Origin of the sequence: Pseudomonas zhanjiangensis, from assembly GCF_041027545.1 — a bacterium.
In the GTDB taxonomy this organism is placed as follows: domain Bacteria; phylum Pseudomonadota; class Gammaproteobacteria; order Pseudomonadales; family Pseudomonadaceae; genus Aquipseudomonas; species Aquipseudomonas zhanjiangensis.
Window position 1 is genome coordinate 1 of record NZ_JBFTEG010000016.1, and the last position, 85,646, is coordinate 85,646.

At 65.9% G+C, this 85,646-nt stretch carries 85 protein-coding genes, 1 tRNA gene and 2 pseudogenes; 46 read left to right on the forward strand and 42 right to left on the reverse strand.

The features are described 5' to 3' along the window. Positions 1–124 (forward strand): annotated as a pseudogene (locus AB5S05_RS17375) (IS1595 family transposase); the annotation flags it as partial. A gap of 21 nt (positions 125–145) precedes the next feature. Here AB5S05_RS17375 and AB5S05_RS17380 read toward each other — a convergent pair. From AB5S05_RS17380 to rpmE, 4 genes are all read right to left on the reverse strand, one after another. Next, a complete protein-coding gene (locus tag AB5S05_RS17380; RefSeq protein WP_369288779.1) occupies positions 146–1,414 on the reverse strand; it encodes a malic enzyme-like NAD(P)-binding protein in 1,269 nt (422 codons plus the stop codon). Between the two features lie 102 nt (positions 1,415–1,516). Beyond that, on the reverse strand, positions 1,517–2,962 hold the full coding sequence (locus AB5S05_RS17385) for a M48 family metalloprotease (protein ID WP_369288780.1): 1,446 nt from the start codon (positions 2,960–2,962) through the stop codon (positions 1,517–1,519). Next, positions 2,959–3,759 carry a thermonuclease family protein gene (locus AB5S05_RS17390; RefSeq protein ID WP_369288781.1) on the reverse strand — a complete coding sequence of 267 codons (801 nt, stop codon included), beginning with the start codon at positions 3,757–3,759 and terminating at the stop codon, positions 2,959–2,961. The genes AB5S05_RS17385 and AB5S05_RS17390 overlap by 4 nt, the downstream gene beginning before the upstream one ends. A 26-nt stretch (positions 3,760–3,785) precedes the next feature. Beyond that, a complete protein-coding gene (rpmE, locus tag AB5S05_RS17395; RefSeq protein ID WP_369288782.1) occupies positions 3,786–4,001 on the reverse strand; it encodes a 50S ribosomal protein L31 in 216 nt (71 codons plus the stop codon). Positions 4,002–4,167: 166 nt separating this feature from the next. Here rpmE and AB5S05_RS17400 point away from each other — a divergent pair, with 166 nt between their 5' ends. The 10 genes from AB5S05_RS17400 (at position 4,168) to AB5S05_RS17445 (ending at position 17,037) form a co-directional block, all read left to right on the forward strand. Then, positions 4,168–6,387 (forward strand): primosomal protein N', encoded by a 2,220-nt coding sequence (locus tag AB5S05_RS17400; RefSeq protein WP_369288783.1) that lies wholly within the window; start codon positions 4,168–4,170, stop codon positions 6,385–6,387. 153 nt (positions 6,388–6,540) lie between these two features. Further along, complete coding sequence (gene argS, locus AB5S05_RS17405; protein WP_369288784.1) at positions 6,541–8,304, forward strand: arginine--tRNA ligase; 1,764 nt, start codon at positions 6,541–6,543, stop codon at positions 8,302–8,304. A gap of 1 nt (position 8,305) precedes the next feature. Then, the gene (locus AB5S05_RS17410; RefSeq protein ID WP_369288785.1) at positions 8,306–8,974 is read left to right on the forward strand and encodes an SPOR domain-containing protein; all 669 of its coding nucleotides are present in this window, start codon (positions 8,306–8,308) and stop codon (positions 8,972–8,974) included. Positions 8,975–9,133: 159 nt separating this feature from the next. Next, positions 9,134–9,667 carry an ATP-dependent protease subunit HslV gene (hslV, locus tag AB5S05_RS17415; protein WP_369288786.1) on the forward strand — a complete coding sequence of 178 codons (534 nt, stop codon included), beginning with the start codon at positions 9,134–9,136 and terminating at the stop codon, positions 9,665–9,667. 27 nt (positions 9,668–9,694) lie between these two features. Then, a complete protein-coding gene (gene hslU, locus AB5S05_RS17420; RefSeq protein WP_369288787.1) occupies positions 9,695–11,035 on the forward strand; it encodes an ATP-dependent protease ATPase subunit HslU in 1,341 nt (446 codons plus the stop codon). Between the two features lie 56 nt (positions 11,036–11,091). Next, positions 11,092–11,463, forward strand: coding sequence for a gamma-butyrobetaine hydroxylase family protein (locus AB5S05_RS17425; protein WP_369288788.1), 372 nt, complete (start codon positions 11,092–11,094; stop codon positions 11,461–11,463). 341 nt (positions 11,464–11,804) lie between these two features. After that, positions 11,805–13,481 carry a class II poly(R)-hydroxyalkanoic acid synthase gene (phaC, locus tag AB5S05_RS17430; RefSeq protein WP_369288789.1) on the forward strand — a complete coding sequence of 559 codons (1,677 nt, stop codon included), beginning with the start codon at positions 11,805–11,807 and terminating at the stop codon, positions 13,479–13,481. A gap of 156 nt (positions 13,482–13,637) precedes the next feature. Then, positions 13,638–14,495: a poly(3-hydroxyalkanoate) depolymerase gene (gene phaZ / locus AB5S05_RS17435; protein ID WP_369288790.1), complete on the forward strand. Its 858-nt coding sequence runs from the start codon at positions 13,638–13,640 to the stop codon at positions 14,493–14,495. Between the two features lie 169 nt (positions 14,496–14,664). Continuing rightward, on the forward strand, positions 14,665–16,347 hold the full coding sequence (gene phaC, locus AB5S05_RS17440) for a class II poly(R)-hydroxyalkanoic acid synthase (protein WP_369288791.1): 1,683 nt from the start codon (positions 14,665–14,667) through the stop codon (positions 16,345–16,347). 75 nt (positions 16,348–16,422) lie between these two features. Beyond that, the gene (locus AB5S05_RS17445; protein WP_369288792.1) at positions 16,423–17,037 is read left to right on the forward strand and encodes a TetR/AcrR family transcriptional regulator; all 615 of its coding nucleotides are present in this window, start codon (positions 16,423–16,425) and stop codon (positions 17,035–17,037) included. Positions 17,038–17,101: 64 nt separating this feature from the next. Here AB5S05_RS17445 and AB5S05_RS17450 read toward each other — a convergent pair whose 3' ends face one another. From AB5S05_RS17450 to AB5S05_RS17460, 3 genes are all read right to left on the reverse strand, one after another. Further along, a complete protein-coding gene (locus AB5S05_RS17450) occupies positions 17,102–17,863 on the reverse strand; it encodes a phasin family protein (protein ID WP_369288793.1) in 762 nt (253 codons plus the stop codon). Between the two features lie 11 nt (positions 17,864–17,874). Further along, entirely contained in the window at positions 17,875–18,294 is a 420-nt protein-coding gene (locus tag AB5S05_RS17455; RefSeq protein WP_369288794.1) for a phasin family protein, read from the reverse strand. 125 nt (positions 18,295–18,419) lie between these two features. Beyond that, the gene (locus AB5S05_RS17460; RefSeq protein ID WP_369288795.1) at positions 18,420–18,698 is read right to left on the reverse strand and encodes a polyhydroxyalkanoic acid system family protein; all 279 of its coding nucleotides are present in this window, start codon (positions 18,696–18,698) and stop codon (positions 18,420–18,422) included. A 166-nt stretch (positions 18,699–18,864) separates the two neighbouring features. On the opposite strand from AB5S05_RS17460, the gene ubiE reads away from it, so the two are divergent. The 9 genes from ubiE (at position 18,865) to AB5S05_RS17505 (ending at position 24,752) form a co-directional block, all read left to right on the forward strand. Next, complete coding sequence (gene ubiE / locus AB5S05_RS17465; protein WP_369288796.1) at positions 18,865–19,635, forward strand: bifunctional demethylmenaquinone methyltransferase/2-methoxy-6-polyprenyl-1,4-benzoquinol methylase UbiE; 771 nt, start codon at positions 18,865–18,867, stop codon at positions 19,633–19,635. Next, on the forward strand, positions 19,635–20,252 hold the full coding sequence (locus AB5S05_RS17470) for a ubiquinone biosynthesis accessory factor UbiJ (protein ID WP_369288797.1): 618 nt from the start codon (positions 19,635–19,637) through the stop codon (positions 20,250–20,252). The genes ubiE and AB5S05_RS17470 overlap by 1 nt, the downstream gene beginning before the upstream one ends. Beyond that, a complete protein-coding gene (ubiB, locus tag AB5S05_RS17475) occupies positions 20,249–21,838 on the forward strand; it encodes a ubiquinone biosynthesis regulatory protein kinase UbiB (RefSeq protein WP_369288798.1) in 1,590 nt (529 codons plus the stop codon). Before AB5S05_RS17470 ends, ubiB begins: the two co-directional genes overlap by 4 nt. Positions 21,839–21,904: 66 nt before the next feature. Continuing rightward, entirely contained in the window at positions 21,905–22,306 is a 402-nt protein-coding gene (hisI, locus tag AB5S05_RS17480) for a phosphoribosyl-AMP cyclohydrolase (protein WP_369288799.1), read from the forward strand. Further along, entirely contained in the window at positions 22,299–22,631 is a 333-nt protein-coding gene (locus AB5S05_RS17485; protein WP_369288800.1) for a phosphoribosyl-ATP diphosphatase, read from the forward strand. The genes hisI and AB5S05_RS17485 overlap by 8 nt, the downstream gene beginning before the upstream one ends. A 26-nt stretch (positions 22,632–22,657) precedes the next feature. Continuing rightward, positions 22,658–22,888 (forward strand): twin-arginine translocase TatA/TatE family subunit, encoded by a 231-nt coding sequence (tatA, locus tag AB5S05_RS17490; RefSeq protein WP_369288801.1) that lies wholly within the window; start codon positions 22,658–22,660, stop codon positions 22,886–22,888. Positions 22,889–22,900: 12 nt separating this feature from the next. Further along, a complete protein-coding gene (tatB, locus tag AB5S05_RS17495) occupies positions 22,901–23,257 on the forward strand; it encodes a Sec-independent protein translocase protein TatB (RefSeq protein WP_369288802.1) in 357 nt (118 codons plus the stop codon). Next, positions 23,254–24,048 carry a twin-arginine translocase subunit TatC gene (gene tatC / locus AB5S05_RS17500; protein ID WP_369288803.1) on the forward strand — a complete coding sequence of 265 codons (795 nt, stop codon included), beginning with the start codon at positions 23,254–23,256 and terminating at the stop codon, positions 24,046–24,048. The genes tatB and tatC overlap by 4 nt, the downstream gene beginning before the upstream one ends. Beyond that, positions 24,045–24,752 carry a 16S rRNA (uracil(1498)-N(3))-methyltransferase gene (locus tag AB5S05_RS17505; RefSeq protein ID WP_369288804.1) on the forward strand — a complete coding sequence of 236 codons (708 nt, stop codon included), beginning with the start codon at positions 24,045–24,047 and terminating at the stop codon, positions 24,750–24,752. Before tatC ends, AB5S05_RS17505 begins: the two co-directional genes overlap by 4 nt. A 37-nt stretch (positions 24,753–24,789) precedes the next feature. Here the strand turns inward: AB5S05_RS17505 and AB5S05_RS17510 are convergent, their stop codons facing one another. After that, positions 24,790–25,362, reverse strand: a complete 573-nt coding sequence (locus AB5S05_RS17510) for a TetR/AcrR family transcriptional regulator (RefSeq protein ID WP_369288805.1) — start codon at positions 25,360–25,362, stop codon at positions 24,790–24,792. 92 nt (positions 25,363–25,454) lie between these two features. On the opposite strand from AB5S05_RS17510, the gene AB5S05_RS17515 reads away from it, so the two are divergent. After that, positions 25,455–25,943 carry a DoxX family protein gene (locus tag AB5S05_RS17515; protein WP_369288806.1) on the forward strand — a complete coding sequence of 163 codons (489 nt, stop codon included), beginning with the start codon at positions 25,455–25,457 and terminating at the stop codon, positions 25,941–25,943. A gap of 68 nt (positions 25,944–26,011) precedes the next feature. Continuing rightward, positions 26,012–26,449, forward strand: coding sequence for a UPF0158 family protein (locus AB5S05_RS17520; protein WP_369288807.1), 438 nt, complete (start codon positions 26,012–26,014; stop codon positions 26,447–26,449). A 3-nt stretch (positions 26,450–26,452) separates the two neighbouring features. On the opposite strand, the gene AB5S05_RS17525 is transcribed toward AB5S05_RS17520, so the two are convergent. The 4 genes from AB5S05_RS17525 to pip all read right to left on the reverse strand — a co-directional run bounded on the left by AB5S05_RS17525 (position 26,453) and on the right by pip (position 29,944). After that, positions 26,453–27,097, reverse strand: a complete 645-nt coding sequence (locus AB5S05_RS17525; protein ID WP_369288808.1) for a response regulator — start codon at positions 27,095–27,097, stop codon at positions 26,453–26,455. A 4-nt stretch (positions 27,098–27,101) separates the two neighbouring features. Further along, entirely contained in the window at positions 27,102–28,451 is a 1,350-nt protein-coding gene (locus AB5S05_RS17530; protein ID WP_369288809.1) for a cache domain-containing protein, read from the reverse strand. An 87-nt stretch (positions 28,452–28,538) separates the two neighbouring features. Next, on the reverse strand, positions 28,539–28,976 hold the full coding sequence (gene dtd / locus AB5S05_RS17535; RefSeq protein WP_369288810.1) for a D-aminoacyl-tRNA deacylase: 438 nt from the start codon (positions 28,974–28,976) through the stop codon (positions 28,539–28,541). Next, positions 28,973–29,944 carry a prolyl aminopeptidase gene (pip, locus tag AB5S05_RS17540; protein ID WP_369288811.1) on the reverse strand — a complete coding sequence of 324 codons (972 nt, stop codon included), beginning with the start codon at positions 29,942–29,944 and terminating at the stop codon, positions 28,973–28,975. The genes dtd and pip overlap by 4 nt, the downstream gene beginning before the upstream one ends. A gap of 127 nt (positions 29,945–30,071) precedes the next feature. Between pip and AB5S05_RS17545 the strand changes: the two genes are divergently transcribed. Beyond that, positions 30,072–30,506 (forward strand): hypothetical protein, encoded by a 435-nt coding sequence (locus AB5S05_RS17545; RefSeq protein ID WP_369288812.1) that lies wholly within the window; start codon positions 30,072–30,074, stop codon positions 30,504–30,506. Positions 30,507–30,542: 36 nt separating this feature from the next. Here the strand turns inward: AB5S05_RS17545 and AB5S05_RS17550 are convergent, their stop codons facing one another. From AB5S05_RS17550 to hutU, 5 genes are all read right to left on the reverse strand, one after another. Beyond that, a complete protein-coding gene (locus AB5S05_RS17550; protein ID WP_369288813.1) occupies positions 30,543–32,465 on the reverse strand; it encodes an autotransporter domain-containing protein in 1,923 nt (640 codons plus the stop codon). Between the two features lie 99 nt (positions 32,466–32,564). After that, positions 32,565–33,368, reverse strand: coding sequence for an N-formylglutamate deformylase (gene hutG / locus AB5S05_RS17555; protein ID WP_369288814.1), 804 nt, complete (start codon positions 33,366–33,368; stop codon positions 32,565–32,567). After that, on the reverse strand, positions 33,361–34,569 hold the full coding sequence (gene hutI / locus AB5S05_RS17560; protein WP_369288815.1) for an imidazolonepropionase: 1,209 nt from the start codon (positions 34,567–34,569) through the stop codon (positions 33,361–33,363). Before hutI ends, hutG begins: the two co-directional genes overlap by 8 nt. A gap of 226 nt (positions 34,570–34,795) precedes the next feature. Then, positions 34,796–36,331: a histidine ammonia-lyase gene (hutH, locus tag AB5S05_RS17565; RefSeq protein WP_369288816.1), complete on the reverse strand. Its 1,536-nt coding sequence runs from the start codon at positions 36,329–36,331 to the stop codon at positions 34,796–34,798. Between the two features lie 2 nt (positions 36,332–36,333). Further along, the gene (hutU, locus tag AB5S05_RS17570; RefSeq protein ID WP_369288817.1) at positions 36,334–38,019 is read right to left on the reverse strand and encodes a urocanate hydratase; all 1,686 of its coding nucleotides are present in this window, start codon (positions 38,017–38,019) and stop codon (positions 36,334–36,336) included. Positions 38,020–38,455: 436 nt separating this feature from the next. On the opposite strand from hutU, the gene AB5S05_RS17575 reads away from it, so the two are divergent. The 3 genes from AB5S05_RS17575 (at position 38,456) to AB5S05_RS17585 (ending at position 41,082) form a co-directional block, all read left to right on the forward strand. Beyond that, positions 38,456–39,250: a transporter substrate-binding domain-containing protein gene (locus AB5S05_RS17575; protein WP_369288818.1), complete on the forward strand. Its 795-nt coding sequence runs from the start codon at positions 38,456–38,458 to the stop codon at positions 39,248–39,250. Between the two features lie 88 nt (positions 39,251–39,338). After that, complete coding sequence (locus AB5S05_RS17580) at positions 39,339–40,355, forward strand: amino acid ABC transporter permease (protein ID WP_369288861.1); 1,017 nt, start codon at positions 39,339–39,341, stop codon at positions 40,353–40,355. Next, positions 40,348–41,082: an amino acid ABC transporter ATP-binding protein gene (locus tag AB5S05_RS17585; protein WP_369288819.1), complete on the forward strand. Its 735-nt coding sequence runs from the start codon at positions 40,348–40,350 to the stop codon at positions 41,080–41,082. Before AB5S05_RS17580 ends, AB5S05_RS17585 begins: the two co-directional genes overlap by 8 nt. A 48-nt stretch (positions 41,083–41,130) precedes the next feature. On the opposite strand, the gene AB5S05_RS17590 is transcribed toward AB5S05_RS17585, so the two are convergent. Next, positions 41,131–41,721 carry a HutD/Ves family protein gene (locus tag AB5S05_RS17590; RefSeq protein ID WP_369288820.1) on the reverse strand — a complete coding sequence of 197 codons (591 nt, stop codon included), beginning with the start codon at positions 41,719–41,721 and terminating at the stop codon, positions 41,131–41,133. Further along, positions 41,718–42,470, reverse strand: coding sequence for a histidine utilization transcriptional repressor HutC (gene hutC / locus AB5S05_RS17595; RefSeq protein ID WP_369288821.1), 753 nt, complete (start codon positions 42,468–42,470; stop codon positions 41,718–41,720). The genes AB5S05_RS17590 and hutC overlap by 4 nt, the downstream gene beginning before the upstream one ends. Positions 42,471–42,566: 96 nt before the next feature. Between hutC and AB5S05_RS17600 the strand changes: the two genes are divergently transcribed. Beyond that, positions 42,567–43,931 (forward strand): formimidoylglutamate deiminase, encoded by a 1,365-nt coding sequence (locus tag AB5S05_RS17600; protein ID WP_369288822.1) that lies wholly within the window; start codon positions 42,567–42,569, stop codon positions 43,929–43,931. Here the strand turns inward: AB5S05_RS17600 and AB5S05_RS17605 are convergent. The 5 genes from AB5S05_RS17605 to AB5S05_RS17625 form a co-directional block, all read right to left on the reverse strand. Next, a complete protein-coding gene (locus AB5S05_RS17605; protein ID WP_369288823.1) occupies positions 43,928–44,485 on the reverse strand; it encodes a lipocalin family protein in 558 nt (185 codons plus the stop codon). The genes AB5S05_RS17600 and AB5S05_RS17605 overlap by 4 nt on opposite strands. A gap of 10 nt (positions 44,486–44,495) precedes the next feature. After that, a complete protein-coding gene (gene bamE, locus AB5S05_RS17610) occupies positions 44,496–44,750 on the reverse strand; it encodes an outer membrane protein assembly factor BamE domain-containing protein (RefSeq protein ID WP_369288824.1) in 255 nt (84 codons plus the stop codon). A 66-nt stretch (positions 44,751–44,816) separates the two neighbouring features. After that, entirely contained in the window at positions 44,817–45,419 is a 603-nt protein-coding gene (locus tag AB5S05_RS17615; protein WP_369288825.1) for a DUF924 family protein, read from the reverse strand. 3 nt (positions 45,420–45,422) lie between these two features. After that, positions 45,423–46,430 (reverse strand): class 1 fructose-bisphosphatase, encoded by a 1,008-nt coding sequence (locus AB5S05_RS17620; RefSeq protein WP_369288826.1) that lies wholly within the window; start codon positions 46,428–46,430, stop codon positions 45,423–45,425. A 101-nt stretch (positions 46,431–46,531) separates the two neighbouring features. Further along, positions 46,532–48,181: a histidine kinase N-terminal 7TM domain-containing diguanylate cyclase gene (locus AB5S05_RS17625; RefSeq protein WP_369288827.1), complete on the reverse strand. Its 1,650-nt coding sequence runs from the start codon at positions 48,179–48,181 to the stop codon at positions 46,532–46,534. Between the two features lie 368 nt (positions 48,182–48,549). Between AB5S05_RS17625 and AB5S05_RS17630 the strand changes: the two genes are divergently transcribed. Then, positions 48,550–48,942 (forward strand): YkgJ family cysteine cluster protein, encoded by a 393-nt coding sequence (locus AB5S05_RS17630; RefSeq protein ID WP_369288828.1) that lies wholly within the window; start codon positions 48,550–48,552, stop codon positions 48,940–48,942. A gap of 30 nt (positions 48,943–48,972) precedes the next feature. Here the strand turns inward: AB5S05_RS17630 and AB5S05_RS17635 are convergent, their stop codons facing one another. Together AB5S05_RS17635 and AB5S05_RS17640 are read right to left on the reverse strand one after the other, a co-directional pair. Then, positions 48,973–50,325: a DUF3999 domain-containing protein gene (locus AB5S05_RS17635; RefSeq protein ID WP_369288829.1), complete on the reverse strand. Its 1,353-nt coding sequence runs from the start codon at positions 50,323–50,325 to the stop codon at positions 48,973–48,975. Continuing rightward, the gene (locus AB5S05_RS17640; RefSeq protein ID WP_369288830.1) at positions 50,322–53,954 is read right to left on the reverse strand and encodes a DUF2339 domain-containing protein; all 3,633 of its coding nucleotides are present in this window, start codon (positions 53,952–53,954) and stop codon (positions 50,322–50,324) included. Before AB5S05_RS17640 ends, AB5S05_RS17635 begins: the two co-directional genes overlap by 4 nt. Positions 53,955–54,255: 301 nt before the next feature. On the opposite strand from AB5S05_RS17640, the gene AB5S05_RS17645 reads away from it, so the two are divergent. Next, on the forward strand, positions 54,256–54,534 hold the full coding sequence (locus AB5S05_RS17645; protein WP_369288831.1) for an ATP-binding protein: 279 nt from the start codon (positions 54,256–54,258) through the stop codon (positions 54,532–54,534). Between the two features lie 66 nt (positions 54,535–54,600). On the opposite strand, the gene typA is transcribed toward AB5S05_RS17645, so the two are convergent. After that, complete coding sequence (gene typA / locus AB5S05_RS17650; RefSeq protein WP_369288832.1) at positions 54,601–56,421, reverse strand: translational GTPase TypA; 1,821 nt, start codon at positions 56,419–56,421, stop codon at positions 54,601–54,603. Positions 56,422–56,550: 129 nt separating this feature from the next. Beyond that, complete coding sequence (gene thiI / locus AB5S05_RS17655; RefSeq protein WP_369288833.1) at positions 56,551–58,005, reverse strand: tRNA uracil 4-sulfurtransferase ThiI; 1,455 nt, start codon at positions 58,003–58,005, stop codon at positions 56,551–56,553. 329 nt (positions 58,006–58,334) lie between these two features. Here thiI and glnA point away from each other — a divergent pair, with 329 nt between their 5' ends. The 5 genes from glnA to ntrC all read left to right on the forward strand — a co-directional run bounded on the left by glnA (position 58,335) and on the right by ntrC (position 63,777). Then, positions 58,335–59,741, forward strand: a complete 1,407-nt coding sequence (glnA, locus tag AB5S05_RS17660; RefSeq protein ID WP_369288834.1) for a glutamate--ammonia ligase — start codon at positions 58,335–58,337, stop codon at positions 59,739–59,741. A gap of 159 nt (positions 59,742–59,900) precedes the next feature. Beyond that, entirely contained in the window at positions 59,901–60,428 is a 528-nt protein-coding gene (locus tag AB5S05_RS17665; protein ID WP_369288835.1) for a DUF4124 domain-containing protein, read from the forward strand. Positions 60,429–60,445: 17 nt separating this feature from the next. Then, positions 60,446–61,066 (forward strand): DUF4124 domain-containing protein, encoded by a 621-nt coding sequence (locus AB5S05_RS17670; protein WP_369288862.1) that lies wholly within the window; start codon positions 60,446–60,448, stop codon positions 61,064–61,066. A gap of 192 nt (positions 61,067–61,258) precedes the next feature. Continuing rightward, on the forward strand, positions 61,259–62,344 hold the full coding sequence (gene glnL, locus AB5S05_RS17675; protein WP_369288836.1) for a nitrogen regulation protein NR(II): 1,086 nt from the start codon (positions 61,259–61,261) through the stop codon (positions 62,342–62,344). After that, the gene (gene ntrC / locus AB5S05_RS17680) at positions 62,341–63,777 is read left to right on the forward strand and encodes a nitrogen regulation protein NR(I) (RefSeq protein WP_369288837.1); all 1,437 of its coding nucleotides are present in this window, start codon (positions 62,341–62,343) and stop codon (positions 63,775–63,777) included. The genes glnL and ntrC overlap by 4 nt, the downstream gene beginning before the upstream one ends. Positions 63,778–64,047: 270 nt before the next feature. Here the strand turns inward: ntrC and AB5S05_RS17685 are convergent, their stop codons facing one another. After that, positions 64,048–64,488: a hypothetical protein gene (locus AB5S05_RS17685; RefSeq protein WP_369288838.1), complete on the reverse strand. Its 441-nt coding sequence runs from the start codon at positions 64,486–64,488 to the stop codon at positions 64,048–64,050. Here AB5S05_RS17685 and trmL point away from each other — a divergent pair. After that, on the forward strand, positions 64,487–64,951 hold the full coding sequence (gene trmL, locus AB5S05_RS17690) for a tRNA (uridine(34)/cytosine(34)/5-carboxymethylaminomethyluridine(34)-2'-O)-methyltransferase TrmL (RefSeq protein ID WP_369288839.1): 465 nt from the start codon (positions 64,487–64,489) through the stop codon (positions 64,949–64,951). The two genes, AB5S05_RS17685 and trmL, sit on opposite strands and share 2 nt — an antisense overlap. Positions 64,952–65,014: 63 nt before the next feature. On the opposite strand, the gene secB is transcribed toward trmL, so the two are convergent. The 3 genes from secB to AB5S05_RS17705 are packed head-to-tail and all read right to left on the reverse strand — an operon-like array spanning position 65,015 to position 66,215. Continuing rightward, positions 65,015–65,503 carry a protein-export chaperone SecB gene (gene secB / locus AB5S05_RS17695; protein ID WP_369288840.1) on the reverse strand — a complete coding sequence of 163 codons (489 nt, stop codon included), beginning with the start codon at positions 65,501–65,503 and terminating at the stop codon, positions 65,015–65,017. 42 nt (positions 65,504–65,545) lie between these two features. Next, positions 65,546–65,800 carry a glutaredoxin 3 gene (gene grxC / locus AB5S05_RS17700; RefSeq protein WP_369288841.1) on the reverse strand — a complete coding sequence of 85 codons (255 nt, stop codon included), beginning with the start codon at positions 65,798–65,800 and terminating at the stop codon, positions 65,546–65,548. Between the two features lies 1 nt (position 65,801). Then, positions 65,802–66,215, reverse strand: a complete 414-nt coding sequence (locus AB5S05_RS17705) for a rhodanese-like domain-containing protein (RefSeq protein WP_369288842.1) — start codon at positions 66,213–66,215, stop codon at positions 65,802–65,804. Between the two features lie 141 nt (positions 66,216–66,356). On the opposite strand from AB5S05_RS17705, the gene gpmI reads away from it, so the two are divergent. The 3 genes from gpmI (at position 66,357) to AB5S05_RS17720 (ending at position 70,593) form a co-directional block, all read left to right on the forward strand. Beyond that, on the forward strand, positions 66,357–67,892 hold the full coding sequence (gene gpmI, locus AB5S05_RS17710) for a 2,3-bisphosphoglycerate-independent phosphoglycerate mutase (RefSeq protein ID WP_369288843.1): 1,536 nt from the start codon (positions 66,357–66,359) through the stop codon (positions 67,890–67,892). Positions 67,893–68,009: 117 nt separating this feature from the next. Beyond that, on the forward strand, positions 68,010–69,254 hold the full coding sequence (locus tag AB5S05_RS17715) for a murein hydrolase activator EnvC family protein (RefSeq protein ID WP_369288844.1): 1,245 nt from the start codon (positions 68,010–68,012) through the stop codon (positions 69,252–69,254). A 31-nt stretch (positions 69,255–69,285) separates the two neighbouring features. Next, positions 69,286–70,593 (forward strand): S41 family peptidase, encoded by a 1,308-nt coding sequence (locus AB5S05_RS17720; RefSeq protein ID WP_369288845.1) that lies wholly within the window; start codon positions 69,286–69,288, stop codon positions 70,591–70,593. Between the two features lie 59 nt (positions 70,594–70,652). On the opposite strand, the gene AB5S05_RS17725 is transcribed toward AB5S05_RS17720, so the two are convergent. The 7 genes from AB5S05_RS17725 to hisB form a co-directional block, all read right to left on the reverse strand. After that, positions 70,653–71,408: a substrate-binding periplasmic protein gene (locus AB5S05_RS17725; RefSeq protein ID WP_369288846.1), complete on the reverse strand. Its 756-nt coding sequence runs from the start codon at positions 71,406–71,408 to the stop codon at positions 70,653–70,655. 132 nt (positions 71,409–71,540) lie between these two features. Continuing rightward, positions 71,541–72,296, reverse strand: a complete 756-nt coding sequence (locus AB5S05_RS17730; RefSeq protein WP_369288847.1) for a substrate-binding periplasmic protein — start codon at positions 72,294–72,296, stop codon at positions 71,541–71,543. A 242-nt stretch (positions 72,297–72,538) separates the two neighbouring features. Next, positions 72,539–73,309 (reverse strand): imidazole glycerol phosphate synthase subunit HisF, encoded by a 771-nt coding sequence (hisF, locus tag AB5S05_RS17735; protein ID WP_369288848.1) that lies wholly within the window; start codon positions 73,307–73,309, stop codon positions 72,539–72,541. Between the two features lie 150 nt (positions 73,310–73,459). Then, positions 73,460–74,197, reverse strand: coding sequence for a 1-(5-phosphoribosyl)-5-[(5-phosphoribosylamino)methylideneamino]imidazole-4-carboxamide isomerase (gene hisA, locus AB5S05_RS17740; RefSeq protein WP_369288849.1), 738 nt, complete (start codon positions 74,195–74,197; stop codon positions 73,460–73,462). A gap of 37 nt (positions 74,198–74,234) precedes the next feature. Beyond that, positions 74,235–74,495, reverse strand: coding sequence for a DUF2164 domain-containing protein (locus AB5S05_RS17745; protein ID WP_369288850.1), 261 nt, complete (start codon positions 74,493–74,495; stop codon positions 74,235–74,237). Continuing rightward, positions 74,496–75,134 carry an imidazole glycerol phosphate synthase subunit HisH gene (hisH, locus tag AB5S05_RS17750; protein WP_369288851.1) on the reverse strand — a complete coding sequence of 213 codons (639 nt, stop codon included), beginning with the start codon at positions 75,132–75,134 and terminating at the stop codon, positions 74,496–74,498. After that, positions 75,135–75,728 carry an imidazoleglycerol-phosphate dehydratase HisB gene (hisB, locus tag AB5S05_RS17755; RefSeq protein WP_213639681.1) on the reverse strand — a complete coding sequence of 198 codons (594 nt, stop codon included), beginning with the start codon at positions 75,726–75,728 and terminating at the stop codon, positions 75,135–75,137. A gap of 190 nt (positions 75,729–75,918) precedes the next feature. On the opposite strand from hisB, the gene AB5S05_RS17760 reads away from it, so the two are divergent. The 7 genes and pseudogenes from AB5S05_RS17760 to AB5S05_RS17790 form a co-directional block, all read left to right on the forward strand. Further along, the gene (locus AB5S05_RS17760; protein WP_369288852.1) at positions 75,919–77,025 is read left to right on the forward strand and encodes an NAD(P)/FAD-dependent oxidoreductase; all 1,107 of its coding nucleotides are present in this window, start codon (positions 75,919–75,921) and stop codon (positions 77,023–77,025) included. A 60-nt stretch (positions 77,026–77,085) separates the two neighbouring features. Then, positions 77,086–79,299 (forward strand): AsmA family protein, encoded by a 2,214-nt coding sequence (locus AB5S05_RS17765; protein ID WP_369288853.1) that lies wholly within the window; start codon positions 77,086–77,088, stop codon positions 79,297–79,299. Beyond that, positions 79,296–80,369, forward strand: coding sequence for an A/G-specific adenine glycosylase (gene mutY / locus AB5S05_RS17770; protein WP_369288854.1), 1,074 nt, complete (start codon positions 79,296–79,298; stop codon positions 80,367–80,369). The genes AB5S05_RS17765 and mutY overlap by 4 nt, the downstream gene beginning before the upstream one ends. A 2-nt stretch (positions 80,370–80,371) precedes the next feature. Continuing rightward, complete coding sequence (locus AB5S05_RS17775; RefSeq protein WP_369288855.1) at positions 80,372–80,644, forward strand: oxidative damage protection protein; 273 nt, start codon at positions 80,372–80,374, stop codon at positions 80,642–80,644. A 168-nt stretch (positions 80,645–80,812) separates the two neighbouring features. Next, positions 80,813–80,888: transfer RNA gene (locus AB5S05_RS17780), tRNA-Phe, on the forward strand. A 683-nt stretch (positions 80,889–81,571) separates the two neighbouring features. Continuing rightward, positions 81,572–82,228 carry a hypothetical protein gene (locus AB5S05_RS17785; RefSeq protein ID WP_369288856.1) on the forward strand — a complete coding sequence of 219 codons (657 nt, stop codon included), beginning with the start codon at positions 81,572–81,574 and terminating at the stop codon, positions 82,226–82,228. Between the two features lie 151 nt (positions 82,229–82,379). After that, positions 82,380–82,729, forward strand: a pseudogene (locus tag AB5S05_RS17790) (transposase); the annotation flags it as partial. A 49-nt stretch (positions 82,730–82,778) separates the two neighbouring features. On the opposite strand, the gene AB5S05_RS17795 reads toward AB5S05_RS17790, so the two are convergent. Beyond that, complete coding sequence (locus AB5S05_RS17795) at positions 82,779–83,033, reverse strand: tyrosine-type recombinase/integrase (RefSeq protein ID WP_369288857.1); 255 nt, start codon at positions 83,031–83,033, stop codon at positions 82,779–82,781. Positions 83,034–83,135: 102 nt separating this feature from the next. On the opposite strand from AB5S05_RS17795, the gene AB5S05_RS17800 reads away from it, so the two are divergent. Beyond that, positions 83,136–83,438, forward strand: coding sequence for a hypothetical protein (locus AB5S05_RS17800; RefSeq protein WP_369288858.1), 303 nt, complete (start codon positions 83,136–83,138; stop codon positions 83,436–83,438). An 80-nt stretch (positions 83,439–83,518) separates the two neighbouring features. Here the strand turns inward: AB5S05_RS17800 and AB5S05_RS17805 are convergent, their stop codons facing one another. After that, complete coding sequence (locus tag AB5S05_RS17805) at positions 83,519–84,748, reverse strand: tyrosine-type recombinase/integrase (RefSeq protein WP_369288859.1); 1,230 nt, start codon at positions 84,746–84,748, stop codon at positions 83,519–83,521. A gap of 343 nt (positions 84,749–85,091) precedes the next feature. Further along, positions 85,092–85,394: a hypothetical protein gene (locus AB5S05_RS17810; protein WP_369288860.1), complete on the reverse strand. Its 303-nt coding sequence runs from the start codon at positions 85,392–85,394 to the stop codon at positions 85,092–85,094. Positions 85,395–85,646 lie beyond the last annotated feature (252 nt).

The window sequence follows — 85,646 nt, forward strand, 5'->3', positions numbered from 1 at the left end:
CCGCTACCTCCCCAATTACCTGGGCTGGCGCCGCATGCTTGAGCGCTACCAGCAAAGCATTCGGCCAGTTCACTGCATCCAGGAGGCGGTAGGACGCACCGCGCAACACGCTATTGGGACATAGCCTTTTTTTATGGGGAGCAATCTAGCCGTTGAACACCTCATCCACCGATTTCAGCGGATAGTGTTGCGGGTAGGGCTGCGTCGCCACACCGCTTTCGATTGCAGCCTTGGCCACGGCATCGCAGACCAGGGTGATCAGGCGTGGATCCATCGGCTTCGGAATGATGTATTCGCGGCCGAACTCCAGCTTGATACCCCCATAGGCATCACAGACTTCCTGCGGTACCGGAAGCTTGGCCAGGTCACGCAGGGCCAGGGCAGCGGCAATCTTCATCTCTTCGTTGATCCGCGTGGCGCGCACGTCCAGAGCGCCGCGGAAAATGAAGGGGAAGCCCAGCACATTGTTGACCTGGTTCGGGTAGTCCGAACGGCCGGTGGCCATGATCACGTCATTGCGCACGGCATGGGCCAACTCCGGAGCGATCTCCGGATCCGGGTTGGAGCAGGCGAACACGATCGGATTGGCCGCCATGCGCTGCAGATCTTCCTGGCTCAGCAGGTTGGCGCCAGACAGGCCGACAAAAACGTCCGCGCCGTCGAGGGCGTCCGACAGGGTGCGCTTGTCGGTTTCGCTGGCGAATACCGCCTTGTACTGGTTCAGATCGTCACGGCCGGCGTGAATCACGCCCTTGCGGTCGATCATGAAGATGTTTTCGACCTTGGCCCCCATACTCACCAGCAGCTTCATGCAGGAGGTCGCTGCGGCGCCGGCGCCCAGGCAGACGATCTTCGCTTCTTCCAGGGTCTTCCCAGCGATTTCCAGCGCATTGAGCATGCCGGCAGCGGTCACGATAGCGGTACCGTGCTGGTCATCATGGAAGACCGGAATGTCGCACTGCTCGATCAGGGCGCGCTCGATCTCGAAGCACTCGGGAGCCTTGATGTCTTCCAGATTGATCCCACCGAAGGTGATGGAAATGCGCTTGACCGTGTCGATAAAGGCCTGCGGACTCTCGGCGTCCACCTCGATATCGAACACGTCGATGCCGGCGAAGCGCTTGAACAACACGCCCTTGCCTTCCATGACCGGCTTGGACGCCAGCGGACCCAGATTGCCCAGCCCCAGAATAGCGGTGCCGTCGGAAATCACCGCAACCAAGTTGCCCTTGCCAGTGTAGCGGTAGGCCAGCTCCGGATCGCGCGCGATCTCACGCACAGGCTCGGCGACACCAGGGCTGTAGGCCAGCGCCAGATCACGGGCAGTAGCAGTGGGTTTGGTCAGCTCGACACTCAGCTTCCCGGGGCGGGGCTGCGCGTGATATTCGAGAGCGGCAGTTTTCAGATCAGACATAGTGGCATTTCCGCTTTTTTGGCTATTGAACAAGCAGGCGGCCGAGGATACGCAAGTTGTATACATATGCACAAGACTGCAAGAGCCGGCGGGCCATGCCCGCTAGCGCACCAGCTTGAGCCAACTCCCCGCACTCGGCTCACCGGCCGGGTAGAGATTATTGAGCAAACGCAGGGTCGCTTCGGCATCCCCGGGCAACTTGCTCTGGCGCGCCAGGTCCGCCATCGTTTGCCCGGCTTTCGCCCTCACCAGCGCCAGCCGCAGCGGCTCGGCCAGCGGGCGTTCGGCGTCCGTGAGCGGACGCAAGCTGCCGATCACCTGCTGAAATTCCGCGTCCCGACTTGCCAGCGCGGCATGACCGCGCACCGCGGCAATAAACAGATAGACTCGCTCGCCCTGCTGCAACACCGCGACGCGCCGCGCCGGGGTTCCGGCCACAAGCGCGCTGTAACCGCGCAAACCGGCCTGGCTCAGCGCCTTCCCGTCGACCAGGCGCTCCCCGCCGACGCGCTGGGCCAACCACTTGGCCGGCGACAACCGCTCTGGGTTCGCCTCCAGGCTGAAGACGACAAATGCCTGTTGATCGGCGGCGCGGCCGATCAGCGCATCCGGTCGATTGATGATGTCCCAGCCATTCGGAAAGGCCAGGGTGACATTCAATCCGGCATGGTAGAACTGCTGACCGCGGCGCACGCCACTGGCCGCCGAGTCGCCGAAGGGCAGCCCCTGCAGGTGCTGGAGGAAGGTCTCGCGACTGATTTCCTGACGCCCGGTCGCCAGCGCCTGCGCCGGCCCCAGCACCTGTTGCAGGCGCTGATCGTTGTCCGGATGCGTGTCGAACAGACCATGGTAGCCGCTCGCCGCACGCCCCTCCTGGCCCTGGGTCGCCGCCTGATCCCGGGCGAAGTCTTCTTGGCTTTTCAGCACCTTGACCACTTCGATCATCGCCTGCGGGTCATAGCCACTGCGCGCCAGATATTGCGCCCCCAGACCATCGGCCTCGAGCTCCATATCGCGTCCGTAGCCACGCACCACGGCGTTGCCGAGCACATTGGTCAGATCGCCGACCGCGCCGATACCCGTCCCGATCGCCACCGCCTGGCCGAGGACATTCCAGGCACTCGACTGGCTCTGCTGCTGCACGCTGTGGCGCGCGGTGACATGTCCCACCTCATGTCCCAGCACGGCCGCCAGTTCGGCCTCGGAGTTGAGGTACGCCAGCAATCCGCGGTGAATATAGATGTAGCCTCCCGGCAGGGCGAAGGCATTGATGTCCGGGCTGTCGACCACGGTAAAACGGTAGTCGAGCTGACTGCGATGGCTGTGACGCGCCACCCGCTCGCCGACCTGCTGCACATAGGCCTGCAGCTTTTCGTCGGGGTAACGCGGGTACTGCTTGAGGATCTCCTGACTGTAACGCCGCCCCAGTTCCAGCTCCTCCTGCTCGCTCATCAACACGAAGTCGCTGCGGCCGGTAGCCGGGTTCTGGGCACAGCCGAGCAACTGCCCGACAATCAGCAACAACAGCAGCGAGCAACGCAGGCTCATGGCAACACCTCCAACATAGCCGCGTGGGTCAATGGCAGCATCCAACGGGCCTTCCCCGGTTGTACGCCGCCACGCCTGGCCCGGTCAATGACCCAGCCTCGCGCCTCGACACGACGCCCCAGCAACTCGCGCCCGTGGCGCGCCTCGAAACGCTCGCGCAGCGCCGGCGCCACATGCAGCACCAGGGTCTCTCCCAACTCTAGCCACAGCCCGCCTCGATTGCCCTCGACCCGCTCGATGCGCGCCTGGATCAGGGCGAAGCCAGCGGCGTCGAGTTGCTCCGGTGTTCTTACCGGCGAGCCGCGCCACAGCCCAAGACGCGCCTGTCGAGCACTGCGCTCGGCCGCCCGCAGACAGTCCAGCAGCGCCACATTGGGCGCCACCGCGACCAGAAAACCGAGCCCCTCGGCCAGAAGCTGCGCCTCGATACTCTGCCCCTCGGCGCCATACAGGTAGGCCAGCGTGCGCCCGTAGCGATCCCTGGATTCACGACCGAGCACCACCCCAACCCGTCCATCATTGGCCGCCACCAGCTCTACCAGGCGGCGCCGCGCGGCCTCACCGAAGGGCTCGGCGGAGCGGCCGTGATGGGCCAGTTCCGGAGTATTCAGGCCGATCAGGCGAACGCTGCGGCCATCGCTCAGACGCAGCGTGTCGCCATCCACCACCCGCAGTACCCCGACCTGTTCCAGCTTGCCCGGCACGGGACAGAACGCCCAAGCCGGGCCGATAAAAAACCCGAAAACGAAAAAGGCGCCCACGAGGGACGCCTTTTTCAGTAGCGCGAATCCGGCCATCAGACCAGTCGCCGCAGTTCGGCTGCTTACTTGGTAGCGCCGAATACGCCGAAGCGCTGCTTGAAGCGATCGATACGGCCGCCGGCGTCCAGCACTTTCTGCTTGCCGGTGTAGAACGGGTGGCACTCGGAGCACACGTCGAGGCTGATGCTCTTGGCCAGGGTGGAGCGGGTCTTGATCACGTTACCGCAGCTGCAGGTCGCTTCGATAGCGACGTATTCCGGATGGATATCGGCTTTCATGGTGTATTCCTCGGGATTTTGTGCCGCCACCCAACCCAATGTCAGGTACCGCACGGAAATAGGCCGCGGATCATACCAGACCCCCCACCCGATGCAAGTCACCACCACCACCGGCCGTCGCGCGCGGCCGTGCTAAGATCGCCCATTCGCACCTGGAGCCCACTGCGTGTCCGACGCCATCCTGCGCCTCGCCCTGCCTTCACCGCTGCGCCGCCTGTTCGATTACCGCGCCCCAGCCGGTGTGCCGCGCAGCGCCCTGCAGCCAGGCGCCCGGTTGCGCGTGCCGTTCGGCCGACGCGAACTGATTGGCATCCTGGTCGAGGTGTGCGCGCACAGCGAAGTCCCTGCGGACAAGCTCAAGCCAGCACTGCAGCTGCTCGACGCCCAATCGCCGCTGCCTGCCACCTTCTTCCGGCTGTGCCTGTGGACCGCGCAATACTACCAGCACAGCCTCGGCGACACCTTCAGCTGGGCCCTGCCGATACTGCTGCGCCAAGGCGAACCGGCCGAGGCACGCCAGGAGCGTTTCTGGCATCTGGCCGAAGGTGCCCGCCTGGACGATCCGCGCCTGGCCCGAGCGCCGCGCCAGCGCGAGGCATTGAAGACCATCGCCCAGCACCCGCACGGCGTCGCGCACCAATTGCTCGGCCAGCTGCAGCTGAGCAAGGACAGCCTCGATCAGCTGCGCGAAAAAGGCCTGGTACGTATCGAGGTGCGTCGCCACGCCGCCAGCGCGCGTCATGCCAGCTGGCTGGCCCAGGCCGAACTGCCACTGAATGCCGAACAGCGCAGCGCAGCCGAGGCGGTGCGCGCCGGCTTCGGCGCGTTCAACGCCTTTCTGCTCGCCGGGGTGACCGGCAGCGGCAAGACCGAGGTCTACCTGCAACTGATCCGCCAGACACTCGAGGCCGGCAAGCAGGCGCTGGTACTGATCCCCGAGATCAACCTGGGGCCTCAGACCCTGGCGCGCTTCGAACAACGCTTCAATGCGCGCATCGCCCTGCTGCACTCGGCGGTCAACGACCGCGAGCGCCTGGATGCCTGGCTGGCCGCGCGCGATGGCGAGGCCGACATCATCATCGGCACGCGCTCGGCGCTGTTCACCCCGATGCAGCGCCCCGGCCTGATCATCATCGACGAGGAGCACGACGCCTCCTATAAACAGCAGGAGGGCCTGCGCTATCACGCCCGCGATCTGGCCGTGGTGCGCGCCCGTCAGGAGAACATCCCGATCCTCCTCGGTTCGGCCACCCCTTCGCTGGAAAGTCTGCACAACGCCCATTCGGGCCGCTACGCCCTGCTGCGCCTCAACCGCCGCGCCGGCGGCGCCCAGCCACCGCGCTTCCTGCGCCTGGATGTGAAGAGCCGGCCGCTCGACTCGGGCATTTCCGGCCCCATGCAGCAGGCCATCGGCCAGACCCTGGCAGCCGGTCAACAGGTGCTGGTATTCCTCAACCGCCGCGGCTTCGCCCCGACCCTGCTCTGCCACGATTGCGGCTGGCTGTCGGAATGCCCGCGCTGCGACGCGCGGATGACCGTGCACCAGCGCTCCCAGGAACTGCGCTGTCATCATTGCGGCCACGTCGAGCGCCGCCCGCACAACTGCCCCAAGTGCCACAACGTCGACCTACGCCCGGTCGGTGCCGGCACCGAACGCGCCGAGGAGCGCCTGGCAACGCTCTTTCCCCAGGTGCCGGTACTGCGCGTGGACCGCGACAGCACCGCGCGCAAGGACGCCATGACCAGCCTGTTCAATCGCGTGCAGCGCGGCGAGCCGTGCATCCTGGTCGGCACCCAGATGCTCGCCAAGGGCCATCACTTCCCCCGCGTGACCCTGGTGGCGATCCTCGATGCCGACGGCGGGCTGTTTTCCGCCGATTTCCGCGCCAGCGAGCGCATGGCCCAGCTGATCGTTCAGGTCGCGGGGCGCGCAGGACGGGCCGAGGAGCCGGGCAAGGTGATCATCCAGAGCCACCTGGCCGACCACCCGCTGCTCGTGCAGCTGACCGAGCAGGGCTACTTTGCCTTCGCCGAACAGGCCCTCAGCGAGCGTCGCAGTGCCGGCCTGCCGCCGTTCTGCCACCTGGCCCTGCTGCGCGCCGAGGCACACAAGCCGGGCCAGGCCGAGGGTTTTCTCGACCAAGCGTGCAGCGAGGCGGAGCTGCTGCTGGACCACTTGCAACTCGACGGCATCGAGCTGCTCGGGCCAGTGCCAGCCCCCATGGAGCGGCGGGCGGGTCGCTACCGGGCGCAACTGCTGGTGCAGAGCAATGCCCGCGCGCCGCTGCATCGACTGCTGCATGCCTGGCTGGCAACCCTGGAGCAGATGCCCAGCGGCCGCGCGGTGCGCTGGTCGCTGGACGTCGACCCGATCGACCTGTTCTAGGGCCGTACAGCAGCATTTCACCGGCGGCGGGGGCATTTTTGTCCTGCCGCCGGGAGCATGTCGCTTGAAGCCACGACCGAAGGGCGTCGATAATGCGCAGTTTTCAACCAGCGCCCCTGGGCGCCGCCGCTTGAACGGCCGACCGAGCAGACCATGAAAGACAGCATTCGCCACCTGATCCAGCAAGCCCTGACCCGCCTGACTACCGAAGGCGTGCTGCCCGAGGGCCTGAGCCCGACGATCCAGGTGGAGAACACCAAGGACAAGAGCCACGGTGACTTCGCCAGCAATATCGCCATGATGCTGGCCAAGCCGGCCGGGCTGAAACCGCGTGAACTGGCCGAGAAACTGATCGCCGCGCTGCCGGCCGACGCCCAGGTCAACAAGGTCGAGATCGCCGGCCCCGGCTTTCTCAACTTCTATCAGAACACCCAGGCGCTGGCCGAGCGCCTCGATGCGCTGCTGGCCGATGCCCGCCTCGGCGTGCACAAGGCCGGCGATCCGCAGCGGGTGGTGGTCGACCTGTCCGCACCGAACCTGGCCAAGGAGATGCACGTCGGCCATCTGCGCTCGACCATCATCGGCGACGGCGTGGCCCGGGTACTGGAGTTCCTCGGCGACGAGGTGATCCGACAGAACCACGTGGGCGACTGGGGCACCCAGTTCGGCATGCTGCTGGCCTACATGCAGGAACAGCCGGTGGGCAGCGATGCCGAACTGGCCGACCTGGAGAGTTTCTATCGCGCCGCCAAGAAGCGTTTCGACGAATCCGCCGAATTCGCCGAGCGCGCCCGCGCGCTGGTGGTCCAGTTGCAGGCCGGCGACGCCGAATGCCTACGCCTGTGGCACCGCTTCAACGACATCTCCCTGTCACACTGCCAGGCCATCTACGACCGCCTGGGCGTGAAGCTGAGCATGGCCGACGTCAAGGGCGAAAGCGCCTACAACGACGACCTGGCCAAGGTGGTCGCCGACCTCAAGGCCAAGGGCTTGCTGAGCGAGAGCGACGGCGCCCAGTGCGTGTTCATGGACGAATTCAAGAACGCCGAAGGCAAGCCGCTGCCGCTGATCGTGCAGAAGGCTGGCGGCGGCTACCTCTATGCCACCACCGACCTGGCCGCGACCCGTTACCGGGCCAATGTGCTCAAGGCCGACCGCGCCCTGTACTTCGTCGACCAGCGCCAGGCCCTGCACTTCCAGATGGTCTTTGCTGCCGCACGCCTGGCCGGCTTCGTGCCCGCCGACATGCAACTGGAACACATGGGCTTCGGCACCATGAACGGCGCCGACGGCCGCCCGTTCAAGACCCGCGACGGCGGCACGGTGAAACTGGTCGACCTGCTCGACGAGGCCGAGCAGCGCGCCTACGCCCTGGTCAAGGCCCGCAATGAACAACGCGCCGAGCGCGGCGAGACGCCATTCACCGAGGAAGAATTGCGCGCCATCGGCAAAGTGGTGGGCATCGCCTCGGTCAAGTACGCCGACCTGTCCAAGCACCGCACCAGCGACTACAGCTTCAACTTCGAACAGATGCTCAGCTTCGAAGGCAACACCGCGCCCTACCTGCTGTACGCCTACACCCGAGTGGCCAGCGTGTTCCGCAAGCTCGGCCACGGCTTCGAAGCGGTCGAGGGCCGGATCAACCTGGCCGGCGAGCAGGAACTGGCCCTGGCCGGCAAGCTGGCGCAGTTCGGCGAAGTGCTCAACAGCGTCGGCGACAAGGGCGTGCCGCACCTGTTGTGCGCCTACCTGTACGACCTGGCCGGGCTGTTCTCCAGCTTCTACGAGAACTGCCCGATCCTCGCCGCCGAAGACCAGGCCACCCAGCACAGCCGCCTGCGCCTGGCCGCCCTGACCGGTCGCACCCTCAAGCAGGGCCTGCAGCTGCTCGGCCTGGAAACCCTGGAGCGCATGTAAGGTGGCAGCCCGCAAGAAACCAGCGGCCAAGCGCGGCGCCAGCCGCTACAAGGCGCCCGCCAAGAAGCCGGTACCCGGCTGGGTCTGGCTGGCCTGCGGCCTGGCCATCGGCGGTTTCATGATGTTCCTGTTCAGCCTTGAGCCGGGCCGCGAGGAGATCAGGCGCAGCAAGCCGGAGCAGGCCCGCAGCACCAAGCCGCCAGCCAAGCCCGAGCCCGCCAAGCCCAAGTACGACTTCTACACCCTGCTGCCGGAATCGGAGGTCATAGTGCCGCCACAGGCGCTCGAGCAGCCACAGCCGGCGACCGAGCCGACGCCGAAGCCGGTGAGTCCCGAAGAGGCGGCCAGGATCGATGCGGCGCGGGCCCAGGCGGCGCTCAACGGCCAGACGCCGCCACCAGCTCCGGTGGTGGCCAAGCCCCCGGTCAGCACCCAATTCTTCCTTCAGGCCGGCTCGTTCCGGCGCAAGGACGACGCGGAAAGCGTACGGGCACAGATCATCCTGCTCGGGCAGAACGTGCAGGTGGAGTCCGGCAGGGTGCGCGAGGAAACCTGGCACCGGGTACTGGTCGGCCCGTTCGCCAGCCGCGAGCAACTGGCCCAGTCGCAGAAGACCCTGGCCGCCAACGGCTTCAGCAACCTGCTGCTGCAGCAGCGCCAGGGGCGCTGAGCCCGCTTGCCGCCGGCGCCTGGCCGACGGCAATTCGCTGTTACAAGGCAAGCGCCACCCTTTGCGGCAGAATCGACAGGCAACGGTTGAAAAGCACCGAGCGCCCCCCCATTTGAGTCTGCATTGGGCATTTTCGCCCCGCTGCGTGGAGACTCTCCCTTGACCACCATCGTTTCAGTGCGCCGCCACGGCAAAGTCGTCATGGGCGGCGACGGCCAGGTATCCCTCGGCAACACCGTGATGAAAGGCAACGCGAAGAAGGTTCGCCGCCTCTACCACGGTCAGGTGCTGGCCGGCTTCGCCGGTGCCACCGCCGACGCCTTCACCCTGTTCGAGCGCTTCGAGGGCAAGCTGGAAAAGCACCAGGGTCACCTGGTACGCGCCGCCGTCGAACTGGCCAAAGACTGGCGTACCGACCGCTCGCTGAGCCGCCTGGAGGCGATGCTGGCCGTGGCCAACAAGGATGCCTCGCTGATCATCACCGGCAACGGCGACGTGGTCGAACCCGAGCACGGGCTGATCGCCATGGGCTCCGGCGGCGGCTATGCCCAGGCCGCCGCGCTGGCCCTGCTGCAGCACACCGAGCAAATGTCCGCCCGCGAAGTGGCGGAAACCGCGTTGAATATCGCCGGCACCATCTGCGTGTTCACCAACCAGAATCTGACCATCGAGGAACTGGACTCGGCCATCTGAGCCGGCCGTCCAACCAGGAGCCGAACCATGTCCATGACCCCTCGTGAAATCGTCCACGAACTCAATCGCCACATCGTCGGCCAGGATGACGCCAAGCGCGCCGTGGCCATCGCCCTGCGAAACCGCTGGCGACGCATGCAGCTATCGGCCGACCTGCGCGCCGAGGTGACACCGAAGAACATCCTGATGATCGGTCCCACCGGCGTCGGCAAGACCGAGATCGCCCGGCGCCTGGCCAAGCTGGCCAATGCCCCGTTCATCAAGGTCGAGGCGACCAAGTTCACCGAGGTCGGCTACGTCGGCCGCGACGTCGAGTCGATCATCCGTGACCTGGCCGATGCCGCGGTGAAGATGCTGCGCGAGCAGGAGATGACCAAGGTGCGCCACCGTGCCGAGGATGCCGCCGAGGAGCGCATCCTCGATGCCCTGCTGCCGCCGGCGCGCGCCGGCTTCAACGAGGACCCGGTGCCGAGCAGCGACTCCAACACCCGCCAGCTGTTCCGCAAGCGCCTGCGCGAAGGCCAGCTGGACGACAAGGAGATCGACATCGAGGTGGCCGAGCCTGCCGCCGGCATCGAGATCATGACCCCGCCGGGCATGGAGGAGATGACCAACCAGCTGCAGAACCTGTTCTCCAACCTGGGCAAGGGCAAGAAGAAGAGCCGTACGCTCAAGGTCAAGGAAGCCCTCAAGCTGGTGCGCGATGAAGAAGCCGCGCGCCTGGTCAACGAAGAAGAACTCAAGGCCCGCGCGCTGGAAGCAGTGGAGCAGAACGGCATCGTCTTCATCGACGAGATCGACAAGGTCGCCAAGCGCGGCAACGTCGGCGGCGCCGATGTTTCCCGCGAGGGGGTGCAGCGCGACCTGCTGCCGCTGATCGAGGGCTGCACGGTCAACACCAAGCTGGGCATGATCAAGACCGATCACATCCTGTTCATCGCCTCCGGCGCCTTCCACCTGAGCAAGCCCAGCGACCTGGTGCCTGAGCTGCAAGGCCGCCTGCCGATTCGCGTGGAACTCAAGGCCCTCAGCCCGGAAGACTTCGAGCGCATCCTCACCGAACCGCATGCCTCGCTCACCGAGCAGTATTGTGCCCTGCTCAATACCGAGGGCCTGGCCATCGAGTTCGCCGAGGACGGCATCAAGCGCCTGGCGCAAATCGCCTGGCAGGTCAACGAGAAGACCGAGAACATCGGGGCCCGGCGCCTGCACACCCTGCTCGAGCGCCTGCTGGAGGAGGTCTCCTTCAGCGCCGCCGACCTGGCCAGCGAGCACAGCGAACAGCCGATCCGCATCGACGCGGCCTACGTCAACAGCCACCTCGGCGAACTGGCCGAAGACGAAGACCTGTCGCGTTATATTCTGTAAGCCGTCAGCCAGCAGGAGCCAGCACCCTGGCTCCCGCGTCCCATGGAATATCGAGCATGTACATCCCCAGCGCCATCAAGCTGCACAAGGCCTCCAAGACCCTGGAGCTGCACTACGGCAGCCAAAGCTACAGCCTCTCCGCCGAGTTCCTCCGCGTGCACTCGCCATCGGCCGAGGTCCAGGGCCACGGCAAACCCATCCTGCAGACCGGCAAACTGCACGTCGGCCTGAGCAGCATCGAGCCGGCCGGCAACTATGCACTAAAACTGTGCTTCGACGACGGCCATGACAGCGGCCTGTTCAGCTGGGACTACCTCCATCATCTTGCCACGCACCAGGAGCAACTCTGGGCCGACTACCTCCAGGCCCTTGCCACTGCCGGCAAATCCCGCGACCCAAACGAGTCAGTGGTCAAACTGATGCTCTGAGCCACCGCCCTGGCGCAACCCCCGCGCCAGAGCTTCGCCCTTGGCTCGACCCGCGCCCAAGCCGAACCGGCCGCTGCCGCGCACGCCGGTTAGAGCGCATTTTCTAATCCATCCCGGCATACTCTCCGCGCATTCGGCCCATATCGCAGCCAGCTTGCGCAAACCGACAAACTCGGGTAACCAAGGAACTGGCAGGTTCCCTGCATTTGCCAACCCGCCAACGGCACAGAGAGATGCGGAGTTGATCCGCCCCCGGTAACCCGAGCAATGCCAGGCGCCATTCCTGCGTCGCCACGCGCAGCAGATGCCGGTATTCGCCTCAGGACAATGGAGCGTCGTAGATGACTGAAAAAAATGATGATCTGAAACAGCAAGCGTCGGAGAACACCCTCGGTCTGAACCCGGTCGTCGGCATCCGCGGCAAAGACCTGCTGACCTCGGCGCGCGTAGTGCTCACCCAGGCCATCAGGCAACCTCTGCACAGCGCCAAGCACGTGGCCCATTTTGGCGCGGAGTTGAAGAATGTCCTGCTCGGTCAGTCCGACCTGCAACCCGAGGGCGGCGACCGCCGCTTCGCCGACCCGGCCTGGAGCCAGAACCCGCTGTACCGGCGCTACCTGCAGACCTACCTGGCCTGGCGCAAGGAACTGCACGACTGGGTCGAGCAGAGCAACCTGTCCGAACAGGACGCCAGCCGCGGCCACTTCGTGATCAACCTGATGACCGAGGCCATGGCGCCGAGCAACAGCATGGCCAACCCGGCGGCGGTCAAACGCTTCTTCGAAACCGGCGGCAAGAGCCTGCTCGACGGCCTCTCCCACCTGGCCAAGGACATCGTCAACAACGGCGGCATGCCCAGCCAGGTCAACATGAACGCCTTCGAAGTCGGCAAGAACCTGGCGACCACCGAAGGCGCCGTGGTGTTTCGCAACGACGTGCTGGAACTGATCCAGTACCGCCCGATTACCGAGCAGGTGCAAGAGCGCCCACTGCTGGTGGTACCGCCGCAGATCAACAAGTTCTACGTGTTCGACCTGTCGCCGGAAAAGAGCCTGGCGCGATTCCTGTTGCGCAATGGCGTACAGACCTTCGTGGTCAGCTGGCGCAACCCGACCAAGGCGCAGCGCGAGTGGGGCCTGTCGAGCTACATCGAGGCGCTCAAGGAAGCCATCGATGCGGTCATCGCCATCACCGGCAGCAAGGACATCAACATGCTCGGCGCCTGCTCCGGCGGCCTGACTACCGCCTCGCTGCTCGGCCACTATGCCGCGCTCGGCGACCAGAAGGTGAACGCCCTGACCCTGTTGGTCAGCGTGCTGGACACCAAGCTCGACACCCAGGTGGCGCTGTTCGCCGACGAGAAGACCCTCGAAGCCGCCAAGCGCCGCTCCTACCAGGCCGGCGTGCTGGAAGGCGCCGACATGGCCAAGGTATTCGCCTGGATGCGCCCCAACGACCTGATCTGGAACTACTGGGTCAACAACTACCTGCTCGGCAACGAGCCGCCCGTGTTCGATATCCTCTACTGGAACAACGACACCACGCGCCTGCCCGCCGCCCTGCACGGCGAGTTCATCGAGATGTTCAAGACCAATCCGCTGACCCGCCCCGGCGCCCTGGAGGTCTGCGGCACGCCGATCGACCTCAAGCAGGTCACCTGTGATTTCTTCTGCGTCGCCGGTACCACCGATCACATCACACCCTGGGAAGCCTGCTACAAGTCGGCGCACCTGTTCGGCGGCAAGTGCGAGTTCGTGCTGTCCAACAGCGGACACATCCAGAGCATCCTCAACCCGCCGGGCAACCCCAAGGCACGCTACATGACCAACAGCGAGCTGCCCCTGGATCCGAAGGACTGGCAGGAAAGCGCGACCAAGAACACCGACTCCTGGTGGCTGCACTGGCAGAAATGGCTGGCCGAGCGTTCCGGGCCGACCAAGAAGGCGCCAACCAGCCTGGGCAACAAGCGCTTCCCGGCCGGCGAGGCGGCGCCCGGAACCTATGTCCACGAACGCTAAGCCACGGCGCCTCGCGCAACGCTGCCCGCGGCACTGGGAGGTGCCGCCCGCCCAGCCGGCCACACTGGCCGGTACGGCGAGCCAGGCACTGTCCTGGGATTCTGGGAACGGCCGGGACGGCCCGACCCAGCGATTTAATTGATAGGGCTCGCGCGTATGTCGTTACCTTTCGTGTTCCGCACCATCGACCTGAATGGCCAGACCATTCGCACCGCCGTTCGCCCCGGCAACAGCCGGATGGTGCCGCTGCTGATTTTCAACGGCATCGGCGCCAACCTGGAACTGGTGATGCCCTTCGTCCAGGCACTCGATCCCGAACTCGAAGTCATCGCCTTCGACGTCCCCGGAGTCGGGGGATCCTCGACGCCCAGCGCCCCCTATCGCTTTCCCGGCCTGGCCAAGCTGGCCGCGCGCATGCTCGACTACCTGAACTACGGCCAGGTCAACGCCATCGGCGTGTCCTGGGGCGGCGCCCTGGCCCAGCAGTTCGCCCATGACTACCCGGAGCGCTGCAAGAAGCTGGTGCTGGCCGCCACTTCCGCCGGTGCGGTGATGGTGCCGGGCAAGCCCAAGGTGCTCTGGCGCATGGCCAGCCCGCGGCGCTACGTGCAGCCCTCCTACGGCGTGCAGATCGCCCCGGACATCTATGGCGGCGCCTTTCGCCGCGACCCCAAGCTGGCCCTCTCGCATGCGAGCAAGGTGCGCTCCGGCGGCAAGATGGGCTACTACTGGCAGCTGTTCGCCGGCCTCGGCTGGACCAGCATCCACTGGCTGCACAAGATCCGTCAGCCGACCCTGGTGCTGGCTGGCGATGACGATCCGTTGATCCCGTTGATCAACATGCGCCTGCTGGCCTGGCGCATTCCCAACGCCGAGCTGCACGTGATCGACGATGGTCATCTGTTCCTGGTGACCCGCGCCGGGGCCGTGGCGCCGATCATCATGAAGTTCCTGGCCGAAGAGCGGCAACGAGCAGTCATGCACCCGCACCCCGCCCCGGCTCGGCCACTCTGAGGCCGCCGGCGCCCCATAAAAGGGCACACGGCGGGCGCCAGTGGGTTTTGTGCCGCCTTGTCATGCATCGCTCACAGACCTGCGCTAGGCTAGGTGGCGGACTCGGCCCGGCATGGTACGGGCCTTGCTGTAGAACTCCCTGATCACGGATAGTTACGGAGTGTCGCCAATGCGCAAACAACACCCGCCTCGCACGCTTCCCACCCCGACGGTCGCCATGAACGCGCAGAGCGCCATCGTCGGCCTGCGTGGCAAGGACCTGCTCTCCACCCTGCGCGGCATGGCCTTTCAGGGCCTGCGCCAGCCGGTTCACAGCGCCCGCCACCTGCTGGCCCTGGGCGGGCAGTTGGGCCGGGTACTGCTCGGCGACACCCCGTACAAGGTCAACCCGCACGACCCGCGCTTCGCCGACCCCACCTGGCAGCTCAATCCCTTCTATCGACGTGGCCTCCAGGCCTATCTGGCCTGGCAGAAGCAGTTGAACAGCTGGATCGACGAAAGCCAGATGTCGGCCGACGATCGCATCCGCGCCCGCTTCGTCGCCACCCTGCTCGGTGATGCCCTGTCGCCCACCAATACCCTGCTCAACCCCCTGGCCCTCAAGGAGCTGTTCAATACTGGCGGCAGCAGCCTGGCCAAGGGGCTGGGCCATTTGCTCGAGGACCTGCTGCACAACGACGGCATGCCCAGCCAGGTCAGCAAACAGGCCTTCGAAGTCGGCCGCAACCTGGCCGCGACGCCCGGCGCAGTGGTGTTTCGCAACGAACTGCTGGAGCTGATCCAGTACCAGCCGATGAGCGAAAAACAGTACGCCACGCCCTTGTTGATCGTGCCGCCGCAGATCAACAAGTTCTATATCTTCGACCTGTCGCGGGACAGGAGCTTCGTCCAGTACGCCCTGAAGAACGGTGTGCAGACCTTCGCCATCAGTTGGCGCAACCCACAGACCCGCCACCGCGAGTGGGGCCTGTCGAGCTATGTGCAGGCTGCCGAAGAGGCCCTCGAGGTGTGCCGGGCAATCACCGGCAGCAAACAGGTCAGCCTGCTTGGCGCCTGCGCTGGCGGCCTGACCATCGCCGCCCTGCAAGGCCACCTGCAGGCCAAGCGGCAGCTGCGCAAGGTGGCCAGCGCCACCTACCTGGTGAGCCTGCTCGACAGCCAGATCGACACTCCGGCCATGCTCTTCGCCGACGAACAGACCCTCGAGGCGGCCAAGCGCCGTTCCTACCAGGCAGGCGTACTGGACGGTCGCGACATGGCCAAGGTATTCGCCTGGATGCGCCCCAATGACCTGATCTGGAACTACTGGGTCAACAACTATCTGCTCGGCAAGCAGCCACCGGCATTCGACATCCTCTACTGGAACAACGACAACACCCGCCTGCCGGCGGCGCTGCATGGCGACCTGATCGACTTCTTCAAGCACAACCCGCTGACCCACGCCGGCGGCCTGGAGGTCTGCGGTACGCCGATCGACCTGCAGAAGGTCACGGTCGACAGCTTCAACGTGGCCGGCATCAACGACCACATCACCCCCTGGGACGCGGTCTATCGCTCGGCCCTGCTGGTCGGTGGCAGCCGGCGCTTCATCCTGTCCAACAGCGGCCATATCCAGAGCATCCTCAACCCGCCCGGCAACCCCAAGGCCACCTACCTGGAGAGCCACAAGCTCAGCGGCGATCCACGCGCCTGGTATCACGACGCCAAGAAACACGATGGCAGCTGGTGGCCGCAGTGGCTGAGCTGGATCCAGGAGCGCTCCGGCGAGCAACACGCCACCCAGATGGAGCTGGGCAACCTGCAGCATCCGGCGATGGAGGCGGCTCCCGGCACCTATGTACACGTGCGCTGAACCATGTGCGCGCTGGCCGAAGCCGCCTCTGCCCAGTTATCTTCCCGCCTTCCGTTGCCGGGATAAGAAGGTCCAATGAAAACCCGCGATCGAATTCTCGAGTGCGCGCTGCAGCTGTTCAATGACAAAGGCGAACCCAACGTGTCCACCCTGGAGATCGCCAACGAACTGGGCATCAGCCCGGGCAACCTGTACTACCACTTCCATGGCAAGGAGCCACTGATCCTCGGCTTGTTCGAACGTTTTCAGCTCGAGTTGGCGCCACTGCTCAACCCGCCCGCCGATGCGCGCCTGGAGGCCGAAGACTACTGGCTGTTCGCCCACCTGATCGTCGAGCGCCTGGCGCACTACCGCTTTCTGTTCCAGGACCTGTCCAATCTGGCCGGACGCCTGCCAAAGCTGGCCCGCGGCATCCGCAACTGGCTGAACATCCTCAAGCGCACCCTGGCCTCGCTGCTCGCCCGGCTGCAGGCAGAGGATCAACTGGTCAGCGACACTCAGGCGCTCGGCCAACTGGTCGAGCAGATCACCCTGACCTTGCTGTTCTCCCTCGACTACCAGCGCATCCTCGGCAGCCCGGGCGAGAGTCGCCTGGTGGTCTATCAGGTGATGATGCTGGTGGCACCGCACCTGCGGGCCGATTCGCGGCTGGCCGCCGAACACCTGGCGCGGCGCTATCTGGAGGCCTGAAGCCTCCCCGGAAAACGCAAAACGCCCGGCACAGGGCCGGGCGTCAGGCAAGCAGCAAACCGACTCAGGACTGGCTGGCGGGCGTGCTCGGTGCTGGTGTTTCCGTGGGTGCTGGAGCAGCGGCGGGCGCCACCGGTTCCGAAGCGGCCGGGGCCACAACCTTGGCCAGCGGGGTCTTCTTCACCGCCGGCTTCTTCGCCGCGGCTGGCTTGGCGGCGACCTTGGCTGCCGCTTCGGCGATTGGATCCGCCGCTACCTTGGTCGCCGGTTTAGCGGCGGCCTTGGTGGCTGGCTTGGCAGCAGGCTTGGCCGCAGCCGGCTTCTTCGCCGCGGCCGGTTTGGCAGCGACTTTCGTTGCCGGCTTGGCCGCGGCCCTGCTGGCAGGCTTGACCGCCTTGGCCGACACGCCGGTGAGCGCCTCGATCTGCTTGGTCAGGCTCTCGACCTTTTCGTTGAGTGCCTTCACTTCATGGCGGCTCGGTACGCCGAGGCGCGAGATGGCGTTGTTAAGACGCTTGTCGAACGCCTCTTCCAGCTCACCCCACTTGCCCAGTGCCTTGTCCTTGACCTCATCGACCTTGGACTTGGCACTGCCAACCTTGGTTTCGACCGTGGACTTCACTGCATCGACCTGCTTGTCGACTTCGGTCTTGGCCAGCTTCTCGGCTTTCTCGCCGTCCTTGACCAGCGTATCGAACAGCTTGGTGCCGTCCTTGCTGACCTTGGAGTAAGCGCCCAGGCCTGCCAACCAGATCTGGCGGGAGTACTTTTCTACTTCGCCGATCCAGGAGTTGGTCTGCTTTTCGGTTTTCTTTTTGACAGCCATCCCGCTCTCCTTTATTTGGTACGCGCGACATGCTCGAGCAACGCGCTCAGCTCATCCAGCTTAGCAGAGAGCCCTTCGATATCCTGCTTGGACGGGATGCCGATACGGTTCAGGGCGCTGGCCACACGGGCGTCGAATGCCTTCTCGATCTTGTCGAGCTGCCCCTCGACCTTGCCCTTGACGCTGCTCTTGACGCTGACGATCTGGCTGTTGGCCGCCTCGACTTGCTCGCCGACCAGCTTCTTGCCCTGGTCTTCAACGCCTTCGCCGGCCTTGACCAGCTCCTTGAAATACTCGCTGCCTTCCTGTCCGGCTTTGGCATAAGCGCCCAGGCCGGCCAGCCAGATCTTGCGGGCATAGCCTTTGACATCGGCCAGCACGGTGGCTTTTTCTTCGACTTCGGCTTTCTTCTTAACGGCAACTTTCGACATGGTGCACCTCACGCGCAGTGGTTTGAGGAAACGCCCACGGAATGCAGGCTTGAGTGCACGGTAACGAGGAAAATTAGAAACCACATACTAGTTGCAAAAATACTGCAAGCGATCGCCAAAGCGCCTCAGGCCTTGAGGCTCTTGTCCAGCACCGTCTCGATCTCGCGTTTGATGCTGGCGCTCATGGCCGACAGCAGCAAGCCCAGGTTTAGCTGCACCCGCACCCGGTCCTCGCTCACCTCTATGCGCCCATCGGCACCGCTGCGCTTGAACTCCAGGGTGTCGCCACTCCAGCTATAGCGCACCGCGTATTCGCGGGCCAGGCGTTCGGCCAACTGCTCGGCCTTCTCGCGGGCGGCCTCGCGGCCGAGACAATGCGGACGTTCCACTTCTATTCTGGCCATGACGTAACTCCTCTACAGGCTCACTGCGACCTTAGGTCGCGCGACTATACCAGCCCGAACAGGGCCCTCGCTCGCGCCCCGGGCGTGCGCGTCAAGACAAAGCAGGAGCGCAGGTTTAGAATGGCCGCCACTTTGATTCAGCCTCCTCGGTTTAGGTAAGGGCGACATGAACGATCCGCGCAAGAGCAGCGACAGCGAACCGACCACGCATTTTGGCTTCCAGGATGTGCCGGAAAGCCAGAAGGCGCAGAAAGTCGCCGAAGTGTTCCACTCGGTGGCCGCCAAGTACGACCTGATGAACGACCTGCTTTCCGGAGGCATGCACCGCCTGTGGAAGCGCTTCACCATCGAACTGTCCGGTGTGCGCAGCGGCAACCGGGTGCTTGACATCGCCGGCGGCACCGGCGACCTGACCAAGCAGTTCGCCCGCCTGGTCGGCCCGACCGGCGAGGTGCTGCTGGCCGACATCAACGAGTCGATGCTCAAGGTCGGTCGCGACCGCCTGCTCGACCGCGGCGTGGCAGGCAACGTCAAGTTCGTCCAGGCCGACGCCGAGAAGCTGCCCTTCCCGGACAACCACTTCGACTGCGTGACCATCGCCTTCGGCCTGCGCAACGTGACCCACAAGGAAGACGCCCTGCGTTCCATGCTGCGCGTGCTCAAGCCGGGCGGGCGCCTGCTGGTGCTGGAGTTCTCCAAGCCCTCCAGCGATCTGCTGTCGAAGGTCTACGACACTTACTCGTTCAAGTTCATGCCGCTGATGGGCAAGCTGATCACCAACGACGCCGAGAGCTACCGCTACCTGGCCGAGTCGATCCGCATGCACCCGGATCAGGACAGCCTCAAGGCGATGATGGTCGAGGCCGGCTTCGAGCGCGTCACCTATCACAACATGACCGGCGGCATCGTCGCCCTGCACCGCGGCATCAAGCCCTGATGCTCAGCGCGGCGCTGCTCTCTGCCGTCGAGCTCGGCCTCAACCGGGTACTGGCTCTGGACAGCACGGTACTGCCGCGCCTGGCCCGCCTGCATGGCCGGGTGATCGAGGTGGATTGCCGGGCCCCGACGCTGAGCCTGTATATCCTCGCCGACCAAGAGGGCATTCGCCTGGCTGGACACTGGGCCGGCGACGTCGATTGCCGCCTGCGCGCGCCGGCCGCCAGCCTGCTGCGCCTGGCCAGCAGCCAGGACAAGAGCGCCGTGCTGCACAGTCCCGAGGTCGAACTGGATGGCGACAGCGCCGCCCTGCTCGAGCTCGCCGGCATCCTCCAGGATCTGGAGCTGGACTGGGAGTACGAGCTGTCGCGCTGGCTCGGCCCGGTCGCTGGCAGCCTGCTCGGCGGCCACCTGCGCAGCCGGGTCGGCTGGGCCGGGCAGACCCTGGACAGCCTGCGCCTGAACCTGGCCGACTACCTCAGCGAAGAATCGCGCAGCCTGGTCGGCCAGCGCGAGGCCGAGGCGCACTTTGCCGAGCTGGACCGACTCAAGCTCGACCTCGACCGCCTCGATGCCCGCATCGAGCGCCTCAGCCATCGTCATAAGCCCACCGCATGAAGCTGCTCGCCGCCCGCCGTCTGTTGCGTATCCAACGCGTCGTCATCCGTTATCGCCTGGACGACCTGCTGCTAGCCCTGCCCCTGCCCTTCTGGCTGCGCGCGGCCAGCTATGCCCTGCCCTGGCGCTGGCTGCCGCGCAAGGAGCTGAAGCTGTCGCGCGGGGCGCGCCTGCGCCTGGCGCTGGAAGAGCTGGGACCGATCTTCATCAAGTTCGGCCAGCTGCTATCCACCCGCCGCGACCTGCTGCCCCCGGACATCGCCAACGAGCTGGCCAGGCTGCAGGACCAGGTGCCGCCGTTCGACCCCGAGCACTCGCGGGCGCTGATCGAAGCCCAGTTGGGCGCCAAGGTCGGCGAGGTATTCGCCCGCTTCGATGCCAAGCCACTGGCCTCCGCCTCGGTTGCACAGGTGCACGCCGCGCAACTGAAGAGCGGCGAGGAAGTGGTGGTCAAGGTAATCCGCCCCGGCCTCGAGCCGGTGATCCGCCAGGACCTGGCCTGGCTGTTCCTACTCGCCAAGGCGGCCGAAAAGGCCTCCGCCGACGCCCGCCGCCTGCGCCCGGTGGAAGTGGTCAGCGATTACGAAAAGACCATCTACGACGAACTCGACCTGCTGCGCGAGGGGGCCAACGCCAGCCAGCTGCGGCGCAACTTCGAGAATTCGCCACTGCTCTACGTACCCCAGGTGTACTGGGACCTGTGCCGCTCCAAGGTGCTGGTGATGGAGCGCATCTACGGCGTACCGGTGACCGACCTGGCGACCCTGGCCGACCAGCGCACCGACATGAAGCTGCTGGCCGAGCGCGGCGTGGAGATCTTCTTCACCCAGGTATTCCGCGACAGCTTCTTCCACGCCGACATGCACCCCGGCAACATCTTCGTCAGCACCCGCCAGCCGTGGAACCCGCAATACATCGCGATCGACTGCGGCATCATCGGCAGCCTCACTGCCGAGGACCAGGACTACCTGGCGCGCAACCTGCTCGCCTTCTTCAAGCGTGACTACCGCCGGGTGGCGCAGCTGCACATCGACTCCGGCTGGGTGCCGGCCAGCACCCGGGTCAACGACTTCGAGGCGGCGATCCGCACCGTCTGCGAGCCGATCTTCGAGCGTCCGCTGAAGGACATCTCCTTCGGCCAGCTGCTGCTGCGCCTGTTCCAGACCGCTCGGCGCTTCAACATGGAAGTGCAGCCGCAGCTGGTGTTGCTGCAGAAGACCCTGCTCAACATCGAGGGCCTGGGCCGCCAGCTGTACCCGGACCTCGATCTCTGGACTACCGCCCAGCCCTACCTCGAACGCTGGATGCGCGAGCGAATCAGCCCGCTGCATGTGCTGCGCAACCTGCAGCAACAGGTCGAGCAGGTTCCTCACCTGTCGCAGATGGCCCGCGACACCCTCGAGCGGCTCAATCAGCAACCGCTGCCCGCCCAGCCACAGCCCGGCGCCGAGGTGCGCTGGCCGGGGCGCCTGCTCGGGGCGTTGCTGATCGGCGGCGCGGCGAGTCTTGGCCTGGTTCCGAGCCTGCTCACCTGGCACAGCTGGGTGATGCTCGCCGGCGGCCTGTATCTGGTGCTGCGCCGATAGCCACACCCAGCCAGCACTGGCACACTAAGCGTCTAACCCACAGGCCCGCGACGGGCGGAAGCAGCGATGACCAACTGGCTCGACGACATCAACTGGAACAGCGACGGCCTGGTGCCGGCAATCGCCCAGGACCACAAGACCGGCCGCGTGCTGATGATGGCCTGGATGAATCGCGAGGCCCTGGCCCTGACCGCCAGCGAGCAGCGTGCCATCTATTGGTCGCGCTCGCGCGGCAAGCTGTGGCGCAAGGGCGAGGAGTCCGGCCACGTGCAGAAATTGCACGAACTGCGTCTGGACTGCGACGCCGACGTGGTCATCCTGCAGGTCGAACAGCTTGGCGGCATCGCCTGCCATACCGGGCGCGAGAGCTGCTTCTACCGGGTGCTGGAAGACGGCGCCTGGAAAACCGTCGATGCGGTGCTCAAAGACCCGCACACCATCTACAACCCGGGACACCGCCATGACTGACACCCTGAGCCGCCTGGCCGAGGTGCTGGAGGCGCGCAAAGGCGCCGCCGCCGACAGCTCCTACGTCGCAAGCCTGTACCACAAGGGCCTGAACAAGATTCTCGAGAAGGTCGGCGAGGAATCGGTGGAGACCATTCTCGCCGCCAAGGATGCCGCCAGCAGCGGCGACTGCAGCGACCTGATCTACGAGACCGCCGATCTCTGGTTCCACAGCCTGGTCATGCTCGCCGCCCTCGGCCAGCATCCGCAGGCCGTACTCGACGAGCTGGACCGGCGCTTCGGCCTGTCCGGGCATGCGGAAAAAGCCGCACGCCCGCAATCCTGATCACCCCTTACAACGGAGAACGCATCATGGGATTCGGTGGCATTAGCATCTGGCAACTCCTGATCATCCTGCTGATCGTGGTCATGCTGTTCGGCACCAAGCGCCTCAAGGGCCTGGGCTCGGATCTCGGCGATGCGATCAAGGGCTTCAAGAAATCCATGGGCAGCGACGACGACAAGCCGGCGGTGGACGAGCACAAGGGCCAGACCATCGACGCCCAGGCGCGCAAGGTCGAAGAGCCGACGAAGAAAGACTAAGGGCCCGGCGCCATGTTCGATATAGGTTTTGCCGAGCTGCTGCTGGTGGCCCTGGTCGCCCTGCTGGTGCTCGGCCCCGAGCGCCTGCCCGGTGCCGTGCGCACCGCCAGCCTGTGGATCGGCCGGCTCAAGCGCAGCTTCAGCGCGATCAAGGCCGAGGTCGAGCGCGAGATCGGCGCCGACGAAATCCGCCGCCAGCTGCATAACGAGCAGATCCTCGAACTCGAGCGCGAGATGAAGGCCATGAAGCAGGACATCCTCGCGCCTGGCCAAGCCGCCAGCAAGCCCGCCGAGACCCGCCACGAAGGCGAAGCCGAGGCCGCATCCCCTGCGCCCGCCGCCAGTCAGGACAAGACCGAACGCCCATGAACCGACTCCCGGACAGCGACCAGGAAATGCCCCTGGTGTCGCACCTGACCGAGCTGCGCGCACGCGTGCTGCGCAGCGTCGTGGCCGTGCTGCTGCTGTTCGCCGGCCTGTTCTATTTCTCCCAGGACATCTACGCGCTGGTCGCCGCGCCGCTGCGCGCCTACCTGCCCGAAGGCGCGACCATGATCGCCACGGGCGTCGCCTCGCCCTTCCTGACCCCGTTCAAACTGACCCTGATGGTCGCCCTGTTCCTGTCGATGCCGATCATCCTGCAGCAGATCTGGGGCTTCATCGCGCCGGGCCTGTACCAGCACGAGAAGCGCATCGCCGTGCCGCTGCTGATTTCCAGCATCCTGCTGTTCTACGGCGGCATGGCCTTCGCCTATTTCGTGGTGTTCCCGATCATGTTCGGCTTCTTCGCCAGCGTCACCCCCGAAGGCGTGGCGATGATGACCGATATCGGCCAGTACCTGGACTTCGTCCTGACCCTGTTCTTCGCCTTCGGCGTGGCCTTCGAGATCCCCGTGGCGACCTTCCTGCTGATCTGGGTCGGCCTGGTCGATGTCGCCACCCTGCGCAAGAGCCGACCCTATGTGATCGTCGGCTGCTTCGCCGTGGGCATGGTGCTGACCCCGCCGGACATCTTCTCGCAGACCCTGCTGGCCGTGCCCATGTGGATGCTGTTCGAGGCCGGGGTATTCTTCGGCGGCCTGGTCAAGAAGCGCGACGAGCACGACGCTGCGGCAGAGCGCGACAAGTCCGAAGACCAGCCACCTGCGCCACAGCCGTGAACCTGCTGCTGCTGGAAGACGGCGACTTCGTCGCCGCCGATCGCGTGTTGCTCCGCGGCCGCCGCCTCAAGCACCTGCACGAGGTGCACCGTGCCGAGACCGGCGACAGCCTGCGCGTCGGCCGCCTGGGCGGCCTGATGGGCCGCGGCCAGCTGCTGCACCTGGATGGCGATACCGCCGAACTGCAGGTCGAACTCGACCAGTCGCCGCCGGCCAAACTGCCGCTGACCCTACTGCTGGCCCTGCCGCGGCCGAAGATGCTCCGCCGGGTGCTGCAGACGGTCAGTGCCATGGGCGTACCGCGGCTGGTCCTGCTCAACAGCTACCGGGTGGAGAAGAGCTTCTGGCAGACGCCCTTTCTCGAGCCGCTGGCAATCCGCGAGCAACTGATCCTCGGCCTGGAGCAGGCGCGTGACACAATGTTGCCCGAAGTGACCATCGAGAAGCGCTTCAAACCCTTCGTCGAAGACCGCCTGCCCGCGCTCGCCGCCGGCAGCCTCGGCCTGGTCGGCCATCCCGGCACCTATCCACCCTGCCCGCGCGCCGTCGAAGGCCCGGTGACCCTGGCCATCGGCCCGGAAGGCGGCTGGATTGCCTACGAGGTGGAGAAACTGCAGGAGGCGGGACTGCAACCGGTGCAACTGGGCGAGCGCATCCTGCGGGTGGAAACCGCCGTCAGCGCCCTGCTCGCCCGCCTGTTCTGAGCCTGCCCCTCGGCATCGGCGAGCGGCTCGACCGGCGCTAGAGCCCCTCGACGAACAACGCTGTCACCCGCGCACTGAGTTCTTCGGCACTCAGGCCAGCGCCCATGCGCTCGCCCAGTTGCCGGTCCTGTAGCAAGTGGGCGAGACCATGCACCAGGCTCCAGGCGGCCAGCGTCGCCACCAGCGGATCGCGCTCGGGCGCCGCGGCATGCACCGCCTGGGCCAGGCGCTGATGCAGGGCCTGCGCCGCCTGTTGCAGTTCGGGGTAGCGGGCCTTGTCGAGCGTGGCACCGAACATCAGGGCAAAGCGCCCCGGCTGCTCCAGAGCGAAGTGCACATAACACTGGCCCAGGGCGGCCAGGCCTTCGGCAGTGCCCGCCATGCGCCCGGCCAGCTCGACAAAGCCCTCGGCCGCCAGGGCGGCCAGCAGGCTGTCGCGATCGGGAAAATGGCGATAGGGCGCGTTATGCGACACCCCGGCGCGGCGAGCGACCTCACGCAGGCTGATGGCCTGGGCGCCGCCTTCGCCGAGTAACTCGGCGGCTGCCGTCAGCAGCGCAGGCTTGAGCTCACCATGGTGATAGGACTGGGATTGGCTAGGTGTTGACACTGACAACATCCCCTCGTATGTTGGCGACGTCAACATTATGCAACTGACCCACGACAAGCGCCAGTCGGCGCCCGCTTCACGGGAGCTTCGCCATGCTGTTTATCGCCTTGTTGATTACCCTCGGGCTGCTCGCCGCACTGGCCGATCGCCTGGGCGCACCGGGCCTGGCCAACTGGCCGGCCCGGATGCGCCTGGCCATGGCCTTGGCCTTGCTGCTGGCCGGCAGCGACCATTTGCTCAACCCGCAACGCTATCTGCCGATGATGCCGGAGTTACTGCCCTACCCCCTGGGGCTGGTGCTGTTCACCGGGCTCTGCGAGCTGGCGGGCGCCATCGGCCTGCTGCTGCCGCGCTGGCGGCGCTGGGCGGCCCTGGCCCTGGCGCTGTACTTCGTCTGCGTGTTTCCGGCCAACATCAAGAACGCCCTCGACGGCCTGAACGTCGCGGGCCTGCCGGCCGCCAGCTGGTATTACTGGCTACGCCTGCCGTTCCAGCCATTGATCATTCTCTGGGCGCTCTACGCCGGCGAGTGGATCGGCCGTCCACGCGTCGAACAAGCCTCCTGGGAGCCAGTTGAGTGACTGCCTATGGCCAGGCAAGCCATGCTGGGTTTATGGTCCAAGCAGGAACCTGCCTGGAGTCAAAAGCCATGCGCCCCTTGACCCTCGACCTGCGCCGCATCGAACAGGCCCTGCTCGGTCAGGACAACATCGAACACTACCTGGACCTGGCCAGCGGCGCCGTGCTCAGGGTGCTGCCCGGCGACTCCGCGCCGGGCGCCGACGAGAAGTACGACGTGCAGCCGGACCGCTACCTGCTGATCGAACCCCTAGCGCAGGCCGAGGTGCTGGCCATGCACGAGGCCTTTCTGTACGGTCTGGACGATCCGCATGCCCATGCCTTGCTGAGCCTGGCGCTGGCCGGCCGCAAGCCGCTGCGCACCTTCGACTACGAGCTGGAGAAGCGGCCCCAGGTGCAACTGGCCTGGCTCGCCTTCCAGGCCGCGCAGCTGCGCCGGCTGGCCCTGGAATGGCTGCAGGAACAAGGGCTGGAAGCCTTGCCCCAGCGCCGGGAGGCGCGCCCCTGAGCGTCAGTCGCCCAGCCAGCCGCGCTCCAGCGCGTACTTCACCAGCGCCGCCGGGGTATCGACGTCGAGCTTGCGCCTGATGCTCAGCCGGTGAGTTTCCACGGTGCGCACGCTGATGTCCAGTTCACGGGCGATTGCCTTGTTGGCCAGGCCCCGGGCGAGCATCTGCAACACCTCACGCTCGCGCGGGGTCAGCTCATCATCCGCGGGTGGGGCGCTGAGGCTCTTCTGCAGCAACTCGTCGCTGTAGTAGCTGCCGCCGGCGGCAATCGCCTCGATGGCGGCGATGATCTGCCAGGAGGAGGCATCCTTGAGCACATAGCCACGGGCTCCGGCACGAATCGAGCGGGTCACGTACTCGGCGTGGTCGTACATGCTGAGGATCAGAATCTGGATACCGGGATACTGGCGGCAGAGCGTCTCGGTGAGCTGCAGACCGGTCATGTCCTTCATGCCGATATCGACCAGCAACAGCTCGGGGCGCAGCTGGGCGACCAGGTCGAGCGCCTCGGCGCCACTGCTGGCCTCGCCCACCACCTGCAGCCGCGGCATGGCGCTCAACAGGGCGCGCAGGCCATCACGCACCAGTTCGTGGTCATCGACCAGGGCGACGCGGATACAATGGGCTGGCGGGGCATGGGCGGACATGGGTTCAACCTGCGAGGGGCAGCGTTACCATCAGTTCGGTACGGCCGGGTGCTGACGATAACCTGAAACGGCCGCCGAGGTGTTCGACCCGCTCGCGCATGTTGCGCAGGCCGATCCCGCCGCAGCGCGCCTGCTCGGTGCGCTCGACATCGAAACCGATGCCGTCATCGACCACCCCCAGCTGCACGGTCGCGCCGCGCTGCTCGAGCAGGATGCTGACGCCGCTGGCCCTGGCGTGGCGCTCGACATTGGCCAGAGCCTCCTGAACGATGCGAAACAAGGCGACCGCCTCGGTGTCCGGCAGGTGCGCAGACTCCAGGCGCTGCCGATACTCGACCGCCAGGCCGCTGCGCCGCTCGAACTCCGCGGCCAGCTGGCCGATCGCCGCCGGCAGGCCGATGGTGTCGAGCAACGAGGGACGCAGGTCGTGGGAGATGCGCCGGACCTCACTGATCGCGCCCCCCAGCCGGGCCAGGCCATCGCGTAGCGTGCCCAGGGCCTGACGACTGCCGGCCTCGAGTTCATGGCAGGCCAGTTCGAGGCGAAACTTGACCGACACCAGCAACTGGCTGATGCCGTCATGCAGCTCGCGTGAGACCCGCGAGCGTTCCTCCTCCTGGGAACTGACCACGCGCTGCGCCAGCAGCTGCAGCTTGCGGTCGGCCAGGCGCTGCTCGCTGAGGTTGAGGGTCATGCCGCCGGCGAATACCAGCAGCACGGCGACCAGTGCCACGCCGGCCAGCCCCCAGAGAGTACGGCGGATGTTCGCCGCCAGCTCGCTGCGGGCCTGGCGGGTGGCCTGCTCGACGTCATCCAGGTAGAGCCCGGTGCCGAGCATCCAGCCCCAGCGGTCGAGCATCACCACGTAGGCGAGTTTCTCGGTCGCCAGCCCGGTGGAGGGCTTCTGCCACTGGTAGCGCTGGAAACCATCGCCGCGCTGCGCGCTGTGCAACAGCGCCTGGATCGCCTGTACCCGCTCGGGGTCGGCCATGGTGAGCAGGTTGCGCCCCACCAGCTCGGGCTGACGCGGGTGCATCAGGCTGCGGCCCTGGTCGTCGTAGACGAAGAAGTAGCCATCGTTGCCGTAGTCCAGCCCGAGCAGGATGGCCAGCACCTGCTGCTGGGTGACCGGGTCGTCACGACCGCTGGCATACAGCGGCGCGATGGCGCTCAGGCCCAGCTCGACATAGTTGCGCAGCTCGGCGCGCTTGCTGGCGATGATGCTGTTCTCGATCAGCCGTTGCTGCTGCTCGCCCAGGCGCAGCGCCTGCGCCTGCACCAGCACGCCAATGGCGGCGATGGCCAGTAACAGCGGCAGGATGGCGAGGGCGACGATCTTCTGTTTGAGCTGCATGCGCACCGTCAGGGAGCGGTGCGCCTGCGCCTCCGGCGCAGGCGCTGAGGATGAGGCCGGCGATTCTAGCAAAGCCGGGCGGCGCGCTCAGACCTCGAGGAGAAAGGTCACCGGACCGTCGTTGACCAGATGCACCTGCATATCGGCGCCGAACTGGCCACTGGCGACCTGGGGATGGCGGACCCTGGCCTGCTCCAGCAGCAGCTCGAACAGTGCCGCGCCCTGGGCCGGCGGCGCTGCGCTGGAGAAGCTCGGACGCAGGCCGCTGTTGGTATCGGCGGCCAGGGTGAATTGCGAGACCAGCAACAGGCCGCCGCCGACATCGCTCAGGGACAGGTTCATCTTGCCGTCGGCATCGCTGAACACCCGGTAGTTGAGCAGCTTGTGCAGCAGCTTGGCGACGCTTTGCGGGTCGTCCTGCGGCTCGACGCCGACCAGCGCCAGCAGCCCCTGGTCGATGGCGCCGACCACCTCGCCGGCCACTTCGACGCGGGCGCCGCGCACCCGTTGGATCAGGGCCTTCATGCTTCGTCGGGCGACAGGTCGAGCAAACGCCGGGCGATCTGGTTGGCCGCGCGCACCAGGGCATCGGTGATACCGATCTCGGAGGCGGCGTGACCGGCGTCGCGGATGATCTGCAGCTCGCTGTTGGGCCAGGCCTGGTGCAGTTCCCAGGCATTGTCCAGCGGGCAGATCACATCATAGCGACCGTGCACGATCACCCCCGGCAGGTGGGCGATCTTGGGCATGTCGCGGATCAGCTGGTCGGCTTCGAGGAAGGCGTTGTTGACGAAGTAATGGCACTCGATGCGGGCGATCGACAGCGCCCGGTGTGCCTCGCTGAAGCGCTCGACCACCTGTGAGTTGGGGCGCAGGGTGGCGGTGCGTCCTTCCCAGCTCGACCAGGCCTTGGCCGCATGCATCTGGGCGATCTGGTCGGGTCCGGTCAGGCGCTTGTAGAAGGCCTGCATCAGGTTGCCGCGCTCCTCCTGCGGGATCGGCGCCAGGTAGTCCTGCCAGTAATCGGGGAACATCCGGCTGGCGCCCTCCTGGTAGAACCAGTGGAACTCCTGCGGCCGGCACAGGAAGATGCCGCGCAGGATCAGCGCATGGACCCGCTCGGGATGGCTCTGGGCATAGGCCAGCGACAGGGTCGAGCCCCAGGAGCCGCCGAACAGCACCCACTTGTCTATCCCCAGGTGTTCGCGGATGCGCTCGAGGTCGGCGACCAGGTGCCAGGTGGTGTTGTTCTCCAGGTTGGCGTGGGGCGTGGAACGCCCGCAGCCGCGCTGGTCGAAGGTGATGATGCGGTACAGGTTGGGGTCGAAGTAGCGGCGACTGGCGGCATCGCAGCCGGCACCCGGGCCACCGTGGATGAACACCACCGGCAGCCCATCCGGCGAACCGCTCTCGTCGACATAGAGTACATGCGGCGCCTCGACGGCCAGCTCATGACGGGCGTAGGGTTTGATCTCCGGGTACAACGTCTGCATGGCATGCTCCTGAATGTCTGCGTACGGTGCCTTGCTGGCCCTGGCGCGAAAGCCCTGCGCCCCTCGGCTTGCTACGCGGCCGCTTTCTGCTCTGCCCCGCATCATAACCATGAAATAGGAGTTCGGCATGTCGCCACGGAAAATTGCCTGCGCTTTGCTGGTGCTGTTCGCCCTGCTCGCCGGCTGCGGTCGCCCCGAGGATCCGCAGGCCGCACTGGAAGCGGCCGTGCAGCAGCTGCAGGACAACCTCGAGGCCAAGGACAGCACCGCCGTGCTGGCGCAACTGCATCCGCAGTTCGGCGCCCAGCAGGCGCACGATCGCGACTGGGCCAGGCGCACCATGGCCCTGCTGTTCCTGCGGCACAAACAGATCAGGGTCATCGCGCTGAGCAAGCGCAGCTGGCTCGACCCGAGCTACAGCGACCGTGGCCATAGCGAGGCGCAGCTGGCGCTGACCGGCGCCGAAGGCCTGATCCCCGACAGTGCGCGACACTATGGCGTCGAGCTGGAGTGGTGGCTGGAGGACGGCCAGTGGCAACTGGCGCGCCTGAACTGGCAGTGAAGCCACCCACGCCACCCGGCGCGGGTGGCCCGGGGTTTACAGGTCCCAGCTGAGCGACAGGTTGATGGCCTGCTGGCGATCGTCGGTGGCGCGCACTTGGTAGGACGCGCGAAGCTGCAGGCGCTCGGCCAGCGCATGGGCCACGCCGATGCTGGCCAGGGTCTGGCCGCTGGCCGGCGTATGGCCCTGCAGCTCGAAGCTGTTGCCGGCCACCGAGTTGAGCCCCATGCGCAACGAACGGCTGTCGTCCTCGAACTCCCGCTCGCGGGCGATTTCACCGAATACCTGGGTCGCCGGCGCCAGCTGATAGTTGGCCTGCAGGCCAACGCCCAGGCGCTTGCTGTCGCGCTGCTGGTCGTCGAAGGTGAGTGCGCTGGCGCTCATGCCACGCTCACGGTAGCCGTCGACGTCGACCTTGGCGTAGTCGGCACTGATGAAGGGACTGACCCGCCAGCCGCTGCCGGCGTTGGCCAGGTCGTAGCCCAGGCGCCCGGACAGGGCCCACAGCTGGCCATCGGTATCGCCCTGCTCGCTGCGCTCGGTGATGCCCAGGGCGAACCGCCGATCGAGGTCGCTGTAGTCCAGGTGACCCAGGCTCAGACTGGCATCGGCCCAGACCCGGCCCTGCTGGTACTGGGCGAAGGCACTGAGCAGGTAGCTGCGCAGGTCATACTCCGAATCGGCCTCGCCGGCTTCCAGGCTCTGCTGCTGCAGGCCCAGGGCCAGGCCCAGCCGCCACTGCTCATCCAGCCGGTAGCTAGTGCCGAGACTCAGGCCCAGGCCGTCGCTGTCGCCGCTGGCCACCGCCTCGCCCTCCTGAAACCGCTGACGCTGGCCGCTGGCAGCGACGAAGCTGCGCCATTGCCCCACCGCCTGCCAGGCGCCGCGATCGGCCTGCCATTCGCTGCGCAACTGCTGTTGGTGACCGGTGAGGCTGGCCATGGCCATCTCCGGCAGCAGCGAGACCTGCCAGGGCGCGCCGAGAATCGAGTAGATGTAGTCGGCACTGATCTGCTGCACCGCCGCGGTGGGGTGCACGCCGTCATTGAACATCAGCCGATCGGGATTCGGCGTGAGCCCGCCGATGCCCCAGGTCGGGTCGGCCAGGCAACTGCTGCCGCTGAAGCAGACATCGGTCTGACTGACCAGCGGATCGAAGCCATAGGTCGCCAGGTCGGCCTGCACCTCGGCCAACAGGCCGCGGAAGTTCAGGCGGATGACATTGCCGCCCAGGGCCGACAGCTGGCTGCCCAGCTCGGTGTTGAGCAGCCCCGAGGCATTCGACCAGGCCGCGCGAAAGCCCGAGGCGAAGCCCGCCGGTGTCAGCCCCACGTCCGGCAGGTCGGAGACGATAATGGTGCGCGCACCGGCCGCGTGCAGGGCGGCGACGCCGGCGACCAGATCGGCGGCCGCAACGGCGGCACTTGCCTGATCGGTGACGACGAACTGCAACACGTCATTTCCGCCGCCATTGACGTAGAACAGGGTATTGGGGTCGACCCGCGGCACATCCACCAGATAGCCGTTGCGGGTGCGGATGGTGCCCCCGCCGGCATTCACCACAGACCCGTTGATGTCGGTGATGGACGCGAGGATCTGATCGGTGCGGTAGCCACCCACGGCATAGTTGGTGCCATCCGCATTGCCGGTCAGCAGCTGCGGCAGGATCGGGGTCGAGGGCAGTGCCTGCAGGCCGAGCAGCGAGGCCAGCCTCTGGGTCGACACCGCGTCGAAATATTCGCTGTTGTTGCTCAGGTAGCTGGGGCCGGTGCGGTTGGTGAAGCGCAGTCCGCCGGTGGGGTTGCCACCCAGCAGGGGGCTGCCGAGGTCGGGAAACTGGCCGCTGTCGCTCAGCGAGTCGCCGAAGATCACCAGTTGCGAATAGGGCACGGCCTGGGTCGCGGCCGGCAGGCCGGCCAGGAGTACTGCAGCGGTTAAGGCTCTGATGGGGAAAGTCATGGCTACTCCGTCTTGTTGTCTTGCCGACAGGCAAGCTCAGCAGAGTAGCCAGCAGACTCGGCCACGGCGCTCACCCAGATGGGTGAGCTCGGCGCAGCACTATCGGCCGTAGCGCTCGCGTCCCCAGTCGAGCATGGCCTGGAGCAGCTGGCGCAACACCACCTGGGTCGGCTCGGCCAGATCCTCGCGGTAGTCGTAGGGCAGCTGTTCCTCCATGTAGGTGCACTGGGACAGCTCCAGTTGCACGGCGTGGATGTGCTGGTCCGGCTGGCCATAGTGACGGGTGATGTGACCGCCCTTGAAGCGGCCATTGAGCACGTGGCTGTAGTCCGCGGCGCCGGCACAGACCGACCGCAGGCGCTGGGCCAGTGCCTCGGCGCAACTGGCACCACTGTTGGTGCCCAGGTTGAAGTCCGGCAGCAGGCCGTCGAACAGGCGCGGCACACTGGAACGGATCGAATGGGCGTCGAACAGCAGGGCGTAGCCGAACTCGGCCTTCAGCCGCGCCAGCTCGGCGGCCAGGGTCTGGTGGTAAGGCCGCCAGATTTCCTCGAGATAACGCGCCCGCTCCTCGGCGCTGGGCTCCATGCCCGCGCGGTACAGCGGCTCGCCATCGAACAGGGTGGCCGGATACAGGCCGGTGGTGGCGCTGGCGTACAGCGGCGCATCGTCCTCGGGTCGGTTGAGGTCGATGACGTAACGCGAATAGCAGGCTTCCAGGGTACCGACCCCCATGCCTGCGGCGAAGTCGTAGAGCAGCGGAATATGCCAGTCGGTGTCCGGACGCTCCAGCGCCGCCTCGACCAGCCCGGCCTCGACCGCTGGGGTCAGCAGGATACCGGGGTGCGGCATGCTGATCAGCAAGGGCGTATGGCCACGCCTGAAACTGAGTACGTTATCCATGGGTGATCTCCTCGCCATGACGAATGACCCGCTTGGGCAGATCGCCGCCCAGCCAGTAAGCCAGCTCCGCCGGACGCTGGATCTGCCAGGCGACGAAGTCGGCGACCTTGCCCGGCTCCAGGCTGCCGTGGCTGGCATGCAGGCCGAGGGCGCGGGCGGCATGCAGGGTAACCCCGGCCAGGGCCTCTTCCGGGGTCAGGCGGAAAGCGGTGCAGGCCATATTCAGCATAAGCCGCAACGACAATGCCGGCGAGGTGCCGGGGTTGAGGTCGCTGGCCACCGCCATCGCCACGCCGTGTCGACGCAGCGCATCGATCGGCGGCAGCCGGGTTTCGCGTAGCAGGTAGAAGGCGCCGGGCAACAGCACCGCCACTGTGCCGGCCGCGGCCATGGCGATCACGTCGGACTCGTCCATGTACTCTAGGTGATCGGCCGACAGCGCCCGGTAGCGGGCGGCCAGGCTGGAACCGTGCAGCGACGACAGCTGCTCGGCGTGCAGCTTGACCGGCAGACCCAGTGCGGTGGCGGTCTGGAACACCCGCTCGACCTGGGCCGGGGAGAAGCCCAGGTGTTCGCAGAAGGCATCCACCGCATCCACCAGCCCCTCGCCGGCCAGCTCCGGCAGGATCTCGCGGCAGACCTGGTCGATATAGGCGTCGGCGCGGCCGGCGAACTCCGGGGGCAGGGCATGGGCCGCCAGGCAGGTGCTGCGCACCGTCAGCGGAAGCATCTCGCCGAGAAGGCGCACCACCCGCAGCATCTTGCGCTCGGCGGCCAAGTTGAGGCCATAGCCGGACTTGACCTCCAGGGTGGTGACGCCCTCGCTCAGCAGCTGCCGCGCCCGCTGCAGCGCGCCGCTGAGCAGTTCGCCCTCGCTGGCCTCACGGGTGGCACGCACGGTGCTGGCGATGCCGCCGCCGGCGGCGGCGATCTCGGCGTAGCTGGCGCCCTCCAGGCGTTGCTCGAATTCGCCGCTGCGATCGCCGCCGAACACCAGGTGGGTATGGCAGTCGATCAGCCCGGGGGTCAGCCAGGCGCCGTCGAGGTCGTGGCTTTCGGCGTACTCGCCGGCCGGCAACTGGGCGCGCGGGCCGATCCATTCGATCAGCCCATCACGGCTGACCAGGGCGGCGTCCTCGATGATCGAATAACGCCCGCCGGCCATGGTGGCGGCGTGGCAGTTGAGCCAGAGGCGTTGCATAAGGGGTTTCCTCCTTGCGGGGTGGGCGGCGCCTGGTGACCTACCCTGCGGGGCTAAGGCATTGATCCGAGCCCGACGGCCCGGTCTCTAAAAAAGCATGGCCGGCACTCGGCCAAAGGCAACCAAACAGGGCTGTCACCTGATTAGCGCCCTGGTTGCAGCACGGCAAACACAAAACGCCCATGCCCGGCGGCGATGCGCGGGGCATGGGCGTCTGTCGTTCGGCTTAGGCCTGGGACGGCAGCAGCTGCGCCGGCACCAAGTCGCTCAGGCAACGCGAGGCCAACAGCTCACTGGCCGCCTCGATGTCCGGGGCGAAGAAGCGGTCCTGTTGGTAGTGGGCCACCCGCTCACGCAGGGTGTGACGCGCCAGCTCCAGCTTGACCGAGGTCTTCAGGCCCTCGCGCAGGTCCAGGCCCTGGCAGGCGCCCAGCCATTCGACGGCGAGGATGCCGCGCACGTTGTCGGCCATCTCCCACAGGCGCTTGCCGGCGGCCGGAGCCATGGACACGTGGTCTTCCTGGTTGGCCGAGGTCGGCAGGCTGTCGACGCTGTGCGGATGGGACAGCGCCTTGTTCTCGCTGGCCAGGGCGGCGGCGGTGACCTGGGCGATCATGAAGCCGGAATTCACGCCTCCATTAGCCACCAGGAACGGCGGCAGCTGCGACATGTGCTTGTCCATCATCAACGAGATGCGCCGCTCGCTCAGCGAACCGATCTCGGCGATGGCCAGGGCCAGGTTGTCGGCGGCCATGGCCACCGGCTCGGCGTGGAAGTTGCCGCCGGAGATGATGTCGCCTTCGGCGGCGAACACCAGGGGGTTGTCCGACACCGCGTTGGCCTCCACCGCCAGCACCTCGGCGGCCTGGCGAATCTGGGTCAGGCAGGCGCCCATGACCTGGGGCTGGCAACGCAGCGAATAGGGGTCCTGGACCTTGTCGCACTGCTCGTGGGAGCGGGAGATCTCACTGCTCGGGCTGAGCAGGTCGCGGTAGGCCGCGGCCGCATCGATCTGCCCGCGCTGGCCGCGGGCGGCATGGATGCGCGCGTCGAAGGGCGAGCGCGAGCCGAGCATGGCCTCGACGCTGAGGCCGCCGCAGACCAGCGCCGCGCCGAACAGGTCCTCGGCGGCGAACAGCCCGCGCAGGGCGTAGGCGGTGGAGGCCTGAGTGCCGTTGAGGAGGGCCAGGCCCTCCTTGGCGGCCAGAGTCAGCGGCTCCAGGCCGGCCACCGCCAGCGCCTCGACGGCCGTCAGCCATTGGCCCTGATGACGCGCCTTGCCCTCGCCGAGCAGCACCAGTGACATGTGCGCCAGGGGCGCCAGATCGCCCGAAGCGCCCACCGAACCCTTGAGCGGAATATGCGGGTAGACCTCGGCATTGATCAGGGCGATCAAGGCGTCGATCACCTGGCGGCGGATGCCGGAGAAGCCGCGCGCCAGGCTGTTGACCTTGAGCACCATGATCAGCCGGACCAGGTCGTCATCCAGCGGCCGGCCGACGCCGGCGGCGTGGCTCAGAACCAGCGAGCGCTGCAGGTTCTCCAGGTCTTCGCTGGCGATGCGGGTCTGAGCCAGCAGACCGAAGCCGGTGTTGATGCCGTAGACGGTGCGCTTGTCGGCCAGGACCTGCTCGACGCAGGCGACGCTGGCATCGATGGCCGCGGCGGCGCGCTCATCGAGGCTGACGTGCACCGGCTGCTGGTGAACCTGGCGCAGTTGGGCCAGGGTCAGCTGGCCGGGAAGGATATTCAGCGTGCTCATGTTCAGGCTCCTTTGCCCGAGGTGATCATCGGCAGGTTGAGGCCCTGTTCGCGGGCGCAATCGATGGCGATCTGGTAACCGGCATCGGCGTGACGCATCACCCCGGTGGCCGGATCATTGTGCAGCACCCGGGCGATGCGCGCGGCGGCTTCCTCCGTGCCGTCGCAGACGATGACCACCCCGGAATGCTGGGAGAAGCCCATGCCCACGCCGCCGCCGTGGTGCAGCGAGACCCAGGTGGCACCGCTGGCGGTGTTCAGCAGGGCGTTGAGCAGCGGCCAGTCGGACACGGCGTCGGAGCCGTCCTGCATCGCCTCGGTCTCGCGGTTGGGGCTGGCCACCGAGCCGGAGTCCAGGTGATCGCGGCCGATCACCACCGGTGCACTCAGCTCGCCACTGCGGACCATCTCGTTGAAGGCCAGGCCGAGCTTGGCGCGCAGACCCAGGCCGACCCAGCAGATGCGTGCCGGCAGGCCCTGGAAGCTGATGCGCTCGCGGGCCATGTCCAGCCAGCGGTGCAGGTGTTCGTCGTCCGGGATCAGCTCCTTGACCTTGGCGTCGGTCTTGTAGATGTCCTGCGGATCGCCGGACAGCGCGGCCCAGCGGAACGGGCCGACACCGCGGCAGAACAGCGGGCGGATATAGGCCGGGACGAAGCCGGGGAAGTCGAAGGCATGCTCGACGCCCTCTTCCAGCGCCATCTGGCGGATGTTGTTGCCGTAGTCGAAGGTCGGCACGCCCATCTTCTGGAACTCGAGCATGGCGCGCACGTGCACGGCCATGGACTGCTTGGCGGCCTTGACCACCGCCGCCGGCTCGCTCTGCGCGCGGTCGCGGTACTGCTCCCAGGTCCAGCCGATCGGCAGGTAGCCATTGAGCGGGTCGTGGGCGCTGGTCTGGTCGGTGACCATATCCGGACGCACGCCACGTTTGACCAGCTCCGGCAGGATCTCGGCGGCGTTGCCGTGCAGGGCGATGGAGATGGCCTTGCCCTCGGCGCAGTACTTCTCGATGCGCGCCAGGGCGTCGTCCAGATCCTTGGCCTGCTCGTCGACATAGCGGGTCTTCAGGCGGAAGTCGATGCGGCTCTGCTGGCACTCGATGTTCAGCGAGCAGGCGCCGGCCAGGGTCGCGGCCAGGGGCTGGGCGCCGCCCATGCCGCCGAGGCCGGCGGTCAGCACCCACTTGCCGGTGAGATTGCCCTCATAGTGCTGCCGACCGGCCTCGACGAAGGTCTCGTAGGTGCCCTGGACGATGCCCTGGCTGCCGATGTAGATCCAGCTGCCGGCGGTCATCTGGCCGTACATGGCCAGGCCCTTGGCATCCAGTTCGTTGAAGTGCTCCCAGGTGGCCCAGTGCGGCACCAGGTTGGAGTTGGCGATCAGCACGCGCGGGGCGTCCTTGTGGGTGCGGAACACGCCAACCGGCTTGCCCGACTGCACCAGCAAGGTCTCGTCGTCGCTGAGCTGCTTGAGGCTCTCGACGATCTGGTCATAGCACTCCCAGTTGCGCGCGGCGCGGCCGATGCCGCCATACACCACCAGCTCCTTGGGGTTCTCGGCCACCTCGGGGTCGAGGTTGTTCATCAGCATGCGCAGCGGCGCCTCGGTCAGCCAGCTCTTGGCGTTCAACTGGGTGCCGCGCGGGGCGCGGATCTCGACATCGCGGAAACGGCTTGAAGTGCTCACAAGTAATCCTCCTGGGAAAGATCGCCGTCAGCCTGACTAGTTTGACGCGCTACGGCTGGGCATGGGCAAATATAAACATGTATATACAACCTTGATCAAGAAAAAAATTGCACCGCTTGTCGAACAATCCGTCACGTCGACTCACGCCGCCGGTAATACGCCGCCACGCCAGCCTCCGGCGCATCCTCGCCCGCCCCGGCAAAAACGCCATAAACCCATCAAGCATAGGGCATCCAGAAGGAAGCCGGGGGCAAGACAGCTGCCGCGCAAGCAGCGCCACCCAGCCGTCCACTAACTGTTTAGACCGCGAGCACCGATCTTCGACGCCACCATCCGGCCAGGCTCTTTCGTCCAAACCTGTCTATACATGTACGTCTAATCGAGGTATACCTGCCTGCGGCTGCGGCCTTCCACACCCAATAACAAGAGAACCTCCATGAAAAAGCTGTTTTCCGCACTACTGCTCACCACCACCGCCCTGTCCAGCCTCGCCGCCCACGCCGGCGCCATCGACGACGCCGTCAAGCGCGGCAGCCTGCGGGTCGGCATGGACCCGACCTACATGCCCTTCGAGATGACCAACAAGCGCGGCGAGATCGTCGGCTTCGAGGTGGATCTGCTCAAGGCCATGGCCAAGTCTGCCGGGGTCAAGCTGGAACTCGTCTCCACCTCCTACGACGGCATCATCCCGGCCCTGCTGACCGACAAGTTCGACATCATCGGCAGCGGCATGACCCTGACCCAGGAACGCAACCTGCGCATCAACTTCTCCGATCCCTTCATCGTGGTCGGCCAGACCCTGCTGATCAACAAGGAGCTGGAGGGCAAGATCAAGTCGTACAAGGACCTCAACGACGGTCAGTACCGCATTACCTCGAAGATCGGCACCACCGGCGAGATGGTCGCCAAGAAGCTGATCGCCAAGGCCCAGTACCACGGCTTCGACAACGAGCAGGAAGCCCTGCTCGACGTGGTCAATGGCAAGGCCGATGCCTTCATCTACGACGCGCCTTACAACGCCGTGGCGGTGAACAAGGCCGGCGCCGGCAAGCTGGTCTACCTCGACCAGCCGTTCACCTACGAGCCCCTGGCCTTCGGCCTCAAGCGTGGCGACTACGACAGCCTCAACTGGATCAACAACTACCTGCACCAGGCCAGGGAAGACGGAACCTACGCGCGCATCCACGCCAAGTGGTTCAAGAGCGCCGCCTGGCTGAAGGACATGGAATAGCCCGGCAGACCTGCCGCCAAACCACGGCCCGGCCCCGGTTCGGCGGCTTGCGACCCTTAAGCCCGTGATCGAGATCTTCCCCATGAATATGCAGAAAGTATTCGCCCTGCCCTGGCAGGCGCTGACTCGCCAGCCCGCGCCGCGCCAGCGTCGGCGCCCGCGGCAGTGGCCCTGGCACACACTGACCGTGCTGAGCCTGATTGCCCTGGCCTACGCCATCTGGCTGTCCACCTCGATGATCGCCTACGAATGGCGCTGGAACCGCATCCCCCAGTATTTCGTCTACCAGGCCGAGCAGATGCAGCGCGCCAGCGAGCCCGGCCACATCGACTCAATAGAAACGCTCGGGAAAACCGCCCGGGTGACCCTGGCCAGCGACAGTGGCAGCCAGCAGGTGCTGGCGGTCGCCGCCGACAGCCTGCTGCTGGGCGAAGGCGATCTGGTCGACGAAGGCGATGCGCTGGGCTTCACCCGCCACTGGACGGCCGGCCCACTGCTCTGGGGGCTGTGGAACACCCTGTGGATTTCCGTGGTGTCCGGCGCCGCCGGCCTGCTGATCGGCATGTTCACCGGGCTCTGCCGGCTGTCGCCCAACCCGACCCTGCGCGACCTGTCGACGGTCTACGTCGAGGTGGTGCGCGGCACCCCCTTGCTGGTGCAGATCTTCATCTTCTACTTCTTCATCGGCACCGTGCTCAACCTGTCCCGCGAATTCGCCGGGGTGGCCGCCCTCGCACTGTTCACCGGCGCCTACGTCGGCGAGATCGTCCGCGCCGGGGTGCAGTCGATCGCCAAGGGACAGAACGAGGCGGCCCGCTCCCTGGGCCTGAGCGCGCCGCAGGCGATGCGTCATGTGATCCTGCCGCAAGCCTTCAAACGGGTGCTGCCGCCCCTGGCCGGGCAGTTCATCAGCCTGGTCAAGGACACCTCGCTGGTGTCGGTGATCGCCATCACCGAGCTGACCAAGAGCGGTCGCGAGGCGATCACCACCTCGTTTTCCACCTTCGAAATCTGGTTCTGCGTCGCGGCCCTGTACCTGCTGATCAACCTGCCGCTGTCGCAGATCGCCAACCGTCTGGAGCGGAGGCTCGCGCAAAGTGATTAAGGTCCGAGAACTGGTCAAAACCTTCAACGCCCGCGGCCAACTGGTGCGCGCGGTGGATAACGTCGACACCGCCGTGGCCCGGGGTGAAGTGCTGGTGGTACTGGGCCCGTCCGGCTCCGGCAAGTCGACCTTCCTGCGCTGCCTGAACGGCCTGGAGAGCTTCGACTCCGGCTCGGTGAGCATCGACGGCGTCGACCTGGCCGACGCCAGGACCGACGTCAACGCCTATCGCCGCGAGGTCGGCATGGTATTCCAGCACTTCAACCTGTTCCCCCACATGACCGTACTGGAAAACCTCTGCCTGGCGCAGAAGGTGGTGCGCAAGCGCAGCAAGCGCGAGTGCGAGGACAAGGCCCGCGCCCTGCTGGAAAAGGTCGGCATCGCGCAGAAGGCCAGCGAGTACCCCTCGCACCTGTCCGGCGGCCAGCAACAGCGGGTGGCCATCGCCCGCGCCCTGTGCATGGAGCCCAAGGTAATGCTGTTCGACGAACCCACCTCGGCACTCGACCCGGAGATGGTCGGCGAGGTGCTGGACGTGATGAAGACCCTGGCCCTGGAGGGCATGACCATGGTCTGCGTGACCCACGAGATGGGCTTCGCCCGTGAAGTGGCCGATCGCGTGCTGTTCTTCGACCATGGCAAGCTGCTGGAGGACGCCGCCCCCGCGCAGTTTTTCCAGCAACCCCAGGACCCGCGCGCCCAGGCCTTCCTGCGCCAGGTGCTGTAAGCCTAGCGGGAGCCCCGTCGGGGCTCCCTTTTCTCGCCACAGAGCCCGTTAGCGCGGACTCAGCTCGATCAGGCAGCACGCCCCGGGCCCTTCCGCCTGCACCTGCAACTCGAGCAGGCCGCTGCCATGCTCGACCTGCAGGCAGTCGTAGCGCCCCAGGCGGGCATGTCCATCATCACCGATCGTCACCTCCAGCGCCTCGACGGCACTGAACAGCAGCAGCGTGGTCGCCGAACTGAACAGTCGCTGCGGCTGCGCCAGGCTCAGCCATTGCAGGCGCGCGCCGTAGCGCTGCGGCGCGTAGATCAGGTTGAAGTCGCGGATCGCACCATCCAGCAACTCGCAGGTGACCTGGCTGTCGCCGCCGAAGGCAAAGGGGTCCAGCGGCAGCAGCGGCCGCGACGCCAGCCCATCCACCTGCAGGCGCATCCCCGCGCCCTCCAGCACGGTGATCACCCGCTGGTAGCCGGCGAAGGCGGAGAAGCCGCCCGATTCGCCGATATCGGCGATCGACAGGCGCCAGCCGAAACCCTCCAGGCCTTCGCCCTGATCGCGGACGATCTCAAGGGTGCTGCCGCCGCCGTTCTTCCAGAGCATGCGCGGATAGCCGGCTGCCCGATGCAATTGGATCTGACTCATGAACTGAAACGCCCCTCCAGGCGATGGCGCGAGCCCGGATGCAGCAGGCGCGCCGAGGTGACCGCCTGCGCACCGGACCAGGTGCGCCGGCGAATCAACAGACAGGGTTCGCCGCGCTCGATCTGCAGCAGGCGGCACTCCTCGGGTTCGGCGAGGATCGCCTCGACCACGTGCTCGCCCTCGCTCAAAGGCGCGACCCGTGACAGGTAGGCATAGGGCGTGAGCTGGGTGAAATCCTGCTTGAGGTAATCCGGCGCCACGGCCGCATTGACGTAGCGGTCTTCCAACTGCACCGGCACATCGTTCTCGTAGTGCACGATCAGCGAATGAAACACCCGCTGGCCCTCGCGCAGGTCCAGGGCCAGGGCGCGCTCGGGGCTGGCCAGCTCCTCGCCCAGGCGAATCAGCTTGCTGTGGTGGCGATGGCCACGGGCGGCGATCTCGTCGGCGATGTTGTTCACCGCAAACAGCGCCGAGCGCCCCTTGGGTTCGGCGACGAAGGTGCCGACGCCCTGCATGCGCACCAGCAGGCCGTCGCTGGTCAGCTCGCGCAGCGCGCGGTTGATGGTCATGCGGCTGAAGCCCAGCTCCTCCACCAGCTCGCTTTCCGAGGGCACCCGATGATGGGCGGGCCAGGCGCCGCTGTGGATCTGCTGGGTGATCATCTGCTTGACTTGGGCATACAGCGGCGCCGGCGCGTCACTGAGCTGGCCGGCCAGGGCAGCAGGCTTCGAGAGTGGTTTCGCCATGAATTTCTCCTTGTCCGCCGGGCTGGGCAGTTTACGACAGCCTAAAACAGCTGTATATGTATATACAACTAAATACGAGCAGCTAGGTTGATCATTATGCCTGCATTCCACGCCCCCTGCGCACTGCTGCCCCAAGGCTGGGCCGACGACGTTCGCCTGGAAATCGACAGCCAGGGCAACCTGGCAAGCATCAGCATCGGCGCCTCGGCGGAGGGTGCCGAGCGCCTGCATGGCCCGCTGCTGCCGGGCATGCCCAACCTGCATTCGCACGCCTTCCAGCGCGCCATGGCGGGCCTGGCCGAGGTCGCCGGCAACCCCAACGACAGCTTCTGGACCTGGCGCGAACTGATGTACCGCCTGGTCGGCCGGCTGTCCCCCGAGCAGGTCGAGGTGATCGCCAGGCAGCTGTATATCGAGATGCTCAAGGCCGGCTACACCAGCGTCGCCGAGTTCCACTATGTGCATCACGACCCGCAGGGCCAGGCCTACGCCGACCCGGCCGAGCTGGCCCTGCGCATCAGCCAGGCGGCCAGCGACGCCGGCATCGGCCTGACCCTGCTGCCGGTGCTGTACAGCCATTCCGGCTTCGGCGGCCAGCCGGCGAACGAAGGCCAGCGGCGCTTCATCCACGGCAGCGACAGCTACCTGGAGCTGCAGCGGCGCCTGCAAACGGCGTTGCAAGGCAAGGCGCTGCAGCGCCTGGGCCTGTGCTTCCACTCGTTGCGCGCGGTCACCCCCGAGCAGCTGCAGAGCGTCCTCGCCGCCGACAGCGGCGACTGCCCGGTCCATATCCATATCGCCGAACAGCAGAAGGAGGTCGACGACTGCCTGGCCTGGAGCGGCCGCCGTCCCCTGCAGTGGCTGTTCGACAACGCGCCGGTGGACGAGCGCTGGTGCCTGGTGCACGCCACCCATGCGCAGGCCGATGAGGTCGCGGCCATGGCCGCCAGCGGAGCGGTGGCCGGCCTGTGCCTGAGCACCGAGGCCAACCTCGGCGACGGCATCTTCCCGGCGGTGGACTACCTGGCCCAGGGCGGGCGCCTGGGCATCGGCTCGGACAGCCACGTCTCGGTCAGCCTGGTCGAGGAGTTGCGCTGGCTGGAATACGGCCAGCGCCTGCGCGACCAGAAGCGCAACCGCCTGTACCGCAGCGACCAGCCGATGATCGGCCGCAGCCTGTTAGACGCGGCCCTGAACGGCGGCGCCCAGGCCCTGGGACAGCCGGTCGGCGCCCTGCAGGTCGGCCAGCGCGCCGACTGGCTGGTACTGGACGGCGAAGACCCCTATATCGCCACGGCCAAGGACGACGCCATCCTCAACCGCTGGCTGTTCGCCGGCGGCGATCGGCAGATCCGCGATGTCATGGTCGGCGGCCAATGGGTGGTGCGCGACGGCCGCCATGCCGCCGAGGCACAGACCGCCCAGGCATTTGCCCGGGTCCTGCGCGAACTGCTCGGCTAAGGCGCGAACCGGCTATCCGGCGTGCGCCAGATCAGCTCGCCGGTGTCATAGCCCTGCTCGCGCGCCACGCCCAGCAGCTTGTCGCGCAGGGCCGGCGCCACCTCGGGGGTCCGCGCTAGCAGCCACAGGTAGTCGCGGTTCGGGTGGCCCACCAGGGCGACCCGGTAGTCGTCATCCAGATACAGCACCCAGTACTGGCCCCGACTCAGGTTCGGTAGCAGGCGGCTGAACCAGTTGTCGAAGCGTACCCAGAGTTTGTCGGTGCGCCCGGCCTGCTGCGGCACCGCGCGCCCCTCGACCTGCTGCCACTGGTCGGCGGCGGTGCGGCAGCGGTTGCGCACGCCGAGGCTGCCATCTTCCAGCAGGCGGTAATGCGCCTGCGATTGCAGGCAGTGACGCTGAAAGAACATCGGCAGGCGCGCCAGCTCGTACCAGGTGCCCTGGTAGCGCTGCAGGTCGACCCGCGCGACTGTGGCCGGCGGCACCGATCCGCCGGCCGAACTGGCGCAGCCGACGAGCAGCGCCATCCCCAGGAACGCAGTCAACAGGCGCATGGCAGATCCTCTACTTGAGGCCCTTGCCGGAGAACATCAGCACCTTGTCGCCGGCGTACTGCACGCTGATAAGGGTCTGTTCGTCACCCCAGGTACAGCTGGTGATGCCCAGGGCGCCGGCGCATTCGCGGGGTGCGCCGAGCAGCTGCTCGACCTCGGCCTTGCTCATGCCGGCCTGCAACTTCGAATAATTGGCCTGGTTGACCTTGTTGCAGGCGACCAGCAACACGCAGGCCACGATCAGGGCAAGGGGGCGAAACGACATGCAGTAACTCCACTGGCAAAGGTTCGGGCCGGCCCACGCCGGCCCCGGAATGGGTCCGACAGGACGTCAGAAGCGCGAGCCGGGCTCCTCGAGGAAACGCAGTTCTTCCTCGCTCGAGGCGCGACCGAGAATGGCGTTGCGATGGGGAAAGCGGCCGAAGCGGGCGATGATTCGCTGGTGGCGCTCGGCATAGTCCAGGTAGTCGGCGAACAGCGCCCGCTCGCCGGCCGGCGCCGCATCGAGCAGGCGGACGAAGCGGCGCAGCGCCTCGTCCTGCAGCAGCAGATCCTCGGCGTGTTCCAGCACCAGGTAGACGAACACCCGCTGGATCGGCGCCAGCGCCAGCTCCTTGTCGGTGTCCAGCCCGGCGAACACCAGCTCACGGGCGCGGGCGTCGCCAGCGAAGGCAAGCGGGCTGTCGCGATGGAGCATGCGCGGTAGCTGGTCGAGTAGCAGGATCAGCGCCAGCCATCCCTGCGGCTGTTCGGCCCAGTCGCCCAGGCCACCGGCCAGGGCCTGCTCGACCTGGCCAGCGAAGCGCTCGCGCGCCTCGCTGTCCTGACTGTCCTGCTTGCCGAACCACAGCCTGGAACGCGCGGCAGCCACCTCGGCGGCCGTAAGGCCCGGGCCGAACCACCAGTCGAGCAGAGGTTGCCAGGGCGTCGTCATCGCTCACTCCTGATGGTAAGCGGTGACGCGCTCGACTTCCTGCTTGGAGCCGAGGAAAACCGCGACGCGCTGATGCAGGGAGGTCGGCTGGATATCGAGAATGCGCTGGGTGCCATTGGTGGCGGCGCCGCCGGCCTGCTCGATGATGAAGGACATCGGATTGGCTTCGTACATCAGCCGCAGCTTGCCCGGCTTCTCCGGCTCGCGGGCATCGCGCGGGTACATGAACAGGCCGCCACGGGTAAGGATACGGTGCACATCGGCCACCATCGAGGCGATCCAGCGCATGTTGTAGTTCTTCTCCAGCGGTCCGCTCTCGCCAGCCAGCAGCTCGCCGACATAACGCTGCACCGGGGCTTCCCAATGACGCTGGTTGGACATGTTGATGGCGAATTCGGCGGTGGTTTCCGGCACCTTGATGTTGTCATGGGTGAGCACGAAGCTGCCCAGTTCGCGATCCAGGGTGAAGCCCTTGACGCCGTTGCCCAGGGTCAGCAGCAACATGGTCTGCGGGCCATAGATGGCATAGCCGGCGGCGACCTGCTGGGTACCGGGCTGGAGGAAGGCCTCCTCGCCGAGATCGCCGACCTCGCCATTGCGATCCGGGCAGCGCAGCACCGAGAAGATGGTCCCGACCGACACGTTGACATCGATGTTGCTGGAGCCATCCAGCGGATCGAACACCAGCAGGTAGGCGCCTTTCGGGTAGCGACCGGGAATCTGGTAGGCCTTGTCCATTTCTTCCGACGCCATGCCCGCCAGGTGGCCGCCCCACTCGTTGGCCTCCAGCAGGATCTCGTTGGACAGCACGTCGAGTTTCTTCTGCACCTCGCCCTGCACGTTCTCGGTTTCCATGCTGCCGAGCACGCCGCCGAGGGCACCCTTGGACACCTGATGGCTGATCGCCTTGCAGGCCCGCGCCACCACCTCGATAAGGAAACGCAGATCGGCCGGGGTATTGTGGCTGCGGGTCTGTTCGATCAGATAGCGACTCAGGGTAACGCGGGACATGGAAGGCTCCGTGGAGGAAGAAAAATCGCACGCAGTTTACCCCTTTACGGGCCCCAGCGCCTCCGGCCTGGATGGATGGATGAACCTGGCGGGGCGCCGCCTCAGCTCGGCACCCCGAGGCGAACCCGGTTGCGCCCGGTGCGCTTGGCCTCGTAGAGGGCGACATCGGCCGCGTGCAGCAGCTCGTCCAGCGCCTGCCCCTGGGCGGGGTAGACCGCCAGGCCCGCCGACAGCGTCACATGGCGCGGGCCGCTGCGGGTCGGCAACGCACTGGCGGCCAGGCGCTGGCAGATTGCCTCGAGGCGCTTGTGCGCCTCCTCGGCGTCGGCGTTCGGCAGGATCAACAGGAACTCCTCGCCACCGATGCGGAACACCGCGTCCGAGACGCGCAGACTGTCGAGCAGATGCTGGGCCACGGCCTTGAGCACCTCGTCGCCGACCAGATGGCCAAACTCGTCGTTCAAGCGCTTGAAGTGGTCGAGGTCGATCAGCGCCAGCGCCAGCGGCGCCTGCTCGCGCTGGGCGCGGGCCAGTTCACGACCGAAGAACTCGTCCAGGTGACGGCGGTTGTACAGCCCGGTGAGCGGATCACAGAGCGCCTGGTCGCGCAGCTGTTCGTGCAGGCTGGAAATGGTGCGCAGGCGCTCCTCGCTGACCGCCAGCGCTTCGGCCAGCTTCAACTCGCTGAGATGACGCTGGGTGACATCACGCAGGTAGAGCATCTTGCCCAGCAGCACCGGGCCATCGCGGGTGACGCGCTCGATCCCGCGCACGCGCACCTCGAAGTAGCGCGCCGAACTGGTCAGGATCAGCAACTGCTCCCGGCCGGTGTCGGGCTGTGCGGCGATCAGGGCTTGCAGGTCGCGGCCGAACACCGGCCAGTCGCTCAATTTCAGGCCCTGCCACTCGGACTCCAGGCCGGCCAGCTTGAGCGCCTCCGGATTGGCTTCAATCACCCGCCACTGCGGGTCCACCACCAGTACCGGATCGAGCAAGGCCTCGAGCAACAGGTGGCGCGCCACCGGCAGCAGATCGAACAGGCGCACCCCGACGATCAGCCAGGCGAACGCCGCCAGGGTGAAGGCGAAACTGAAGGGGGTCGGATCGAAACCGAACAGCATCCAGCCGAAGCCGACATAGGCGATATTGGCGACCCAGGGCACCGCAGTGACGAACACGAACGCCAGGTAGTGGCGCCGGTACACGCCATAACTGACCGCGGCGGCGCGGATCACGATGCCCATGCAGAAGGCCATGAACAGATAGACATAGACGGCCGCCAGATGGAACAGCGGGCCATGCTGATAGCGAATCGGCGCCCCATGCTCGGCTCCGATCGGCGCGGTGCCCGCCCCGTAGAACAGCCCGTGCCAGGGGTTGCTCAGGGCCATCAACCAGATCAGCAGCGGCGCCAGGGTCAGCCCCAGCAGGCCGCGAGCGGGCAGCGACTGGCGCGCGCTGTTGACATACTGCCAGAGGAAGACTGCCCAGAAGGTCGGCACCGTGACGATCCCCGGCCAGGCCATGGTCGCCCACAGCACCTTGCAGCCGGGCGCTTGCGCGGCCATTTCCAGTGCGGCCGCGAGCATCCACCAGAGACTGGCCGAGTGCATCATGATGAAGCTGTTGCGCCCGGGGAAGTAACGCTGCCGCGCCACCCAGCGACCGAGCAGGATCACGCCGAGACAGACGCCCAGGGTCAGGGCGACGGGGACGCTGAACGCCCAGTCCGAGTTGCTGCACGTCAGCATTGCAGCCCCCGGCGAAATACATCCGCAGGCACCCGGACAACCCCGAAACAGGGCCGCGCAGGGCGCAAGGCCGACAGGGCCAATGCTTCAGCAAGAAGAGAGTCGCGCACTAAGGCCATCCTGACCCGAAATCCCGAACAATCCGCCTAACAGACGTAGGCTGCACACCATACTGCAAAACACCCGACTTTCTTCAGGGTTTTTACCCTGCCTCGAGCGCCCAGCCGCGCCGCGTCCGTCTATAGCCTAGGATGGCCAGCGTCGCCGCACCAGTGGTGCGCGCCACAACCGACCGGCAGATACGCATTCACAAATCCGCCAACCCCGCTATTATCGCCGCCTTCTGCCCACACGAGCCTGACTGGCCCATGAAGAACAACCTGATAGCCGCCGCCGAAATCGACCGCCTGGACACCTGGGCCAAATATTCGGCGGACATGTGCCACAGCTGCATCTCCAGCTGCTGCACGCTGCCGGTCGAGACGCGCATCGGCGATTTGATCCGCATCGGCGTGGTCGACGAGTTCGAGCGCGGCGAGCCGCCGAAGAACATCGCCAAGCGCCTGCAGAAGGAAGGCATCGTCGAGCGCTTCAACCAGAAGTCGGGCGTCTTCACCCTGGTGCGCATGAGCAACAACGATTGCCTGTACCTGGATCGCAAGACGCGCCTGTGCACCATCTACGACAAGCGCCCGGACACCTGCCGCAACCACCCCAAGGTCGGGCCACGGCCGGGCTACTGCGCCTACAAGCCCAAGTAAGCGCACGCCCTGGCGCCTGCGACCCCGGGCTCAGGGCGCATCGGGCCGGCTCCGCAACAGGCTCAGGGCCATCAGCACCAGCAGGCCGACACCGGCGAGCAACACCGCCCAGAGGCCCCAGCGCTTCCAGTCCACGCCCGCTTGCGGCGCGCCAGCGGCCGTCTCGATCGCCTGCGCGGCCGTGGCGACGCCCAGGCTGGCCAGGCGCGCGTCCTGGTAGCCGGGAATCAGGCTGCGCAGCGGCAGATCGGCCGCCTTGCCAGCGGGATTGCCGACCGCCAGCACATAGGGCGGCTCGCCGCGGGCGAGGAACACCACCTGGGTCGGACGGACGCCGACCTGCAGGCTGGGGGTGGCGCTGCCCAGGCCGCCGCCGCGCTCGTCCACCTGCAGGCGCAGCTGCTGCACCGGCGCACCGTACAACTCCAGTTGGTCATGGAGCACTTCCTGGCCGTCCTGCGGCAGGCGATAGAGCAGGCCGCTACCCAGCGGCTGCCAGCGCAGCTTGCCCTCGCGGCGACCGAAGACGCTCACCGGCGCCAGGCTGTTGGCCTGCGCCAGCTCGACGCGCAGGCGCTGCAGCGGCAAGGCCAGGGGCAGGTCCCAGACGAACTCGCCCGGCTTGACGCTGCTGGGCGCCAGCGCCGCCGACCAGGTCAGGGGCGCGACCTCGCCGCTGGCGCTGCGCACCTGCACCGCCAGCAATTGCGGGGCCTGCCGTGGCGTGCGCCAGAGCAGGCGCAGGTAACGCGCGCGGCGCCCTGGCAGGTCGACCTTGCGCTGGTCGATGCGCTCGTCGGCGAACGACAGGCGGGCGATCTGTCCCTCGCCCCAGGCACGCCACTGCAGCAGGTCATCGCTGGCCTCGATGGAAAATCGCTGAAAGCCCTCCTGGTCGGCGCTCCAGTCGAGGATCAACTGGTGCAGCGGCGCCTCGATGGCACTGGTATCGAGCAACCAGCCGCGCAACTCCTGCTGTTCGTCGGCCGGCCCGGTCTCCGCCAAGACCTCGACCAGGGTGCCGCTGGCGCTGCGCTGCACCCGCAGGCCGGGCAGCCCAGTGGCATCGCGGGGCGCACGCAGGGGGAACCACTTCACGGCGTTGTCGGTATAGCCATCGCCCTGGCGTAACCCGCCGCGGCTGAGGGCGTAGGCCAGGGCCTCGCCATTGCCGTTGAACACCCGCAGGTCGCGCAGGTCGGCGTAGCGCGCGGCCAGGTGCAGGCTCATCGGCAATTCCAGGCGGTACCAGGGCCCCTCGCCGCTCAGGGCAAGGGGCACCTGCACGGCATAGTCACCCCGCCCTTCACCCGCGTGCGCCAGCGGTGCGAGTAGCGCCAGCAGCGCCAGCCCCGCCCCGCGCATCAGTGCCAATCCACTCATAGCTGAACCTGCTCCGTTTCTGTAGCGGACCGCCGCGGCGGCAGCGGCGCGAAATAACCGACGACCAACAACAGCACGCCCACCCCGATAAAGGACACGATGCGCTCCAGGCCGCCCTGGTTGCCCAGCTCGACGACGAACAGCTTGACCACCACCACGGCAATCAGCCCCGCGCCCACCAACCACAGCTCGCGGCGCAGGCGCAGGTGGCCGGCGATCATCAAGGCCAGGGCGATCAGGGTCCAGACGATCGACAGGCCGGCCTGCACCTGCATCGACTCGAGCAACGCGTCCGGGCGGTACGGCACGCCGCCCCACTGGTGGGTTGCGCGCAGCACCGCCGTGGTGAGCAGGCCGAACAGCGACACTCCCGCCATCAGCTCGGCCAGACGCCCACCGGCCCAGCGCTCCAGGCGCAGTGGCGCCAGGGCGCCGCAGAGCCAGCGGTAGAGGCCGCCCAAGGTGAGCAGCAGGCCCAGCTCCAGGGGATTAAGCAACGGCAGGTAGGGCAAGGGCTCGGCGGCTCCATCGCTGAAGGCGCAGGCCAGCCAGAACCAGGCCAGCATCAGCAGCGCCAACGGCGCCGCCGCCAGCAGGCGGTACTCGCGCGCATAGGCTGCCACCGGCCAGGGCCATTGCCGCGCCTGCGGCCACGTGGCCATCAGCCACAGATAGGCGCTGGGCAGCAACGCCCAGCCCAGCCAGCGCCAGGCATTGTAGTGCTCCGACAGGAGGTAGAGCAGGTAGCGCAGCTCCAGCGCCAGCACCCCAAGCAGCAGCCAGCAGCCGAGCACATGGGCGGCGCTCAGCGCCCCGGCCGGCAACAGGCCGGCCAGGCGCCGCAGCCCCAGCAGGTGCACGGCGAACAGTGCGGTCCAGCCCAGCCAGCCGAAATTCGCCGCCGGGTGATAGTCCGGGCGCCAGGCGAACAGCAGCACCACCGCGCCCGCCGGCACCAGCAGGGTGCACAGCAATGCCAGGGCCTGCCAGCCGGCGCGCGCGGCGAGCGGCGTCCACAGGGCCACACTGGCCGCGGCCGCCAGCAGCAACAGCGGCGCCTGCAGGGGCGCTGCGGCGAAACGCAGCACCTCGCCGGCCAGGCTCAGCACCCACCAGCCCGCCCCCCACACCAGCAGCAGCTGCGACAGCCGCCCCAGGCCCGGGCGAGTCAATCCGGCGAGCGGCTCGGCACGGGCCTGGCGCTGCAGGCGCCAGGCCCCGACCAGCGCCGCCAGGGCCAGCACCGCCGGGGTCCAGAAGCCGGCATGGGCCAGCGGCCTCAGGCCCTCGCTACCCGACGGGGCGAACAGCAACGGACTGGCCGCCAGGAATGCCAGCCCGGCAAAGGCCTGCAACAGCAGGCCGAAGACGAAACCGGCGCGTTGCTGCAGCTGCAGGCTGAGCCAGACGATCAGCAGGCCGCTGCCGCCCCAGACCGCGCTGGCGCTGCGCCAGGGCAGGACGAACAGCACCGCCAGGTTGACGAACACCAGGCCGACCAGCAGCACCAGCGACAACCCGCGCATCAGGCGCCGATCGACGCTGACCTTGGGATCGCGCGCCGCCAGCAGCATGCCGCCGATCATCGCCAGACCGATCAGCGAGGCCGTCAGCAGGCCACGCCAGCCGGCATCGAACACCTGCGCAGTCGAACTGGCCGTATCCAGCTGGCCGAGGAACAGCGCGCCGCCGAGCAGTTGCACGGCGAAGGCGGCGAACAGGAAGGTGCGTGCCTGGATACGCAGGCCGATCAGCAGCGTGGTCAGGCCGGCGGCGGCCCAACTGATCGCCGTGGCTTCGGCCTGGAAGCACAGCGGCGCGATCAGGTAGACAAAGGCCAGGCCGCTGCCCGCCAGCAGCGGCTGGCCGCGCCGCTCCCAGGCGCTGCTGGCCTCGGCCGGCGCCCGGCGCAACTGCCAGAAACTGAACAGCAGCGCCGCGCCAAGCATCAGCGCCCCCAGCGGCGGCGCCTCCAGCAGGCTGTCCTGGCCCAGGCGCAGATCAGCGAGGAAGGCCAGCCCCGCCCCTGCCTGCAGCAGCAGGGCGAAGGCCCGTGCCAGACGGCGCTGCTGGCGCAGCCCGAGCCAGAAGATGCCGGCGCCCTCCACCGCCCAGGCCGCGGAGGTCCAGCGCGCGTCCAGGCCCAGGGGAATGGCCAGGGTGGCGAACACCACGCCCAGGGCCAGGCAGGTCTCCACCAGCAACAAGGCGCGCCCGGCGGTGCGCCCGGCCAGCAGCCGGGCCAGCCCCAGGTACAGCAGGCCCAGAGCCAGGGCGCTGTAGGCGGCGGCGAACTCGATATGGCGGACCAGCGCGAACTGCAGGCCGAAGCCGATCAGCGGCGGGCCGAACAGCACCGTGGCGTCGACGTAGTCGCCCTGACGCGCCGACCAGCGCAGCAGGGCATCGCGTTCGACCGGGGCGTCGGCGGCCTCGCGCAGCTTGCGCCGGGCGAACAGCAGGCCGATGGCCAGGTACATCAAAAAGAACAGCAGCAGGAAAGGCTCGGTACTGCCCAGCAGCTCGGGTTTATAGGAGCGCAGGCCCCAGGCGAAGCCGATGCCGAAGGTGCCGACGAAGCCGATCAGGTTGAGCAGGCGCCAGGCCCGGAACCAGGCGATGGCGAAGATGCCGGCATTGAGCAGGGCGAAATAGCTGAACAGGGCGACATGATCGCCGCTGCCGGTCGAGGTCAGGATGGGCGCGGCGAAACCGCCTAGGGCGGCCGCGGCGGCCAGGCCCAGGGCATTCTGCAGCACCGCCAGGATCGCCGAGCAGACCGTCACCACCAGCAACAGGGCGAACGCCATCCGCGGCTCGAGCAACGGATGCAGGCGCATGGCGGCGAAGACCGTCAGGTAGAGCACGGCGATGCCCGTGCCCTGCAGCACCAGGGCATAGCCCGGGTTGCGCCGACGCAGCCACCAGCCCAGGCCGAGCAAGGCGATGGCGCTGGCCGCCACCCCGGCATAACGCAGCTGCACCGGCACCACCATGCCCTCGGTGGCGTAGCGCAACAGGAAGGCCAGGCCGAGGAACAGCAGCAGCACGCCGACGCGCAGCAGCGTATTGCCGCCGAGCAGCCAGTCCTTGGCGGCGGCGAACGCCCGCTCGACCAGGGTCGGCTGACGGGGCTTGGCCGGGGCAGCGGGCGCCTGTTCGCGCCAAGCATCGGCCGGCGCCGGCTCGGGCTCGGGCTCGGGCTCGGCAGCGACCACAGGCTCCGGCGCCTCACCGGGCAAATCCCAGCTCAGTTCGCCAGCGCTTGGCGCCTGCACATCCGGCTGAGGCGCGGCGGCCGCCGGCGCCGCTTCCGGCTCGGCGGGGGGTGGCTGGTGCGCTGCCTGACGGGCGGTCTCGGCCGCCTCCACGCCGGCCGCAGCGGCTGCGCTCGCAGCGCCCTGCTCGACCTTGAGCAGGCGCTCGTGAATCGCCGTGGTACCGCGCTCGAAGCGCTCGGCAAAGCCTTTCAGCTGCGCACTCAGGACCGCGTTCTGCCGCTCCAGCCTGAACAGTTTCAAGGCCTGGCCCAGGCTCAGCCCCAGCAGCCCGCCGAGCAAGGCAGCCACCAGGGACTCGCCGCCCAGCGCCCCCGCCAACAGGCCAACCAGCATGAAGATCCATTGCATGCAGTGCTTCCTACCCAGTTTGAGATCCCATCGTCCGCCAATCGACACATCTGGCCGATGCCCGCGTACGGGGAGGCAGTATAGGGGCCGCCCCCCTGCTTACCCAGGAAGACGCCTGCCAACTGCGTCCCAGGCACAATGAATAGCCGCTCGCCCGGTAGAACGGCATGCTCGCCAACCGCCTCCTGACCATCGCGGCCCACATACAGGAGGCTGGCGTACCCGCGCGACTGCCCCGCGACGGCTCAACACACGGCCCCTCGCCCACACTCGACCATCCTTCGCTGCGGAATCGTCCGGCATGCACGAACCCAAAGATCAGGCCATCCAGACCAGCGTGGCCACGGCGTTGCTGGGCAGCATCCTGGTCATGTTGCCCTGCGGCCTGGTGCTTTTCCTGCTGGCCGGCGACTGGCTGCGCGCCGAGCGTACCGCGCTGCTGGCCCTGGTGCTGGGCCCGGCAGCGCCGTTGCTACGTCGCGAGCTGATGCGCCAGATGGGCGGCGAGCTGAGCTATGTCAGCCCGCCCGGAGAAGGCGCGACCTTCCACGCCGACTTCCTCCTGCGCGAGCCGGGCTAAGCCGGCAGGCAAGAAAAAACCCCCGCCGGCCTGCGCCGACGGGGGTTTTTCATTCAGCCTGACGAATCAGACCTTGGCTTTCTTGGCCGCGCGGGTGCGCTCGCCTTCGTCCAGGATCTTCTTGCGCAGACGGATCGACTTCGGCGTGACTTCGCACAGCTCGTCGTCCTGGATGAACTCCAGGGCCTGCTCCAGGGTGAAACGAACCGGCGGCACCAGCGCGATGGTTTCGTCCTTACCCGAAGCACGCATGTTGTCGAGCTTCTTGCCCTTGGTGGGGTTCACGCCCAGGTCGTTGTCGCGGCTGTTCAGACCGACGATCTGACCGTTGTAGATTTCCTGGCCGTGCTCGACGAACAGCTTGCCGCGCGCCTGCAGGGTTTCCAGGGAATAGGTCAGGGCCTTGCCGGTATCGATCGAAACCAGTACGCCGTTCTGACGGCCGGACATGTGGCCGGACTTCATGACGTCGTAACGGTCGAAGATCGAGGTCAGGATGCCAGCACCGTTGGTCAGGGTCAGGAACTGGTTACGGAAACCGATCAGACCGCGAGCCGGGATGTTGTACTCCAGGCGAACACGGCCCTTGCCATCCGGCACCATGTTGCTCAGGTCGCCCTTGCGCAGGCCCATTTCTTCCATGACCTTGCCCTGAGCCTCTTCCGGGATGTCGATGGTGACGTTCTCGAACGGCTCATGCTTGACCCCGTCGACTTCACGGATGATCACTTCCGGACGGCCTACGCCCATCTCGAAGCCTTCGCGGCGCATGTTCTCGATCAGTACCGACAGGTGCAGCTCACCACGGCCGGAGACCTTGAACTTGTCGGCCGAGTCGCCTTCTTCGACGCGCAGGGCGACGTTGTACAGCAGCTCTTTGTCCAGACGCTCCTTGATATTGCGGCTGGTGACGAACTTGCCTTCCTTGCCGCAGAACGGCGAATCGTTGACCTGGAAGGTCATGGAAACGGTCGGCTCGTCGACGGTCAGCGGCTTCATCGCTTCGACGTTGTTGATGTCGCACAGGGTGTCGGAGATGAACAGCTCATCGAAGCCGCTGATGCAGACGATGTCGCCGGCGGTGGCTTCGTCGACGTCCACGCGGTGCAGGCCGTGGTGGCCCATCAGCTTGAGGATACGGCCGTTGCGCTTCTTGCCTTCGGTGTCGATGGCGACGACCGGGGTGTTCGGCTTGACGCGACCGCGGGCGATACGGCCAACGCCGATGATGCCCAGGAAGCTGTTGTAGTCCAGTGCCGAGATCTGCATCTGGAACGGGCCGTCGATGTCGACCTGAGGAGCCGGTACGTGGTCGACGATGGCCTGGTACAGCGGGGTCATGTCTTCGGCCATGGCGGTGTGGTCGAGACCGGCGATACCGTTCAGGGCCGAGGCGTAGACGACCTGGAAGTCCAGCTGCTCTTCGGTCGCGCCGAGGTTGTCGAACAGGTCGAAGATCTGATCCAGCACCCAGTCAGGACGGGCGCCCGGACGGTCGACCTTGTTGATCACCACGATCGGCTTCAGACCGGCTTCGAAGGCCTTCTTGGTCACGAAGCGGGTTTGCGGCATCGGGCCGTCTTGAGCGTCGACCAGCAGCAGTACGGAGTCGACCATCGACATCACGCGCTCGACTTCACCGCCGAAGTCGGCGTGGCCGGGGGTGTCGACGATGTTGATGCGGTACTCGTTCCAGCGGATGGCGGTGTTTTTCGCCAGGATGGTAATGCCGCGCTCTTTTTCCTGGTCGTTGGAGTCCATCACGCGCTCGTCGTTGAGCTCGCCGCGCTCCAGGGTGCCGGATTGACGCAGGAGTTTGTCTACCAGGGTGGTCTTACCGTGGTCGACGTGGGCGATGATGGCGATGTTACGTAGATTTTCGATCACTGTTGTATCTCGATCAGAGGATTCGGTGTGCCGCGTAGTCTAGGCGGCGAGTATGAAGAAACGGGGTATCAACTCGGCAGCCGGTCGGGGGGGCGATGACGGATGCTGCCGCCATTGAGCCCCGGGGTCTTATGTCGGACGATAAACGCGCACATTGGCATGCCCCTCGTTCAACAGGTGATGGGCATGCAGGCGACTCATCACGCCCTTGTCGCAATACAGCAGGTACTGGCGCGTGTCATCGAGCTCCTTGAACTTGCTGTTCAGGGCATAGAACGGCAGCGCCTGCACCTCGATGCCGGGCAGCTCCAGCGGCTCGTCCTCGGCGGCGTCGGGGTGACGGATATCGATGATTACCTGGCCGGCCAGAGCCTCGCCGACTTCCTCGACCTGCACGTCCTTGCCCAGCTCGTCGATCACCTTGTCGATCGGCAGCAGGGTGGCGCGCTCCAGGGCGCGCTCGAGGATCGCCATATCGAACTGTCGCTCTTCGTATTCGATACGCGCCGGCTTGGCCTTGGTGGTCGGGTTCACCGAGATCACCCCGCAGTATTCGGGCATGTGCTTGGCGAACTCGGCGGTGCCGATCTGGTAGGCGGTGTCGATGATGTCCTGCTTGTGGCTGGCGATCAGTGGGCGCAGCACCAGCTTGTCGGTGGCCGAGTCGATCACCGACAGGTTCGGCAGGGTCTGGCTCGACACCTGGCTGATCGCCTCGCCGGTGACCAGGGCATCGATCTGCAGCCTCTCGGCCATACGGGTGGCGGCGCGCAGCATCATGCGCTTGAGGATCACGCCCATCTGGCTGTTGTCGACCTTGCCGAGGATCTCGCCGAGGACTTCCTCGAAGGGCACGCTGATGAACAGCACGCGCTGCGAGCGGCCGAACTTCTGCCACAGGTAGTGGGCAACCTCCATCACCCCCAGCTCGTGGGCACGGCCACCGAGGTTGAAGAAACAGAAGTGGGTGATCAGGCCGCGGCGCATCATCTGATAGGCCGCCACGGTGGAATCGAAGCCGCCGGACATCAGCACTAGGGTCTGCTCCAGCGATCCCAGCGGGTAGCCGCCCAGGCCGTTGTGCTGGCGATGGACGATAAACAGGCGCTGGTCGCGAATCTCCATGCGCACCTCGACCTCGGGCTTCTTCAGGTCGATACCGGCGGCGCCGCACTGCTGGCGCAACTGGCTGCCGACGTAGCGTTCGACATCCATCGAGCTGAAACTGTGCTTGCCGCCGCGCTTGCAGCGCACCGCGAACACCTTGCCCGGCAGCTGGTCGGCGAAATGCAGCTTGCACTTGTCCAGCACATCGTCGAAATCGCCCAGCGGATACTCGTGGACTTCGAGGAACTGGCCAATGCCCGGCGTGCAGCGCAGCCGCTCGATCATCTCCTGCAGCAGCTTGGGCTGGTCGAGCGCGGTTTCCACCTCGAGGTTGTCCCAGACGCCACTGACCTGCAGCTGCGGGTCGAGGTCACGCAACACCAGGCGAATGTTCTTCGCCAACTGCCGGATGAAATGCTTGCGCACCGGCCGGCTCTTGATGGTGATTTCCGGGAAGACTTTAACAATCAGTTTCATGAAAACAGCGCGCGCCGAGGCAACCAAAAAACAGGGGCGCGGATTATAGCGGAAATTGTTCAAGCTTTGACCAAAAATCCCACAGACGGCGCACAGAGCACCGCAATGGTGCGCAGTCGAATTAAATTGACCCAACTTGGTGCAAATATTTCCCACGAAGCGCAGCGCAACCCCCGCCACGCCTGAGTTTCAGCACCTCAGCCCAACTCGGGGCACTGGCATGCAATTTGCTCCCTTGTGAGGCAGGTTGTCCTGGCGGACTATCCCGCCGGGCTTCACCGAACTATCGAGGGCTCACCGATCCGAGCCTTATCCATCTGGAGGACAGCATGTCGAAGTCGATTCAACTGATTAAAGAACACGACGTGAAGTGGGTTGACCTGCGCTTCACCGATACCAAGGGCAAGCAACACCACGTCACCATGCCCGCGCGCGACGCCCTGGACGAAGACTTCTTCGAGCACGGCAAGATGTTCGACGGCTCCTCCATCCACGGCTGGAAAGGCATCGAAGCCTCCGACATGATCCTCATGCCGGTCGACGACACCGCCGTGCTGGACCCGTTCACCGAAGAACCGACCCTGATCCTGGTCTGCGACATCGTCGAGCCGAGCACCATGCAGGGCTACGACCGCGACCCGCGCTCGATCGCCAAGCGCGCCGAGGAATTCCTCAAGTCCACCGGCATCGGCGACACCGTATTCGTCGGCCCGGAGCCTGAGTTCTTCATCTTCGACGAAGTGAAGTTCAAGTCCGACATCTCCGGCTCCATGTTCAAGATCTTCTCCGAGCAGGGTTCCTGGATGACCGACCAGGACGTCGAAGGCGGCAACAAGGGCCACCGCCCGGCAGTAAAAGGCGGCTACTTCCCGGTTCCGCCGTGCGACCACGACCACGAAATCCGTACCGCCATGTGTAACGCCATGGAAGAGATGGGTCTGGTCGTCGAAGTACACCACCACGAAGTGGCCACTGCCGGCCAGAACGAAATCGGCGTGAAGTTCAACACCCTGGTCGCCAAGGCTGACGAAGTTCAGACCCTGAAGTACTGCGTGCACAACGTCGCCGATGCCTACGGCAAGACCGCCACCTTCATGCCCAAGCCGCTGTACGGCGACAACGGCTCCGGAATGCACGTGCACATGTCCATCTCCAAAGATGGCAAGAACACCTTCTCCGGCGAAGGCTATGCCGGCCTGTCCGATACCGCCCTGTACTTCATCGGCGGCATCATCAAGCACGGCAAGGCGCTGAACGGCTTCACCAACCCGTCGACCAACTCCTACAAGCGTCTGGTCCCGGGCTTCGAAGCGCCGGTCATGCTGGCCTACTCGGCCCGCAACCGCTCCGCCTCGATCCGCATCCCGTACGTCGCCAGCCCGAAAGCCCGCCGCATCGAGGCGCGCTTCCCGGATCCGGCTGCCAACCCCTACCTGGCCTTCGCGGCCCTGCTGATGGCTGGCCTGGACGGCATCCAGAACAAGATCCACCCCGGCGATGCCGCCGACAAGAACCTGTACGATCTGCCGCCGGAAGAAGGCAAGCTGATCCCGCAGGTCTGCGGCAGCCTGAAGGAAGCCCTGGAAGAACTGGACAAGGGCCGCGCGTTCCTGACCAAGGGCGGCGTCTTCTCCGACGACTTCATCGATGCCTACATCGAGCTCAAGAGCGAAGAAGAAATCAAGGTGCGCACCTTCGTGCACCCGCTGGAATACGACCTGTACTACAGCGTCTAAGCCAGCCGATCGCCGCCTGGCGGCGTGATGCTCGAGGCCTCCCCGGCAGCCGCCTGGGAGGCCTTTTTTGTGGTCGGCAGTCACAGCCCGACGGCGGCGAACTTGCCAGCACCGCCCACCAGTGCAAGTCTAAGCAGCATACGTACCGGGAGAATGGCCATGCGCCGCCTACTGTCCTGCCTGCTGTTGTGCCTGGCCCTGCCGGCCGGCGCGCAGATATATAAATACACCGACGCCAACGGCAACACGGTGTTCACCAACCAGCCCCCCCAAGGCGTGCCGACCGAAAATATCGAGCTGGCGCCGACCAACAGCGTGCAGATGCAGGCACCGAGCACGCCGCCGCAGCCGAGCACAAACAGCGAGCAGGCCACGCCCTATCGCACCCTGCAATTGAGCGGTGTACCCGAAGACGGTGCCGTGCGCGCCAACGCCGGCGACTTCAGCGTCGCCGTACAACTGGACCCACCGCTGTCGCCCAGCCATCGCCTGCGCCTGCTGCTCGACGGCCAGCCCTACGACCAACCCAGCACCAGCACCCTGCGGCAACTGGAGAATATCGCCCGCGGCGAGCACAGCCTGGCAGTCGAGGTACTCAGTGGCGGCAAGTCGGTTCAACAAAGTGAGGCCATCACCTTCACGGTACAGCGCATAAGTCTGAACAGTCCTGCGCGGAGCGCGCCTTGAGCCCGACACCGAATAACCTGCGCCGCATATTGCTCTGCCTGCTCGTGCTCGCTCAGGGCGCCCTGGCCGAGGTCTACACCTACGTCGATGCCGCTGGCAATCGGGTGTTTACCGACAAGCCCGGGGTCGGCAATGCCCAGCGGGTGACCATCGCCCCATCCAACAGCATGAGCCTGAGCCCGCCCGGCCCGGCGCCCACTGCGCCGCCCAACGAAGCGCCCGCGCCCGCGCCGAGCTACCAGCTGCTGCGCATCCTGCTGCCGGAGCCCGACGCCAGCGTGCGCGACAGCGCCGGCAACCTGCTCGTCACCGCCATCAGCGAGCCGGGCCTGCACCCGGGGCACGGCTATCGCCTGCTGGTCGACGGCCAAGTCATTGGCGAGCCGGGCCGCAGCCCGGTGTTTACTCTGGAGAACCTCGATCGCGGCACCCACCAGCTGGCAGTGGAGATCGTCGACGCCCAGGGCCGCATCGTCGAGCGCACGCCGAGCCAGCCGCTGCACATGCTGCGCATTTCCCTGGCCCAGAAGCGTCAGGCCAATCCCTGCCGGAGGGACGACTACGGGGTCCGCCCCGAATGCCCACTGAAGGACAAGCCCGCGCAAAAGCGCGATATTCCCTTCGTCCCCTTCCTCTGATCCGGCCAGCGCACCACTTCGGTGCGCCATGACGGTCCCCGCGCTATAGTCTCCCCGTTTTGGTTCGCTCGCCCGCCCCAACGAGGAGCCGAAATACCGCTCAGGCCGCCTACTGGCGTGATCACGCGCGTCTTTTCGGGGCTTTGGTTTGCTTCTTGCATTTTTATTTCCATTGCCGGAAAGCCCTAGCCTATGACCATTAATGACGCACTGCACCGCCTGCTGCTCGACAACCTGACCACCGCGACCCTGCTGCTCAATGCCGAACTGCGCCTTGAGTACATGAACCCGGCGGCGGAGATGCTGCTGGCCGTGAGCGGCCAACGCAGCCATGGGCAGTTCATCAGCGAGCTGTTCACCGAGTCGGCCGAAGCCCTGGGGGCATTGAGCCAGGCCGTCGAACAGGCACACCCGTTCAACAAGCGCGAGGCGGTGCTGACCTCGGTCACCGGTCAGACCCTGACTGTCGATTACGCGGTGACGCCGATCATCAATCGCGGCCAGACCCTGCTGCTGCTGGAAGTGCACCCACGCGACCGCCTGCTGCGCATCACCAAGGAAGAGGCCCAGCTGTCCAAGCAGGAAACCACCAAGCTACTGGTGCGCGGCCTGGCCCACGAGATCAAGAACCCGCTCGGCGGCATTCGCGGCGCCGCCCAGCTGCTGGCCCGCGAACTGCCCGAAGAGAGCCTGCGCGACTACACCAACGTGATCATCGAAGAGGCCGATCGCCTGCGTAACCTGGTAGACCGCATGCTCGGCTCGAACAAGCTGCCGTCGCTGGCGATGACCAACGTGCACGAGGTGCTGGAACGGGTCGCCAGCCTGGTCGAGGCAGAAAGCCAGGGCGGCATCACCCTGGTGCGCGACTACGACCCGAGCATTCCCGACCTGATGATCGACCGCGAGCAGATGATCCAGGCCGTGCTCAACATAGTGCGCAACGCCATGCAGGCGATCGCCAGCCAGAACGAACTGCGCCTGGGCCGCATCACCCTGCGCACCCGCACCCTGCGCCAGTTCACCATCGGCCATACCCGTCACCGCCTGGTGGCCCGGGTGGAAATCATCGACAACGGCCCGGGCATCCCCGCCGAACTGCAGGACACCATCTTCTATCCCATGGTCAGCGGACGTGCCGAAGGCACCGGTCTTGGCCTGGCCATCACCCAGAACATCATTAGTCAGCACCAAGGTCTGATCGAGTGCGAGAGCCATCCTGGCCACACCCTGTTCTCGATCTTCCTGCCGCTGGAACAAGGAGTAACTCCGTCATGAGTCGCAGTGAAACCGTATGGATAGTCGACGACGACCGTTCCATCCGCTGGGTCCTGGAAAAAGCCCTGCAACAGGAGGGCATGAGTACCCAGAGTTTCGACAGCGCGGACGGCGTGCTCGGCCATCTCAGCCGCCAGCAGCCCGACGTGATCATCTCCGACATCCGCATGCCCGGCTCCAGCGGCCTGGATCTGCTGGCGCGGATTCGCGAGCTGTACCCACGCCTGCCGGTGATCATCATGACCGCGCATTCGGACCTGGACAGCGCCGTGGCCTCCTATCAGGGCGGCGCCTTCGAGTACCTGCCCAAACCCTTCGACATCGACGAAGCGGTGTCTTTGGTCAAGCGCGCCAACCAGCACGCTCAGGAGCAACAGAGCCTGGCCGCGCCGGTCGAACAACCGCGCACCCCGGAGATCATCGGCGAGGCGCCGGCTATGCAGGAGGTGTTCCGTGCCATCGGCCGCCTCTCCCACTCGAACATCACGGTACTGATCAACGGCGAGTCGGGCACCGGCAAGGAGCTGGTCGCCCACGCCCTGCACCGCCACAGCCCGCGCGCGGCCTCGCCCTTCATCGCCCTGAACATGGCGGCCATTCCCAAGGACCTGATGGAATCGGAGCTGTTCGGCCACGAGAAGGGCGCCTTCACCGGCGCCGCCAACCAGCGCCGCGGCCGCTTCGAGCAGGCCGACGGCGGCACCCTGTTCCTCGACGAGATCGGCGACATGCCGGCCGATACCCAGACCCGCCTGCTGCGGGTACTGGCCGACGGCGAGTTCTACCGGGTCGGCGGCCACACCCCGGTCAAGGTCGACGTGCGCATCATCGCCGCCACCCACCAGAACCTGGAAAACCTGGTGCAGGACGGCAAGTTCCGCGAGGACCTGTTCCACCGCCTGAACGTCATCCGCATTCACATCCCACGCCTGTCCGACCGCCGCGAGGACATTCCCACCCTGGCCCGGCACTTCCTGGCCCGCGCCGCGCTGGAGCTGGCGGTGGAGCCCAAGCTGCTGAAGAGCGAGACCGAGGACTATCTGCAGCAGCTGCCCTGGCCGGGCAACGTGCGTCAGCTGGAGAACACCTGCCGCTGGATCACGGTGATGGCCTCGGGTCGCGAGGTGCACATCGACGACCTGCCGCCGGAATTGCTCAACCAGCCGCAGGACAGCGCGCCGGCGAGCAACTGGGAGCAGGCCCTGCGCCAGTGGGCCGATACCGCCCTGGGCCGCGGCCAGTCGAACCTGCTCGACAGCGCGGTGCCGGCGTTCGAACGGATCATGATCGAGACGGCTCTCAAACACACCGCCGGCCGGCGCCGCGACGCCGCCCTGCTGCTGGGCTGGGGGCGCAACACCCTGACGCGCAAGATCAAGGAGCTGGGGATGAACGTCGACGGCGGCGAGGATGACGACAACGACGACGCCTGAAGCGTCCCCCGGCAAAGCAGAAGCGGGCCTCGTGCCCGCTTTTTCGTTTCCGGTCGAATGCGCCATATCGGCGCCCTGCCACAGCAGGATGCACTCAAGCAGTTCAGCCCTGCGGCAGCCGCGAGCAGCAACAACCCCTCACCGATTGGCTGCAGGCCCCGCCCTCACTGGGCTCCAGCAAAAAATTAAAAGTTGGCACGCGCCCTGCAGTGATTACAGCAATCCCAGTTTCGGGGACCTTGGTACAGGCAGGCCGGGGAATCCCCTCTTTTATTCGTAGACCAGGCTGAGCGTCAGCCGCCAGCGCCCGCCCTGCTCCTCGGCACGCCACTCGGCGCGCAGCGGGCGGGCCGCCACGATCCGCAACTCCAGCTCGCGCCGCTGGCGCCTAATTCGCCAATTGACCCGCTTGCCCTCCAGCCATAGCTGGCCTTCACGCTCGCGGCCAAAGCTCTCGACCCGCAGGATGACGGCGCCGGACAGCTGGCTGACGTGCACCCTCGGCTCGACATCGAACGCCAATGCCAGCCCGCCATCGAGCACCTCCACCGCCCTCAGCCACTGCGGGTCCGGCTGCAGCATGCGCCCGATCATCAGCCCGATCAGAAAGCCGAACAGCGCCAGGGAAGCGATCACCCGCACCCAGGGCCGCGCTCGCTCGCCGCTATCAGGAGTAGAATGCTGGCCGTCTTCAGGCCCGGAGCCGCGCATGTTTCACGTGATCCTCTTTCAACCGGAAATTCCGCCGAATACCGGCAACATTATCAGGCTCTGCGCCAACAGCGGCTGCGACCTGCACCTGATCGAACCCCTGGGTTTCGAGTTGGACGACAAGCGCCTGCGTCGCGCCGGACTCGACTACCACGAGTATGCGACCCTCAAGCGTCACCCCGACCTGGAGACCTGCCTGCAGAGCCTCGGCCAGCCCCGCGTATTCGCCTTCACCACCAAGGGCTCGCAGGCGTTTCATCAGGTCAGCTACCGCCCCGGCGATGCCTTCCTGTTCGGCCCGGAGAGTCGCGGCCTGCCCGCCGACATTCGCGATGCCCTGCCCGCCGAACAACGCCTGCGCCTGCCGATGCGCGAGGGTTGCCGCAGCCTCAACCTGTCCAATACCGTCGCCGTGGCGGTGTACGAGGCCTGGCGGCAACAGGGCTTTGCCATGGCCGAGTGAAGCGGCGACAGACGCGCACAAAAAAACGCCCCGTGGGGCGTTTTTTTGTGCGCGAGCGAACACTCAGTGGGTCGGCGCGGTTTCGGCCGGCTGCTGCTGCATGCGCTGCAGTTCCTGCGCGTAGAGCGCATCGAAGTTCACCGGCGCCAGCATCAGGGCCGGGAAGGAGCCACGCACCACCAGGCTGTCGAGGGTCTCGCGCGCGTAGGGGAACAGGATGTTCGGGCAGAAGGCGCCCAGGGTGTGGCTCATGGAGGCGGCGTCCAGGCCCTTGATCAGGAAGATGCCGGCCTGCTGCACCTCGGCGATGAAGGCGGTTTCCTCGCCGTTCTTCACGGTGACGGAGAGGGTCAGCACCACTTCGTGGAAGTCGCCATCGAGCGGCTTCTGCCGGGTATTGAGGTCAAGGGCAACACTCGGGGACCACTCCTGGCGGAAGATCTCCGGGCTCTTCGGCGCCTCGAAAGACAGGTCGCGGACATAGATGCGCTGCAGGGAAAACTGCGGAGTCTGTTCGCCCTGAGCGGCGCCGTTGCTAGCTTGTTCAGTCATGGCAAAGCCTTCTTGTCGTAGGTACTGATGGATAGGGGAGGGTTAAGCCTCGAGCAGCGCGTCCAGCCGGCCGGCGCGCTCCAAGGCATAGAGATCGTCGCAGCCACCGACATGGGTGTTGCCGATCCAGATCTGCGGCACCGAGGTGCGCTGCGCCTTGCGGGTCATCTCGGCACGCACGTCCGGCCTGCCGTCGACCTTGATTTCCTGGTAATCGACCCCCTTATGGCCAAGCAGTTGCTTGGCTCGCACGCAATAGGGGCACCAATCGCTGGAGTAGATGACGACGCTGGGCATGTCACTTCACAACCGGCAGGTTATCGCCGCGCCAGGTGGCGATGCCACCGGACAGCTTGGCCACGTCGAAGCCGGCCTTCTTCAGCTCGCGACTGACCGAACCGGCATGCTGGCCCATGGCATCGACCACGACCAGGGTCTTGCTCTTGTGCTTTTCCAGTTCGGCCATGCGGCTGGCCAGCTTCTCGTAGGGGATGTGCAGGGCACCGGTGATGTGGCCGGCGGAGTAATCCTTCTGCGCCCGTACATCGAGCACCACGCCCTGCTCGCTGTTGATCAGTGCGGTCAGCTCGCGGCTACTCAGGCTCTTGCCGCCCTTGTTCAGCTCGCTGGCGAGCAACAGGCCCAGCAGGACGACGAACGCTCCGCTCAGCGCATAGTGGTTGGTGACAAATTCAATCAAGTTGGCAAGCATTGTGCGGTTCCGGGACGGTAAAATGCCCGCCAGTATACACAGCCCCACAGATCGACCACAGCCCGCCCGGCGGTGACGGGGTCGGCAGCAGGCCGTAAAATGCCTGACCTTTTTTGCCTTCACAGACAGCGAGCCAGCTTTATGAGCGCCACGCCCAAGCCTTTGGTCCTGATCATCCTCGATGGCTTCGGCCACAGCGACAACCCCGAGTACAACGCCATCCACGCCGCCAACACGCCGGTCTACGACCGCCTGTGCGCCAGCCAGCCGCATGGCCTGATCTCAGGCAGCGGCATGGACGTCGGCCTGCCGGACGGGCAGATGGGCAACTCCGAGGTCGGCCACATGAACCTCGGCGCCGGCCGCGTGGTGTATCAGGACTTCACCCGGGTGACCAAGGCGATCCGCGACGGCGAGTTCTTCACCAACCCGGCGATCACCGCTGCGGTCGATCAGGCGGTGGGCGCAGGCAAGGCCGTGCACATCCTCGGCCTGCTCTCCGATGGCGGCGTGCACAGCCATCAACAGCATATCGCCGCCATGGCCGAACTGGCGGTTCGCCGCGGTGCCGACAAGGTCTACCTGCACGCCTTCCTCGACGGCCGCGACACCCCGCCGAAGAGCGCGCAATCCTCGATCGAGCTGCTCGACGCCACCTTCGCCAAGCTCGGCAAGGGCCGCATCGCCAGCCTGATCGGCCGCTATTTCGCCATGGACCGCGACAATCGCTGGGACCGGGTCGAGCAGGCCTACAACCTGATCGTCGACGGCCGGGCCCAGTACCATGCCGCCGACGCCAGCGCCGGCCTGCAGGCCGCCTATGCGCGCGGGGAGAGCGACGAGTTCGTCAAGGCCACCGCCCTCGGCGAACCGGTCAGGGTGGAGGACGGCGACGCCGTGGTGTTCATGAACTTCCGCGCCGACCGAGCCCGGGAACTGACCCGCGCCTTCGTCGAGCCCGGCTTCGCCGAGTTCGATCGGGTACGCGTGCCGCAACTGGCCGACTTCGTCATGCTCACCCAGTACGCGGCGAGCATCGCGGCGCCCAGCGCGTTCAAACCCGAGCCGCTGACCAACGTGCTCGGCGAATACCTGGCGAAGAATGGCAAGACCCAGTTGCGCATCGCCGAGACCGAGAAGTATGCCCACGTCACCTTCTTCTTCTCCGGCGGCCGCGAAGAGCCGTTCGAGGGCGAGGAGCGCATCCTGATTCCCTCGCCGAACGTCGCCACCTACGACCTGCAGCCGCAGATGAGCGCCCCCGAGGTGACCGACAGGATCGTCGAGGCCATCGAACAGCAGCGCTACGATGTGATCGTGGTCAACTACGCCAACGGCGACATGGTCGGTCATACCGGCGTGTTCGCCGCGGCGGTGCAGGCCGTGGAATGCCTGGACCAGTGCGTCGGCCGCATAGTCGCGGCCCTCGACAAGGTCGGCGGCGAGGCATTGATCACCGCCGACCACGGCAACGTCGAACAGATGGAAGACGCCTGCACGGGCCAGGCGCACACCGCCCATACCTGCGAGCCGGTGCCCTTCATCTATGTGGGCAAGCGCCAGGTCGCCCTGCGCGAAGGCGGCGTGCTGGCCGACGTGGCACCGACCATGCTGACCCTGATGGGCCTGCCGGTTCCCGCGGAAATGACCGGCCGCTCGATCATCGAGTTGCAGTGACCTCGGACAGGACGGCGCCAGCCGCCACGAAAGCGTGCCGGCGCCCCGCTGCCTGCAGCTTGCCGCCGCTTTTTTAGGCATACTAGGGGCGTCTTCCGCCCCGGTATGGCTGCTCCCATGTTTCGCGCCCTCTTCCTCATCCTGCTGACCACCGTGCTCGTCCCGGCCTTCGCCGACGAGAAAGCCGATGCTCAGAAGCAACTGGAGGCCGCCCGCAGCGATGTGGCCGAGCTGAAGAAGCTGCTGGAGAAGCTGCAGCAGGAGCAGTCGGGCGTGCAGCAGGACCTGCAGAAAACCGAACGCGAGATGGGCCAGCTGGAGCAGCAGGTCAAGAGCCTGCAGGGCGAAATGCAGGAAAGCGAGAAGGAGCTGCAGCGCCTCGACCAGGAGAAAAAAAAACTCCAGGGCGCGCGCCTTGAACAGCAGCGACTGATCGGCATCCAGGCCCGCGCCGCCTACCAGAGCGGTCGCCAGGAATACCTCAAGCTGCTGCTCAACCAGCAGAATCCGGAGAAGTTCTCCCGCACCCTGACCTATTACGACTACCTCAGCGAAGCGCGCATGGAGCAGCTGGCCACGTTCAACGAGACCCTGCGCCAGCTGAACAACGTCGAGCAGGACATCGCCCGCCAGCAAAGCCTGCTGCAGGAGCACAAGGCCAGCCTGGATCAGCAAGGCGCACAGCTGGCGAAGGTTCGCCAGCAGCGCCAGCAAGCCCTGGCCAAGCTCAATCAGGAATTCTCCGCCGGCGACCGCAAGCTCAAGGCACGCCAGCAGGACCAGGCCAAGCTCGCGCGCGTGCTGAAAACCATCGAGCAGACCCTCGCCCGCCAGGCCCGCGAAGCCGAACAGGCACGCCAGCGTGCCCTGCTGGCCGAGCGCGAGCGGCAGCCCGAGCACACCGGCACAGCCGCCGACAACGCCCCCCTGGTCAGTGCCGGGGCGAGCTATGGCGGCCCCTTCGCCAAGGCCCGCGGCAAACTGCCGTGGCCGGTCGACGGGCGCCTGGTGGCTCGCTACGGCACCCCGCGCGGCGGTGATGCGCGAACCAAATGGGATGGCGTGCTGATCGGCGCTCGAGCCGGCAGCCAGGTGCATGCCGTACACGGCGGCCGGGTGGTGTTCGCCGACTGGTTGCGCGGCGCCGGTCTTCTGGTCATTCTCGACCATGGCAACGGCTACCTGAGCCTGTACGGCCACAACCAGAGCCTGCTGAAGAACGCCGGCGACCTGGTCCGGGCCGGGGAAGCCATCGCCACCGTGGGCACCAGTGGTGGGCAAGCCACACCGGCGCTGTATTTCGCCATTCGCCAGCAGGGTCGCCCCAGCGATCCGGCACAATGGTGCCGTGCGCAAGGATAGGCGCCGCCACCTCTTGAGGAGTTAGTTCGACATGCCGCATCTGTTCCGCCTCACCTCCCTGGCCCTGGCTCTCACCCTGCTCGCCGGCGCCCCCCTGCTGCAGGCAGCCGAGGAGCCCGCCGCGGCCACGACGGCGCGTGACAAGGCACCCCTGCCGCTGGATGACCTGCGCACCTTCGCCGAGGTACTCGATCGCATCAAGGCCGCCTATGTCGAGCCGATCAGCGACAAGACCCTGCTGGAGAATGCGATCAAGGGCATGCTCAGCAACCTCGATCCGCACTCGGCCTACCTCGACGTCGACAACTTCCGCGAGCTGCAGGAAAGCACCAGCGGCGAGTTCGGCGGCCTGGGCATCGAAGTCGGCATGGAGGATGGCTTCGTCAAGGTGGTCTCGCCGATCGACGACACCCCGGCCTCGAAAGCCGGCATTCAGCCCGGCGACCTGATCGTCATGATCGATGGCCAGCCGACCAAGGGCCTGTCGATGCTCGAGGCCGTGGACAAGATGCGCGGCGACGCCGGCAGCAAGATCAAGCTGACCCTGGTGCGCGAGGGCGGCAAGCCATTCGAGGTGGAGCTGACCCGCGCGGTGATCAAGGTCAAGAGCGTAAAGAGCCAGATGCTGGACAAGGGCTACGGCTACATTCGCATCACCCAGTTCCAGGTCAACACCGGCGAGGATGTCGGCAAGGCACTCGACAAGTTGCGCAAGGAAAACGGCAAGAAGCTGCGCGGCCTGGTACTGGACCTGCGCAACAACCCCGGCGGCGTGCTGCAGGCGGCGGTCGAGGTTTCCGACCACTTCCTCAAGGAAGGCCTGATCGTCTACACCGAAGGGCGCATCGCCAACTCCGAACTGCGCTTCTCCGCCGATCCCCTCGACGCCAGCGAAGGCGTGCCGCTGGTGGTGCTGATCAACGGCGGCAGCGCCTCGGCCTCGGAGATCGTCGCCGGAGCCCTGCAGGACCACAAGCGTGCCGTGCTGATGGGCACCGAGAGCTTCGGCAAGGGCTCGGTGCAGACCGTGCTGCCGCTGAACAACGACCGCGCCCTGAAGCTCACCACCGCGCTCTACTATACCCCCAACGGCCGCTCGATCCAGGCCCAGGGCATAGTGCCGGACATCGAGGTGCAACGGGCCAAGCTGACCCGCGAACGGGACGACGAGAGCATCAAGGAAGCCGACCTGCAGGGCCACCTGGGCAACGGCAACGGCGGCGCGGACAAACCCAGCGGCAGCCAATCCGGCCGGCCGGCGCGCCTGCAGGATGAGGACTTCCAGCTGAGCCAGGCACTCAACCTGCTCAAGGGCCTGAACATCACCCGCGGCGAATAGCCCGGCCAACAAAAAACCCGGCGCCAGGCCGGGTTTTTCTTGCGCGCTCGCCGCCGGGGCTAGAGGTAGCTGTTGGTCATGTCATCGACGAAACCTTCGCTGCGCAGCTCGTCCAGCGCCTTCTGCAAACGCTCGACCACCTCGTCCGGGGTGTCCTTGTTCAGCGCCAGGTAGAGCTCGGCCTCGTTGAAACGCAGCACCGTATTGAGGCCGCTGACGCCCTCCTGCTTGGCCAGGTAACGGCCGACCGGATCGGTGGTGGCCCACAGATCGATCTGACCCTTGAGCAGCTTCTGCACGTTCTGCTGGTCGCGCAGGGCGTTGACTGGCGCCAGCCCCTGGCTTTCCAGATGCTGGCTGACCGCATCGTTCTTGTAGGCGCCGATCTTGTATTGCCCCGCCTCTTTCAGGCTGGCCAGGTTGAGGTTGTTGCCGGGTGCCGAGAGCAGCACCCAGCCGGTCTTGGCGATGGGCCCGACCCACTTGAACAGGGGCTGGCGTTCGGCGGTGAAGGTGGTGGAAAACAGGCCGTAGTTGGGCTTGTCCAGGGTCAGGCGGTACAGGCGGTCCCAGGGAAAGCGCAGGGTCAGGCTGTAGTCGATCTTGGCGCGCTTGAACATGGCCCGCACGATCTCGGCGCTGATGCCATCGATGCCGTCGTCGCGGGCGAAGTTCTTGTCGTCGACCGCCATGTTGAACGGCGGGAAGTTCTCGGTCAGCAGCACCACCCGGTAGCCATAGGGCAGCTCGGCATGGGCCGAGCAGGCGCCGAGGATGAGACCGAACAACAGACTGGCTTTCAGCAATTTCAACATAGTGCTCCCCGCTTGCATGAATTGTGATTATGGCTAGCGGCGTCCTTGCTCGGACGGGCGCCGGGTGACGCTGGCGCTTGGGCCCTTGACCTTCCGTGGTGACGGGCCGCCTGTCGCGCGGCCCGCAGGGCCTTACAGGTAATTGTTGAGGATATCGTCGACGAAACCTTCGCCGCGCATCTTGTCCAGTTCGCCCTGCAATTTCTCGACCACCTCGTCCGGCACCTCCTTGTTGAGGGCCAGGTACAGCTGGGCCGTATCGAAACGCAGCACTGTCTTCAGGCCGGAGATGCCCTCCTGCTTGGCCAGGTAGCGCCCCGCCGGATCGCCGGTGGCCCACAGGTCGATCTGCCCGGCCATCAGCTTCTTGGCGTTGAGCTGGTCGCGCAGAGCGGTGAGCGGCGTCAGCCCCTGCTGCTCGAGGTGCGCGGCGATGGCGTCGCCCTTGTAGGCACCGACCCGGTACTGCGAGGCCTCGGCCAGGCTGTTCAGGATGATGGGGCTGTCGCCCCTGGCCAGCAGCACCCAGTCATCCGGCCCGATCGGCCCGACCCACTTGAACAGCGTCTCGCGCTCGGGCAGGCGGGCGGTGACGAACACCCCGTAGCCGGGCTTTTCCAGCGCCAGCTTGTAGATGCGATCCCAGGGGAAGCGCAGAGTCAGGTTGTACTGGATGCCGGCGCGTTTGAACATCTCGCGCACGATGTCCACGGCGATGCCGTCGAGATTGTCTTCCTGAGCGAAGTTCTTGCCGTTGATCGCCATGTTGTAGGGCGGGAAGTTTTCCGTCAGCAGAACCATGCGGTAATTGGCATCCACTTCGGCGCGGGCACTGCCGGCCAGCACCACAAGGGTGCCGGCCAACGCAAACAGCAGGCGTTTGAACATGAGCGTCTCTTTATTATCGAAGGTGGCGGGTTGCCGCAGAATACTCAGGCCGGTCACCCGAGCCCAGCACCGGACGGGCGAGAGCCGACCACTCAGTCCGTATCTGGACCGGGAATGACGCATATCTGTATCTATGCTTGCCCGCGACTCTAGCCAATTGCCGCGGGCAATGCTGCCGACTCGATCCCAGCTTCTGCCGACTGCAGTGTTGGCTGACGGCAGCTTCGGCCGACCGTGGCGGTTCAGCGCACCACGATGCCGCGGCTGGCCAGGTAGGCCTTGGCTTCCGGCACCGTGTACTCGCCGAAGTGGAAGATGCTGGCGGCCAGCACCGCGTCGGCCTTGCCTTCGAGAATGCCGGCGGCCAGGTGCTCGAGGTTGCCCACGCCACCGGAGGCGATCACCGGGATGCCCACCGCTTCGCTGATGGCGCGGGTCACGCCCAGGTCGTAGCCGCTCTTGACCCCGTCCTGGTCCATGCTGGTCAGGAGGATCTCACCGGCGCCGAGGTCTTCCATCTTCTTGGCCCAGAGCACGGCATCCAGGCCGGTCGGCTTGCGCCCGCCGTGGGTGAAGATCTCCCAGCGGGGCGTCTCGCCGGGCAGCGAGACCTTCTTCGCATCGATGGCCACCACGATGCACTGCGAGCCGAAGCGCGAAGCGGCCTCGCCGACGAACTCGGGAGTGAAGACCGCGGCGGTGTTGATCGAGACCTTGTCCGCCCCGGCGTTGAGCAGGTTGCGGATGTCCTGCACCGTCCTGACCCCGCCGCCCACTGTGAGTGGGATAAACACCTGGCTGGCCATGCGCTCGACCGTGTGCAGGGTGGTGTCGCGGCCGTCGACGCTGGCGGTGATATCGAGGAAGGTGATCTCGTCGGCGCCCTGCTCGTCGTAGCGCCGAGCGATCTCCACCGGATCGCCGGCGTCGCGGATGTTCTCGAACTGCACGCCCTTGACCACGCGGCCGTTATCCACGTCGAGGCAGGGGATGATGCGTTTGGCCAGTGCCATGCTGAAACCCTCTTTATCCGGCTGCGCCGCAGATCTGCGGCGTTGCGTGGTGCTCGCTCCGCGCCGTACTTCTGTACTGCCTCGTCGCTGCGCGCCACGCGCCTTGCGTCTGAAGCGGCTCGCTCGGTTAGCGAGGGCTTCAGCGCATCTTTAACCTTTGTAGTTGTCGCAGAAGGCCTGGGCCTCGGCCACGTCCAGGGTGCCTTCGTAGATCGCCCGGCCGGTGATGGCGCCGATGATCCCCGGCGCCTTGGCGGCCAGCAGCTTGTCGATATCGCCGAGGTTGTGGATGCCGCCGGAGGCGATCACCGGAATCCGGCTGGCGGCGGCCAGGGCCGCGGTGGCCTCGACGTTGCAGCCCTGCATCATGCCGTCTTTGGCGATGTCGGTGTAGACGATCGCAGACACGCCATCGGCCTCGAAGCGCCTGGCCAGGTCGACCGCCTGCACCGAGCTGACCTCGGCCCAGCCGTCGGTGGCGACGAAGCCGTCCTTGGCGTCCAGGCCGACGATCACCTTGCCGGGGAAGGCCTTGCAGGCCTCGGCGACGAACTCCGGCTGCTTGACCGCCTTGGTGCCGATGATCACGTAGCTGACCCCGGCCTTGACGTAATGCTCGATGGTTTCCAGCGAGCGGATGCCGCCGCCGATCTGGATCGGCAGGTTCGGGTAGCGCTTGGCGATCGCGGTGACCACCTCGCCGTTGACCGGCTGGCCCTCGAAGGCACCATTGAGGTCGACCAGGTGCAGCCGGCGGCAGCCGCCCTCGACCCACTTGGCGGCCATGCTCACCGGGTCATCGGAAAACACCGTGGAATCTTCCATGCGGCCCTGGCGCAGGCGCACGCAGGCGCCGTCTTTCAGATCGATAGCGGGAATAATCAGCATCGGTTGAACCTGTTCAAGTCGTTGGATTCTGTGAGGGTCAGCTCTTCTCGAGCGCCCAGAGGTCGCTTTCGATGCTGTCGAAACGATCCCTGAGCACCGTCTGCACATCGAAAACCGCCTTGTTGTAGTAGTGCGGGGCAATCTCGCGGCTGAACAGATCCAGCACTTCCTGCGCCTCGAACGAGCCCAGCTCGAGCTCGAAACGCTCCTCCAGGAAGCGCTTGATCAGCTGCACCGCCGCCTGCTCCTGGGCTGCATCGAGACTCAGGATCGGCGCCTTGCCCTTGCCGCGGCTCATCTACCAGCGGCCATCCCAGGCGGCGAAGTTCTGCAACAGTTGCAGGCCGTGGGTGTGGCTCTTCTCCGGGTGGAACTGCACGGCGAAGCGCGAACCATCGGCCAGCGCCGCGGCGAAATCCTGGCCGTAGTGGCCACGGCCAACCACCTGCTGGGCCTTGCCGGCCTCGACGTAGTAGCTGTGCACGAAGTAGAAGCGCGCGCGATCGGGAATGTCATGCCACAGCGGGTGCTTGATCGTCTGGATGACCTCGTTCCAGCCCATGTGCGGCACCTTGAGCTGCTCGCCGTCCTCGACCATGCCCTTGCCGAAGAAACGCACCTGGCCGGGGAACAGGCCGATGCAGTCGACCCCGTCGTTCTCCTCGCTGCGCTCGAGCAAGGCCTGCATGCCGACGCAGATGCCGAGGAAGGGGCGGTCCTGGCTGACCTCGCGCACCAGCTCATCGAAACCCAGGCGGCGGATCTCGGCCATGCAGTCGCGGATCGCGCCAACCCCGGGGAACACCACCCGGTCGGCCTCGCGGATCACCTGGGCGTCGCTGGTCACCAGCACCCGGCCGGCGCCGACGTGCTCCAGCGCCTTGGCCACCGAGTGCAGGTTGCCCATGCCGTAGTCGATTACTGCGACCGTCTGCATTTACAGCACACCCTTGGTCGACGGCATCTGCCCGGCCATCCGCGGATCCAGCTCCACCGCCATGCGCAGGGCGCGGCCGAAGGCCTTGAACACCGTCTCGATCTGGTGGTGAGTGTTGCTACCGCGCAGGTTGTCGATGTGCAGAGACACCAGGGCGTGATTGACGAAGCCCTGGAAGAACTCCTGGAACAGATCGACATCGAAGCCGCCGACCACCGCACGGGTGAAGGGCACATGCATCTGCAGGCCGGGACGGCCGGAGAAGTCGATCACCACGCGCGACAGCGCCTCGTCCAGCGGCACGTAGGAATGGCCGTAGCGGGTCATACCTTTCTTGTCGCCGATGGCCTTGGTGAAGGCCTGACCGAGGGTGATGCCGACGTCTTCGACGGTGTGGTGGTCATCGATATGCAGATCGCCCTTGCACTCGATATCCAGGTCGATCAGGCCGTGGCGGGCGATCTGGTCGAGCATGTGCTCGAGGAAGGGGACGCCGATGTCGAAGCGTGCCTTGCCAGTACCATCCAGGTTGATCGAGACCTTGATCTGGGTCTCCAGGGTGTTGCGCTCGACGAATGCCGTACGTTCGGCCATCACCTGCTCCGCGAAATCGTTGTGCAAAAGGGCCGACATTATAGGCGCCCCAGGGCCGGGGCGGCTACCGGCGGCCGATTGTTGGCGTGCAGCCGCGGCTCTGGCCGGCCTGGCGTTCTTGATATGCTGGTCCGACTGACGTCAGCCCAGCGCGCAGACGCCCATCGACTCCGCCGGAAGCCATCAGACCATGGACAGCATCGACACCCTGATCATCGGCGCCGGCGCCCTCGGCCTGGCCTGCGCCGCCCGCCTGGCCGGCCCCGGACAGAGCACGCTGATCGTCGAGGCGGAGCCGCTGATCGGCAGCCACAGCTCCAGCCGCAACTCCGAGGTGATCCACGCCGGCCTCTACTACCCGCCCGGTTCGCTCAAGGCCGAGCTGTGCCTGGAGGGCCGCGAGCGCCTGTATGCCTGGTGCGCCGAACACCGGGTGGCGCACCGACGCATCGGCAAGCTGCTGGTGGCGGTCAGCGAGGCCGAACGCGCCAGGCTCGAGGCCCTCGACGAGAACGCCCGGGCCTGTGGAGTGAACGACCTGCAACCACAGAGTCGCGCCCAGCTCCGGCAGCTGGAGCCCGCGGTGCACGGGGTTGCCGCGCTGCTGTCGCCGAGCACCGGGATCATCGACAGCCACGGTTTCCTCCTCTCGCTGCTCGCCGCCGCCGAGCGCCAGGGCGCACAACTGGTGTTGCAGACCCGCGTCGAGCGCCTCGAGCCCTGCGCCGATGGCTGGCTCGCCAGCGGCAGCAGCGCCGGCGAGCCCTTCCAGCTCAAGGCCCAGCGGGTGGTCAATGCCGCCGGCCTGTTCGCCCAGCAACTGGCGCAACACACCACCGGCCTCGCCAGCGCGCGGATCCCGCAGCTGCACCTGTGCCAGGGCCGCTACTTCGGCTACAGCGGGCGCTCTCCGTTCCAGCGGCTGATATACCCGCTGCCGCAGGCCAACACCACCGGCCTGGGCATCCATGCCACCCTGGACCTGGCCGGCCAGCTGCGCTTCGGCCCCGATACCCACTACCTGGACAGCATCGACTACCGGGTCGACGAGCAGCTGCGCGAGCCCTTCGCCGCCGCCATTGGCCGCTATTACCCGGGGCTCAACCCCAGCCGCCTGGTGCCCGGCTACAGTGGTATCCGGGCCAAGCTCAGCGGCCCCGGGGAACCGCCCGGCGACTTCGTGATCCAACCCGGCGCCACCCTCGGTCTACCCGGCCTGGTCAACCTGTTCGGCATCGAATCGCCGGGGCTGACCGCCAGCCTGGCCATAGCCGAACGCGTCGCCCGCCTGCTGTAGCACAGTCGGCGTTATACTTTCCCGCTCCCTCTTCCAGCCATTCACAACAAGGACTCGTCCATGAAAGCGCTCGGCAAAATCCTGGGTCTGTTTTTCCTCGGACTGCTGCTGATCATCGTGGCCCTGGGCTTCGCCCTGACCCACCTGTTCGATCCCAATGACTACAAGGACGAGATCCGTCAGCTGGCCCGCGACAAGGCCAACCTCGAACTGACGCTCAATGGCGACATCGGCTGGAGCCTGTTCCCCTGGCTCGGCCTGGAGCTGACCGATGCCACCCTGGCCAGCGCCAGCACCCCGGACAAGCCCTTCGCCGACCTGCGCCTGCTCGGCCTGTCGGTGCGCGTGCTGCCCCTGCTGCACAGGGAGGTGCAGATGAGCGATATCCGCATCGACGGCCTCAACCTCAACCTGCAGCGTGACGCAATGGGCCACGCCAACTGGGAAGATATCGGCCAGCCGGCCCAGGCCAAGACTGCCGCGACCGCCGCCAGCCCCGACGCCCCCAGCGACAAGCCGGAGGCCAGCCCGGCCGGCACGAGCCAGCCGCTCAGGCTGGATATCGACAGCCTGATCGTCAACAGCGCCCGCGTCGAATACAGCGACGCGCAGAAAGGCCAGCAATTCAGCGCCGAAAGCATCCAGCTGACCACCGGCGCGATTCGCGAAGGCACCGACATTCCGATCAAACTCAGCGCCTTCTTCGGCACTAACCAGCCGGTGATGCGCGCCCGCAGCGAACTGACCGGCGAGCTGCGTTTCGACCGCGCTCTCAAGCGCTACCAGCTGGGCGATGCCAAGCTGTCCGGGGAGATCTCCGGCGAGCCCTTCGACGGCCAGACCCTGACCTATTCCACCCAGGGCCAGTTGCTGCTCGACCTGGCCGCCCAGGTCGCCGAGTGGAACGGCCTGAAGTTTTCCGGCAACCAGCTGCGCGCCCTCGGCGAGCTGAAGCTGCGCGATCTGGACAAGGCTCCCAAGCTGGCAGGCGGCCTGTCCATCGCCCCGCTCAACCTGCGCCAGTTTCTTACCAGCATCGGCCAGAAACTGCCGCCGATGAACGACGACAAGACCCTCGGCGAGTTCGAACTGGTCAGCCGCCTCAGCGGCGGCGCCAACAGCCTGACCCTGGAAGACCTGCAGCTGAAACTCGACGACAGCAGTTTCAGCGGCCAGATCGCCATCGCCGATTTCACCAAGCAGGCCCTGCGCGTGCAGCTCAAGGGTGACCGCCTGGACCTCGACCGCTACCTGCCTCCGGCGGCCAAGCAGGAGGCCAGCGCGCGCCAGGCCGAAATCAAGGAGACCGTCGCCGACGCGGGCCAGAGCGGCACCACCCCGCTACCCAAGGCACCGACCCAGCAAGCCTGGAGCAGCGCGCCCGTGCTGCCGGTCGACCAGTTGCGCAGGCTCGACCTGCAGCTGGCGCTGAGCCTGGGCCAGCTGACCGTGGACAAGCAGGCGATCAGCGACCTCAGCCTCAAGGCCAAGAGCCGGGCCGGCCTGCTGACCCTGGAAGACCTGCGCGGCAAGCTCGGCAATGGCAGCTTCGACGTCACGGCCAGCATCGACGTGCGCCCGGCCATCCCGTTGCTGAGCGTGCAGAAACAGCTGACCCGCATCCCGCTCGAACCCTTCCTCAAGACCGAGCAGCAGCCCGCCCCGGTCAAGGGCCTGCTCGACCTGCAGGCCGACCTCAGCACCCGCGGCAACAGCCAGAAGGCCTGGATCGAAGGCCTCAACGGCAATGCCAGCTTCGCCCTGAATGACGGCGTACTGGTCGGCGCCAACCTGGAACAACAGCTGTGCCGCGGCATCGCCGCACTCAACCGCAAGGTCCTCAGCAACGAGCCCAAGGCCAGCGACACGCCATTCAAGACCCTGCACGGCAACCTGAGCATTCGCAACGGCGTGGCCAACAATCCCGACCTCAAGGCGGTGGTTCCCGGCCTGGCGGTCAGCGGCAATGGCGACCTCGACCTGCGCACCCTGGGCCTGGACTACCGCGTCGGCATCAGTATTACCGGCGACCAGCGGGAAATGCCCGACCCGGCCTGCCAGGTCAACGAGCGCTACGTCGGCATCGAATGGCCGCTGCGCTGCCGCGGCCCGCTGGAGCTGGGCGGCAAGGCCTGCCGCCTGGATCAGGACGGCCTGGGCAAGGTCGCCGCCAAACTGGCCGGCGGCAAGCTCACCGAGAAGCTCGAAGAGAAGCTCGGCGACAAGGTCAGCCCCGAGCTGAAGGACGCGCTCAAGGGCCTGTTCAACCGATGAGCCCGACGCAGTTCTCCACGGCGGTGCTCGACTGGTACGACCGCCACGGCCGCAAGGACCTGCCCTGGCAACAGGGCATCAGCCCGTACCGGGTGTGGGTCTCGGAAATCATGCTGCAGCAGACCCAGGTCAGCACCGTGCTCGGTTACTTCGACCGCTTCATGACCGCCCTGCCCAGCGTACAAGCACTGGCCGAGGCCCCCGAGGACGAGGTGCTGCACCTGTGGACCGGCCTGGGCTACTACACCCGCGCCCGCAACCTGCAGAAGACCGCGCGCATCGTCATGGCCGAGCATGGCGGCGAATTCCCCCGCGACGTCGAGGCGCTGACCGCCCTGCCCGGCATCGGCCGCTCCACCGCCGGCGCCATCGCCAGCCTGAGCATGGGCCTGCGCGCGCCCATCCTCGACGGCAACGTCAAGCGGGTGCTGGCCCGCTACGTGGCCCAGGAGGGCTACCCCGGCGAGCCGCAAGTGGCCCGGCAACTGTGGGCGCTGGCCGAGCGCTTGACCCCCGAGCAGCGGGTCAATCACTACACCCAGGCGATGATGGACCTGGGCGCCACCCTCTGCACCCGGAGCAAGCCCAGCTGCCTGCTCTGCCCATTGCAGAGCGGTTGCCAGGCGCACAGCCTTGGCCTTGAGATCCGCTACCCGGTCGCCAAGCCGCGCAAGACGCTGCCGCAGAAGCGCACCCTGATGCCGATCCTGGCCAACTCGGCGGGCGAGATCCTGCTCTACCGTCGGCCCTCCAGCGGCCTCTGGGGCGGCTTGTGGAGCCTGCCCGAACTGGATCGGCTCGAAGCCCTCGAGCCCCTCGCCCAGCGACACGCCCTGCACCTGGGCGAACGCCAGACACTGGCCGAGCTGACCCATACCTTCAGCCATTTCCAGCTGGCCATCGAGCCCTGGCTAATCCGGGTGGAGGGCGCAGCCGGCGCCGTGGCCGAGGCCGACTGGCTCTGGTATAACCTCGCCACCCCGCCGCGCCTGGGCCTCGCCGCCCCGGTGAAGAAACTGCTGAAGCGCGCGGCCGACGCACTCAATGCAGGACCGACGACCGGAGAATGACCATGACCCGCACCGTGATGTGCCGCAAATACAAGCAAGAACTGCCCGGCCTGGAGCGCCCGCCGTATCCGGGCGCCAAGGGCGAAGACATCTTCAACAATGTCTCCAAGCAGGCCTGGGACGAGTGGCAGAAGCACCAGACCCTGCTGATCAATGAACGCCGCCTGAACATGATGAACGCCGAGGACCGCAAATTCCTCCAGGCCGAGATGGACAAGTTCTTCTCCGGCGAGGAATACGCCAAGGCCGAAGGCTACGTGCCGCCGAGCGAGTGATCAGCCGCGAGTGCGATCCTGCCCGCCACCGCAGCGCGGATCGCACCCGGCGGCTGCCGAAGTGCAGCGTATTTTCGTAGCCCGAACCTAAACGCCCGTAATTTCTAAATATTTTTATAACTCGCGCTTGACACCCCCCGCTCAAATCCGTCTAATAGCGCCCCGTTGGCCCAGGTAGCTCAGTCGGTAGAGCAGGGGATTGAAAATCCCCGTGTCGGCGGTTCGATTCCGTCCCTGGGCACCACTAATACCGAACAAAAAGCCTCAGCCATGTGCTGGGGCTTTTTGCTTTCTGGGTTTCGACTCACCGCGTCGGGTCTATTCCCGGCTCACCTGGCGAAACGCTCTGGACTGCGCGAATCACGATTTTTCGCGCGAAGACTGTTAAGTGGTTTATCGACATCCCCCTCAAGGGGGGGGAGCTCACGGCCCAACTAGCCAGCCAGGAACTCGCTAGGCCCTCGCTGCGCGCCACACAGCGCAAACGGCCCGACTCAGTCACTAGGGCAACCACCATTGCCCACATCAAGCTCCAGCGAGACCGCAAAGCCTCCTCACGGCAAGCCCTCATCAGCAGGAGCGACTTCAGACCAGCAACCGCCACCGTTCGATTCAGCCTCTATCGTCGATTCGACCGATCTCATAGCTACCGAGGAAGCGATGGTGCCGATTAGCATTCATTGAATGCTTGACACCAGGGGGCAGGATTGCGTCGAGCGCCCCCCCCACTCGACGCCCTGAAAAAGCGAAGACAACTCAAGCCTGAGCGGCAATAGCAGACCGGGTAGAGAAGCAACGAACCACCAACTCAAAGCGCGGAAGCACTTATAGGAAGCGCTTGCTCGTTGCGCGACATTACCACGCCATCGTAATATCGAGTCGCCATCACTGGCTCACATTTGCGCCATTACACAAAAGGAAGCAGTAATGAGGAAGTTACTTCCAATTTTATTCACAGCCCTAACCGCAACCGGCTGCGATACGACTTCGGGCATGGAGTCTTTTGACATTCAAGGCATCAAGCTTGGAATGACCGTCAAGGAAGCTCAGAGATTACTCCCCGAAGCTGAGCTCAAAAGTAGAACCGAACTTGGCCACACATGGCTTCACTTGAATCTTGAGAAAAAAGACGATAACGGGTATAGCATTGAAGAACTGTCGGTGGACTTCGCCAGCAGCCTCAGCGAAGACGACGGCAAGGTCAACTCCATATATTACTCCCAAACTATAAACGACCCAATAACCCTAGAGACATTAATAATCACACTAACTGAGCGGTACGGCGAACCAACTGACGTGAAAAAAATCGAAAACCAGTACTCTAGAAGCAAAGGGCTCATTTACTATGGCATAACCCATGACAGATTCGTAGAACTAAAAAACCCGAAGAAACTGGGCGACGAGGCGACATTCGAGGAAGATTACACTTATTACAAAGCCAGCCTCAACGATAGCGGAAAAAACATCAGTATCGTACTGAAAAATAGACCGAGCATGAAAAAGGATTGGGAACTCCTGAAAGCAGCCAGAGCGGCTGAAAAAGAAAATAAAGAAAAGCAAAGAGCCTCTGAGATAAACTTGTAAAAAATTGATACCCGGCGGCGGCAAGACGCCCCAGCGCGAGTGAGCTCCCGCCTGCTAGTCCGGAGTTATCAGGACCGAATAGGCAGAAACGGTTGAAGCCTTTTGATTCTTGTCGCCAAACAGGGGCCCTAAGTCTTCCACCGTACACAAAATGCCGCCAGAAAAACCCTACTTTTCACCCCTCTCTCGGCGCCTCGTCGAGGCCTCTTTCTCCGGCGGGCACATCACTTCGTCCGCAGCCTGTTGTTGCTGCGCAAGATCGACCGATGCCATGGCATGACCCTTTAGTTGACCAGGATCGTTCCCCATCAGCGTAATCCTGGCCCTATCCAGCACACGCAGCCGACACTGTTAACCCAGCTCATTTTCGCACTGGCCGCCGGCTACGAGGACCTCAACGATCATGACGGCCCGCGCCATGACTATGCGCTGCAGACCAGCCACCAGCAGGCCACGAACATCGATCGCAGGGAAACCAGGGAAATCAAACGAGCTGATAGATTGCAGAAGGACGGCCCCGAACGGCGCCGCGCCGTTCGGAACACTCTAGCTAGCCGGTCGAGGAGGCCTGGCTCCTTTCGCTCCCCTCGGCACGGCCATTCGCCCTCTGCACCGCAGCCGTAACCACGTCCGCCACCGCCTGGCTCGCCCGCCGCAGGCCGTTATCGGCTAGGTGGGCGTAACGCTGGGTCATCTGCGCCGTGCTGTGGCCCAACAGCCCTTGTACTCCGTACAGTGTTGCGCCTGCCTTCACCATGAGGCTAGCGAAGCTGCGACGTAGATTGTGGCCAGGTGGATGATCCACGCCTTAGCACCAGATCGTCGGACAGAACAACCAGATGCTGGTGGCGACCATTTCCAGGTAACCTGCAAGACCTAGAACAAAGGTAGAGAGGGCATACCCCCAATGCAGCTAGATATCAACCTGCCGGACGCATTGTCCATAGAAGACGTGCAGTCATTGCTGGCTTCTGGTGACGATGGTCAAGACAATCAGCTCAGGGTGGATCGCTCTGGGAGGGCTTACCTCAGCCAAGTAACCGGAGCAGATGAGCTCGAGGGCGTCCTATTCCGTTTTCCGACCTGGGATGCCGGAAACGGATATGTTGGGGCTGAAGCAGCGCGCGATGTGGAATGGGTCAAGAAAATCCTAGAAGCCCTGCAACGCAACTGGTCGAACCCAACTTTTTCTTACATCGATACATTCTGACCTAGCAATCAAGCAGGGAAATCAGGGAAATCAGGGAATTGCTGATGTGTCCCGAACGGCATGTCGCCGTTCGGGACACTTCAGCTAACCAATCGAGAAGACCTGAGCCCTCCCTCCCCCTCTGCCCCGCCATTCGCTTTCTGCACCGCAGCGGAAACAACATCCGCCACCGCCTGACTTGCCCGCCGCAAACCGCCGTCGGCCAAGTGGGCGTACCGCTGGGTCATCTGCGCTGTGCTGTGGCCCAACAGTTCCTGCACTTCATACAGCGTGACGCCCGCGTTGACCGCAAAGCTGGCGAAGCTGTGGCGCAGATCGTGGATACGCAGATGATCGACGCCTGCCGCCGCCAGGATGCGGCAGAAGGCCTTGCGCGGGTTGTTCAACGGCTTATCACCATCGCGCCCAGGAAAGACCCACGGCGACTCACCCCGACTCGGCAGGGCGATCAGGAGCGCTTTGGCCCCCTCGCTGAGCGCCACGTAGCGCCCACGCCCTGACTTGGTCATCGGCAACCACCACTGCCCCGCCTCGAGGTCGATATGCTCCCAGCGCGCCTGCAAAGCCTCCTCTCGTCGAGTACCCGTTAGCAGAAGCAACTTCAGGGCGGCGACCGCCACCTTGTTCGGCTCGGCCTCCATCGCCTCGAAGATTCGCCCGACCTCATCGCTGCTGAGGAAGCGTTGGTGCTGGTTGGCCTCCTTGAAGGGCTTGATACCAGCCGCCGGATTCTTGTCGATCCTCCCCCATTCCATGGCTTTCCGGAAAATTGCGCTAAGCAGCGCCAGGTGGCGGTTGGCGGTGGCAGCCGTGTGGCTCTGGCGTATCGCCGCGTGGTGGAGTTGGATGTCGCGCACGCCGATGTCGCACAGTCGCCGCGAGCCGAACCGGGGCTTCAGGTGCAGGCGGTATTTGGACTCGTCGTTACGAAACGACTTCTTGGCCTGCTTGGCGTAAGGCGAATACTCGCTATCCCAGAACTCCGCGAAGGTAGGCATGGCCTTGAGGCGATCGAGCCCCTCAAGCGGGTCGCCGCCTCGATCGACGACTGCCCGCATTTCCAGAGCGACCTGCCGCGCCTCCGCGACCCCTATCGCCGGAAAGGTACCGATCCGGGCGAAGCGCTTGGTTCCACCGACCAAGGTATAGCGGAAGGCAAACGACTTGCTGCCGTTCTTGCCGACGATCATCTTCAATCCAACGACCGTGGCATCGGAGTACTCGGCCGACTTCGACGCAGCGTCGACCTGGTGCGCAGGCAGGGCCTGGATATTGCGGGTGGTGAACGGGAATTTCTTCGTCTGGGTCATGGGTGGGCCTCTAGCGCCTGAAAAACAAAGCCGCACCCGGCGTAAGACCGGCTGCGGCTGACTGGGGCGGGGGCATCGAGCCGAACCCGCTATCGGTTTGTTCAGAACTGCTCACTTTTCAAAAAGGGACGATGCGGGGACCGGCGAAAGCCGCGTGCTTCCTGGGTTGATCGCTACCAACGGCAGCCGGGCGACTGCTTCACGTCGTCAGAATCCCCGTGTCGCTGTCTCCGCTAGGCCTAGGCCGAACGCATGGCCCCAGGCCGGGCAAGGCATCGCGCCTGAGCGAAATCTGGTGACAGTGCAGGGGCGGAACGCCGCCGATCCATCGCCGGTTTTTTCGTCAGTACTCGTGGGGTAACAGCAGGGTCGTCAGGGCGCGGTCCCGTTCGGTGATCACCCACACAACCACACCTGACGCGATCTCGTAGGCGGAAAAGAGCCGTTCGCCATGAGCCAGGGATTGGTCATTGCGGATGGCGTCCCCTGGGCATACATCGCCCCAGTCACCGGCCAGGTGGCGGTCCAGAAGGTCGCACGGCTGCTTGCCGTGCTCCCTAAGAGCCGCCAACGCCCCAGGCGTCGACACGATGTTGCCGGGCGAGAAGCGCGACCCCGACCCCAGCATCGAAATAGGTTTGGTCATAACGAAAACTCCATCGCAAAAAGCCGAAGCGCCTTGGGCAACTTCGGCTTGATCGTTAAGGGGATGTAATGAGTAGGAACGCTTCAGCCCAGGACAGGGCTTACCGCGATGAGCAAGGCGACATTTGTAGTGGTCTACTGATCCCGGACACCGATTTAGGCGAAAATCCTCGCCGTGAGAGAGGTGTCTGATGAGCAAACAACGACGTACGTTTTCCGCCGAGTTCAAACGCGAGGCAGCCGCCTTGGTGCT

Bases quoted from the DNA above. Each gene is read 5' to 3' on its own strand.
- AB5S05_RS17380 (WP_369288779.1), bottom strand. From the start codon at position 1,414: ATGTCTGATCTGAAAACTGCCGCTCTCGAATATCACGCGCAGCCCCGC.
- AB5S05_RS17385 (WP_369288780.1), bottom strand. From the start codon at position 2,962: ATGAGCCTGCGTTGCTCGCTGCTGTTGTTGCTGATTGTCGGGCAGTTG.
- AB5S05_RS17390 (WP_369288781.1), bottom strand. From the start codon at position 3,759: ATGGCCGGATTCGCGCTACTGAAAAAGGCGTCCCTCGTGGGCGCCTTT.
- rpmE (WP_369288782.1), bottom strand. From the start codon at position 4,001: ATGAAAGCCGATATCCATCCGGAATACGTCGCTATCGAAGCGACCTGC.
- argS (WP_369288784.1), top strand. From the start codon at position 6,541: ATGAAAGACAGCATTCGCCACCTGATCCAGCAAGCCCTGACCCGCCTG.
- hslU (WP_369288787.1), top strand. From the start codon at position 9,695: ATGTCCATGACCCCTCGTGAAATCGTCCACGAACTCAATCGCCACATC.
- AB5S05_RS17425 (WP_369288788.1), top strand. From the start codon at position 11,092: ATGTACATCCCCAGCGCCATCAAGCTGCACAAGGCCTCCAAGACCCTG.
- phaC (WP_369288789.1), top strand. From the start codon at position 11,805: ATGACTGAAAAAAATGATGATCTGAAACAGCAAGCGTCGGAGAACACC.
- phaZ (WP_369288790.1), top strand. From the start codon at position 13,638: ATGTCGTTACCTTTCGTGTTCCGCACCATCGACCTGAATGGCCAGACC.
- phaC (WP_369288791.1), top strand. From the start codon at position 14,665: ATGCGCAAACAACACCCGCCTCGCACGCTTCCCACCCCGACGGTCGCC.
- AB5S05_RS17445 (WP_369288792.1), top strand. From the start codon at position 16,423: ATGAAAACCCGCGATCGAATTCTCGAGTGCGCGCTGCAGCTGTTCAAT.
- AB5S05_RS17450 (WP_369288793.1), bottom strand. From the start codon at position 17,863: ATGGCTGTCAAAAAGAAAACCGAAAAGCAGACCAACTCCTGGATCGGC.
- AB5S05_RS17455 (WP_369288794.1), bottom strand. From the start codon at position 18,294: ATGTCGAAAGTTGCCGTTAAGAAGAAAGCCGAAGTCGAAGAAAAAGCC.
- AB5S05_RS17460 (WP_369288795.1), bottom strand. From the start codon at position 18,698: ATGGCCAGAATAGAAGTGGAACGTCCGCATTGTCTCGGCCGCGAGGCC.
- ubiE (WP_369288796.1), top strand. From the start codon at position 18,865: ATGAACGATCCGCGCAAGAGCAGCGACAGCGAACCGACCACGCATTTT.
- AB5S05_RS17470 (WP_369288797.1), top strand. From the start codon at position 19,635: ATGCTCAGCGCGGCGCTGCTCTCTGCCGTCGAGCTCGGCCTCAACCGG.
- ubiB (WP_369288798.1), top strand. From the start codon at position 20,249: ATGAAGCTGCTCGCCGCCCGCCGTCTGTTGCGTATCCAACGCGTCGTC.
- hisI (WP_369288799.1), top strand. From the start codon at position 21,905: ATGACCAACTGGCTCGACGACATCAACTGGAACAGCGACGGCCTGGTG.
- AB5S05_RS17485 (WP_369288800.1), top strand. From the start codon at position 22,299: ATGACTGACACCCTGAGCCGCCTGGCCGAGGTGCTGGAGGCGCGCAAA.
- tatA (WP_369288801.1), top strand. From the start codon at position 22,658: ATGGGATTCGGTGGCATTAGCATCTGGCAACTCCTGATCATCCTGCTG.
- tatB (WP_369288802.1), top strand. From the start codon at position 22,901: ATGTTCGATATAGGTTTTGCCGAGCTGCTGCTGGTGGCCCTGGTCGCC.
- tatC (WP_369288803.1), top strand. From the start codon at position 23,254: ATGAACCGACTCCCGGACAGCGACCAGGAAATGCCCCTGGTGTCGCAC.
- AB5S05_RS17515 (WP_369288806.1), top strand. From the start codon at position 25,455: ATGCTGTTTATCGCCTTGTTGATTACCCTCGGGCTGCTCGCCGCACTG.
- AB5S05_RS17520 (WP_369288807.1), top strand. From the start codon at position 26,012: ATGCGCCCCTTGACCCTCGACCTGCGCCGCATCGAACAGGCCCTGCTC.
- AB5S05_RS17525 (WP_369288808.1), bottom strand. From the start codon at position 27,097: ATGTCCGCCCATGCCCCGCCAGCCCATTGTATCCGCGTCGCCCTGGTC.
- AB5S05_RS17530 (WP_369288809.1), bottom strand. From the start codon at position 28,451: ATGCAGCTCAAACAGAAGATCGTCGCCCTCGCCATCCTGCCGCTGTTA.
- dtd (WP_369288810.1), bottom strand. From the start codon at position 28,976: ATGAAGGCCCTGATCCAACGGGTGCGCGGCGCCCGCGTCGAAGTGGCC.
- pip (WP_369288811.1), bottom strand. From the start codon at position 29,944: ATGCAGACGTTGTACCCGGAGATCAAACCCTACGCCCGTCATGAGCTG.
- AB5S05_RS17545 (WP_369288812.1), top strand. From the start codon at position 30,072: ATGTCGCCACGGAAAATTGCCTGCGCTTTGCTGGTGCTGTTCGCCCTG.
- AB5S05_RS17550 (WP_369288813.1), bottom strand. From the start codon at position 32,465: ATGACTTTCCCCATCAGAGCCTTAACCGCTGCAGTACTCCTGGCCGGC.
- hutG (WP_369288814.1), bottom strand. From the start codon at position 33,368: ATGGATAACGTACTCAGTTTCAGGCGTGGCCATACGCCCTTGCTGATC.
- hutI (WP_369288815.1), bottom strand. From the start codon at position 34,569: ATGCAACGCCTCTGGCTCAACTGCCACGCCGCCACCATGGCCGGCGGG.
- hutH (WP_369288816.1), bottom strand. From the start codon at position 36,331: ATGAGCACGCTGAATATCCTTCCCGGCCAGCTGACCCTGGCCCAACTG.
- AB5S05_RS17575 (WP_369288818.1), top strand. From the start codon at position 38,456: ATGAAAAAGCTGTTTTCCGCACTACTGCTCACCACCACCGCCCTGTCC.
- AB5S05_RS17580 (WP_369288861.1), top strand. From the start codon at position 39,339: ATGCAGAAAGTATTCGCCCTGCCCTGGCAGGCGCTGACTCGCCAGCCC.
- AB5S05_RS17590 (WP_369288820.1), bottom strand. From the start codon at position 41,721: ATGAGTCAGATCCAATTGCATCGGGCAGCCGGCTATCCGCGCATGCTC.
- hutC (WP_369288821.1), bottom strand. From the start codon at position 42,470: ATGGCGAAACCACTCTCGAAGCCTGCTGCCCTGGCCGGCCAGCTCAGT.
- AB5S05_RS17600 (WP_369288822.1), top strand. From the start codon at position 42,567: ATGCCTGCATTCCACGCCCCCTGCGCACTGCTGCCCCAAGGCTGGGCC.
- AB5S05_RS17605 (WP_369288823.1), bottom strand. From the start codon at position 44,485: ATGCGCCTGTTGACTGCGTTCCTGGGGATGGCGCTGCTCGTCGGCTGC.
- bamE (WP_369288824.1), bottom strand. From the start codon at position 44,750: ATGTCGTTTCGCCCCCTTGCCCTGATCGTGGCCTGCGTGTTGCTGGTC.
- AB5S05_RS17615 (WP_369288825.1), bottom strand. From the start codon at position 45,419: ATGACGACGCCCTGGCAACCTCTGCTCGACTGGTGGTTCGGCCCGGGC.
- AB5S05_RS17620 (WP_369288826.1), bottom strand. From the start codon at position 46,430: ATGTCCCGCGTTACCCTGAGTCGCTATCTGATCGAACAGACCCGCAGC.
- AB5S05_RS17625 (WP_369288827.1), bottom strand. From the start codon at position 48,181: ATGCTGACGTGCAGCAACTCGGACTGGGCGTTCAGCGTCCCCGTCGCC.
- AB5S05_RS17630 (WP_369288828.1), top strand. From the start codon at position 48,550: ATGAAGAACAACCTGATAGCCGCCGCCGAAATCGACCGCCTGGACACC.
- AB5S05_RS17635 (WP_369288829.1), bottom strand. From the start codon at position 50,325: ATGAGTGGATTGGCACTGATGCGCGGGGCGGGGCTGGCGCTGCTGGCG.
- AB5S05_RS17640 (WP_369288830.1), bottom strand. From the start codon at position 53,954: ATGCAATGGATCTTCATGCTGGTTGGCCTGTTGGCGGGGGCGCTGGGC.
- AB5S05_RS17645 (WP_369288831.1), top strand. From the start codon at position 54,256: ATGCACGAACCCAAAGATCAGGCCATCCAGACCAGCGTGGCCACGGCG.
- thiI (WP_369288833.1), bottom strand. From the start codon at position 58,005: ATGAAACTGATTGTTAAAGTCTTCCCGGAAATCACCATCAAGAGCCGG.
- glnA (WP_369288834.1), top strand. From the start codon at position 58,335: ATGTCGAAGTCGATTCAACTGATTAAAGAACACGACGTGAAGTGGGTT.
- AB5S05_RS17665 (WP_369288835.1), top strand. From the start codon at position 59,901: ATGCGCCGCCTACTGTCCTGCCTGCTGTTGTGCCTGGCCCTGCCGGCC.
- glnL (WP_369288836.1), top strand. From the start codon at position 61,259: ATGACCATTAATGACGCACTGCACCGCCTGCTGCTCGACAACCTGACC.
- ntrC (WP_369288837.1), top strand. From the start codon at position 62,341: ATGAGTCGCAGTGAAACCGTATGGATAGTCGACGACGACCGTTCCATC.
- trmL (WP_369288839.1), top strand. From the start codon at position 64,487: ATGTTTCACGTGATCCTCTTTCAACCGGAAATTCCGCCGAATACCGGC.
- AB5S05_RS17685 (WP_369288838.1), bottom strand. From the start codon at position 64,488: ATGCGCGGCTCCGGGCCTGAAGACGGCCAGCATTCTACTCCTGATAGC.
- secB (WP_369288840.1), bottom strand. From the start codon at position 65,503: ATGACTGAACAAGCTAGCAACGGCGCCGCTCAGGGCGAACAGACTCCG.
- grxC (WP_369288841.1), bottom strand. From the start codon at position 65,800: ATGCCCAGCGTCGTCATCTACTCCAGCGATTGGTGCCCCTATTGCGTG.
- AB5S05_RS17705 (WP_369288842.1), bottom strand. From the start codon at position 66,215: ATGCTTGCCAACTTGATTGAATTTGTCACCAACCACTATGCGCTGAGC.
- gpmI (WP_369288843.1), top strand. From the start codon at position 66,357: ATGAGCGCCACGCCCAAGCCTTTGGTCCTGATCATCCTCGATGGCTTC.
- AB5S05_RS17715 (WP_369288844.1), top strand. From the start codon at position 68,010: ATGTTTCGCGCCCTCTTCCTCATCCTGCTGACCACCGTGCTCGTCCCG.
- AB5S05_RS17720 (WP_369288845.1), top strand. From the start codon at position 69,286: ATGCCGCATCTGTTCCGCCTCACCTCCCTGGCCCTGGCTCTCACCCTG.
- AB5S05_RS17725 (WP_369288846.1), bottom strand. From the start codon at position 71,408: ATGTTGAAATTGCTGAAAGCCAGTCTGTTGTTCGGTCTCATCCTCGGC.
- AB5S05_RS17730 (WP_369288847.1), bottom strand. From the start codon at position 72,296: ATGTTCAAACGCCTGCTGTTTGCGTTGGCCGGCACCCTTGTGGTGCTG.
- hisF (WP_369288848.1), bottom strand. From the start codon at position 73,309: ATGGCACTGGCCAAACGCATCATCCCCTGCCTCGACGTGGATAACGGC.
- hisA (WP_369288849.1), bottom strand. From the start codon at position 74,197: ATGCTGATTATTCCCGCTATCGATCTGAAAGACGGCGCCTGCGTGCGC.
- AB5S05_RS17745 (WP_369288850.1), bottom strand. From the start codon at position 74,495: ATGAGCCGCGGCAAGGGCAAGGCGCCGATCCTGAGTCTCGATGCAGCC.
- hisH (WP_369288851.1), bottom strand. From the start codon at position 75,134: ATGCAGACGGTCGCAGTAATCGACTACGGCATGGGCAACCTGCACTCG.
- hisB (WP_213639681.1), bottom strand. From the start codon at position 75,728: ATGGCCGAACGTACGGCATTCGTCGAGCGCAACACCCTGGAGACCCAG.
- AB5S05_RS17760 (WP_369288852.1), top strand. From the start codon at position 75,919: ATGGACAGCATCGACACCCTGATCATCGGCGCCGGCGCCCTCGGCCTG.
- AB5S05_RS17765 (WP_369288853.1), top strand. From the start codon at position 77,086: ATGAAAGCGCTCGGCAAAATCCTGGGTCTGTTTTTCCTCGGACTGCTG.
- mutY (WP_369288854.1), top strand. From the start codon at position 79,296: ATGAGCCCGACGCAGTTCTCCACGGCGGTGCTCGACTGGTACGACCGC.
- AB5S05_RS17775 (WP_369288855.1), top strand. From the start codon at position 80,372: ATGACCCGCACCGTGATGTGCCGCAAATACAAGCAAGAACTGCCCGGC.
- AB5S05_RS17785 (WP_369288856.1), top strand. From the start codon at position 81,572: ATGAGGAAGTTACTTCCAATTTTATTCACAGCCCTAACCGCAACCGGC.
- AB5S05_RS17800 (WP_369288858.1), top strand. From the start codon at position 83,136: ATGCAGCTAGATATCAACCTGCCGGACGCATTGTCCATAGAAGACGTG.
- AB5S05_RS17805 (WP_369288859.1), bottom strand. From the start codon at position 84,748: ATGACCCAGACGAAGAAATTCCCGTTCACCACCCGCAATATCCAGGCC.
- AB5S05_RS17810 (WP_369288860.1), bottom strand. From the start codon at position 85,394: ATGACCAAACCTATTTCGATGCTGGGGTCGGGGTCGCGCTTCTCGCCC.